Genomic DNA, 110,878 nt, shown 5'->3' on the forward strand with positions numbered 1-110,878 from the left:
GGGGCGGGATCGATCGCCGGCGATCGCGGCAAGCGCTGACTGGGTGGCGGCGTCGAGGAGCACGCAGACGGTCTGAGCCATTGCCCAGACTCGCATGCATCGCCCGCCTCGTGAATCCTCTGACCGCGTCAGTGCACTAGCAAAGTGTGGGTTGGATCAGCGCCCCGCCTGCGCCAGGAGCGGCCCGATCACGTCCGTGACGCCGTTGACGGTGATCTGGGTGCCGACGCAGAGGAGCAGGAAGGCGAAGAGGCGTCCGAGTACCCGCGCGCCGACGGGGCCGATCCAGGTCACCACCCGGTCGGCCGAGCCGTAGGTGAAGCGCACCAGTACGGCGATGGCCAGCGCCGCCAGGGACATGCCCACGTAGAAGCCGATCCGGTCGGGGCCGGGTGCCGGCCGGTTGGAGCCGAGCGCGATCGCCACCGCGATGGTGCCGGGGCCGGTGGTGAAGGGCAGGGTGAGGGGGAAGAACGCGATTTCGGCGAGGTTTCCGGCGGGCTCGCGCGTCGCCTCCGCCTGCTTGCGGGCTTCGCGCGCCTCGGGTGCGGTCAGCAGCGTCCAGGCCGAGGCCGCCACCACGAGGCCGCCGGCGATGCGCAGGGCGCTGAGCGAGACGCCGAAGAAGTTGAGGATCGGCGCGCCCGCCCAGAGGGCCGCCAGCATGATCAGCGCCGCGTAGAGGCCGATGCGCTTGGCGAGCTCCAGGCGCTCGCCATGCGAGTGGGCAGCCGCCACCTGCGCGAAGATCAGGGACGAGCCCACCGGGTTCACGATGGAGAACAGCGAGGAGAAGGCGAGCACGAAGCTCTGGAGCGCCGCCTCGGGGGCGATGAGGTTCAGCATGTGCTCAGCCGGGGGAGGGGGCCGGCACCAGCACGCGGGCCGGGGCGAGGCGGGTGGCCCTGCGCACCCGGCGCACGGCGACGGGCCGGTAGAGCTGCTTGGTGGCATCCACCACGTGCAGCCCGGCGAAGGGCATCGACAGGCTGGTGCCCATCCGCTCCCAGGCGCTGGCCGTGCGCAGCAGCAGGCGGTTCTCCACCGGGGGCATGTAGAGGGTCTCGGCCCAGCCCTCGGGGGAGAACTGGGTGGTCCGCATCAACCGAGCGAGCTGCGAGCGGCTGTAGGGCTGGCCGTGCCCGAAGGGCGTCGCGTCGCGCCGGGCCCAGACGCCGCGCCGGTTGGGCACCACCAGGATCATCCGCCCGCCCGGCGTCAGCACCCGCCAGACGTCCTGCAGCAGTTCGGTCGGGCTTTCCACGGATTCCAGCGCATGGACGAGGATGACCCGGTCCACCGCCGCTTCCGGCAGGGGCATCATGGTGGGGTCGGCCAGCGCCGAGCAGGAGCGTCCGCTGCCGGGCCAGTTCACCACCCCTTGCGTCGCCGGCATGAAGGCGAGCGTCCGCTCGGCGATGACGTGGACGGGGCCGAGATAGGGCGTGGCGTAGCCGAGCCCCAGCACGCGCAGGCCCGAGACCGAGCCGAGGAAGCCGTGGATCGCGCGCGCGACGATGCGGTGCGTCACGCCTCCGAGGGGGCTCGCGTAGAAGGCGCGCAGGTCTGTGACGTCGAGGCGCATGGGGCGGGTTTCGTGCGGCCGGCGCGGCGCGAAGGAACGGTGCAGGGCATCAATGGGGGCCGCCGCCCCCCGCGACAAGCCCGGATCGGCCTGGGCCGCCCAAGGAATGTGGGCCGCCCGAGGAATGGGAGAAACCGGGCGGGGGGACACGCGCCCCCTGGACCCTGCATGCGCGGGTCCCATCTCCCGAACGACCACCGATCTCCAGTCCGGCCAGGAGCCCCCCATGACCGCCCAGAGCACCCCATCGTCCCCGGCCCCCGAGATCCGCACCTTCCTCTGTCGCAGCGACAATATCGGCGTGCTCATCCGCGACCCCGCCACCGGGGCCTGCGCGGCCATCGACGCGCCGGAGGCGGGGCCCGTCCTGAAGGCCCTCGACGAGACCGGCTGGACGTTGACCGACATCCTCGTCACCCACCGGCACGGCGACCACGTCGAGGGCATCCCGGAGGTGAAGCGCCGCACGGGCGCCCGGGTGACGGCGCCCCTGAAGGCGGGCGACGCGGTGCCGGAGGTCGACGTCACGGTGCGCGAGGGGGACGTGGTCCGGGTCGGCGACCTGACGGCGCAGGTCTGGGAAACGCCGGGACACTGCGCCGATCACGTCACCTACTGGTTCGCGGACGCGCGCGTGGTGTTCGCCGGCGACACCCTGTTCACCCTTGGCTGCGGCCGGGTGATGGAGGCCGAGCCCGCCACCCTGTGGCGTTCCCTGGAGCGGTTCTCGGCCCTGCCCGACGACACGGCGGTCTACAGCGGCCACGATTACCTGCTCTCCAATGCGCGCTTCGCCCTGGCGGCCGAGCCCGGCAACGCCGCGCTCGCCGCCCGCGCGGCCGAGGCCGAGCGCGCCAAGGCGGAGGGCCGCTTCCTGATTCCGAGCACGATGGGGGCGGAGCGCGCGACCAATCCGTTCCTGCGCGCCGGGGAGCCGAACCTCGCCCGAAGCGTGGATCTCGCGCCCGGCACCCAGCCCTCGGTTGTCTTTACGGCACTAAGGGCCTGGAAGAACCAGTTCTGAGTCGTTAAAGGGGCGTTACAGCGAGGCTGGTGCTGTCATTGGCATTGGCCTCGTTGGACTTTCCGGCAGGAAGCCCGTTTCTGGCGAAGCGGACCCGTCCGGGAGGCGCCCTCCCGTCCATCCACGAGCCCCGGTGTCCGATTTGATGCAGCCGCCTGGCCCGCCCTTCGCCTTCGGGCACGAGATCGACCTCGGCCTCAATCGGGGGAGCGAACCTTCCGAGGACCAGGCGGCCCCGGAGAGCGCCGTGCGCATCACGGTGCCGCGCGTCGCCCGCCCGGCCGCCCGGGCCGCGGCACCCCTGGCCGTCGATGCGCGCTTGCTCGCCGTCGCCACGGAGCACCTGCGCCGCCTCGGGCCCAAGCGGGTCACCGTGGTGGCCGTGGCGGCCGAGGCCGGCATGACGCACGCCAACGTCTACCGCTACTTCCCCTCGAAGGACGCGCTCCTCGACGCCGTGGCGGGGCGCTGGCTGCGCGACGTGGAGGCCGAACTCGCCCGCATCGCCGATGCGCCCGATCCGGCCGACGACAAGATCGAGCGCCTGCTCACCGCGCTCGCCAGCGTCCAGCGCGAGACCCTGGCGCACGAGCCGAATCTGTTCGCGGTCCACCTCGACGCCACCGTGGCCGCCCGGCCCATCGCCCGGCGCCACCGGGTGCGCCTGCGCAGCCTCGTGGAGCGCGTGGTGGAGGAGGGCATCGGGGCCGGGGCGTTCGTGGCGCGCGACCGCGAGCGGGCCATCGCCCACATCTTCGACGCGAGCTACCGCTTCACCCATCCGCTGGCGATTCAGCACGATGCGGACCTGCCGCGCGACCTCGTGGAGGCCCGTCTCGGCGCGGTGATCCTGGCCATCCAGAAGGTGCTGCGGACCGGCACGCTCTAGATGAAGTGACAGATCGGAAATCTTGTCACTTGAGCTTTGCCGCCGAACGGCATCGCGTTGATACTCCCTAAGCAATTGCGTCGACAGAGCTTTCTTCAGCTGCGGCGCGAGGCGTGCCGCCCACGGCTTGGCCCGAACCCTGCTTTGTAACGGGTGCCTCGGTTGAAGCTCTGGGCCTTTTCGGCCACACACCGCCGCAGCAACGCGCCGGTGGTTTTACGAGCCCCGAGCGACGTGACCCGTCACTTCAGGAACGGAGGTTCATTTCCCCCATGGCACGCAGCAAGATCGCGCTCATCGGCGCCGGACAGATCGGTGGAACCCTCGCGCATCTGGCGGGCCTGAAGGAACTCGGCGACGTCGTGCTGTTCGACATCGCCGACGGCGTCCCGCAGGGCAAGGGCCTCGACATCGCCGAATCCGCGCCGGTCGACGGCTTCGACGCCACCTATACGGGCGCCAGCGACTACGCGGCGATCGCCGGGGCCGACGTGGTGATCGTGACGGCCGGCGTGCCGCGCAAGCCCGGCATGAGCCGCGACGACCTGATCGGCATCAACCTCAAGGTCATGGAGGCCGTCGGCACCGGCATCAAGGAGCACGCGCCCGACGCCTTCGTGATCTGCATCACCAACCCCCTCGACGCGATGGTCTGGGCCCTGCAGAAGTTCTCAGGGCTCCCCACCCACAAGGTGGTCGGCATGGCCGGCGTACTCGATTCCGCCCGCTTCCGCCACTTCCTCGCCGACGAGTTCAAGGTCTCGGTTGAGGACGTGACCGCCTTCGTGCTCGGCGGCCACGGCGACGACATGGTCCCGCTGGTGCGCTACTCCACCGTGGCCGGCGTGCCGCTCCCCGATCTGGTCAAGCTCGGCTGGACCAGCCAGGAGAAGCTCGACGCCATGGTCGAGCGCACCCGCAAAGGCGGCGGCGAGATCGTCAACCTGCTCAAGACCGGCTCGGCCTTCTATGCGCCCGCCGCCTCCGCCATCGCCATGGCCGAGAGCTACCTGCGCGACAAGCGCCGCGTGCTGCCCTGCGCCGCCTACCTCAACGGCGAGTACGGCGTCTCCGACATGTATGTCGGCGTGCCGATCGTGATCGGCGCGAACGGCGTCGAGCGCGTCCTCGAAGTCGAGTTCAACGGCGACGAGAAGGCGATGTTCGACAAGTCGGTCGGCGCCGTGAAGACCCTGATCGAGGCCTGCAAGGGCGTGAACCCCGCGCTGGCCTGACCACAGTGAGAAGCATCGCGCGTCGGCGGCTTTCGCGGCCGGCGCGACGGTGCCGGTGTCGTGTCCTGAACTCCCGCGCCCGGCGCCGGGACGAGGCGGAGAAACGTTCATGAACATTCACGAATACCAGGCCAAGGCGGTGCTGAAGGAATTCGGCCTGCCCGTTTCCAAGGGTGTGGCGATCTTCAAGCCGGAGGAGGCCGAGGCCGCCGCGAAGGAACTCGGCGGTCCGGTCTGGGTGGTGAAGTCGCAGATCCACGCGGGCGGCCGCGGCAAGGGCACCTTCAAGGGCGCTCCCGCCGGCGCCAAGGGCGGCGTGCGCGTCACCAAGTCCCTCGACGAGGTCAAGCAATTCGCCGGCGAGATGCTGGGCGAGACCCTGGTGACGATCCAGACCGGCGAGGTCGGCAAGCAGGTCAACCGCCTCTACATCGAGGAGGGCGCCCAGATCGAGGCGGAGTTCTACCTCTCGATGCTTGTCGACCGCGAGACCGGCCGGGTGGCCTACGTCGTCTCCACGGAAGGCGGCATGGACATCGAGACGGTGGCGCACGACACGCCGGAGAAGATCGTCACCTTCTCGGTCGATCCCGCCACCGGCGTGATGCCCCATCACGGCCGCCTCGTCGCCAAGACGCTGGGCCTCTCCGGCGCGCAGGCCAAGGAAGCGGCTGATCTCACCACCAAGCTCTACGCGGCGTTCACCGCCAAGGACATGAGCATGCTGGAGATCAACCCGCTGGTGCTCACCGGCGACGGCCACCTCAAGTGCCTCGACGCCAAGATCTCCTTCGATTCCAACGCCCTCTACCGCCACCCCGACATCGTGGCCCTGCGCGACGAGACCGAGGAGGACGCCAAGGAGATCGAGGCCTCGAAGTACGATCTCGCCTACATCGCGCTCGACGGCACCATCGGCTGCATGGTCAACGGGGCGGGCCTCGCCATGGCGACCCTCGACATCATCAAGCTCTACGGCGAGGAGCCGGCGAACTTCCTCGATGTCGGCGGCGGCGCCAGTGAGGAGAAAGTCACGGCGGCCTTCAAGATCATCACCGCCGACCCGCAGGTGAAGGGCATCCTCGTCAACATCTTCGGCGGCATCATGAAATGCGACGTGATCGCCAACGGCGTGATCGCGGCGGTCAAGGCGGTGGGCCTTCAGGTGCCGCTGGTGGTGCGCCTCGAGGGCACCAACGTCGAGAAGGGCAAGGAGATCATCCGGAATTCCGGCTTGAACGTGATCCCGGCGGACGATCTCGACGACGCCGCGCAAAAAATCGTCGCCGCCGTGAAGAAGGGCTGAGAGTACCCATGTCCATCCTGATCGACGCGAACACCAAGGTCATCTGCCAGGGTTTCACCGGCAAGAACGGGACCTTCCACTCCGAGCAGGCCATCGCCTACGGCACCAAGATGGTCGGCGGCACCTCGCCGGGTAAGGGCGGCTCCAAGCACCTCAACCTGCCGGTCTTCGACACGGTGGCGGAGGCGCGGGAAGCCACCGGCGCGACGGCATCCGTCGTCTACGTGCCGCCGCCGGGCGCGGCGGATGCGATCTGCGAGGCGATCCAGGCGGAGATCCCGCTCATCGTTTGCATCACGGAGGGCATCCCGGTGCTCGACATGGTGCGGGTCAAGCGCGCCCTGGAAGGCTCGAAGTCCCGCCTGGTGGGACCGAACTGCCCCGGCATCGTCACGGCGGGCGCGTGTAAGATCGGCATCATGCCGGCCAACATCTTCAAGCCCGGCTCGGTCGGCATCGTCTCGCGCTCCGGCACGCTGACCTACGAGGCGGTGTTCCAGACCACCAATGCGGGCCTCGGCCAGACCACGGCGGTGGGCATCGGCGGCGATCCGGTGAAGGGCACGGAGTTCATCTCCATGCTCGAACTGTTCCTCGCCGACGACAAGACCGAGTCGATCGTGATGATCGGCGAGATCGGCGGCTCCGCCGAGGAAGAGGCGGCGCAGTTCCTGGCGGACGAGGCCAAGCGCGGCCGAAGCAAGCCCATGGTCGGCTTCATCGCCGGCCGCACGGCGCCTCCGGGCCGCCGCATGGGCCATGCGGGCGCCATCATCTCGGGCGGCAAGGGCGGCGCCGAGGACAAGATCGCCGCCATGGAAGCGGCCGGCATCCGGGTCTCGCCCTCGCCGGCCCGCCTCGGCAGCACCCTCGTCGAGGTCCTGCGCGGCTGACACGCGGGAATCGCAGGCCTGCATTGCCCCGGCGTTCAGGTCCGCGACCCCATCTACGAACGAGCGACGCGAGCCCGAGCCCGCGTCTTTCCCGGTAAATCCGATCCCCTCCGCGACCCGCGCGTCAGGTGATCGGGCAGCGGGCCTCCCCGGCGGAGGACCGCGCACAGCGGCAGGATGACCCGAACGATGGCACGCCAGGACGCGCTCGAAACCTCGTTCCTCTACGGCGGCAACGCCGCCTACATCGAGGAACTGCAGGCGGCCTACGCCCGTGATCCGAACTCGGTCGACCCCGAGTGGCAGACCTTCTTCCGGTCCCTGAACGAGGACAAGGGGCTGGCGGAGAAGAACGCGGCCGGCGCGTCCTGGGAGCGGCCGAACTGGCCGATCCACGCCAACGGCGAGATCGTCTCGGCGCTCGACGGCAACTGGGCCACCGTCGAGAAGGCCATCGGCGAGAAGATCCGCGCGAAGTCCGACACCGCGTCGGCGCCCTCCAAAGGCACCGTCATCGCCTCCGCCCCCGGCATCTCGGTGGAGCAGGCGACCAAGGATTCGGTGCGCGCGATCATGCTGATCCGCGCCTACCGCATGCGCGGCCACCTCCACGCCAAGCTCGATCCCCTCGGCCTCGCCCCGCGCGGCGACCACGAGGAACTGCACCCGCAGCATTACGGCTTCGAGGAGAAGGACTGGGACCGCCCGATCTTCCTCGACAACGTGCTCGGCCTCGAATTCTCGACCATCCGTGAGATCGTCGAGATCCTGGAGCGCACCTACTGCCAGACGCTCGGCGTCGAGTTCATGCACATCTCCAATCCGGAGGAGAAGGCCTGGATCCAGGAGCGCATCGAGGGCAAGGGCAAGGAGATCACCTTCACGCCCGAGGGCCGTCGCGCGATCCTGAACAAGCTGATCGAGGCCGAGGGCTTCGAGAAGTTCCTCGACCTCAAGTACACCGGCACCAAGCGCTTCGGCCTCGACGGCTCCGAGGCGATGATCCCGGCGCTCGAACAGATCATCAAGCGCGGCGGCGCGCTGGGTGCGGAGGAGATCGTGGTGGGCATGGCCCATCGTGGCCGCCTCAACGTGCTCACCAACGTGATGGCCAAGCCCTTCCGGGCGGTGTTCAACGAGTTCAAGGGCGGCTCGGCCAACCCCGCCGAGGTCGAGGGCTCCGGCGACGTGAAGTACCACCTCGGTGCCTCGTCGGACCGCTCCTTCGACGGCAACAACGTCCACCTCTCGCTCACCGCCAACCCGTCGCACCTCGAGATCGTCGACCCCGTTGTGCTGGGCAAGGTGCGCGCCAAGCAGGACCAGCGCGCCAAGCCGACCGTGGAGCGCACCCGCGTGGTGCCGCTGCTCATCCACGGCGACGCGGCCTTCGCCGGCCAGGGCGTGGTGGCCGAGTGCCTCGGCCTCTCCGGCCTCAAGGGCCACCGCACCGGCGGCTCGATCCACTTCATCATCAACAACCAGATCGGCTTCACCACTGATCCGCGCTTCTCGCGATCGTCCCCTTACCCGTCGGATGTCGCGAAGATGGTGGAGGCGCCGATCTTCCACTGCAACGGCGACGACCCGGAGGTCGTGACGTTCGCGGCCAAGATCGCGATCGAGTACCGCCAGAAGTTCGGCAAGCCCGTCGTCATCGACATGCTGTGCTACCGCCGCTTCGGCCACAACGAGGGCGACGAGCCGGCCTTCACCCAGCCGAAGATGTACCAGCGCATCCGCAAGCACCCGACCGCGCTGGAGACCTACGGCAAGAAGCTCGTCGCCGAGGGCGTGCTCAGCCAAGAGCAGCTCGACACCCGCAAGGCCGAGTTCCGCGCCATCCTGGATGCCGAGCTCGAGGTCGCCAACAACTACAAGGCCAACAAGGCCGACTGGCTCGACGGACGCTGGGCCGGCTTCAAGGCCGTGCGCGAGGACGTGGACGATCCCCGCCGCGGCAAGACCGGCGTCGCCGTGGAGACGCTGCGCGAGATCGCTCAGAAGATCACCACGCCGCCGCCCGGCTTCCACCTGCACCGCACGATCCAGCGCTTCTTCGACAACCGCGCCAAGGCGGTGGAATCCGGCAAGGGTATCGACTGGGCGACGGCGGAAGCGCTCGCCTTCGGCTCGCTCCTCATCGAGGGCAACCGGGTCCGCCTCTCGGGCCAGGACGTCGAGCGCGGCACCTTCTCCCAGCGCCACGCCGTGGTGATCGACCAGGAGAACGAGCAGCGCTACACCTCGCTGAATTCCATCCGCGAAGGCCAGGCCAGCCTGGAGGTCATCAACTCGATGCTCTCCGAGGAGGCGGTGCTCGGCTTCGAGTACGGCTACTCCGCGGCCGAGCCCAACGCCCTGGTGCTCTGGGAGGCGCAGTTCGGCGACTTCGCCAACGGCGCCCAGGTGGTCATCGACCAGTTCATCAGTAGCGGCGAGCGCAAGTGGCTGCGCATGTCGGGCCTGACCCTGCTCTTGCCGCACGGCTACGAGGGCCAGGGGCCGGAGCACTCCTCCGCCCGCCTGGAGCGCTTCCTGCAGATGTGCGCCGAGGACAACATGCAGGTCGCCAACTGCACCACGCCCTCGAACTACTTCCACATCCTGCGCCGCCAGCTGCACCGCGAGTTCCGCAAGCCGCTGATCCTAATGACCCCGAAGTCGCTCCTGCGCCACAAGAAGGCGGTCTCGCCGATCGAGGCGATGGCGGAGGGATCGAGCTTCCACCGCGTGCTCTGGGACGACGCCGAGCGCGACGAGGAGGGCGTCAAGCTCGTCAAGGACGACAAGGTCCGCCGCGTCGTGCTGTGTTCGGGCAAGGTCTATTACGACCTCTACGACGAGCGCGAGAAGCGCGGCGTCAACGACGTCTACCTGATGCGCGTGGAGCAGCTCTACCCGTTCCCCCTCAAGGCGCTCGCGGGCGAGATGGGGCGCTTCCGCAACGCCGAGGTGGTGTGGTGCCAGGAGGAGCCGAAGAACATGGGCTCCTGGGCCTTCGTCGAGCCCTACCTCGAATGGGTGCTGGGTCAGGCCCAGTCGCCGGTCAAGCGCGCGCGCTACGTCGGCCGCCCGGCCTCCGCCTCCACGGCGGTGGGCATGCTCTCGAAGCACCAGGCCCAGCTCCAGGCCTTCCTCAACGAAGCGCTGGCGGTCTGACCGCCGGCCCTTCCCGAACCTTCTCGATCCGAGGGCGCCCTCGAGCGGCGTCCCGAACCCTCCGGACGGACACTGAACCATGGCAACCGATATCGTCGTCCCGACCTTGGGCGAATCCGTGAGCGAGGCCACCATCGGTCGCTGGTTCAAGAAGCCGGGCGACACTGTCGCGGCCGACGAGCCCCTGGTGGAACTCGAGACCGACAAGGTCACCCTGGAGGTGAACGCGCCGGCGGCGGGCCAGCTCGGCGAGATCCTGGCCAAGGACGGCGAGACGGTGGAGGCCGGCGCGCTGCTGGGCTCGATCGTCGAGGCGTCCGGCGACGCCAAGGCGGCTGCCCCGAAGAAGGCCGAAGCGCCCGCCGAGGCGAGCAAGAAGGCGGAAGCCGCGCCCGCCACCGAATCCTCGGCCGCCTACGGCAATCACGGCGACGCCGCTCCCCAGGCGACCCGCGAATCCGGTGACCACGGCCCGGCGGTGGCCAAGATGGCGCGCGAATCCGGCATCGACCCCGCGACCCTCAACGGCAGCGGCAAGGACGGCCGTGTCACCAAGGGCGACATGCTGGAGGCGACCGCCAAGGGCCCGTCCGCCCCGGCGCCGGCCCCCGCCCGGGAGGCCAAGCCCGCCGCCCCGCGCGCGCCCTCGAAGCCCGACGACGCGGCGCGCGAGGAGCGCGTGCGCATGACGAAGCTGCGCCAGACCATCGCCCGCCGTCTCAAGGACGCGCAGGACACCGCCGCCATGCTGACGACGTTCAACGACGTCGACATGTCGGCCGTGATGGCGATGCGGAGCCAGTACAAGGACATCTTCGAGAAGAAGCACGGCACCAAGCTCGGCTTCATGGGCTTCTTCACCAAGGCGGTGATCGGGGCGCTGAAGGACGTGCCGGCGGTGAATGCCGAGATCGACGGGCAGGACCTCGTCTACAAGAACTACTACCACATCGGCATCGCCGTCGGCACCGACAAGGGCCTCGTGGTGCCGGTGGTGCGCGACGCCGACGACCTGTCGATCGCCGGAATCGAGAAGAAGATCGCCGGCTTCGGCAAGAAGGCCCGTGACGGCAAGCTCTCTATCGACGAGATGCAGGGCGGCACCTTCACCATCACCAACGGCGGCATCTACGGCTCGCTGATGTCGACCCCGATCCTCAACGCGCCGCAATCCGGCATCCTCGGCATGCATCGCATCGAGGAGCGTCCGGTGGTCCGCGCCGGCAAGATCGAGGCGCGGCCGATGATGTACCTCGCCCTGTCCTACGATCACCGCATCGTCGACGGGAAGGAGGCCGTGACCTTCCTCGTGCGCGTCAAGGAGGCGCTGGAGGATCCGGCACGCCTCGTGCTCGACCTTTAAGGCCCGGCAGCTGCCGTCCGCCGGCCGCGCTCCCGCGCGGCCGGACGCTTCCGCGCGCTTCGTCCATCGATGGTGGGGCATGACCCGCCGCCCAATCCAGCGAGTCAGATTTCCATGTCCTACGATCTCGTCGTCATCGGCACCGGCCCCGGCGGTTACGTCTGCGCCATCCGCGCCGCCCAGCTCGGCCTCAAGACCGCCGTGGTGGAGAAGCGGGCCGCCCATGGCGGCACCTGCCTCAACGTCGGCTGCATCCCCTCGAAGGCCCTGCTGCACGCCTCGGAGGCCTTCGAGGAGGCGGGCAAGCACTTCGCCGACATGGGCGTGATCGTGAACGCCCCCGAGCTCGACCTCGCGAAGATGATGACCTTCAAGCAGGACGGCGTCGACGGCAACACCAAGGGCGTCGAGTACCTGCTCAAGAAGAACGGCATCGACGCCTATCGCGGCACCGCGCGCCTCGCGGGTGCGGGCCGCGTCGAGGTGCTGTCCGAGGACGGCGGCAACCAGCTCCTGGAGACGAAGAACGTCGTCATCGCCACGGGCTCTGACGTCACGAAGCTCCCCGGCGTCACCATCGACGAGACGATCGTCGTCTCCTCCACCGGGGCGCTGACCCTGGAGAAGGTCCCGGGCAAGCTCCTCATCATCGGCGCCGGCGTCATCGGCCTCGAACTCGGCTCGGTCTGGCGCCGCCTCGGCTCGGAGGTGACCGTGGTCGAGTATCTCGACCGGATCCTGCCGGGCATGGACGGCGAGGTCGGCAAGCAGTTCCAGCGCATCCTCGGCAAGCAGGGCATGCAGTTCAAGCTCTCGTCGAAGGTCACGGGCGTCGAGGTCAAGGACGGGGCCGCCACCGTCACGGTGGAGCCCGCCGCCGGCGGCGAGGCCGAGAAGCTGCAGGCCGACGTCGTGCTCGTGGCCATCGGCCGGGTGCCCTACACCGAGGGCCTCGGCCTGGAGACGGTGGGTGTCGGCCTCGACAACAAGGGCCGCATCCAGACGGACAGCCACTACGCCACCAACGTCACCGGCATCTACGCCATCGGCGACGTCATCGCCGGGCCGATGCTGGCCCACAAGGCCGAGGACGAGGGTGTCGCCGTGGCCGAGTTGCTCGCCGGCCAGTCGGGCCACGTGAATTACGGCGTGATCCCGAACGTGGTCTACACCTATCCGGAGGTCGCCTCGGTCGGAAAGACGGAGGAGGAGCTCAAGAAGGACGGCATCGCCTACAACAGTGGGAAATTCCCCTTCACCGCCAACGGCCGCGCCAAGGTGAACCACACCACGGACGGCTTCGTGAAGATCCTGGCCGACGCGACCACCGACCGGGTGCTCGGCGTCCACATCGTCGGCGCGGATGCGGGCAACCTAATCGCCGAAGTCGCGGTGGCGATGGAGTTCGGCGCCTCCGCCGAGGACGTCGCCCGCACCTGCCACGCCCACCCGACCCTGACGGAAGCCGTGAAGGAAGCCGCCCTCGCCGTGGGCAAGCGCGCGATCCACATCTGAGCGGAGAGCGGGCCGGGCCGCGCGGCGGTCCCGGCCCGGACGCGTTGACGGGGCACCGCGAATGACCGCTCACTCCCTCCGATGTCCGAGCGAACGCACCACGCCGAAACGCCAGACGCCGCAGCGGCCTTGAGCGGAGCTTCCGCGAACCGGACGCGCCCGCGGCGCGTCCTCGTTCTCGGCGGCACGGGCACGATCGGGCGGGCGACCGTGCGGGCTCTGGTCTCGCGGGGCCACGAGACCGTCTGCCTCGTCAGGCCCGGCGCCGAGGCGCGCACGCCCGAGGGCGCGACCGCCCGGGTCGCGGACGTGACCGACCCGGCATCGCTGGCGCGCGACGGCCTGCGCGGCGAGCGATTTGACGTCCTGGTCTCGTGCCTGGCCTCGCGCACCGGATTGCCCGCCGACGCCTGGGCGATCGACCACCGGGCGCAGGTGAACGCGCTGCGCGCGAGCGAGGCGGCCGGTGTGCGGCACGTGGTGCTGCTCTCGGCGATCTGTGTCCAGAAGCCGGTCCTCGCCTTCCAGCACGCCAAGCTCGCCTTCGAGGCCGAACTGATCGCGTCGGGCCTCGATTACACGATCGTGCGGCCCACGGCCTTCTTCAAATCGCTGTCGGGGCAGGTCGAGCGCGTGAGGCGCGGAAAGCCCTTCCTGGTCTTCGGCGACGGCGCGATCACCGCCTGCAAGCCGATCGGCGACGACGACCTCGGCGCCTACCTCGCCGAATGCCTCGACCGCGACGACCGGCGCAACCGCGTGCTCCCGATCGGGGGACCGGGCGAGGCGATCACGCCGCGCGCGCAGGGCGAGCACCTGTTCGCCCTGCTGGGACGCGAGCCGCGCTTCACCCATGTCCCCGTGGCGCTGCTCGACGCGATCGTGACGATCCTGGCGACCCTCGGCCGCTGGCTGCCGGCCCTGGCCGCCAAGGCCGAACTCGCGCGCATCGGGCGCTACTACGCCACCGAGTCCATGCTGGTTTTCGACCCGGCGACCGGGCGATACGATGCGCACGCCACGCCCTCGACGGGGTCGGACACGCTGTTCGACCATTACGCGCGCCTGGTCCGGGGTGAGGTGACGAACGAGCGCGGCGAGCACGCCGTATTCTGATGCCCGCGTCCGCCCGCTCCCCCGGAGGGCGCCTCTACTTCATCGTCGGCATGACGAAGTCGGCGCCGGCGCGGATGCCGGTGGGCCAGCGCGTGGTGATGGTCTTCAGGCGGGTGTAGAAGCGCACGCCCTCGGGGCCGTGCATGGCGTGGTCGCCGAACAGCGATGCCTTCCAGCCGCCGAAGGAGTGGAACGCCATCGGCACCGGGATCGGCACGTTGATGCCCACCATGCCGACTTCGATGCCGTGGGCGAATTCGCGCGCGGCATCCCCGTCGCGGGTGAAGATCGCGGTGCCGTTGCCGAACTCGTGCTCGTTGATGAGCCGGGCGGCGGTCGCGTAGTCCGGCACCCGGGTGACCGCGAGCACGGGCCCGAAAATCTCCTCCCGGTAGATCGACATCTCCGGGGTGACCCGGTCGAACAGGCTGCCGCCGAGGAAGTAGCCGCCCTCGTAGCCCTGGAGGCTGAGGCCGCGCCCGTCGACCAGGAGCTCGGCCCCTTCCGCCACGCCGGCATCGATGTAGCCGCTGACCTTGTCGCGGTGGACCTTCGTCACGAGGGGGCCCATCTCCGAATCGGGATCGGTGCCGGGCCCGACCTTCAGGGCGCGCACCTTCGGGATGAGCTTGGCCACAAGGGCGTCGGCGGTCTTCTCGCCCACGGGGACGGCCACCGAGATCGCCATGCAGCGCTCGCCGGCCGAGCCGTAGGCCGCGCCCATCAGGGCGTCCACCGCCTGATCCAGGTCGGCGTCCGGCATGACGATCATGTGGTTCTTGGCGCCGCCCAGGCACTGGGCGCGCTTTCCGTTGGCCGTGGCTGTGGCGTAGATGTACCGCGCGATCGGGGTCGATCCGACGAAGCTGACCGCGGCCACGTCGGGGTGGTGCAGGAGGGCGTCGACCGCCTCCTTGTCGCCGTTCACGACGTTGAAGACACCGTCGGGCAGGCCCGCTTCCTTGAGCCAGGCCGCCACCAGGAGGGCGGGCGAGGGGTCGCGCTCGGAGGGCTTGAGGACGAAGCAGTTGCCGCAGGCCAGGGCGACGGGAAACATCCACATCGGCACCATGACGGGGAAGTTGAACGGCGTGATGCCGGCGACCACGCCCAGCGGCTGGCGCAGGGAATGGCTGTCGACGCGGGTGCCGACGTTCTCGGTGACCTCGCCCTTGAGGAGTTGCGGGATGCCGGTGGCGAACTCCACCACCTCGAGCCCGCGCTGGATCTCCCCCTTGGCGTCGGAGAGCACCTTGCCGTGCTCGGCGGTGATCAGGGCGGCGAGTTCGTCGGTGCGGTCTTCCGCGATGCGCAGGAAGGCGTTGAGGATGCGGGCGCGGCGCAACGGCGTGGTCAGCGCCCAGTCGCGGGCGACCGCCTTGGCGGCGGCCACCGCCGCGTTCACGTCGGCCACATCGGCCAGGGCGACCCGGCCGGTCTCCTCGCCGGTGGCCGGGTTGAAGACGGGGGCGGAGCGCGTGGCCGTGCCGGCAACGGTCCGGCCGCCGATGAAGTGCGAAATCGCGGTGGGCATCGAGAATCCTGACGGACGGAGAGTCGGAAGAGTTCAGGCGGCGCGGGCGATGGCGTCGCCGAGGATCGACGCCATGGTGTCGATCTGCTCGCGCTCGACGATCAGCGGCGGTGACAGGGCGACGATGTCGCCTGTGACGCGCACGAGCAGGCCGCGCTCGAAGCAGTCGACGAAGACGTCGTAGGCCCGCGCGCCGGGCGCCCCCGGGCGCGGCGCCAGCTCGATGCCGGCGACCAGGCCGATGGTGCGGATGTCGATGACGTGTTGCGCGCCCCGCAGGTCGTGCATGGCGCTGGCCCAGTCCTCGGCGAGGTCCGCCCCGCGGGTCAGCAGGCCCTCGGCCGCGTAGATGTCGAGGGTGGCGAGGCCCGCCGCGCAGGCCACCGGGTGCCCGGAATAGGTGTAGCCGTGGAACAGCTCGATCACGGCCTCGGGGCCGTGCATCAGGGCGTCGTGGACGGATCGCTTGCAGAACACCGCGCCCATGGGCAGCGTGCCGTTGGTCAGGCCCTTGGCGGTGGTGACGAGGTCGGGCACCACGCCGAAATAGTCGGTGGCGAAGGGCGTGCCGAGACGGCCGAAGCCGGTGATGACCTCGTCGAAGATCAGCAGGATGCCGTGCCGGTCGCAAGTTTCGCGCAGGCGCTCCAGGTAGCCCTGCGGTGGCAGCAGCACGCCGGTGGAGCCGGCCACCGGCTCGATGATGCAGGCCGCGATGGTCTCGGCCCCGTGCAGCGCCACGAGGCGCTCGAGGTCGTCGGCGAGGTCCGCCCCGTGCGCGGGCAGGCCCTTGGAGAAGGCGTTGCACGCGAGATCGTGGGTGTGGCGCAGGTGGTCGACGCCCGGCAGCAGGGGAAAGACGCGGCGGTTGTTGACGAGGCCGCCCACCGAGATGCCGCCGAAGCCGACGCCGTGATAGCCGCGCTCGCGTCCGATCAGCTTGGTGCGCGTGCCCTGGCCGATGGCGCGCTGGTAAGCGAGCGCGATCTTCAGGGCGGTGTCCACGGATTCGGAGCCGGAGCCGGTGAAGAACACCCGGTCGAGCCCGGCCTCCGGGCCGCCCGGCGCGATCGCGGCGAGGCGCTCGGCGAAGTCGAAGGCCGCCGGGTGGCCCATCTGGAACGAGGGCGCGAAGTCGAGGGTGGTGAGCTGGCGCTCGACGGCCGAGGCGATGCCCTGGCGCCCGTGCCCGGCATTCACGCACCAGAGGCCGGCGGTGCCGTCGAGGACGCTGCGACCGTCCGTGGCGGTGTAGTGCATGCCCTTGGCCGAGGCGAGCATCCGCGGCGCGGCCTTGAACTGCCGGTTGGCCGTGAAGGGCATCCAGTAGGCGTCGAGCCCGGGGGCGTTGGCGGCGTGGTGGCGATCCATGGCGATCCTCCCGTGGGGACGTCTATGGACCCGGAGGAGGCGCCGATTGCGCGGACCGAACAAGTCCTTTTCTTCCCCCCGCGATGTCCTTGAAAAGATGGGGCCGGCAGAGGCAATGTCGGTGAATCCTGAACATCCCTAACAGGGCGCCCCGCCCGAGGGACGACCGAGAGGTTTCGATGAGCATCGATCTCGGCGCGCGCCTGCGCACCGTCCGCACGAGCCACGGGCTGTCGCAGCGGGCGCTCGCCAAGCGCACCGGCGTGCCGAACTCGACGATCTCGCTGATCGAATCGAACGGGGTGAACCCCTCGGTCGGCGCCCTGAAGCGCATCCTCGACGGTATTCCCATCGGCCTGTCCGAGTTCTTCGCCGTGGAGCCGGAACGCCCGCGCAAGGCGTTCTACCGGTCCGACGAACTCACCGAGATCGGCAAGGGGGCGATCTCCTACCGGCAGGTGGGCGACAACCTGTTCGGGCGCGGCCTGCAACTCCTCAAGGAGCGCTACGAGCCCGGGGCCGATACCGGACGCGTGCCCCTGGTCCACGAGGGCGAGGAGGGCGGCATCATCCTGTGCGGCCGCCTGGAGGTGACGGTGGACGCGGAGCGCCGCATCCTCGGACCCGGCGACGCCTACTACTTCGAGAGCCGCCGTCCGCACCGCTTCCGCTGCGTCGGCCCCGTGGCCTGCGAGGTGGTGAGCGCCTGCACGCCGCCGACCTTTTGAAGCTTCACCGTATGCGCGCCGGGCGGGTGATACGGCAGCCAACGCACGTATTTGTCGTCGAAGCATAGGGTCTGATCGCGATCGGGGCAAGATCTGCCCGTCCTGTTGGCTTTCGAGCGTGTTTCGCACAGGTGCAGCGCAACATGAGCCGAGCGGCTTGACGGATCAGGACAAGCACCGTCCTTTGTGCGGAGAAAGATCCTCTGCCAAAGCCCGTGATCAAGGAACGATGTTGTGCGTGATCGTCGTGCGTTTCTGAAGACCTCGCTCACGGCCGGCGCTTTCGCCGCCTCCGGACTCACGCTTCCGGGCTTGTTGCGGGGCGCACGCGCGGCGGAAGGTCCCCTGGTGATCGGGGCGCCGCTGCCGATCTCGGGGGCCTTCGCCGCCAACGGCAAGTACGCCTCGCTGGGCGCCGCCTTCGCCGCGCAGGAGGCCGGCAGCGTGCTCGGCCGCAAGGTTTCGATCGCGGACATCGACACCGAGGGCAAGCCGGCCCCCGCCGCCCGCAAGGTGCAGGAGGCGATGGGCCAGGGCACCCGGCTGTTCGCGGGCGGCATCCTCTCCTCCGAGGCCCTGGTGATGGGCAAGGAGGTCACGAAGGGCGACGGCGTCTTCATCACCACGGCGGGGGCCGACGAGATCACCGGCTCCGACTGCAATCGCGGCACCTTCCGCTGGACGGTGCCGACCTTCGGGGCCATCGCGCAGACGGTGCGCCCGCTGATCGCGCAGATGCCCCAGGCCAAGCGCTGGTACACGATCACCCCGCAATACGTGTTCGGCGAGGGCCTGCTCACCGCCGCCAAGGCGGTGTTCCAGGAGAAGGGCGTCGAGCACGTCGGCAACAGCTACCACTCGCTGGCCGAGAAGGAGTTCAGCGGCTACCTGACCAACGCCATCGCGGCCAAGCCCGACGTGCTGCTGCTCCTCAACTTCGGCTCGCAATCCTCGGACGCGCTGCGCCAGGCGGTGAGCTTCGGCCTCAAGAAGCGCATGACCATCGTGCTCGCCTGGGCCTCGGGCCTGGAGCAGTTCGAGGCGCTGGGCGCCGACCTCTGCGAGGGCGTCTATTTCGGCGCGCAGTACTGGCACGGCATCGACTCGCCCCTGAACAAGGCCCTGGTGGCCAAGGTCCGCGAGACCGCCAAGATGACGCCGAACTACTCCTTCGCGGGCTCGTACCAGATCACCAGGCTGCTCCTCGACGCGGCCGCGAAGGCCGGCGCCGCTGACGGTCCCGCCGTGATCAAGGCGCTCGAAGGCCTGCGCTATTCGGGTCTCACCGGCGAGGAGGAGATCCGCGCCGCCGACCACCAGGTCATCAAGGATTACTACCTGCTCAAGGGTAAGGCGAAGTCCGCCATGAAGGACAAGGATGATTTCGCGGACGTGATCCAGTCCGGCAAGTCGTTCCTCTCGCCCGAGGCGGCCGGCTGCAAGATGGCGTGAGGGCCCCCTCCCTCCCCCTTGTGGGGAGGGATCGAGGGTGGGGGTGGTTCCGCTGGCCTCCGAGCCCTGAGGGTCACCCAGCCACCCCCACCTCCAACTCCTCCCCACAAGGGGGAGGAGGGCCGCGTCGAGCCACACTCCGCCGGGAGACCCCGTGACCTACCTGTTCCAGATCCTGAACGGCCTCGGCCTCGGGATGCTCTACTTCCTGCTGGCCGTGGGCCTGAGCATCATCTTCGGGCTGCTGCAATTCGTGAACTTCGCCCACGGGGCGTTCTACCTGCTGGGGGCCTATCTCACCTATGAGGGCGTCGAGCGGGGCCTGAGCTTCTGGGTGGCGATGCCGCTCGCCGCCCTCGTGGTCGCGGGGGTGGCGGGGCTGACCGAGCGGCTGCTCCTGCGCCGGGTCTACAAGCTGCCCCACACCTTCCACATCCTCGTCACGGTGGGGCTCGCCCTGGTGGTGCAGGAAACCGTCATCATCGTCTGGGGACCCATCGGCGGGAACGTCGCCCCGCCGGAGGCCTTGGGCGGCGTCATGATCCTCGGTGATTTCGTCTATCCGGAGTACCGGCTCTTCGTGATCGGCTTCACGGCGATCCTGGCGGCCGGCCTGTGGTGGCTCCTCGACCGGACGCGGCTCGGCGCCATCGTTCGGGCCGGGTCGGAATCCCCCGCGAACATGGCGCTGCTGGGCTACGACACGCATGCCATCAACACCGCCGTCTTCGCGCTGGGCGCCGGGCTCGCGGGGCTGGCCGGGGCGCTCGCCGCCCCCATCCGGGGCGTCGAGCCCTTCATGGGCGTCGAAGCGCTGGGCATCGCCTTCGTCGTGGTGGTGATCGGCGGGATGGGCAGCTACGCCGGGGCGCTCGCCGCCGGCCTCCTCGTCGGCATCGCCCAGAGCCTGATGGCGACGCTTTGGCCCGAGGGCGCACGCCTCGTCATCTATCTCGGCATGGCCGGCATCATCATGGCGATGCCGCGCGGCCTGTTCGGCCGGGCCTGAGGGGGAGTTTTCGCGGTGATTCCCCTCCTCGATCGACCCCTCGTCCAGTTCGGCCTCGCGGTCGCCGTCGTGCTGATCCTGCCCGTGACCATGCGCTCGGGCACGCTGGCCAGCGAGATCCTGATCTTCGGCCTCGCGGTCGCCGCCTGCAACCTGCTGCTGGGCTACACGGGCCTCCTCTCCTTCGGCCAGGGCATCTTCTTCGGTCTGGGCAGCTACGTCGCCGGGCTCGGCCTCGTCCGGGCCGGCCTGCCGGCCCCCGTCGTGCTGCTGCTGGCGTTGGGCGGAGGCGCCCTGGTGGCCGCCGCCGTGGGCTGGGTCTCGATCCGGCGCCAGGGCGTCTACTTCGTGATGCTGACGCTCGCCTTCTCGCAGATGTTCTACTTCCTGGCCTACACCTTCAGCGGACTCACGGGGGGCGACAACGGCCTCCTCGACATTCCGCGTCCGCGCCTCGGGGGCACGGTGCTGAGCGGTCCCTGGACGTACTACGCCTTCGTCGCCGTGCTCTTCCTCGCGCTCTTCGCCGCCCTCCAGCGGGTCGCGCTCTCGACCTTCGGGCGCACCCTGCTCGCCATCCGCGACAACGAGGCCCGGGCCGGGGCGATCGGCTATCCGGTGCGCGCCTTCAAGGTCGCGGCCTTCGCGATCTCCGGCGCGGTCACGGCCTTCGCGGGCGCGCTCCACGCCATGCTGATCGGCGTCGCACCGCTCTCGAACATCGACTACCACACCAGCGAGACCCTGCTGATCATGACGATCATCGGCGGAACCGCGAACCTGTTCGCCTCGCTCCTCGGCGCGGGCGCCTACTTGCTCGCCGCCGACGCCCTCTCGGCGATCTGGCCGCGCTGGCTCCTCCTCCTCGGGCTCCTCCTCATCGTCATCACGCTGTTCCTGCAGCGCGGCCTCTGGGGCCTGATCGAGCGCGCCGTCGCCCTGGTGACGCGGGCGCCCCCGCCGGACGATCCGGCCCCCGACCGGCCGGTGGCGGCAGCGGCGCGGGAGGGTGACCGCTGATGAGGAGCCCAGTCGAACGGATATGCGCATTCCCCTCTCCCCGCCTGCGGGGAGAGGGCCTCGCCCCCCTTGTCGGGGGCGAGGCGAGCGGAGCGAAGGTGAGGGGGCGCTTCCGAAAGAGCCTGACCCGACATCGCCCCCTCACCCTCGGCTGCCGCCTCGACGCGCCGACGACGGGGTCGTCGCGTCCCTCTCCCCGCAAGCGGGGCGAGGGAATGCGCACGCTCGGCGTGCCATCGAAAGCCTGTGCCGTGGCCCCCGGTGGTCGTCGGGAGACCGCGCGATGAGTGACATCGTCCTTTCCACCGACGCCCTGAGCGTCCGCTACGGCAGCTTCGTCGCCCTGCAGGACGTGACCCTGCGCATCGCTGAGCACAGCGTCCACTCCATCATCGGCCCGAACGGCGCCGGCAAGACCACGCTGTTCCACGCGCTCACCGGCCGGATCGCGCCCTCGGCCGGGCGCATCGCCCTGGGCGGCCGGGACATCACCCGCACATCGGACCACGAGCGCGTGCGCCTCGGCCTCGCCCGCTCGTTCCAGGTCACAAGCCTCTTCCCGACGCTCAGTGTTCGCGAGAACCTGCGGCTGGCCGCGCAAGGTCGGACGCCCTGGCAGGCGCTGGCCCCCTGGCGCCGGGCCGAGGCCAACCGGCCGGCGCTCGCGGTCGCCGAGGCGATGCTGGAACGGCTCGACCTCACCCGCGTGGGCTTGCGCGCCGCGGGCGAGCTCTCGCACGGGCAGCAGCGGCGCCTCGAGGTCGGGATGGCGATGGCAGCAAGCCCGAAGGTCATCCTGCTCGACGAGCCGACCTCCGGCATGGGCATCGACGACATCGCCGCGATGACGGCGCTGATCCGCGACCTCGGCCGCGACCACACCGTCCTGTTCATCGAGCACAACATGGGCATCGTCATGAACATCTCCGACACCGTGACGGTGATGCGCGCCGGCCGCGTGCTGGTGGAGGGCCCGCCGGCCGTCGTGCGCGACGACCCGGAGGTGCGCCGGGCCTATCTCGGCAACATGATCACCGGGGACATTTCCGGGCCGAAGGATCTGGTCTCGTGAGCGGCCCGATCGCCCTCGCCCTGGACGAGATCCACGGTTTCTACGGCAAGAGCCACATCCTCCAGGGCGTCAGCCTGGAGGTGCGTGCGGGAGAGATCGTCTGTCTCCTCGGGCGCAACGGCGCGGGCAAGACCTCGACCCTCAAGGCCGTCAGCGGCCTCCTGCCCCCGCGCGGCGGCCGGGTGCGCTTCCACGGCACCGACGTGGCCGGCTGGCCCGCCCATCGCATCGCCCGGGCCGGCCTCACCCTCGTGCCGGAGGATCGCGGCATCTTCAGCCTGCTCAGCGTGGAGGAGAACCTGGCCATCGCCGTGCGGAAAGGTTCGCCCTGGGGCATGCGGGCGATCTACGCCATGTTCCCGCGTCTCGAAGAGCGCCGCCGCAACGGGGGCGCCCAGCTCTCGGGCGGCGAGCAGCAGATGCTGTCGATCGCCCGCGCGCTCCTCTCGGGGCCGAAGCTCCTCATGCTCGACGAGCCGGTGGAAGGCCTCGCCCCCGTCATCGTCGAGGAGATCGTGGCGCAGATCCGGGCCATCCGCGACGCCGGGGTCCCGATCCTGCTTGTGGAGCAGAACCTCGCGGTCTGCACGAGCCTCGCCGACCGCCACTACATCCTCGAACTCGGCCGCGTCGCCTACGCGGCCGGCAATGCCGACTTCGTCGCCGACGCGGCGGCGCGCGACCGCTTCCTCGGCGTCAAGGCCGCGTGAGCAGCGAAGGAAACGCAGGACACCCATGTCGAACCTCACCATCAACGCCGAGCGCCTCTGGGACACCCTGACCGAGACCGCCGCCATCGGCGCCACCCCGGACGGGGGCATCGCTCGCCTGACGCTCAGCGACGAGGACCGCCGGGTGCGCGACTGGCTCAGGGCCCAGGTCGAGGCGCTCGGCTGCACCCTCACGGTGGATGCGGTGGGCAACATGTTCGCGCTTCGCCCCGGCCGGAACCCGGACCTGAAGCCGATCGCGCTGGGTAGCCACCTCGACACCCAGCCCACGGGGGGCAAGTTCGACGGGGTGCTGGGCGTGCTGGCGGGCCTCGAGGTGCTGCGCACCCTCGACGGGGCCGGCTTCGTCACCGAGGCGCCCCTCCTGCTGGTGAACTGGACCAACGAGGAGGGCGCGCGCTTCGCCCCCGCCATGCTCGGTTCCGGCGTCTATGCGGGCATCTATGCCGGCGACTGGGCCGAGGCCCGCCAGGACAGCGCGGGCACCAGCTTCGGTGCCGCCCTCGACGCCATCGGCTACCGGGGCGCGACGCCCGCGGGCTCGGTGCCGTTCGGCGCGATGTTCGAGCTGCACATCGAGCAGGGCCCGATCCTGGAGGCTGAAGGCGCCGCCATCGGCGTGGTCCAGGGCGTGCAGGGCATGCGCTGGTACGAGGTCACCCTGGAGGGCCAGTCCGCCCATACGGGCTCGACCCCAATGCCGATGCGGCGCAACGCGCTCCTCGGCGCCGCGCGCCTGGTGGAGGCGGTGGACGCCGCCGCCCAGGCGCACGCCCCCGACGCGGTCGCCACGGTGGGCCACCTCACGGTGACGCCGAACTCCAACAACGTCATCCCGGGCCACGTCTTCCTCACGGTGGACCTGCGCCACCCGCAGGACGTGGTGCTCGACGCCATGGAGGCGGCCCTGCGCGACGCCCTCGACCGCGTCACGGTCGGCCTCTCGCTCACGGGAAAACTCCAGGTCATCGCCCGGACCGCCCCCGTGGCCTTCGATCCCGACTGCATCGCCTCCGTCCGGCGCGCGGCCGAGAAGGGCGGCCACGCCACCCGCGACATGGTCTCGGGCGCCGGCCACGACGCCGCCCACGTCGCCGCCCTGGTGCCCACCACCATGGTGTTCGTGCCGAGCGCAGGGGGCCTCAGTCACAACCCGGCCGAATCCACCGCCCCGTCCGAGTGCGCGGCCGGCGCGCAGGTCCTCCTCGACGCGGTGCTCGACTACGATTCCCGGCATTCCCCCGCAGCCTGATCCGAATCTTCCAGCAAGGCTTCCCCCAGCAAGGCTTCGCACCGCATGCGCATCGTCACCGCCCGGGTGAACCACGAGACCAACACCTTCTCGCCCCTGGCGACGCCGCTCGCGGCCTTCGATCCGCTCTGGGGGGCGGAGGCGCTGGCGGCCGGGCGCGGCAGCACCACGGCGCTCGGCGCCTTCATCCGCTTCGCGGAAGGCCGGGGCGCCAGCCTCGCGGTGCCGGTCTCCGCGCACGCCAACCCGAGCGGCCCGGTGGCGGACGCAGGGTTCCAGGCCCTGAGCGCGGCGATCCTCGACGCGATCCGGCCGGGCTGCGACGCCATCCTCCTCGACCTGCACGGGGCGATGGTGACGGAGAGCCACGACGACGGCGAGGGCGAACTCCTCGCCCGCATCCGCGCCCTGGCACCCGGCGTGCCGCTCGGCGTCGCCCTCGACCTGCACGGCAACATCACCGCCCGCATGGTGGCGAACTGCGACGCGCTGGCCGGCTTCAAGACCTACCCGCACGTGGACATGGCCGAGACGGGCAGCCTCGTCGCCGGCATCGTCGGGCGCATGCTCGACGAGGGCCTGAGCCCGTGCCGGGCCTTCGTCCACCCGCCGATGCTCGCCCACACCCTGCGCATGGACACCCGCGTGCCCGGCCCGATGCGGGAGGCCGTCGCGGCCGCCCGGGCGGCGGAAGGCCGGTCCGGCGTGCTCGCCGCCACGATCTTCGGTGGCTTCTCTTTAGCGGACCTGTCGGAGGCCGGCGTCTCGGTGACCGTCACGGCCGAGAGCCAGGAGGCCGCCGACCAGGCCGCGCAGGACCTCGCGGCGCGCCTGTGGGCCGTCCGACGGGACTTCGTCTACGACGAGGCGCCCCTGGCGGAGTCCATCGCGGCGGCCCGTGCCGCCCTGGCCGGCCCCGGAGCGGGCCCGGTGCTCCTCCTCGACCACGGCGACAACTGCATGTCGGGGGGCACCTGCGACGTGATGGACGTACTCGCCGCCGCCCTGGGCGCCGGGATGGACGGCATCCTCGCCGGCCCGATCTGCGACCCACAAGCGGTCGCGGCCCTGCATGCGGCGGGGGCGGGCGCCCGGGTCGTCCTCGACCTCGGCAACCGCGTGCCCCTGCCGGGATTTCCCGCGCAAGACCCCCTCCGGGTGTTCGGAACGGTGCCGGCGCTGGGCGACGGGCAATACGTCATCACCGGCCCGACCTATACGGGCCAACGCTGCAGCATGGGCCGGGCGGCGGTGCTCGACACGGGCGCGGCCCGCATCCTCGTCAGCGAGCAGCCGCACGAGCCCTGGGACCTCGGCGTCTTCACGAGCCTCGGCCTCGACCCGGCCGCGGCCCGGGTGCTGATCCTGAAGTCGCGGATGTATTGCCGGCCGGTCTTCGAGCCCATCGCCCGCGCGGTGGTGGAATGCGCGAGCCGGGGCGTCACGAGTTCCGACTACGGCCTGTTCCCGTTCGAGAAGCTCGCCCGGCCGGTCTTTCCCCTCGATCCGGACGCGCGCTGGGAGACCGGCCGCCCTTAGGGTCAAAACCTAATCAGCTTGAGCGTACGAAAGGGTTGCTGAGGGTGGTGAGCGGACCCTAACCCTTCGCCCTGAAGCGGACGGGCCGCGTACGACCCTAGTCGGAAATTTAACCAGGGGCGCTGCTGCATCGGAAGATGGCCAAGAGCGGAATGAGCGCTCGGGATGCAACTACTTAGAGGAAGATAGCGGGACGGCGGGTTTGCACCGCCGACCTCTTGGTTATGATCCAAGCGCTCTACGTGCTGAGCTAGTCCCAGCGCAATTGGAGATTTTCGCCGACGTTTTGTCAAGATCGTAAAACAGTTGGCCTTGCATGCCGTTGCGCACCCGCAATAGGTTTAAGGGTCTGTCCATCCAGCCGCTGAAACAGTCGATCTCTCCATTCCAGCTCAGGCGATGATACATGTACCGCAACAGGTAATCCATGTAAGAATGGCTGATCTTCATGGAGTATTCCGTAGCTCATACCAGATCCTGAAAGGTAGAGCCCCGCAAGCTGCGGCGCACCACCAGAAAGCGGATCGTCATCACGTTCAATCGCGTCGCAAAATCCCGAAAATATCGATCTACTAAGCCCGGGGCTGAGCTTTTTTATCCAAGCATCCACTTCTCTCTTAGCTACTTTACCTCCTGATCCTGCAATTGCTACGATAGAGGTGGAATTTGGCATCTCGACGGCCTTATGATGCCAGCATTTCTGTTTTGTTTCGTAAATGGTTGTCCAAAGCATAAATTGGCTGTGCTTGCCATCTCCATCTCTGCTAGCATGAAAAATCGTAAAGTCATGGTCGACGGCTTGATGCCTCCGACTGAACGACCGCGTTATCGCATCAAAAATCGCTTGCGCTCGTTCTGTAGCGCTTGCGCCCGACGGAACTAGAACACCGTGATCGAGCCCATCGACAATCTGGCTCAAGCAGAGACATGGAAATACGACGTCCCCAGCATAGCCAAATAGATCCGGAAATTTATTTGAAGCGAATATTTTTCGCCCTGCGTCCCATCTGCGCGCGCCTGAACCCCAGGTTATTCTGCTGTCGCTCGCAAGATAAAATGAGGATGGACGACGCTGATCGTAGGCTGCCCATGCAATTAGAGTCGTCATTCATCCTAGCTCTTGCATTTCGATGGCGATGATCGGATCATCATGTCAGGCGCAAGCCACTATGCAACTCCCAGGCGATCCACCATCTCCATTGCGGGTCGCGAAGGTCGAGGACCTACCCTGGCACGTTAAGCGTGCCAGGGTGGCTGGGTCTCCTCAGTGCACTCTTTATATTGACTATTATCTGCTGCTCTCAGGTCCGCCTTAGCGATCCGCATGCGGAGGAACCAGTCGTATTTATCGTGCTATCAACATTATGTAGAGGATGCGCAACTGACTGCTATCTACCCAACCCGGTCGTCGATCTCTACCTTACCTGGCTCGAAGCGGACGTTCCGAGAGTCGGCAAGGGGTCGAAAGCGGGCCCTCGTATGGTCAAGCTGATTGGGTTCTGACCCTAGGCCGGCTCCGGCCTGAGGGGATCGGCGGGAATCCGTCGCGGGTCCCGGTAGAGGTCTTCGAGGGCGTCGCGCACGGCCCGGGTCCAGCGGCCGGTCCCGTCGTCGTCGGGATGGCCGGGGGCGTAGGTCGCGAGCCAGGCGTCGATCTCCTCGTCGTTGAGGTGGATCGTGCGGACGCGCTCGCGGAAGCGGAGCAGCTCCGAGCGCGCGCGCAATTCGCGCTCGTCCTCGCGCAGGTCGTCCCGCGCCGCCCGCACGGAGATCAGCGGGGTGGCCGAGGAAAGGGTGGTGCGGTCGAAGGCCAGCACCGCCCCCTGGCAGGCATCCCCCGATGGCCGGGCGGCGCCCGCGCGCCGGTCCCAGGCATCCTGCATGGCCTGCGCGGTCATCGCGGCCACGTCCCTGTCCCGGAAGAAGCGCAGGCTCGGCCGGTCCCGGTCGCCCGTCGGCTCCACGGCGAGGCGGTCGAGCACCCAGGCCTCCGCGAGCGCGGGCACGATGATGGGGTGGTAGAGCTGCATGGTGTTCCGATGAACGGGGCCTCAGCCCTCATCGCACGGACGCGCCGCCCGGGTCGACCGGCCGCCGCCGACGGCGCGCCGCGCGGGGCCGATCCCGGTTTCGGTCATGACGCTCTTCGCTGGTGTCCGAAGGGACCGGCCGTGGGTCGACCGGGGCAGACCGAATGCGTTCGCGGACCCCCGGTGCACCGGGATATCCCGGAGGCGCATCGCCCTCGCCCCGGGTCGGGGGAGGCCCCCGCGCCCCGAAGTGACGGGGCGGGGTCTTTCTCAGCCCCTCACTGCGTCCGGCTGGCTCCGCTCACGCGCCAGATCGTCTTGCCGACGTCGTCCGACACCAGGAGCGCGCCGGTCCGGTCGAGGATGACGCCGACGGGACGCCCCTGCGCCTTCTCGTCCGCATCGAGGAAGCCCGTCAGCACGTCGAGGGGCTTGCCCACGGGCTTGCCGTCCCAGAAGGGCACGTAGATCACCTTGTAGCCGCTCTTCGGCCGGCGGTTCCAGGACCCGTGCTGGGCCACGAACAGGCCGCTCTTCCAAGCCTCCGGCAGGCTGCTCGCCTGCGAGAACGCGATGCCGAGGGAGGCGGTATGCGTGCCCACCGCGTAGTCCGGCGCGATGGCCTTGGCCACGAGGTCGGGCTTCTGCGGCTGCACGCGTTCGTCCACGTGGCCGCCCCAGTAGCTGTAGGGCCAGCCGTAGAAGCCGCCCTCCTGCACGGAGGTGACGTAATCCGGCACGAGGTCGCTGCCGATCTCGTCGCGCTCGTTGACCGCCGTCCAGAGCTTGCCCGTGACGGGCTCGAAGCCGAGGCCGTTCGGGTTGCGCAGGCCGGTGGCGTATTCGCGCATCTGCCGGGTCGCGATGGTGTATTCCCAGATCGCCGCGCGGCCGGCCTCCTTGTCGAGGCCGTTCTCGCCGACATTGCTGTTGGAGCCGACGGTGACGTAGAGCCGCTGCCCGTCGGGGCTCGCGATGACGTTCTTGGTCCAGTGGTGGTTGATGCCCGAGGGCAGGTCGACGACCTTCTCGGGTGTTGCCGTGATCTCGGTCTGGCCCGCCCGGTAGGGCACCTTCACCAGGGCGTCGGCATTGGCGACGTAGAGGTCGCCGCCCACCAGGGCCATGCCGAAGGGCGAGTGCAGCCCCTTGAGGAAATCGTGGCGCTCCTCGGCGACGCCGTCGCCGTTGGCGTCGCGCAGGAGCACGATGCGGTCCGGGCTCTTCACCCCCGCCCCGGCCATGCTCTTGACCTTGTCCGCCACCCAGTCGGCGATGCCGGTGGAGGGATCGTCGGTCTGCGGCTTGTTGGCTTCGGCCACCAGAACGTCGCCGTTGGGCAGGAGATACATCCAGCGCGGATGCGCCAGATCCTGCGCGTAGGCCGCGACCTGCAGGCCGGTGGCCGCCTGCGGCTTGGCGCCGTTCTCCCAGCGGGCGACGCGGGCGATGTTCACGGTCGGCATCAGGGTGGCGTTGGGGGCCGGCAGGGTCGGGTTGGCGCCCTGGCCGGCCGCGGCGTCCAGGGTCGCCTGCTCCGGGTAGACGATGAAGGGCGCGAAGGCCGCGCCGCCGAGGAGCACGGCCGCCAGGGCCGCGAGGCCGAGTTTCGATCGCGTTCGCATGACCGTTCCATTCGCTTGCATGGCCGCCGCAGACGGACGCCTGTGGGGTTAAAGCGCGCGGGCGGGTTTTGGCTCCGTCGCTCTTGACATCAGAGCGCGCCCCTGTCTCATTTATTCATATAGATGAATAGAGGAATCGATGTCCCTGCTCGCCGAGGCCGATCCGCGCCTGTCCCGGTATCAGCAACTGCGCGACGTCATCGTCGCGCGGATCGTCGATGGCCAATGGCGGGCGGGCGCAGCCATCCCCACGGAGGCCGAGCTGTCGCGGGATGCCGGCGTCGCGGTGGGCACGGTCCGCAAGGCGATCGACCTCCTCGTGGCCGAGGGCATCCTCGACCGTGTGCAGGGGCGGGGTACCTTCGTGCGGCGGCCCTCCCTCGACCGCTCGCTGTTCCGGTTCTTCCGCCTGACCGACGATTCCGGGCGCCAGGCCGTGCCCCGGGCGCGGATCCTCGGCCGGACCCTCGCGCCGTGCCCCGTCGAGGCCGCCCGCGCCCTCGGCCTGCCCGAGGGCATTCCGGCCCTGCGCCTCGACCGCCTGCGCCTCGACGGCGAGACCCCGCTCCTCGTCGAGGAGATCTGGCTCGACGCGGAGCGGTTCGCGCCCCTCGTCGACCTTGCCGTCGTGGATTTCGGTGACCTGCTCTATCCCCTTTACGAACGGCTCTGCGGTGAGGTCGTTGCCATGGCGGACGAGACCCTCACGGCCTCCGGCGCCACGCCGGCCCAGGCGCGCATCCTCGGCCTGAGGGCGGGCGCGCCCGTGATGGTCATCGACCGCATCGCGCGGGGCTACGACCGGCATCCCGTGGAGTGGCGCCGCTCGCACGGCGCCGCCGACCGCTTCCGCTACCGCGTCGAGATCCGATGACGCGACCCGCTCCCTGAAACGCCGTCCCGGAACCCCGCCGACGAGAGCGGAGCCCGACGGAAAGGCCCTCGAAGAATTGGGCCCCGAAAAATCAGCCCCTGAGGAAACACGCCCGAGGACACGCCCCATGTTCGACTGGTACGGCTCCAGCACGCCGATGGAGCGCAAGACGTTCTGGGCCTGCTTCGGCGGCTGGGCCCTCGACGCGCTGGACGTGCAGCTCTTCTCCCTGGTGATCCCGACCCTGCTCGGCCTCTGGCAGATCAGCCGCGCCGAGGCCGGGCTGATCACCGGCGTCACCCTGGTGGCCTCCGCCCTCGGCGGATGGGTCGGCGGGGCGATCTCGGACCGGATCGGGCGGGTGCGCGCCCTCCAGGTCATGATCCTGTGGTTCGCGACCGCCACCGGCCTCTCGGCGCTCGCCCAGGACTACCACCAGCTCCTCGCCCTCAAGGCGCTGCAGGGGCTCGGCTTCGGCGGCGAATGGGCCGCCGGTGTCGCCCTGATGAGCGAGGCGATCCGGCCGCGGCATCGCGGCCGGGCGCTGGCCAGCGTGCAGAGCGCCTGGGCGGTGGGCTGGGGCGCCTCGGTGCTGCTGTTCACCCTGGCCTCGGCCCTGCTGCCCCCCGAGATCGCCTGGCGGGCCGTGTTCGCCATCGGCCTCGCCCCGGCCCTCCTCGTGGTCTGGGTGCGCCGGAACGTCACCGAGCCGGCCGTGTCTCAGGGCCGGCCCCGGGCCGCGCGGGCCCCGGTGCGCACGAATCTGACGGCGATCTTCGCGCCCGCGCACCTGCGCGTCACCCTGGTGGGGCTCCTCCTCGGCACCGGCGCGCATGGCGGCTACTACGCGGTCACGAGTTGGCTGCCGACCTATCTGCGCACCGAGCGGGGGCTCTCCACCCTCGGCACCGGCGGCGCGCTGGCGGTGATCATCGTGGCGTTCTTCTGCGGCTGTCTCGCCGCAGCCGCCCTCCTCGACCGGATCGGCCGGCGCCGGACGGTGGGCCTGTTCGCGGCCGCCTGCGTGGTCGTGGTCCTCGCCTACGTGTTCCTGCCGCTCAGCGACACGGCGGCCCTGCTCCTCGGCTTTCCCCTCGGCTTCTGCGCCGCCGGCATCCCGGCCTCGCTCGGCGCGCTGTTCTCCGAACTCTATCCGAGTGGGATGCGGGGGACCGGGGTCGGCTTCTGCTACAATGCCGGCCGCGTCGTCTCGGCCGCCTTCCCCGTCCTCGTCGGTCATCTGAGCGATCATGTCGGCCTCGGCGCCGCCATCGGGATCGATGCGGCCGTCGGCTACGGCCTCGTCCTCGTCGCGGTGCTGATGCTCCCCGAGACCCGGGCGATCGACCTGTCGGAGGCGGGAGGCCCCGCCGGTCCGAACGCTGCGCCGCCGATCCGCCGGCCGGACGCCCATCCGTCCCGGCGCCACCCGTCTCTCGCCCACCCGGCCGCCCACTGACGCGAGAGGAGGCACGCCATGAACCCGACGCGACGCGACGTTTCCAGAGGGGCCCTGGCCATGGCGGGCTTGAGCGCGCTGACCCGGCCCGGCCGGGCACAGGAGACCCGAACGGTCCAGGAGACCCGAACGGTCCAGGAGACTCGAACGGTTCAAGAGACTCGAACGGTCGAGGCGGTACCGGCGGCCGTGGATTGCCACGCCCACGTCTTCCGGCGCGACCTGCCGCTGGCCGACGCGCGGCGCTACGCGCCGGATTACGACGCGACGCCCGAGGATTACCGTGCGGTGCTCGACGCCAACGGCATCGCCCAGGGCGTGCTGGTTCAGCCGAGCTTCTACGGCACCGACAACCGCTACCTGCTGGAGGCCCTGGCCCGCGACCCGCAGCGCCTGCGCGGCATCGCCGTGGTGGCGCCGGGCATCGCGCTCGACGACCTGCGGGCCCTCGACGGCGCCGGCATCGTCGGCATCCGCCTCAACCTCATCGGCCAGCCCGACCCGGATTTCGGGTCGGCGCCCTGGCCGGACCTGCTGGCCCGGATCGCCGCGCTCGACTGGCAGGTCGAGGTCCAGGCCGAGGCCCGGCGCTGGCCGGCACTGCTCGATCCGCTGCTGGGCGCCGGCGTGACGGTGGTCGCCGATCATTTCGGCAAGCCAGACCCGGCGCTCGGCATCGACGATCCCGGCTTCCGGCACCTCCTGCGGCGGGGGCGCGGCGGCCGGGTCTGGGTCAAGCTTTCGGGGAGCTACCGCAACGGGGCCGGCGAGACCGGCGAGGGCATCGCGCGCGCGGCGCTGCCGTTCCTCAAGGATCATCTCGGCCTGGAGCGGCTGGTCTGGGGCAGCGACTGGCCCCACACCCAGTTCGAGCGCGTCGCGACCTATGGGCAGTCCCGCGCGCGGCTCGATGCCTGGCTGCCCGATCCGGGCGAGCGCCGCATCGTCCTCGCGGACGCCCCCCGGGCCCTGTTCCGCCTGCCGAAGGTGCCGACGTGAGGGCGGCGTCTGCGCCGCCCGGCCCCGCCTCAGGGCGCGGGCGGCGCGACCACCGCGTCGTGCTGGCCGCTGGCCGCGAGCGCCCCGGCCACGAAGCCCGAAGCCTTCGCGCCCTCGATGAAGGCGCGCAGATACGCGGCCGTGCCCGTGCGCGCCTTCGGGCTGGCGACGGCCTGCTCGATCGCCATGAAGCGCCCTGGCAGGATGCGCAGGCCCAGATGGTCGCGGACATAGGCTTCGAGGGGCTGGCGCACGGAGGCCAGCACGTCCGGTTTCTCGTCGAGGAACAGCGTCAGGGCCGCCGCCGAGGTCGGCGCGAAGACGCGCTCGGCCGCCTTGAGGTGGCGCCCGAGATAGAGGTCGTAGGCCGTGTTGCGCCCGACCGCGATGCGGATGCCGGGCCGGTCGACCTCCGCGTTGGCGGTCAGGGGCGAATCCGCGCGCACGAGGTAGGCTCCCTCGATGACGACGTAGGCCGGGCTGAACGCGATGGTCTGGGCGCGCTCCGGATCGATCGCCAGGAAGGCGACGTCCCAGGTGCGCGCGCCGCCGAGCGCCGACACCACCGCCCCGGCCGTGTCGAAGGTCTCGAACGCCACCGGCACGCCGAGGCGGCGGCCGAGTTCGCGGGCGAGTTCCGCCGAGACGCCGGCCGGCTCGCCGTCGGCGCCCTTCTGGGCGAGTACCGGATTCCCGTAGTTGATCGCGGCCCGCAGCGTCCCCGTGGGGGCCATCTCGGCGCGAAGCGCGGGGGACGGATCTCGGGTCTGATCTTGGGCCACGGCGATCTCTCCGGGAAGCGGCAGGAGCAGGGCGAGCGCCAGCAGGACGGCCCTTGCCCGGTGCGGTGCCCGTGCCGGCCCGCGAAGACAAGCCCGCAGGACCCCGGCGCCCGCTTCCAGCTGACGGTTCTGCATGTCCGGACGGCCCCCATCACCGCAATCGGGAGAAACAGATCATGACCCCCGTCCACGCCCCGACAGAGGAGGCCGCCACCGAGGCCGCCGTCATGCGCAAGGTCGGGCTGCGGCTCGTGCCGTTCCTGATCCTCTGCTACTTCATCGCCTATATCGACCGGGTCAATGCCGGCTTCGCCGCCCTGACCATGAACAAGGACGTGGGCCTGAGCCAGGCCATGTTCGGCATCGGCGGCGGCCTGTTCTTCGTCGCCTACGTGCTGTTCGAGGTGCCGAGCAATCTCGCCATGGAACGCTTCGGCGCGCGGATCTGGATCGCCCGGATCATGGTCACCTGGGGCCTCGTCGGCATCGCCATGGCCTTCGTGACCGGCCCCTACACGTTCTATCTCGGCCGCTTCCTGCTCGGCGCCGCCGAGGCCGGTTTCTTCCCCGGCGTGATCCTCTACCTGACCTACTGGTTCCCGAAGGCCTACCGGGCCCGGATCGTGGCCACCTTCATGGTGGCGATCCCGCTCTCGAGCTTCCTCGGCTCGCCGCTCTCGGCGGCCCTCCTGCAGATGGACGGGGTCGCGGGTCTGCGCGGCTGGCAGTGGCTGTTCATCATGGAGGCGATTCCCGCCGTGCTCCTCGGGCTCGCGGCCCTCGTCCTCCTGCCGAGCCGCCCGAGCGAGGCCGCCTGGCTGAGCCCCGCGGAACGGGCCTGGCTCACGGCCCGGATCGCGGCCGATCGCGGGGCCGCGAGCCCTGTCGCCGATCACCTGCCCCTGTGGAAGGTGCTCTCGAACAAGTACGTCTGGGCGCTGGCGCTGATCTACTCGGGCAGTTCGGCCACGAGCAACGCCCTCTCCCTCTGGATGCCGCAGATCCTGAAGTCCTTCGGTCTCTCGAACCTCGAGACGGGCTTCCTGAACATGATTCCGTTCGGCATCGCCTCGGTCTTCATGATCGTCTGGGGCCTGCGCGCGGACCGCTCGGGCGAGCGGGTCTGGAGCACGGCCCTGCCGCTGGCCCTGACCTCGACCTGCCTGCTCGCCACGACCCTGACGAGTTCGCTGGCCGTGACCCTCCTCCTCCTTACCCTCGTGCTCGTCGGCAACTACGCCATCAAGGGGCCGTTCTGGGCGCTCGCCACCGAGTGGCTCTCGGCCGGAACGGCGGGGGCCGGAATCGCTGGCATCAACACCCTGTCCCATCTCGGCACCGGCAGCGCGACCTGGCTCCTCGGCGTGATCAAGGATCAGACCGGCAGCTTCCCGCTGGCCCTCCTGCCCCTCGTCGCCCTGACGGCGGCCGGCAGCGCGATGGTGCTGGCCCTGGGCCGGGCAGCCCGCCGGCGCACGGCCGGGGCGGTCCCGGCGGCGGCGATCTGAAACGCCGATCGGCGTCCGTTCTCGACCGGCGATGCGCGAACGCGATCCGATCCGATTGGGTGCGGCGCGGTGCAAACGATGCCGCAGTGCGGCGTGGAACGAAGCCAAGGATTAACAATCACCGCGCCGCGTTTGGGTTCCCCGGACATGCCAGCCATGATCCCATCGGGTTGTCTCGTGGCGGTCCGTGCTGTAGCGATGAGAAATTCAAATAAAACTTGATGCGGCGCGAAAAATATCATGAGCATTGACGATAAAGTTCATATTCGCAATGCTGCGATGCAGCATAACGCAGTGCCGATGAACCGCCGGCAGATCATCGGCGGCGCCCTGGCGGGCCTGGCGGTCTCGGCGCTGCCGGGCACCTCCGTGCTGGCCGCCCCCGAGGCGCGCAAGGTCGACGTCCTGCTGATCGGCGGCGGCATCATGAGCGCCACGCTCGGCGTCTGGCTGCGGGAACTCGAGCCCGACTGGTTGCTCGAGATGATCGAGCGCCTCGACGGCGTCGCCCTGGAGAGCTCGAACGGCTGGAACAACGCCGGCACCGGCCACTCGGCGCTCGCCGAGCTCAACTACACGCCCGAGGATTCGAAGGGCACCGTCCGCATCGAGCAGGCCGTCAAGATCAACGAGGCCTTCCAGATCACCCGCCAGTTCCTGGCCTGGCAGGTTCAGAAGGGCGTCCTCAAGAACCCGCGCTCCTTCATTAACTCGACCCCGCACATGAGCTTCGTCTGGGGCGACGACAACATCACCTACCTGCAGAAGCGCTACGAGGCCCTGAAGGCGAGCCCCCTCTTCGCCGGAATGGAATACTCCACCGATCCTGAGACCCTGAAGAAGTGGGTCCCGCTGATGATGGAGGGACGCGATCCGAAGCAGAAGATCGCCGCCACCTGGACGCCGGTCGGCACCGACGTGGAATGGGGCGAGATCACACGGCAATACGTCGCCGCCCTGAAGGCCCAGCCGAAGTTCGACCTCAGGCTCTCCACCGAGGTCGAGGGCATCGAGCGCAACACGGACGGCACCTGGCGCATCAGCTCGAAGAACCTCAAGGACGGCAGCCGGCAGGCCGTCGACGCGAAGTTCGTGTTCATCGGCGCGGGCGGCGGCGCCCTGCACCTGCTCCAGGCCTCCGGCATCCCGGAGGGCGCGGATTACGGCGGCTTCCCGGTGGGCGGCTCGTTCCTCGTCAACGAAAACCCGGACGTGGCCACCCGCCACCTCGCCAAGGCCTACGGCAAGGCCTCGGTCGGCTCGCCCCCGATGTCGGTGCCCCACCTCGATACCCGCGTCCTCGGCGGCAAGCGCGTCATCCTGTTCGGACCCTTCGCGACCTTCTCGACCAAGTTCCTGAAGGAGGGCTCGTACTTCGACCTGCTGACCTCGACCACGCTGAGCAACGCCTGGCCGATGGTGCGCGTCGGCGTCGATCAGTATCCGCTGATCGAGTACCTCGCGGGCCAGGTGATGCTCTCGGACGAGGACCGCTACCAGGCCCTGCGCGAGTACTTCCCCAACGCCAAGAAGGACGAGTGGCGCCTGGTCCAGGCCGGTCAGCGCGTGCAGATCATCAAGCGCGATCCGGAGAAGGGCGGCGTGCTCAAGCTCGGCACGGAGATCGTCAGCGCCAAGGACGGCAGCATCGCGGCCCTGCTCGGCGCCTCGCCGGGCGCCTCGACCGCCGCGCCGATCATGCTGAACGTGCTGGAGAAGGTTTTCGCGCAGAAGGTCGCCACGCCCGAGTGGCAGGCCAAGATCCGCCAGATCGTGCCGAGCTACGGCACCAAGCTGAACGACGATGCGCAGAAGGCCTACCAGGAGCTGGTCTACACCAGCGAGCACCTGCAGCTCACGCCGCCGCCCCAGCCCGTCGCCGCTGCGGAGGTGCCGGCCGCGACCGGCAGCGCCGCCAGCGGCCAGGGCGGCGTCCTGAAGCCCGTCCCCGACATGGCGCCCTGAGCGCAGGGTATCCCCGGCGCCGGACCGGTCCCGCTCAGCGCGGGACCGGATCCCACGGCACCAGGATCTCGCGGTAGCCGTCCGGCGTCTTTTCAAGGTGGGCGGCGGCCGGGAAGGGATAGTGGAAGCCCTGCAGCAGGGTGCGGTCGGCCGCGATCCGGTCGTAGACCCGCCGCCGCGTGGCCTCGGCCATGGCGGGATCCTGGTCGTACATCACGTGCCAGCCCGGATGGCGCGCGAACAGCACCGGCACGTTGGTGACGTCGGACTGCACGAACAGGCTGTCGCTCCCCGAGGCGAGCAGGAACGACGTGTGCCCGGGCGTATGGCCGGGGGTGCCGAGCGCCGTGAGGCCGGGCAGGGCCTCCCGCTCCCAGGCGTAGGGCGTCACCTTCCGGTCGAGCCCGTCGAAGACCCGCCGGACGTTGCGGAACTGGTCCTGCATTCGGCCCGCCGGCGCCCGGCTCATGGCGCCGTCATCCATCCAGTAGGCCCATTCGGCCTCCGGCACGTGGATCTCGGCGTTCGGGAAGGCGGGCTTGCCCTCGGGGTTCAGCAGGCCGTTCACGTGGTCGCCGTGAAAGTGGGAGATCACCACGGCGTCGATGGCGCCCCGGTCGAAGCCCGCCGCCTTCAGGTTGGCGTGGAACTGCCCCACGGCGCCGCCGCTCTTCTGGAAGGCGGCCTCGCCGTTGCCGGTGTCGATGACGACGCGCCGGCCGGCCGTCTCGATCACCAGGGGCGTGAAGGGCACGGTGAGGTTCGCCCCATCGCGAAAATCCGCCGTGAGCGCCGCCGAGACCGCAGCGCGGTCGGCGTTGAGCACGAAGCGCTCGGGGAGCGGCAGGGTGTTGGCCCCGTCCGTCACCGCCGTGACGCGGATGTCGCCGACCCGGTAGCGGTAGAAGCCGGGCGCCTGCGCCCCGGCCGGCACCGCGTCGGCCGCCCGCGTCGGTGCGCCGGAGCCCGCGAGGGCGGTGGCCGCCAGGCTCGAGGCCAGGAGGGTTCGTCGCGTCGCCTCGGTCATGCCTTGCGCCTCGCTTGAGCGGGATCGTCGGTCCCGGGAGAGATCGACCCCTTGTCGCCCCCGTCAACCCTCACCGCGCCTGCTCATCCGCCCTTGGACCGCCCGCCCGCATCCGGACGGCCCGGATGTCACCGCGACGGGGTCGTCGCCAGGCGGCGCGCCGTGACGATTCCGAGGCCGGCGATGACAACCGCGCAGAGGCTCAAGGCGATGAGCTGGCCGAGGCCCTGGAGCGCGCCGCCGAGGATCGCGACGCCGAGCGCCTGCCCGCAGAAGAACGAGAAGGCGTGCAGCGCCACCGCCGAGGCGCGGGCGGTCGGCGCCACCTCGGTCACCTGCACCTGGAAGGTGTTGTGGAGCATGTAGAAGCCGAGCCCCATGGCCACCAGGGCGGCGCAGTCGAGCTGCCAGGTTCCGGCGAGCCCGATGGTGACGAGGGCGCCCGCACAGATGAAGCCGCCGCCGATCAGCATCCGCGACATGCCGAGGAAGCGCAGGAGCAGGCCCACCGAGAACGAGTAGATCAATCCCCCGGCCGCGAAGCCGGCGAGCGCCAGGCCGGCCTCGCGGGCCCCGCCCTCGCCGCGCGCCTCGATCAGCGGGGCGAGGTGGGGGAAGATCCCGAACACCGCGATCGCCTCGATGAATACGGCCCCGAACAGGATGCGGGCGCGGGGATTGGCCACGATGGTGCGGTAGCGCGCCACCGCCGTGCGGAATTCCGGCCGCCGGGCCGGTGCGCTCGCGCTGCGGTCGAACCCGAGGAGGGCCGCGCCGCAGCCGAGCGCCGCCACCGCCGCCGTGATGGCGAAGACCCCGGCCCAGCCGATCACCCCCTCGATCAACCCCGCGAAGGTCGAACCCGAGAGCTGCCCGAGGATCACCGCCACGAGGAAGCGGCCGATAGCGACCTGCCGGCGCTCGATCGCGATGCGATCGCCCATCAGCGCGAGCGCCAGGGGCACGACGCCCCCGGCGCTGCCCCCGGCGATCATCCGCAGGGCGAACAGGGTGTCGAGGTCGGTGGTGAGCGCGCAAGCCGCCAGCGCCAGGGTCAGGATCGCGAGGCAGATCGTGATGATCCGCTCCTTGCCCAGGGCGTCGCCCACGGGGCCGAGGATCGGCTGGATCAGCGCGTAGGGCAGGGCGAAGGCGGTGGAAAGCAGAGCCACCGTGTGAGGATCGCTGCGCAGGTCACGGGCCAGCACGCCGACCAGCGGCTCGATGGAGCGGCCCGCGAAGGTGCTGGCGAAACCCGCAAAGGCCAGGATCACGATCAGGCGCGTGGTCGAGAACTCGGCCTTCAGGTCCGTGATCCTTCGGTGGGGGCAGGGGAGGCGGCGCGCAGGGCAGGGCCCGGGGATGGGCTTCGCCATACGCGGCCGGGGTCGGCGCGTCGATCCCGGACCGTCGCGTCAGGCCTGGACGCCGGCCCGGGCCACCTCGCCCGCATCGGCCAGCTCGGCGATGCGCCAGCACAGGCCCATGACCCGGCGGACCTGGTCGTCGGGCAGGATGCCCTCCGCGAGGTCGGTGAACTTGGTCTCCAGCGCGGCGTCCGACATCGGCCGCTCGACGCTGCCGATGGCGTGTTCGATGCGCCGGGGCAGGCTGCGGCCGTCCTTCAGCACCACCGTGAGTTCGACCTGCTCGGGCCGGATCGCGGGATCGACTACCGGCTTCACCCGGGCGCGCAGCGCCACGATGACGGGGTCGTTCACCGCCCGGTCGCTGAACTGCTTCTCGCCGCCCGCCCCCTCCACCAGCGCCACCGCGACGGCGTGGGTGATGCTGAACTTGCCCTCGAGGCCGGTGCGTGGCGCGGTCTTGCCGGTGAGTTCGAGCACCAGGGGGTGGACCTTCATGTCGACCCGCTCGATCGCGTCGGGGACGAGGTGGTTCTCGTTGCGCAGCTGCACCGCCGCGTCGATGGCCGGATGCATGACGATGCCGCAGGCGAAGGGCTTGTAGGTGTTCAGCGCCGCCTCGTAGCGGGTGCCAAGCCCCTCCGTGATCTCGCGGTAATCCTGCTTCGTCGAGATGGTGTTGGCCCAGCCGCGCTTGGCCTCGATCATCCCGTCCGAGCTCGTGTAGTTCTTCGAGGCCAGGATCGCCGCGAACAGGCCGTTCGAGGCGGCCCGGCCCGGATTGAAGCTCTTGTTCATGGAGCCGAAGGATTCGCGCAGGCCCACGGGCTGCGAGGCGGCGAGCCCGAGGGCCCAGACCATCTGCTGCTCGGTGAGGCCCATCAGCTTGCCGGTCGCGGCCGCCGCGCCGAATACCCCGGCGGTGCCGGTGATGTGCCAGCCGACGTCGTAGTGGTTCGGGTAGACCGCGTTGCCGATCCGGCACTCGGTCTCGACGCCGAGCACCAGGGCGTTGAGGAAGTCCGCCCCCGAGACTGGGTGCATCTCCGCATAGGCGAGGATCGCCGAGGCGACGGGACCGGCCGGGTGGATCACGGTCTTCAGGTGGGTGTCGTCGTAGTCGAAGATGTGGCTGGCGACGCCGTTGAGGAAGGCCGCGTTCATGATGTCGAAGCGCTCGGGGCGCCCGAACAGGCCGGCCTGCGGCGGCCCGGAGAACGGCTTCAGGGCCGAGACCGCGACGTCCAGGGTCTCGTGATGCGATCCGCCGATGGCGACGCCGACCCAGTTCAGAAGGGTGCGAGTGCCCTCGCGGCGGACGGCCTCGGGCAGGTCCGCATAGCGCGCACCGACGACGTAGCGGGCGAGGATCCGGGTGACCTCCGGCGGCACCGGCTTCGGTTCCGCCCTGGCCTCGCCCTTCGGCTCCGGGGCTGCCTGCGCCGGCTGGACGGCGCTACCGGTTCCCACGAGGGCGAGGCTCGCGGAGCCGAGCAGGGCACGGCGGTCGATCGTCGGCACGGGCATGGATCTCTCCCTCTGGCTTCTTGCGGTCGGCGCCCGCATGGACGCGACCGTGCCGGGCGCGCCGGGGCCGAAGCCTCGGCAGGGACCGGAACAGAGGAATAACCCGGCCGCCACGGCAGGGCTCCCGCCTTGTGCGCAACGCCCAGGGCTTTTGCGCATGCGTTACAAGTCAGAAACAAGAAATCCGGTGAGAGGCAGAAGTCTCGATGCGCCCTGCAAGCGCAGGTTTTGCTTTCGGCTCGTCCTCCCGTCGGCGCGGGATCGGAGAAATACGATCCGGCGTGCGCTCCGGTGAGCCGGCCGGCGGCGTGTTTGCTGGCCGGCCCCGGTCAGGGCTTGGATGCGGCCTCCGTCGCGGTGAGGTCGATATCGACGCCGACCTCCAGGGCGACCCACTGGCCCGAGGCCCAGGGCCCCTGTCCGACGCCGAACTGCGTGCGCACGAGGTCGAGGTGGCCCACCGCCCGGGCCGTCGACCCCTCGCGGGTCAGGCGGAAGGGCAGGACCGCGTCGCGGCGGATGCCGCGGATCGTCAGGCTGCCGATCGCCTCGTAGGCATCGTTGCCCTTGGCGACGAACCGCGTCGCCTCGAAGCGGGCCTGCGGCGTCGCCTTGGTGTCGAACCACTCCGCCTGGGGCAGCGACGTGTCGCGCTGGGCGTCGCCGGTCTCGGCGCTCGCCAGATCGATGTCGACCACGGCGCGCCCGGATTCCGGCGCGGCGGGGTCGAAGTCGATCTGCGCGGAAAAGCGCTTGAACCGGCCCTGGAAGGGCGCGCCGACCTGGACCCCCGAGAAGCCGATCCGGCTTCGGGCGGGATCGACGGTCCAGGCGGCGGCCTCGGCGCAGGCGGGCGCGGCCAGGAGGGCGACGGCGAGGGCGAGACGGACGGCGATCATGGGCGAGATCCGGACTTGAACGGGGCGCGGGGCAGCATCCGCCGGAGGGTGTCGTCGCGCAGCACGAGGTGGTGGCGCAGGGCCGCGCCGACATGCAGCAGCAGGAGACCGATGAGGAACCAGGCGCCCCAGGCATGGACCTGCTTCAGCACCGCCTCCACGGCGGCCTTGTTCGCCAGGTCCGGCAACACCGGCAGGTGCGGCCAGGGCAGGATGCCGTAGAGCACGGTGGGCAGGTTGAAGGGGGAGGCCGAGACCACGGCCCAGCCGACCAGCGGCAGGCCGAGGAGCAGCCCGTAGAGCCCGGCATGGGCCGCGTGCGCGCCGGCCCGCTCACCGGCCGGCAGGCTCGCGGGGAGCGGCGGCGGCCGGTGGGCCAGCCGCCAGCCGAGGCGCAGCAGCGTCAGAGCCAGCACCGTGATGCCGACCGATTTGTGCCACTGGTAGAGCTGGAACCGGCGCATCGGCGCCAGGTCCCCGTGCGTCATGGCGAGACCGATCGCGATCAGCCCCAGCACCGCCAGCGCGCTTAGCCAGTGCAGCGCGATGGCGACGCGGGTGTAGCGCGGCCGGGGCGCGACGCGGACGGTCCCGATCATGACGCTCTCCCTTCGGCGCGGTGGACGGCGAGCCTTACTCCTGACGCTCGAAGGCGCCCGCGATGGTGAGGTGCAGGTCGTCGCCGATCAGCGGCACGTAGGTCTTCACGCCGAACTCGGAGCGCTTGAGCGTCCCGGTGGCCTCGAAGCCCACGGTGACCTTCTTGTTGAGCGGGTTCACGCCGGCGCCCACGAGGGTGACGTTCAGCGTCACCGGCTTCGTCACGCCATGCAGGGTCAGGTCGCCGGTGACCTTCGCCTTGTCCTTGCCCTCGGGGGCCACCTTCGTGGAGACGAAGGTCATCTCGGGGAACTTGGCCGCATCGAGCCACTGCTCGCCCTTGAGCTCGCCGGTGAGCTTGGCGCTGGTCGTCATCACCGAGGCCACCGGGATCTTGATGGACAGTTTCGCGGCGGCGGGGGTCTTGGGCTGCAGCTCCAGGGTGCCCGAGACGTCCGAGAAGCCGCCGGAATAGTTCGAGAAGCCCATGTGCGAGACGGTGAAGCCGACCTGGGTGTGGCCGGGATCGACCGCGTAGGTGCCGGCCTGGATCTGGGCCGGGTCGCGGGTCGGCGGGGTCTGGGCGAGGGCGGGCGCGGCGAGCGCGAGGGTTGCGGCGATCAGCGAGGAGGAGAGACGGATCACGGGTTTCACTCCGGGGATGGGGGCGCCGAGGATGGTGGCATCTGGGCGCCGGGTCGATGGAGCGCGAATAGGCCGCTTCCCGGCGGTGCGATAGCGCGCTAATCGGGGACACATGGTTGCGCATCTGGAAACCTTCGCCGGAAATCTCGACGATGTCCGGGCCTTCTGCGCCGTCGTCGACCTCGGCAGCATGACCCAGGCCGGGGCCTTCCTGCGCGAGACCAAGGGCAGCGTCAGCCGGCGCGTCGCTCGCCTGGAGGCGGTGCTGAAGGTGACCCTGCTCGCCCGCACTCCGCGGGCGGTCTCGCCCACCGCCGAGGGTTTGGCCTTCCATGCCCGGGCCCTGGAGAGCCTCGCCCTCCTCGACGAGGCCCTGCAGACGGCCCGCGGCGCCCGCACACAACCGCGCGGGCACCTGCGGGTGACGGCCTCGATCGATTTCGGCGTCGAGGTGCTGCCGGACCTCGTGGCGAGCTTCCGGGCGCGGCACCCGCAGATCACCCTCGAGCTACTCATCACCGACAGCCGCCTCGATCTCGCCGCCAACCGGGTCGACCTGGCTCTCCGCCTCGGCGGCGGCGACCATCCCGACAGCGGCTACACCGCGCCGATCCTCGCCGACCTGACGATCGGCCTCTACGCGGCCCCGGCCTACCTGGCGCAGCGCCCGGCCCCGGTCGACATCGCCGAATTGGCGGCGCACGACGTGGTGCTCGCCCGCGAGCGCCTCGGCGCCACCCAGATCCTCGTCTCGGACGTCGCGGGGCGGGAGGCCGGGATCACCCTGCGGCCGGCGGTGCGGGCCACGGATTTCGCCACGGTGCTGCGCCTGACCCTGGCCGGGGCGGGCATCGGCCACATCCCGAGCCTCGTCGCGGCGCGGTCCCTGGTCCGGGGCGATCTCGTGCGCGTCCTGCCCGACTGGGCGAGCCGGGGCGGGACCCTGCGTGCCGTCACCCTCGCGGGCCGCGAACTTCCCGCGCGGGTGCGCCTGTTCCGCGAGCACGTCCGCACGGAGCTGGCCCGGCAGGCCGCGACCTGCCCCATGTCCGGGCTCGATCGTCCCGCGCCTGTCCCGGCATCGGTGGCGACGGGGACCGAGAGTTCGGGCAGAGTGTGATCCCGGGGGCGCCCAGCCCCTCGCGGCGGCGGTCCGGCAGGGGCTCGGCATGATGCGGGAAGAGGATGAGGGTCAGGACTGGCGTTCGGTCAGCACCCGCGCCCTGAACCCGGAGGAACTGGCGGAGGCGCGCCAGCGCGTGCACGAGTCCGGCCGCGGCCGGCGCGCGGCCGACCCCATCGACATCCCGAAGGCCGGCTGGCGGGACATCCTGTGGCGGGTGTTCTGGGCGATGCCGCAGGACCGGGTGCTGACCACGGCCGGGGGCGTCGCGTTCTTCGCTCTGCTGGCGGTGTTTCCCGGCCTCGTCGCGGTGGTCTCGATCTACGGGCTGTTCTCGGACCCCCACGTCATCAGCCAGCACGTGAGCCTGCTGGCGGACATCCTGCCCCCCGGTGCCATGGACCTGCTGTCCGATCAGCTGATGCGGATCGCGCAGCGCAGCACGGGGTCCTTGAGCACCACGTCGGGTCTCAGCCTGCTGATCGCCCTGTGGAGCGCCAATTCCGGGGTGAGCGCCCTCTTCGACGCCCTCAACGTGATCTACAAGGAGCGCGAGAAGCGCACCCTGGTCCGCTTCTACGCCACCACCTTCCTGTTCACGATCACCAGCGTGGTGTTCTTCCTCGCCTCCACCAGCGCGGTGGTGCTGCTGCCGACGATCCTCGACCGGCTCGGCTTCATGGGCGCCACCGACACCGTCCTGCAGATCGTGCGCTGGCCGGCCCTGCTTGGGGTCGTCACCCTCAGCCTGTCGCTGATCTACCGCTACGGCCCGAGCCGGAACCGGGCGAAGTGGCGCTGGGTGACCTGGGGCAGCAGCCTCGCGGCGCTGCTCTGGGTCGGCGCCTCGGGGGTGTTCTCCTGGTACGTGGCGAGCTTCGACAGCTACAACCGCATCTACGGGTCGCTCGGAGCCGGCATCGGCTTCATGACCTGGATGTGGCTGTCCATCGTCATCGTGCTGGTCGGCGCCGAGATCAACTCGGAGATGGAGCGCCAGACCGGCTGCGACAGCACCGAGGGACGGCCGAAGCCCCTGGGCGTACGGGAGGCCTTCGCCGCCGACAGTGTCGGGCCGAGCCAGGACGAGGACGACGCGCGGAGCAAGGCCAGGACGTGAGGCGGCCGCCCGTTTAGGACACGGGTTGTGCAGGATCTCGGGAGGGCTGCGGGCGGCGTACCGGCGCGGTGCCGGCCCGGGGATGGGCCGCATCGAAGGCCTCCATCAGGCGGGCGGCGTCGATGCGGGTGTAGAGCTGCGTCGTCGAGAGCGAGGCGTGGCCCAGTAATTCCTGGATCGCCCGCAGCTCGCCCCGGCGGGCGAGGAGATGCGTGGCGAAGGAATGGCGCAGGGCATGCGGCGTGGCGCTCGGGGGCAGTCCGAGGGCGCCGCGCATCGCCGCCACCGCGTACTGGATGATCCGGGGCGAGAGCGCACCGCCCTTGGCGCCGAGGAAGAGGGGGCCGTCCGGCGCCAACGCGTAGGGGCAGGCTTCGCGATAGGCCGTCACCGCCGCGCCCACCACGGGCAGCACCGGCACCATCCGGGTCTTGCCGCCCTTGCCCAGCACCGTGACGGCATCGATCCCGCGCCCGGGCGCATCCTTGGCCCGGAGCCCGAGGGCCTCCGAGATGCGCAGGCCCGAGCCGTACAGGAGGGCCAGCACCGCCGCGTCGCGGGCGAGGATCCAGGGTTCGCGGTCCTCGCCGGCCCGCAGCTCGGGGCCGGTCATGGCGCGGGCGGCGGGGATCGGGATCGGGCGGGGCAGGCGCCGCTCCACCTTGGGCGAGCGCACGGCGCCGAGCGCCGCCACGGTGCCGTGGCCCTCGCGCTCGATGTGACGGGCGAAGGAGCGCAGGCCCGCGAGCGCCCGCATCAGCGAGCGCCCGCCGACCCCCTCGGCCCGGCGCGCGGCCATGAAGGCGCGCACGTCCCGGGGCTTGAGGGCGACGAGGCTCGGCAAGTCGGGCGTGCCCATCCGGGCAGCGCGGTGGGCCAGGAACTGGCGCAGGTCGCGGGCATAGGCCTCGACCGTGTTGCCCGCGAGGCGCCGCTCCCGCGCGAGTTCGTCCTGCCAGGCGAGGGCCGCCTGCCGCAGGGCCGCGTCGCCGGGAAAGGCGAGGGCGTCCGCCGCCGGGATGGGCTCGGCGGCGGACGGGTCGGGGGTCGTCGCGGGCGCGGGAGAAGCGGTCATCCCCCCATCAAGCCCGGGAGGCGTTGACGCTCCGTTGCGCAGGGCCGCCTACTTCAGGCGGGCGGCGGCCCAGGCGATGTGGTCGGCCATGAAGGTCGAGATGAAGTAGTACGAGTGGTCGTAGCCCTCGCGCATGTTGAGGGTCAGCGGAATGCCCGCATTCTTGCAGGCCTCCTCCAGGAGCCAGGGACGCAGGCCGTCGTCGAGGAAGCTGTCGGCGGTGCCCTGATCGACCAGGAATTCCGAGAAGCGCTTGCCGTCCGCGATGAGCGCGGTGGCGTCGTGGGCGCGCCAGGCGGCCGCATCGGGCCCGAGATACTTCTCGAAGGCCGGCTTCGACCAGCCGGCGGTGGAGGGCTGGGCGATCGGCGCGAAGGCCGAGCAGGACTTGAAGCGCTCGGGGTAGGTCAGCGCGATGGTGAGCGCGCCGTGGCCGCCCATCGAGTGGCCGAAGATGCCCTGGCGGGACATGTCGGCGGGAAACTCCTTGGCGACGAGGGCCGGGAGTTCTTCCGTCACGTAGCTCCACATCCGGTAGTTCGCGGCGTAGGGCGCCTGGGTGGCATCGAGATAGAACCCGGCGCCGGAGCCGAACTGCCAGTTGCCCTCCTCGTCGGGGATCCTGGGGCCGCGCGGGCTGGTGTCGGGCGCCACGATGATGACGCCGTGCTCGGCCGCCGCCTTGCGGTACTCGCCCTTGTCCATGACGTTGGCGTGCGTGCAGGTCAGCCCCGACAGATACCACAGCACCGGGACCTTTCCGGCCTCGGCCTGCGGCGGCACGAACACCGCGAAGGTCATCGGGCAGCCCGTGGTCTGCGCATCGTGCTTGTAGACGCCCTGCGTGCCGCCATGGGCGCGGGCCTTCGAGATGGTTTCCATGGGTGTGCTCTCCTGTCCGGGGGCTGGCCCCGCTCATCGCTAGGGTCACCGAGGGAATGTGCAGGGGCGCTTCCCTCTCCCCTCTGCGGGAGAGGGTGGCCCGCGTGAGCGGGTCGGGCCGGGACGAAGTCCCGCGAGAGGGGAGCGCCGTATCCGGAGAGGTCGTCCCCTCTCCCGCCTGCTCCGCAGGCACCCTCCCCCGCGGAGGGGGGAGGGCACGGACCGAGCCCGGTCCTAGTAAACCACCACCGACCGGATCGACTTGCCCTCGTGCATGAGGTCGAAGCCGTGGTTGATGTCTTCCAGCGGCATGGTGTGGGTGATCAGATCGTCGATGTTGATCTTGCCCTCCATGTACCAGTCGACGATCTTGGGCACGTCGGTGCGGCCCCGCGCCCCGCCGAAGGCCGAGCCCTTCCAGACGCGGCCGGTGACGAGCTGGAACGGACGGGTGGAGATCTCCTTGCCGGCCTCGGCCACGCCGATGACGATGGATTCGCCCCAGCCGCGATGGCAGCATTCGAGGGCCTGGCGCATCACGTTGACGTTGCCGGTGCAGTCGAACGAGAAGTCCGCGCCGCCGCCCGTGACGTCGAGGATCGCCGCGACCACGTGATCGTTGCCGACCTCCTTCGGGTTGATGAAGTGGGTCATCCCGAACTTGCGCGCCATCTCCTGCTTGTCGGGATTGATGTCGACGCCGATGATCTTGTCGGCACCGACCATGCGGGCGGCCTGGAGCACGTTCAGGCCGATGCCGCCGAGACCGAATACCACGACGTTGGCGCCGGGCCAGACCTTGGCGGTGTAGATCACCGCGCCGATGCCGGTGGTGACGCCGCAGCCGATGTAGCAGATCTTGTCGAAGGGGGCGTCTTCGCGGATCTTGGCGAGCGCGATCGCCGGCAGGACCGTGAAGTTCGAGAAGGTCGAGCAGCCCATGTAGTGGAACAGGGTGTTGGACCCGCCCGGGCTGCCGCCGGTGGAGACGCAGGAGAAGCGCGAGGTACCGTCCGGCATCACGCCCTGCCCTTGCGTCGCGCGGATGGCGGTGCAGAGGTTCGTGCGCTGCGACAGGCAGGACTTACAGTTGCGGCATTCCGGGGTGTAGAGCGGGATGACGTGGTCGCCGGGCTTCAGGGCGGTGACCCCGGCGCCGACCTCGCGCACGATGCCCGCGCCCTCGTGGCCAAGGATCGCCGGGAACTTGCCCTCGGAATCGAGGCCCGACAGGGTATAGGCGTCGGTGTGGCAGATGCCGGTGGCCATCAACTCGACGAGGACCTCGCCGGCCTTGGGTCCCTCGATGTCGATGGTCTCGATCGTGAGAGGCTTCTTGGCCTCCCACGCGACCGCGGCGCGCGTCTTCATAGTGTTGTCCTTCAGGCTGTGATGATCACGGACGGCGGCGATGGATGCCGGCGCTTCGCCTCGCTGCACCCGGAGGGTGGCAAGCCGAACGGCCCGAAAATCTGGGTGGTGTTTGATGCCTCCGGCGTCGAGATGCAACAGCCGTGCTTCGTCGTTTGCGCCAGGGATGCGAATTTGGAATGACGGTCGCGGTGACGCGACGGACATGGAGGGACGATGCAGGACTGGGAAACGGGACGGGATGCGCTGACCGCGCCGGCGGTCGCCCGGAACCGCGAGGCGATCCTCGCCGCCCTGCGCGAAATCCTGCCCGAGACCGGTCTGGTCCTGGAGGTGGCGAGCGGGTCGGGCGAGCACGCGATCCATTTCGCCGCCGCCCTGCCGGCCCTCGCCTGGCAGCCGAGCGACCCGGAGCCGGCCTACCGCCGCAGCATCGCCGCCCATGCGCGGGCCGCCGGGCTCGCGAATGTCCGCCCGCCGCTCGACCTCGACGCGGCTTGCGAGTCCTGGCCGATCGCGCGGGCGGAGGCGGTCCTGTGCATCAACATGATCCACATCGCGCCCTGGCCGGCCACCCTCGGCCTGATGGCGGGGGCGGCCCGTCTCCTGCCGGAGGACGGCCCGCTCTTCGTCTACGGGGCCTTTCGCGAGGACGGGCAACACACCGCGCCGAGCAACGCGGCCTTCGACGCGGACCTGCGCGCGCGCGATCCGCGCTGGGGCGTGCGGGATCTCGAGGCCGTCACGGCCCTGGCCGCCGATCGGGGCCTGCGGCTGGAGCGGCGCTTCGCCCTGCCGGCCAACAACCTCGGCCTCGTCTTCCGACGATCCTGAAGCCCTGCGCGCGATCAGTCCCGAATCCCGGCCAGGAAGCGGCCGATCCGCGCCTCGGCCCTGCGGGATTCCGGCAGGCCGAGCAGTGGGTAGACATGCATCAGGCCCGCCTCCTCGTGATAGGCGAGGGGGCATGCCTCCGCCCGCGCGCGGGCGGCGAGGCGCCGGGCATCGGCCACCAGGATGTCGTGGGAGCCGCAGAACAGTTCGATCGGCGGCAGGCCCCGCAGGCTGCCGAAGAGGGGGCTGACCCGTGGGTCGGTCGTCGCCCGGTCGCCGGCGTACCAGTGCCCGAGCGCCCGCACGCCGGGGCGCATCAGCATCACGTCGGAGGGCTCGATCCGGGCCTGGGACGGGTCGTTCGTGGTCACGTCGAGCCAGGGCGAGATCAGGACCAGGCCGCCGGGACCGGGTAGCCCTGCGTCGCGCACCTGCATCGCCAGGGACAGGGCGAGCCCGCCCCCGGCGGAATCGCCCATCAGCGCGACGGGGGGCTCGCCATCCATCGCCAGACGGTCCCGGTAGACGGCCATGGCCAGGGCGCAGATGTCGGCGCAGCTGTGCTCCGGCGTCAGCGGGTAGAGCGGCACCGTGAAGCGCAGGCCCGTCTGTGCCACCATCCGGGCGATGAAGCGCCAGTGGATGCGGGTGATCGGGCTCGTATAGGCGCCCCCGTGCAGGTAGATCACGCCGCCCGTCCGGCCCCCCGCGCGCGGTGCCATGCTGTAGACCTCGAAGCCGTCGTGCAGATTCCAGTCCACCGCGAAGCGCCGGCGCTGCGCCCGCGTCGGCCGGGCCGGCCGGGCCCGCGCCGCGACGGCTTCCTCGGGATCGAGGTCGTCGCGGGCGAGGTTGCGGCGGCGCCCGGTGAGACGGATCGCCAGGGCGGCGAGGCGCGCCGTCAGGCTCGTCAAAGCCGGCCCGCGATATGGTCGCCCACCCGCAGGGCGTTGGCGATGATCGTCAGCGTCGGGTTCACGGCGCCGATCGAGGGGAAGAAGCTCGCATCGGTGACGTAAAGGTTGTCGATGCCGTGGGCGCGGCAATCGAGGTCGAGCACCGAGGTCGCCGGATCCGCGCCGAAGCGCAGCGTCCCGGCCTGGTGCGCCGTGCCGCCGATGGGCGTGTCCTTGCCGAGGTAGAGCGAGCGGTCGAACAGGTGCGGGTGCACGTCGAGCTTGCCGCAGAGGTCGCGCAGCTTCGCTTTGAGGCGGGTATGCCCTTCCATGTTGCTCTCGGTGAGGTCGAGGCGGACCCGGCCGCCCTCGTAGAAGATCCGGTTCTCCGGCCGGGGCAGATCTTCCGAGGTCAGCCAGAAATCGAGGGAATGCTTGGCGATCCAGTCGAAGGGCTTTTCGGGAAACCATTGCAGGAAGTCCGGCAGGCCCTCGCCGTGGATCTGGGTCCCGTCGGACTTGCCGACCATCTGGATGTGGCCCAGCGGAAAGTCCCAGTCGTCCGAGCCGAAGTAGAAGTCGTTCAGCCCGAGGGTCTTCTGGAACTTCGTCGGGTTCGGGGTGCGCGAGACCGCCAGCACGGTGGCGTTGTTGTGGCGCATGTAGTTGCGCCCGACCTGACCCGAGGCGTTGGCGAGGCCCTGTGGGTGCGCGTCGTTGGCCGAGCGCAGCATCAGCAGCGCCGAGGAGAGGGCGCCGCAGGCCACCACGACGATGTCGCCCGTCACCGTGCGGCGCTGGCCCTCGCGCACGAGCTCGACCCCGGTGATCTCGCGCCCGCTCGGGCTGGTGAGCAGGCGCTCCACGTAGGCGCCGGTCCAGAGGGTGAAGTTCGGGTACTGGGCGAGCGCGGGGTCGACGCAGATGATCTGCGCATCGGCCTTGCCGTTGGTCAGGCAGGGATAGCCGTCGAAGGCGTCGCAGCGGATGCAGGCCGAGTGCGGCAGGGCCTGTCCGTCGCGCTCGTCGAGGAGCACGCCCACCGGCAGGTGGAAGGGCCGGTGCCCCTCCCGCTTCAGCCCGTCGAAGAGTTCCTGGATGCGCGGCTCGTGGGAGACCGGCGGGTAGGCGTAGGGCTTGGCCGCCGGCGGCTCGGTGGGGTCTTCCCCGCGCAGGCCGTGCACGTGGAAGAGCTCCTCCGCCGCCTGGTAGTAGGGCTCGAAGGTGTCGTACTTCACCGGCCATTCGGGCGCGTCGCCATCGGGGTGGCGCACCACGTCGAAGTCGCGTGTCCGCAGGCGCAGCAGCACCGAGCCGTAGACCTTGCTGTTGCCGCCCACGTAGTAGTGCAGGCCCGGGTGGAACGTGCGTCCGTCGGCGCCGTACCAGGTCTCGGGCGCCTGGTAGCGCGCATCCACGAACACAGCTCGGGCGTCCCAGTTCTCGCGCTCGCGCGGCAGGTAGCCGCCGCGCTCCAGGAGCAGCACGCGCTTGCCCGTCTGGGCGAGGCGCCAGGCCATGGTGCCGCCCCCCGGCCCCGAGCCCACGATGACCACGTCGTAATGCTCGTCGCTCATGGTTGTCCTCGGTGGTCCTTCGGGAACCTGCGCCTCGGGTCGGTGGAGGCGCGGATGCCAGCGCCGTGCCGGCGGTCGCGGAGTCTCGCGCCGACGTGAGATGCCCGACGCTTCGAACGCATGAACCGGCGCGCGGGTGCCGCGTTCAACCGGCGACGGCATCACGTTCGCTTGGGGGCGCCCCGGCTCATCCGGGGGGTGCCCGCCGCCCGTCTTAAGGTCTGGACCGCGCCTTGATCGTACTCAGTCTCGTCGTCGCCTTCGCGGTCCGTCTCCTCCTGGTGCTGCTGTTCCTGCCCTTCAGCGCCCTCGACAAGATCCTGAACTTCCGCGGCGCGGTGGGGCAGGCGCGCGAGCGGGTCGCCAGCACCGGACTCGCTCGCGGGCTCATCCTCGCCGGGCTCTTCGTCGAGGTGGTGATGTCGGCCGGCGTCCTCACCGGCATCGCCGACCGGGCCGCCGCCTTCGTGCTCGCGGGCTATTGCGGGCTTACGGCGCTGCTGTGGAAGCAGTTCTGGCGCCCGGGCGACTTCTGGGCCGGCGGCGACAGCAAGGGGCGGGGCCTGTTCTGGGATTTCCTGAAGAACTTCGCGCTGGCCGGCGGGTTTCTGCTCATCACCTTCGGCACCGGGGCCGACACCGTGCGGCTCTTCCTCGCCGACCCGCTCGCGTCCTCGCAGCCCTACCGCATCGCCCCTTTTCCCGAGCCTGTCAGGACAAGCCCATGAGCGATTCCACCAGCGACGCGAGCCGCCCCGAGAAGCCCAGCGTGCCCTACTGGCACCTCTGGACCGACGCGGAGGGCGTCAGCCACCAGACCCGCTGCGCACTCACTGATTTCGACATGAAGTCGATGCAGCCGCCGGCCGATCCGCAATGGCAGGGCACCAAGACCCATGACGGCGCCACCGTGATGGTGACGGTGCAACCGGTGGGCTGGACCGGCGCCTGGCACGAGAACCCCAAGCCCCAATGGATCATCCCGCTCTCGGGCCGCTGGTTCGTCGAGTCGATGGACGGCACCCGCGTGGAGATGGGGCCGGGGGAGATCTCCTTCGGGGAGGACCAGAACACCCGCGAGCGGGACGGGCGCCAGGGGCACCTCTCGGGCACGGTGGGCGACGAACCGGCCGTGCTGATGGTGGTGCAGTTCGATTCGCCCCCGACCCTCGCGACCCCGTGCCGGTTCCGCTAGCGGCATGGCTGGCTTCGAGGTCGTCGATCCGCGCTTTGCCGGGTACCTGCTCGGCAATGCCGAGCTCGAGGAGATCGCCACGGGCTTGCGCTGGATCGAGGGGCCGGTCTGGTTCGGGGATGCCGACTGCCTCCTGTTCCAGGACCTGCCCCGCGACCGCACCATGCGCTGGAGCGAGGCGGAAGGGCTGTCGGTCTACCGGGCGCCCTCGCACTTCGCCAACGGGCAGACCCGCGACCGCCAGGGCCGGCTGATCGCCTGCTCGCACCGGAACCGCTGCCTCACCCGCACCGAGTATGACGGGGCCGTCACCACCCTCGTCACCCACCATGCCGGGCGCCGCCTGAACGCGCCCAACGACGTGGTGGTGGCCTCGGACGGGGGAATCTGGTTCACCGATCCGGTCTACGGCATTGCCAACGACTACGAGGGCGGCCGCCAGACCTCCGAGCAGCCGCCCGCGCTCTACCGCCTCGACCCGGATTCGGGCGCGATCCGCGCCATGGCCACCGATTTTGACGGGCCGAACGGGCTCGCCTTCTCGCCCGACGAGCGAAGACTCTACGTCTCCGAGACCGGCGACCAGAGCCGGCCGAACCCGCGCCAGTTCATCCGCGTCTTCGATGTCGGGCCGGATTTCGCGCTCTCCGGCGGCAGGATCTTCCACACCGTGGAGCCCGGCTACTGCGACGGGATGCGGGTCGACGAGGACGGCAACGTCTGGAGCAGCGCCGCCGACGGCGTCCACTGCATCGACCCGGCCGGCAACCTGATGGGCAAGATCTTCGTGCCCCATCGGGTCTCCAACCTGACCTTCGGCGGTCGGATGAAGAACCGCCTGTTCATCGGCGGCTCGCACACCCTCTACGCGATCTTCCTCAACCGGCGCGGGGCGCAGACGCCGTGAGCGCCGAACTGCTCCGCCTGAGCCGCATCCGCCTCGTCAGCGCCGATCCCGAGGCCCTGGCCGGGTTCTTCACGGGGGCCCTCGGGTTCGCGCGCGCGCCGACGATCCGGCCCGTGTCCGGTGAGACCGTGGTGCCCCTGTGTCTCGGCGCGCAGGCCGTCGATCTCGTCGGGTTCGATCAGCCGGGCCGGCCCTATCCCGACGACGTGCCGGGCTGGAGCCCGCTGTTCCAGCACATCGCCCTCGTGGTCTCGGACATGGGGGGCGCCCATGCCCGCCTCGCCGCGTGCCCGGGCTGGCGCCCGATCTCCACGGCCGGGCCGGAGCGCCTGCCCGTGGCCTCGGGCGGGGTGAGCGCCTTCAAGTTCCGCGACCCCGAGGGGCACCCCCTGGAATTCCTGAGCTTTCCCCCCGGCGGCACGCCGGAAGCCTGGCGCCGGACGGGCCCGGACCCCTGCCTCGGCATCGACCATTCGGCCATCTCGGTGGCGGACGAGGCCGCGAGTCTGGCCTTCTACGAGGGCCTCGGCTTCTCGGTGGCGTCGCGCTCCATCAACACGGGGCCCGAGCAGGCCCACCTCGACGGCGTGCCCGACCCGCGCGTGGCCGTGACGGGCCTGCGCCCGCCCGGCGCCCCGACGCCCCACCTCGAACTCCTGTGCTATGCCGGTGCGTTCTCGCGCGCCGGCCTCGCCTGCGGTGACCATGACGTCGCCGCCACCGTCCTGGTCTTCTCCGGCGCGGAGTGCGCGCCCCGCACGGTCCGGGACCCAGACGGCCATCGCCTCCGGCTCGCCTGAGGACCGGCGCGGAGACGGCGCTCCCGGAGGGTGCCGAGCGGACGCGTCAGGATACCGCCGCAGGCTTCAGATGGAGATAGGCCGGGTCGAACTCGGCGCGCTTCGTCAACTGCACCCAGTCGTGGATACCGAGGCGCTGCTGCTGGAGCGTGAGCAGGCCCTGGCCCCGCAACTCCTGGAGGACGCGGTTGACGTGCACGTTCGAGACGCCGATCGCGTCGGCGATGTCGCTCTGCGTCAGGGGCATCTCGCAGGCATGGTTCTCGGCGAGGCCCATGGCGTGGAGCTTGAGGTAGAGCTCGCAGAACAGGTGGGTGATCCGGCCCAGCGTCGAGCGGCGGCCGATATTGGTCATCCATTCGCGGAAGATGGCCGCATCGACCAGCGTGTCGCGCCAGAGAGCCGCGGTGAGGCCGGGGAAGTCGCGGGTCAGGTCGAGCAGGGCGTCGTGCGGGATGAAGGCGACGGTGCAGGCGGTCAGCGAGCTGAGGTTGTGGTCCATCACCGGCAGGTGGAGGCTCTGGAGATCGGGGATGTCGCCCGGGATGTGCATCGACAGGATCTGGCGCTTGCCCTCGTCCAGGAGCTTGTAGCGGAAGGCCCAGCCATCGAGGAGCAGGCAGCACTGCGAGGGATGATCGCCGTAGCGCACGATGTCCTGGCGGGCGGGCATCTGCCGCCGCGTGATGGGGAGCCGCTCGAGGGCCTGACGCTCCGCATCGGACACGGTGATGATGGTTTCCAGTTTCCGGATGAGCAGGCCGAGATCGGCGCCGGCTGCGAAGCTCATGGTCTCGTTGCCCTTCCCGCGCCTCGGCGCCGCGTCTGATCCGTGCCCGTCCGGTTGCCTCCTGGTATCACAACGGGTTCGGTTTGGCGGCGGGCAGATTGTCTTGTTCACCTCTCGAAACGCGCTCGTCCTCCGGTCGATACGATCTCGCAGCCAAGACCGGGGTGGGCGCTGGTGGGCGTGCGGATCCAGAACCGCAACAGGCCGGCGGATAGATCCCGAGCGTTCGAAGGCGGATTGCGCGGGCTGCGCCGCGTCATCCCGGTCGGTCGCGCCCTTCGCGATGCCTCTGTCCCCGCGCGATGGCGACGGTCGTCGGGGATTGCGCGACTTCGGATGTTTCGCGTCGTAACGTCCGCGTCGTGCGAGCTTTCGACGCGTGACGGCGAAGCATTCGTCACGCCCCGTCGCGTCACGCCGCAGTAGACGACGGGCCGCTCCGCACCGTACAAGAATTCTAAATACCAGGCCTGCGTACGCGCCTCCCGATCCTGCGCGACGCGCGACCGTCGAACCACGGCAGGGAACGCATGATCCGTCTGAACCTGAACGGCACCGTCCGCGAGGTCGAGGCCGAGCCCGATACGCCGCTCCTCTGGGTCATCCGTGAACAGGCGGGCCTCACCGGCACGAAGTACGGGTGCGGCATCGCCCAGTGCGGCGCCTGCACGGTGCATATCGACGGCACGGCGGTGCGCTCCTGCTCGATGCCGGTCTCCAGCGTGACGCCGGACCAGAAGATCGTCACGATCGAGGGCCTGTCGAAGGACCGCTCGCACCCGGTGCAGAAGGCCTGGGCCGAACTCGACGTGCCGCAATGCGGCTTCTGCCAGTCCGGGATGATCATGGCCTCGGCGGCGCTGCTCGCGCAGAACCCGCACCCGAGCGAGGCGGAGATCCGCTCCGAGATCACCAACATCTGCCGCTGCGGCACCTACAGCCGCGTGCTGGCGGGAATCAAGCTCGCCGCCGACGGCGGCCAGGCCGGTTGAGGAGAGAGCCATGAACGCTCCCATGAAGAACCTCTCCCGCCGCGCCTTCGTGGCCGGCACGGCCGCCGCCGGCCTTAGCCTCGGCTTCCACGTGCCCTTCCCCGGGGCCGCCGCCCAGGGCGGCGCCCCCGCGCTCACGCCCGAGGTCAATGCCTGGGTGGTGATCAAGCCCGACGAGACCGTGGTGATCCGCATCGCCCGCTCCGAGATGGGCCAGGGCACACTCACGGGCCTCGCCCAGCTCGTCGCCGAGGAGCTCGGCTGCGACTGGTCGAAGGTGGTCACCGAGTACCCGACGCCGGGCCAGAACGTGGCCCGCGGCCGGGTCTGGGGCGATTTCGGCACCGGCGGCAGCCGCGGGATCCGGGAATCCCAGGACTACGTCCGCAAGGGCGGGGCGGCCGCCCGCATCATGCTGGTCGAGGCCGCCGCCAAGGGCTGGGGCGTCGCTCCCTCCGAGTGCCGGGTCGAGAAGGGCGTAATCAGCCACGCCGGCTCCAGTCGCACCACCACCTTCGGGGCGGTGGCGATGGAGGCGGCCAAGGTCACGCCGCCCAAGGACATCGTCCTCAAGGATCCGAAGGACTGGACCATCGCGGGCAAGCCCGTGAAGCGCCTCGACACCGTCGAGAAGACGGACGGCAGCCAGATCTACGGCATCGACCTCACCATGCCGGGCCTGCTCAACGCGGCCATCCGGGACTGCCCGGTCTTCGGCGGCACCGTGAAGAGTTTCGACGCCAAGGCTGTCATGGGCATGCCCGGCGTGAAGAAGGTCGTCGCGGTGGGCGATTCCGGCGTGGCGGTGATCGCCGACACGTTCTGGCGCGCCAAGACCGCGGTGGAGGCCCTGCCCATCGTCTGGGACGAGGGCCCGAACGCCGGAGTCTCGAGCGAGACCATCGCGGCGACCCTGCGCGAGGGCCTCGATGCGCAGGAAGCCTATGTGGGCAACAAAGGCGGCGACGTCGCCGCCGCCCTGAAGGGCGCGGCCCGGGTGGTGGAGGCCACCTACGGGGTGCCGTTCCAGAACCACGCCACCATGGAGCCGATGAACGCCACGGTGCGCTGGACGCCCGAGCGCTGCGAGGCCTGGGCACCGACCCAGAACGGCGAGGCGGCACTGGCCGCCGTCGCCGAGGCCGCCGGCCTCTCGGCGAACCAGTGCGACGTCTACAAGCTCCTCCTCGGCGGTGGCTTCGGCCGGCGCGGCGCCACCCACGACTGGCTGCGCCAGGCCGTCCTCATCGCGAAGGAAATGCCCGGGACCCCGATCAAGCTGATCTGGACCCGCGAGGAGGACATGACCCACGGGCGCTACCACCCGATCACCCAGTGCCGGATGCGCGCCGGGCTGGACGAGGCCGGCAACCTCACCGGGCTGCACATGCGCATCTCCGGCCAGTCGATCCTGGTCTCGGTGGCGCCGAACCGGATGGTGGACGGCAAGGACCCGGTGGTGTTCCAGGGCCTCAACCCCGGCGGCGCGGAGGCCGCGATCGGCTACGCCATCCCGAACATCCTGGTCGATCACGCCATGCGCAACCCGCACATTCCGCCGGGGTTCTGGCGCGGCGTGAACATGAACCCGAACGCCATCTACCTCGAGTGCTTCATGGACGAGCTCGCCCATGCGGCCGGACAGGACCCGCTCGCGTTCCGCCTGAAGCTGATGGACAAGCACCCCAAGCACCGGGCGGTGCTGCAGGCGGTGGCCGACAAGGCCGGATGGGGCACGAAGCCCGCGGACGGCGTCCACCGGGGTCTGGCCCAGATGATGGGCTTCGGCTCCTACGTGGCGGCGGTGGCGGAGGTCTCGGTCTCCGATGACGGGGCGGTCAAGGTCCACCGCATCGTCGCGGCCACCGATCCGGGCCACGCCCTCAATCCGCAGCAGATCGACGCCCAGATCGCCGGCTCCTTCGTCTACGGTCTGTCGGCGGCGCTCTACCAGGAATGCACGGTCAAGGACGGCCGCATCGAGCAGACGAACTTCGACACCTACCCGGTGATGCGTCTGGCTGAGATGCCGGTGGTCGAGACCATCGTGATGCCGTCGGGCGGGTTCTGGGGCGGGGTCGGCGAGCCCACCATCGCGGTGGCGGCCCCCGCCGTGCTGAACGCCATCTACGCCGCCACCGGCAAGCGCGTGCGCCAGATGCCGGTGAAGAACACGGACTTGCGCCGCGCGTGAGGCGCTGGGGCATGGTCGCGGCCTGGCTGCTCGCCGGGCCGGTGGGGATGGCGCTCGCGGCGGAGCGCCCGCCGCCGGGGGCTTCCTCCTGCGCCGGGTGCCACGCCGAGGGGGCCGCCATGGGGGCGATCGACGGGCGCCCGGAGACGGAGATCGTGGAGGCCCTGGCTGCCTACCGGTCGGGGGAGCGGCCCGCGAGCGTGATGAGCCGCATCGCCAAGGGCTTTTCGGACGAGGAATCCCGGGCGATCGCCGCCTACCTGTCGCGGCGGGGACAGCCATGACGACGACGCGCCGCGCGCTTCTCGCCACCGGGGCGGCTCTTGCCCTCGCGCGGCCCGCCCTCGCGCAGGCCGCCGCCAAGGTCGTGGTGATCGGCGGCGGCTTCGGGGGGGCCACCGCCGCGCGCGCGCTCCACCGGGGCGGCCTCGACGTGACGCTGGTCGAGGTGAACCCGACCTACGTTTCCTGCCCGTTCAGCAACGAGGTCATCGCCGGCCTGCAGCCCATGGCGGCCCAGCGCTTCGGCTACGAGGGCCTCGCCCGCGCCGGCATCCGGGTGGTGCACGCCGCCGCCACCGGGATCGACGCGCCCGCCCGCCGGGTCACGCTCGCGGATGGCGCCACGCTCGCCTATGACCGTCTCGTGCTCTCGCCCGGGATCGACCTGCGCTTCGACGCCATTCCGGGCTACGACGCGGCCGCCGCCGAGCGCATGCCCCATGCCTGGAAGGCGGGCGAGCAGACGCTGCTGCTGGCCCGGCAACTCGCGGCGATGCCGGAGGGCGGCACCGTGGTGTTGTCGGTGCCGGGCAATCCCTATCGCTGTCCGCCCGGCCCCTACGAGCGGGCGAGCCTGATCGCCCACGTGCTCAAGACCACCAAGCCCCGCGCCAAGCTGATCCTCCTCGACGCCAAGGACACATTCTCGAAGCAGCGCCTGTTCCAGTCGGCCTGGAAAACGCTCTACCCGACCCAGCTCGAATACGTGCCCCTGGCCGAGGGCGGTCAGGTCAGCGCCGTCGAGCCGGACGCCATGATCGTCCGCACCGACTTCTCGGAGTACAAGGCGGATGTCGCCTGCATCATCCCGCCCCAGCGTGCGGGCCGGATCGCTGCGATCGCCGGGGTGGCCGACCGCAGCGGCTGGTGCCCGATCGACCCCGTCACCTTCGAATCCCGGCTTGTGCCCGGCATCCACGTCATCGGGGACGCGGCCATCGCCGGGGCCATGCCGAAATCCGCCTTCTCGGCCAACGCCCAGGCCAAGGTCTGCGCCGACGCGGTGATCGACCTTCTAGGCGGGCGCGCCCCCGAGTCCCCGAAGCTGATCAACACCTGCTACAGCCTGGTGGCACCCGGCTACGGCATCTCGATCGCCGGCGTCTACCACCCGGCCGGCGGCGTCCTCGCGGATGTCGAGGGCGCCGGCGGGATCAGCCCGGTCGATGCGCCGATGAGCCTGCGCGAGCAGGAGGCACTCTATGCCGCCGACTGGTACCGCACCATCACCCGCCAGGTCTTCGGGTGAGGCGGAGGCTTCGCTGGGTCTGGATCGGCTGCGCGATCCTGGCTGGGCGGGTGGAGGCCGGGGAGGCGGCCGAGCCGGGCGCGGAGCGCCTGCGGCCCGTCGCCATCGTCGATGGGGCGATTCCCGCGAGCCTGACCGGGGTGCCGGGCGACCCCGCGCGGGGCCGGGCCCTGGTCGTCGACCGCACGAAGGGGCTCTGCCTGCTCTGCCATGCCGGGCCGTTCCCCGAGGAGCGCTTCACCGGCAATCTCGGCCCCGCCCTCGACGGAGTCGGCGACCGGCTCGCACCGAGCGCGCTGCGCCTGCGCCTCGTCGACGGCCGGGTCTTGAACCCGGACACCATCATGCCCTCCTATTACAGCCTCGCGGGCACCACGCGGGTGGGCGCGGCCTGGCGCGGCCGGCCGGTGCTGGAGCCCCAGGAGATCGAGGACATCGTCGCCTTCCTCGCAAGCTTGCGCGACACACCTTCGGAGAGGCCGGCCCCGTGAGCCCGCAGACCCATCAGCGTCCGAGCCGACGCGGCCTCCTCGCCCTCGGGCCCGGCCTCGCCGCGACCGTCGCCCTGCGGCCGGTGGCGGCCGGGGCCGCGATCCGCACGGAGAGCACGGCCGAGGCCATCCGGCGTTTCGCCGGTGCGGCCGAGATCCAGCCGGGGCGCATCCGCCTCGACCTGCCGCCCCTGGTCGAGAACGGCAACGCGGTCACGATCACCGTGACGGTGGACAGCCCGATGACCCCGGAGGACCACGTCCGCCGCATCGCGGTGTTCAACGACAAGAACCCGCAGCCCAACGTGATCACGGTGTCCCTGGGGCCGGCGAGCGGCCGCGCCGCGATCACGACCCGCATCCGGCTGGCGGACACGCAGCGCATCACCGCCATCGCCGAGACCAGCGACGGGCGCTACTGGTCGACCACGGCCGACGCCATCGTCACCCTCGCCGCCTGCCTCGAGGGCTGAGCCGCCATGGCCCGCACCCTGATCAACGTCCCGAAGACCGCCGGGGCCGGCGAGATCGTCACGATCAAGACCCTGATCTCGCACCCGATGGAGACCGGCTTCCGGCCCGGCGCCGACGGGCGCATCCGCCCGCGCGACATCATCACGGCGTTCACCTGCCTCTACGACGGCGAGACGGTGTTCCGGGCCGAGCTGTTTCCGGCGACCGCCGCCAACCCCTACCTGACCTTCACCCTGCGGGCGACGCGGACGGGCCCGCTCACCTTCACCTGGCGCGGCGACAACGGTTTCACGCAGACCGAGACCGCCACCCTGACGGTGACGTGAGCCGGTCCGCGCTTCTCGTGCTCGCGGCTCTGACGGCCGCGGATTGCGCGGCGGGGCCGGCGCGGGCGGCTGAGATCCCGCCGGCCGAGCGGCGCTCGGGCTTCGACACCATGAGCCCGGACATCCAGGCCATGCAGCGCGACGGGATGTCGAATCCGGGCCTGCTCTGGCTCGAGGACGGCGCCGATCTCTGGACGAAGGCGCCGGCCCCGGACCGACCCGCTTGCGCCGGCTGCCACGGCGAGGCCGGCACCGCGATGCGGGGCGTCGCCACCCGCTACCCGGCCTGGGACGCCGAGAGCGCGGCCCCGATCGACCTCCAGGGTCGGGTCAACGCCTGCCGGAGGCGTCACCAGGGCGCCGAGCCCTACCCCTACGAGAGCCGTGAACTCCTCGGGCTCACCGCCTACGTGGCCGCCCAGTCCGCTGGCCTGCCGATCACGGTGCCGGACGATTCGCGCCTCGGCCCCGCCCGGGCGGCCGGCCGGGCGCTGTTCACGCAGCGCATGGGGCAGCTCGGCCTGTCCTGCGCCGCCTGCCACGACGATCATCCCGGGCGCCGCCTCGGCGCCGCCCTGATCCCGCAGGGCCACCCCACCGGCTACCCGCTCTATCGCCTGGAATGGCAGGGCGTGGGCTCGGTGCAGCGGCGCCTGCGCAACTGCATGACGGGGATGCGGGCCGACCCGTTCGGGTACGGTGCGTCGGAATTCGTCGCCCTGGAGCGCTACCTGATGGACCGTGCGGCGCCCCTTCCCGTCGAGACGCCGGCCGTCCGGCCCTGAAGCCCCTGGGTCGGCTTGCGCCGGACGCAGCCCGGCCATGCGGCCCGGTTTGTGCAGTGCGGCAGAGCTTGGCGCCCGGCCCTGCTACAAGCCTGGGGATTCGTGCTCCCTCGGCGGCCCGACGGAAGGATTCTCGCATGCACGTGCTGGTTCTCGGCAGCGGCGTCGTCGGCGTCACCACGGCCTACTACCTCGCCAGGGGCGGCCATCAGGTCACCGTGCTCGACCGTCAGCCGGCCGCCGGGATGGAGACCAGCTTTGCCAATGCGGGCCAGGTCTCGCCCGGCTACTCGGCCCCCTGGGCGGCACCCGGCATCCCCATCAAGGCGATGAAGTGGCTGCTGATGCGCCATCGCCCCCTGGTGCTGCTGCCGCAATTCGAGCCGCGCTTCTATGGCTGGCTCGCCCACATGCTCGCCAACTGCACGCACGAGGCCTACCGGCGGAACAAGGGCCGCATGGTCCGCCTCGCCGAGTACAGCCGCGACGTCCTGGGCGCCCTGCGCGCCGAGACCGGGATCGCCTACGATCACCGCGAGAAGGGCACCCTGCAGCTCTTCCGGACGCGCAAACAGCTCGACCAGGTCGGCACCGACACCGCGATCCTCGACGCCTACGGGGTCGCCTACGCGGTGCTCGACCCCGCCGGCTGCATTGAAGCCGAGCCCGCCCTGGCCCGGGTCCGCGACCGCATCGCCGGAGGCCTGCGCCTGCCCGGCGACGAGACCGGCGACGCCCACATGTTCACGCAAAGCCTCGCGGCCCTGTGCGAAGGCCTCGGCGTCACCTTCCGCTACGGCGTCTCGGTGGCGAGCCTGCGCCACGAACACGGGCGCGTCGCCGGGGTCGTCACGGAGGGCGGGGAAGTCGTCGGCGCGGATGCCTACGTCGCCGCTTTGGGCAGCTACACGCCGGCCCTGCTACGCCCGCTCGGCCTGCGGCTGCCGGTCTATCCGGTGAAGGGCTACTCGCTGACGCTGCCGATCGACGATCCCGAGGCGGCCCCGGTCTCGACGGTGATGGACGAGACCTTCAAGGTCGGCATCACCCGCCTCGGAGACCGCATCCGGGCCGGGGGGACCGCCGAACTCGCCGGCTTCAGTCAGGTGCTGCGCGGACCGCGCCGCGCGGCGCTCGAACGCTCCGTCGGGGATCTCTTCCCCGGGGGCGGCGATCTCAGGAAGGCCCGCTTCTGGACGGGTTTGCGCCCGATGACGCCGGACGGCACGCCCATCGTCGGAGCGACCCCCTATCCGAATCTCTACACCAACACCGGCCACGGCACCCTCGGCTGGACCATGGCCTGCGGCTCGGGACGCATGCTCGCGGACCTCATCTCCGGACATCCGCCCGCCATCGCCGCGGAGGACTTCGCGATGACGCGGTATGCGTGAATTGCATCATCCCGGAGGACAGGTGCGTCGCCGAACCCGCCGAGGGGGACGAATCGGACTGGCACGAACCCGGGGCAAGGCGCTCGCGATCGCGATCCGGGACGATGCGTTCCTTGCCGCCGCGGGCGTCGTCGAAACGGAAGCTTGCGGAAGTGGTTATGGGTCCCTTGTCACAACCCTCGATAGGATCAAGCTTGGCATCGGAAATTTGCCACGATTGAATGCTTGGCTTGCGTGTCGGCGTGAGAAAATTTGCTCACGACGTCTTCGGCAGGAAAGTTGCAGGAGGTAAGCGATTGATCATCGTGATCTTTCTGAAATTTTAATCTAATATATAAGTAATTTTATACTGCCCGTCCTTCATGTATTACCAATCGATGTTTGCCGGTTCTGTAATTTAAAAATACTACTCACGCGGCTGGCTTTGGGTCTCGAAAAACGTTATGCGGCCCCGACGTTCACGATCCGGGATGATCTAGTGAGCCGGGTTTGGCACTATAAAACCTGAAGTGAGGATGATGTGCGTCTCTTGAAGCTGCCGACTTTCGACGGACGATTCTTCTCGAAAGCTTGGAAGAGTCTGCGCCGGAAGCCGAATGCTGCCGTCACGATGCGTGACGGCAACGTGGCGATCCACTGGATCACGCTTCACGAGGGCGGCGTTCTCCTTGCGCTGGCGACCGGCACGCACCGGGAAGAGGTTCAGGTTCAGGTCCGTTTCGCCGGAGCGGAGGCGCAGGACCTGCCGGTCGAGCCCGCGAACCGGATCAACGGGTTGGAGCTCGTCTACGCCCCTCTGCCCGAGAGCCTCGCCCGGCACCCTGGCACCTGCACCGTCAGCGTCAAGGTTCACGGACAGACCTACACGGAGCGTTTCGAGGCGGGAACCGATCAGTATTCCGGCTGCTTCGACGGCGTCTGGGACTATCGCCTCGAAGGATGGCTCGCACCGCTCTTCCCGACCACGAATCCGAGCGTCCGGCTGATTGTCGACGGCGAGGCGGGTGAACCCGTCACCCTCGATCGCTACCGCAGCGAGTTCCAGTTCATGGTGTCCGGACAGGCGGGCTGGAACGGCTTCTCGCTGCCGCTGCCGCCGCACGCGCTCGATGGCAAGCCACATCGCCTCGGCATCCGGGCAGGCAAGACGACGCTCGACTTCGGCACCTGGAGCAGCCAGCCGCGCTACAACATCGACACCCTGGCGCCGGACAATTTCCGGGGCTGGTACTTCGACCCCACGACGGCCGATGCGCCGACGACCCTGCGCATCGTCCGGGGCGGCGTGACGCGGTCGGAACTCAAGACGCATGTCCGGGCCGACGTCAAAGCGGCGTTCGGGCGGGATGTCGCCGGGTTCGTCTTTTCCCACCAGGATATCCAGCCCGGCAGCGAACTCTTCGCCGGCCCGGAGGGAGGGGGGCTTCTCCTCGGACGTTTCAGCAACGACCTGCTCGTTCATGTCCAGGCGCAGCGGCGTGAAGCGCGGGCGCGGCTCCTGGAATCCGAGTCCCCCGCGGCTAGCGTGATGGCGCGCCGCAGCATCCGCACGCGCCTCGTCGAGGTCGAGCGCGCCCGCGGCCATGGGCCCATCACCTTCCAGCCGGTGATCGCCACCGAAACACGGACCGCCACGGCCGACGTGACCGCGCCGCCGGTCCCGGCACCGGCGGCGCGGTCTCCGCAAACGCCTCCGCCGGTCTGCGCCATCGTCCCCGTCTACAAGGGCCTGTCCGACCTCAAACTCTGCCTGGCATCCCTGATCCCGGAGCTGAAGGCCGGGACGGCGCGGGCGATCGTCATCAACGACGGGTCGCCCGACCCGGAGATCGGCCGCTATCTCGCGGGCGTCGCCGCCGAGAACCATCCGGGCCTGACGATCCTCGAGAACCCGAAGAATCTCGGCTTCATCGGGACGGTCAACCGCGGCTTCTCGCTGCTCGAACCCGGAGAGGACGTCCTCCTCGTCAACGCCGACACGATCCTGCCGCCCGGGCTCGTCGCGCGGCTCGCCCGGCACTGCCATGCCCGGCCGGGCATCGCCTCGGTGACCCCGCTGTCGAACAACGCGACGATCCTGAGCTTCCCGAACGTCGTCGTGCCGAGCCTGCCCGCCCTCGGCCTCGACGTCGCGGAGATCGACCGGGCCTTCGCCGGACACGGCGCCGAGCCCGTGGAGATCCCGACGGGTGTCGGCTTCTGCATGCACCTCAATCGCCACGCCCTCGACGAGGTCGGCGCGTTCTCACCCGATTGGGGCAAGGGCTACTGCGAGGAGGTCGATTGGTGCCTCTCCGCGCGCGATCTCGGCTGGATCCACCTCGCGGCCCCGGACGCCTTCGTGATCCACGAGGGCTCGGTCTCGTTCGGCGTCGCCGAGCGGGTGACGATCCTGGCGACCAACCACGCCCGCCTGGAGGCACTCTACCCGGAATACCTCGCCGAAGTGCGCGCCTTCGTCCGCGCGGACCCCCTGGAGGCCATTCGCACGGATGTCCTGCTCAGCCTCCTCAAGGGGCGGTTCAACGCGCTGACCCTGCACCTGATGCACGGGCTCGGCGGCGGCACGAAGCGCTACGTGGACGATATCCAGGGCCTGAGTCGGTCAGAGGACCACGAGAGCGCCGTGCTCTCCCCCGTGGAGGATCGGGGCGACGATCCGCGGCTGCTGCTGAGCTTCCACCGGGCCGACGTCACCCTGACCCTGAGGCCCGAGAGCGTCGAACGGACCCTCGAGGCCATCGAGGCGGCCGGCGTCGCGGTCCAGATCCACGTGAACTCGCGCCTGACCTTCCGAAGCGCGTTCCTGGAGACGCTCCTCTCCGGCAAGCGCCCCTTCACGGTGATGCTGCACGACTTCCAGTGGTACTGTCCGCGCGTCCACCTCACGGACGAGCGCAACAGCTATTGCGGCGAGCCGACGCCCGCCGTCTGCCAGCTCTGCGTCTCGGGCGGCGTCGAGCACAACTTCGCCGATCACGATGCGCTGATCGAGAACGATCTCGAATCCTGGCTCGCCTTCAACACCCGGATCCTCCAGCGCGCCACCACGATCCTGACGCCGTCCGAGGACACGGCGCGCCGCTATCGCGAGCGCCTGAACCTGCCCGATATCGTCGTCGCCCCTCACCCGGAGCCGCGGCTGCACGGCATGACGTCGGTGGTCTCGCGGAAGGGGGGCCACAAGGGCAGCCCCAAGGGCGGCCTCAGGATCGCGGTCGTGGGCGCGATCGGGCGCGTCAAGGGCTTCGACGTCCTCGTCCGGCTCGTGGAGCGGGCGGCGCGCGACCGCATGCCGTTCTACCTGACCGTCGTTGGCTTCACGGCCGACGACGAGCGCCTCAAGCGCTACAAGAACGCCGCGGTGACCGGCTCCTACAAGCATTCGGAACTGAAGGCGAAGCTGGACGAGGTCGATCCGGACTTCGTGTTCCTGTCGAGCATCTGGCCGGAGACCTACTCCTACGTCCTGTCCGAGGTCTGGGAGGCCGGCTACCCGGTCGTCGCCTTCGACATCGGCGCGCCCGCCGACCGGATCAAGACCGTGGGCGGCGGCGTGGTGATCCCCTTCACCCGCGACAGCCGTCTCATCCTCGACGCGCTGATGGCGGCCCGGGACCAGGTCGCGGCCCTCCCGCCGATGCGCCCCGTGCCGACCGTCGTGCCCTCGCTGGAGGCCTATTACGGGCAGCCCGGCGCGATGGCGGCCGCGAACGACGTGGTCCCGAACGGGGCCATACCGTCCGTCGCCGCCGCGTCGGCGCATCCCGCCGACGACGAGGACCTGGAGGTGGACGGTCTCACGGTGGTGCATGACGTCTCGCGTGACCGGGACGACCCGCCGGTCCGCGATCGGGCGGCCGTTGCGGCCGAGATGATCCCCTGAGGAACCGGCCCGGACTCGCGGTCCGGGTCCGCCCGCCCGGGGCGCCCCCTGCAAAGCAGGGGATCGGCGATCAGCGGGCGGGCGGCCAGCGCAACGCGTCCACCATCGCCATCCGCATGTCGGGACCGATGCGGACGGCCGTCATGTCCTTGACCACCATGCCGCCGAAGCGCACGCCTGCATCGAAGCGCTCGGCCACGATCGTTACGTGCGCGCCTGCGAAGTCTCGATCTCGACGGTGATCTCCGGGTAGGCCGGCAGCAGGCCCCGCAGGTCCCGCAGGACCGGCCAGAGGACGGTCTCGGCCGCGTGCTCCGGGGCCGCGATGCGAATCCGTCCGGCGGGCCGGTGCCGCATCTCCGTGAGCGCCCTCAACTCCACCCCGATCGGCTCGAACTGGGGCGCGACGATTCGCAGATGCCTCTCGCCGGCCTCCGTCGGCGCGACGCTGCGCGTGGAGCGGTTGAGCAGGTGCCGCCCGAGGCGCGCCTCCAGGCCGTTCATGGCATGGCTCAGGGCCGATTGCGTCACGCCCGGGCACTCAGCCGCGCGGGTGAAGCTCCCCTCCCGCGCCATTCATAACCTCGTTTCATAAGCCTCAGCGCCTTCGAGGCCCTATTCAGTGGGTCTCCGAACCCTAACTTTAGAATCGAGCAAAACTTAATTGCGCGCTGCGCGTTTCCGTCCGGTCGCGGTGCCGACCGGCGCTGACGCAACCGCCGCACGGTTCGGAGGACGACATGGACGGTCGCAACGGGCTCGCATTGAACAGGAGAGGCGTTATGGTGAGTGTGGGAGCCAGCGCGGTCGCCGCCGCTCTCCCGGGAGCGGTGGGGGCCGCACCGGCCGGCAACGATGCGCCGGTGCTGACGAAGGTCGCCTTCACGGTGAACGGCGAGAAGCGGGAGCTCGAACTCGACACCCGCACCAGCCTGCTGGACGCGGCGCGCGAGCACCTCCACCTGACCGGCTCGAAGAAGGGCTGCGATCACGGCCAGTGCGGGGCCTGCACGATGATCGTCGACGGCCGGCGCATCAACGCCTGCCTGACGCTGGCGGTCATGCACCAGGGCGCGCAGATCACCACGATCGAGGGCCTGGGCCAGCCCGAGAACCTGCATCCGATGCAGGCCGCCTTCATCAAGCATGACGGCTACCAGTGCGGCTACTGCACGCCGGGCCAGATCTGCTCGGGCGTCGCGGTGCTGGCCGAGATCAAGGCCGGCATCCCGAGCCACGTCACGGCCGATCTCAACGCCCCGATGCAGGTCACGGATGCCGAGATCCGCGAGCGCATGAGCGGCAACATCTGCCGCTGCGGCGCCTATTCCAACATCGTCGAGGCGATGACCGAGGTCGCAGACCAGAACAAGGCCCGGAGGCCCGCATGAAGTCCTTCACCTACGAGCGCCCAAGTTCGCCGGCGGAAGCCGCCGCCGCCGTTTCCGCCAACCCGAACGCCAAGTTCATCGCCGGCGGCACCAACCTCCTCGACCTCATGAAGCTGCAGATCGAGACACCCACCCACCTCGTGGATGTCAACGGCCTCGGGCTGGACCGGATCGAGGCCACGCCGGAGGGCGGCCTGCGCGTCGGCGCCCTCGTGCGCAACACGGATCTGGCCGCCGATGCCCGGGTCCGGAAGGACTACGCCGTGCTCAGCCGCGCCCTGCTCGCCGGCGCTTCGGGCCAGTTGCGCAACAAGGCGACCACCGCCGGCAACCTGCTGCAGCGCACCCGCTGCCCGTATTTCTACGACACGGCGCAGGCCTGCAACAAGCGCCAGCCCGGGTCGGGCTGTTCGGCGCTGGACGGCGTCTCGCGCCAGCTCGCGGTGATCGGCGCGAGCGAGGCCTGCATCGCGACCCATCCGGGCGACATGGCAGTGGCCATGCGGGTGCTCGACGCCACCGTCGAGACCGTCGACGGCCGGGGCACGGAACGCAAGATCCCGATCTCCGACTTCCATCGCCTGCCAGGCGAGCGTCCGGAGGTGGACACCACGCTCGCGCCCGGCGAGCTCATCACGGCGGTGACGTTGCCCAAGCCCCTCGGCGGCGCCCACATCTACCGCAAGGTCCGTGACCGGGCCTCCTACGCCTACGCGCTGGTCTCGGTGGCCGCGGTGGTGCAGCCGGACGGCAGTGGCCGGGCGGCCTTCGGCGGCGTGGCGCACAAGCCCTGGCGGGTGGAAGCCGCCGAGGGCGAGATGGCCCGGGGCGCCAAGGCGGTGACCGCGCAGGTCTTCGCCGGCGCCAAACCCACCCACGACAACGCCTACAAGCTGAAGCTCGCCGAGCGCACGCTCGGCGCGGCGCTCACCGAAGCGAGGGCTTAGAGACATGAAGTTCGATCAGCCCGCGGGTCAGAACCCGATCGACCAGATGAAGGTGGTGGGCAAGGCCACCGACCGCATCGACGGCAAGTTCAAGACCACCGGCACGGCGGCCTACGCCTACGAGCGCCACGACGTGGCGGCGAACCAGGCCTACGGCTACGTTCTCGGGGCCGGGATCAGTAAGGGCCGGATACGCGCCATCGACACCGGTGCCGCCAAGCGGTCCCCCGGCGTCGTCGCCATCGTCACCACCCTCGACATGCCCAAGCTGGGCCTCGGCAAGATGAACGCCGCGAACCTGTTCGGTGGCGCCGAGATCCAGCACTACCATCAGGCCATTGCCGTGGTGGTGGCCGAGACCTTCGAGCAGGCCCGCGCCGCCGCTTTCCTGATCAAGGTCGACTACGCCCGCGAGGCGGGGCAGTTCGACCTCGCCGCCGTGGCGGGGGCCGCCAAGCCGGTTCCCGGCGACAGCGGCGAGGGCAGCGGCGGCGGCGGCGAGGACCGCGTGGGCGATTTCGAAGGCGCGTTCGCGGCAGCCTCCGTCAGGTTCGACGAGACCTACACGACGCCGGACGAGAGCCACGCGATGATGGAGCCGCACGCGACCATCGCCGCCTGGAAGGGCGACAAGCTCACGCTCTGGACCTCCAACCAGATGATCGCCTGGACCAAGGGCAGCATCGCCAAGATCCTCGACATCCCGGCCGAATCGATCCGCATCGACTCGCCCTATATCGGCGGCGGCTTCGGGGGTAAGCTGTTCGTGCGCTCCGACGCCGTGGTGGCGGCCCTGGCCGCCAAGGCCGCCGGTCGCCCCGTCAAGGTCGCGCTGACCCGGCCGCTGGTCGCCAACAACACCACGCACCGGCCGGCCACCATCCAGCGCATCCGCATCGGCGCGACGCCGGACGGGACGATCACCGCCATCGCGCACGAGAGCACCTCGGGCAACTTGCCCGGCGGCAAGCCCGAGACGGCGGTGGACCAGACCAAGCTGCTCTACGCGGGCGCCAACCGCCTCACCGCGATGAAGCTCGCGCATCTCGACCTGCCCGAGGGCAACTCGATGCGGGCGCCGGGCGAAGGACCCGGCCTCATGGCGCTCGAGATCGCCATGGACGAGATGGCGGAGAAGCTGGGCATGGACCCGGTCGCGTTCCGCATCCGCAACGACACCCAGACCGATCCCGGCCATCCGCAGCGACCATTCTCGCACCGGAACCTCGTCGGTTGCCTCAAGCTCGGCGCGGAGAAGTTCGGCTGGGACAAGCGCAACGCCAGGCCCGGTCAGGTCCGGGATGGCCAGTGGCTCGTGGGCATCGGCATGGCGGCGGGCTTCCGCAACAACCTCCTGATGAAGTCGGGCGCCCGCGTCAGGCTCGGCCGCGACGGCCTCGTCACGGTCGAGACGGACATGACCGACATCGGCACCGGCAGCTACACCATCATCGCCCAGACGGCGGCGGAGATGATGGGCGTCAGCCTCGACAAGGTGGTGGTGCGCCTCGGCGACTCGGACTTCCCGGTCTCGGCCGGATCGGGCGGCCAGTTCGGCGCGAACAACGCCACCGCCGGCGTCTACGCGGCCTGCGTGAAGTTGCGGGAGGCGGTGGCCCAGCGGCTCGGCTTCAACTCGGGCGACGCGGCGTTCGAGGATGGCAATGTCCGTTCCGGCAACCGGACCGAGACCCTGGGCAAGGCGGCGAGCGACGGCGACCTCGTGGGCGAGGATTCCATCGAGTACGGCGATCTCGCCAAGAAGCAGCAGCAATCGACCTTCGCGGGCCACTTCGTGGAGGTGGGCGTCGACGTCGACACCGCCGAGGTCCGGGTGCGGCGCATGCTGGCGGTCTGCGCGGCCGGGCGCATCCTCAACCCGAAATCGGCGCGCAGTCAGGTCATCGGCGGCATGACCATGGGCGTCGGGGCTGCGCTGATGGAGGAGCTTGCCGTCGACACGCGGCGCGGCTTCTTCGTCAACCACGATCTGGCCGGCTACGAGGTGCCGGTGCATGCCGACATCCCGCACCAGGAGGTGATCTTCCTCGACGAGGCCGATCCGCAATCCTCGCCCATGAAGGCCAAGGGCGTGGGCGAACTCGGCATCTGCGGCGTCGGCGCGGCGGTGGCCAACGCCATCTACAACGCCACCGGGGTGCGGGTGCGGGATTATCCCATCACCCTCGACAAGCTCCTCGACCGCATGCCGGACGCGGCGTGACGTCGTCCGGGGTGCGCCGGTCCGAGCGCCCCCGCCTCATCTGCCACATGACGAGTTCCGTTGACGGACCGCTCCGCGTCGATCGGTGGACGCCCCCCGCCGGGGGCGTCGCGGCGGAGGGTCGGATCGTCGGCCGCACCACCATGGCGGAGATCGCCGATGGCGGGCCGCCGGGGACGCCGGCCGTGGTCGCTGGCGAGCGGCATCTCCACCGAGCGCATCCACCTGTTCCTGGCCGCCTATCGGGCCTCCGACCGGGTCGGCGGCTGTGGCGGCGCGACGGGCGAGCACGAGAACATCAAGGTCGTCGAGATGCCGCTGGTCGATCTGGCGGATCTCGCCGATCGCGGCGAACTCACCGACATGAAGACCCTGACCCTCGTCCTGCGGGTGCGCCGGCCGGACCTGTTCGCTAAGGCGAAATCCTAGACCGCGTCGCCGATGACGCCGGCCTCGTCCTGCGCCTGGAGCACATCGGGGCGGGGCATCGAGATGATGTTGTAGCCGGAATCGACGAAGTGGATCTCGCCGGTCACGCCGCCCGAGAGGTCCGAGAGCAGGTACATGGCCGAGCCGCCGACCTCCTCCTGCGTCACCGTCCGGCGCAAGGGGGCGTGGGCCTTCTGGTGGTTGAACATCAGGCGGGCATCCGCGATGCCCGCACCCGCCAGGGTCCGCATCGGGCCGGCCGAGAGGGCGTTGACCCGGATGCCGTCGGGGCCGAGATCCCCCGCAAGGTAGCGTACGGATGCTTCCAGCGCCGCCTTGGCGACCCCCATGACGTTGTAGTTCGGCATGATCCGGGTGGAGCCGCCATAGGTGAGCGTGAGGAGGGAGCCGCCGCGCGGCATTCGCTTGGCCGCGCGCTGGGCGATCTCCGTGAAGGAGAAGCACGAGATCGTCATCGTGCGCGAAAAATTCTCGCGGGTGGTGACGTCGACGTAGCGGCCCTTGAGCTGGCCCTTGTCGGAGAAGCCGATGGCGTGGACGACGAAGTCGAGGCCTTCGGGAAAGCGCGCGTCGAGGGCGGTGAACAGCGCGTCGACGCTGGCGATATCCTCGACGTCGCAGGGCAGCACGATGTCCGATCCGACGGAGGCGGCGAGCGGCGTCACGCGGCGGCCGAGGGCATCGCCCTGGTAGGTGAAGGCGAGGTCCGCCCCGTGCCGGTGCAGGACCTTGGCGATGCCCCAGGCGATCGAGTGATCGTTGGCGACCCCCATGATGAGGCCGCGCTTACCCGCCATCAAACCCGTCATGCTTCATCCCTGGACGCAGAACCCGGGCCCTGGCGGCCCGTCTCGGTGTGGGACGAGGCTTACGCGGGGGTCGTGGGCCTGTCCAATCGGGAGGCACCGATCTGGTCCGATCTGGACCATTCCCACCCCCGAAACGAAGAGGCCCCGTCCCGGCGTCGGCGCCGGCACGGGGCCTGAACTCTGGAAAGCGAAGGCGGTCCGAGGGCTAGAAATACCCGTCCGTGTCGCAATTCGCGCGGTCGATGATGGCCTGCTTGACGAACACGGCGGCCGTTCCGGCAATGGCGAAGCCGCCGAACGTCCCGAGGGTGAACCAAAGCATAGCCGTAACTTTCAATCCCGTCCTGCCGCGAAGAAACGCAGGTCGGTGTTCCAAGTTCCTTGAGTTCTCCGGCTCAAGGTTCTGCCGGATTTACGCCTAAGCTTAGGCGTCGACGTTCTTCAGGACGAGGGTCGCATTGGTGCCGCCGAAGCCGAAGGAATTCGAGAGGACGTGGCCGAGCTTGGCCCCATCGCGGCGCTGGCGCAGGATCGGCATGTCGGCGAAGGCCGGGTCGATCTCGTCGATATGCGCGCTCTCGCAGATGAAATCGTTGTTCATCATGAGGAGCGCGTAGATCGCCTCCTGCACGCCCGTCGCCCCGAGGGAGTGGCCGGTGAGCGACTTGGTGGCGGCGATCGGCGGGCAGGCGTCGCCGCGTCCGAAGACCTCGCGGATCGCCTCGATTTCCTTGGCATCCCCCACCGGCGTGGCGGTGGCGTGCGGGTTGATGTAGTCGATCGGCGCGCCCTTCAGGCCATCGATCGCCTGGCGCATGCAGCGCACCGCGCCCTCGCCGGAGGGCGCGACCATGTCGTACCCGTCCGAGGTGGCGCCGTAGCCGGCGATCTCGCCGTAGATCGTCGCGCCGCGCGCCTTGGCGTGCTCGTATTCCTCCAGCACCAGCACGCCGGCGCCGCCCGCGATGACGAAGCCGTCGCGGTTGACGTCGTAGGCCCGCGAGGCCCGCGCCGGGGTGTCGTTGTACTTCGAGGACATGGCGCCCATGGCGTCGAACAGCACCGAGAGGGTCCAGTCGAGGTCCTCGCAACCGCCCGCGAAGATGATGTCCTGGCGTCCGCCCTGGATCACCTCGGCGGCGTTGCCGATGCAGTGGTTCGAGGTCGCGCAGGCGGACGAGATCGAATAGTTCACGCCCTTGATCTTGAACCAGGTCGCCAGCGTCGCGGAAGCGGTGGAGGACATCGCCTTCGGCACCGCGAACGGGCCGACGCGCTTCGGGCCCTTCTCGACCGCGATGGCGGCGGACTCGACGATGACCTTCGTGGAGGGGCCGCCCGAGCCCATGATGATACCGGTGCGGTCGTTGGAGACGTCGCTCGCCTCCAGGCCGGCGGCCTTGATGGCCTGATCCATGGCGACGTGGTTCCAGGCGGTGCCGCCGCCGTGGAAGCGCATGGCGCGCCGGTCGACGATGCCCTCCGGATCGAGGGTGGGGCGGCCCTCGACCTGGCTGCGGAAGCCGTGCTCCGCATAGGACGCCGAATGCCCGATGCCGGACTTGGCCTCGCGGAGCGAGGCGAGGACTTCCTCGGTGTTGTTGCCGATGGATGAGACAATGCCCATCCCGGTGATCACGACACGCCGCATGGACACGATGCTCTCCGCCGCCGGGGCTTGTAGGTCGCGGCGCGCGTTCGGCGACCGCATCTTCGTGTTGTGTCAGGTAGGACCGGGATGCCCCGATCTCAACCGCGCGGGGTCTCAGCCGCCCGCGGCCTCGGTCTGCGCCTGGAACAGCGCGACGCGCAGGTCCTTGGCCTCGTAGATGCGGGTGCCGTCGGCCTCAAGCCAGCCGTCGGCGATGCCCAGCACCAGCTTGCCCAGGCGCACGCGCTTGATGTCGATGCCGTAGACGACCTGCTTCACCGTGGGCAGGACCTGATCCGAGAACTTGACCTCGCCGACGCCGAGCGCCCGGCCCCGTCCCGGAGCCCCGAGCCAGCCGAGATGGAAGCCCACGAGCTGCCAGAGGGCATCGAGGCCGAGGCAGCCCGGCATCACCGGGTCGTTCTTGAAGTGGCAGCCGAAGAACCAGAGGTCCGGCCGGATGTCGAACTCGGCGCGCACGTGGCCCTTGCCGTGGGCGCCGCCCTCGCTGCCGATGGAGACGATGCGGTCGAACATCAGCATCGGCGGCAGCGGCAGCTGCGCGTTTCCGGCGCCGAACAGCTCGCCACGTCCGCAGGCGAGCAGTTCCTCGTAGGAATACTGCGAGGCCCGCTGGGGCACGGTGGTCGACGGGGCGTTCGGATCGGAAGCCATGATGCGCGGATCGGTCCTCGATGTGTGATGCCGGGGCGGGCCTCGCTCCGGCAGATGTGGCCGTGTCCCGGCCGGGACCGGCCCGGGCCGCTCCCACCGACGACACGGCGCGAATTCGGCGCCTCGTTAACACAGGGCCAGGACGCCTCAAAGCACCGACGCCTCAAAGCACGGACGCCTCACGGCAGGGGTGCCCCGAGACGGGATCGCCGGCGGGGCCGGACCTCCCGCGCCGCCCGGCCCGCATTGCGCCTGCCCTGGGTGCATGCCGTTCGGGTTGCGGTGGCGGTGCCGGTTCCGTATACCTAGGTCTTCAAGTCCTGTTTCTTTGCGTGGGATGTTCATCAGCCCAATGTCGAACCTTCTGCCCCTGCAGGCCGTGCTGAACGCGCGGGCCTCCGTCCCCGCCGGCGATGCGGCCGCCGGCCGCCGCGGTTGCCCGTTGTCGGATCTGCGCGATCGTCTGCGCCGCGCGGGCCTGCGTCCGACGCGTCAGCGCCTGTCCCTGGGCTGGCTGCTGTTCGGGCGCGGCGACCGCCACCTCACGGCGGAAATGCTCTACGACGAGGCGATGCGGGCCAAGGTGCCGGTCTCGCTGGCGACCGTCTACAACACGCTGCACCAGTTCACCGAGGCCGGCCTGCTCCGCCAGCTCGCCCTGGACGGCTCGAAGGCGTATTTCGACACCAATCCCAGCGAGCATCACCACTTCTTCCTCGAGGACGAGGGGCAGGTGCTGGACATGCCCGATTGCGGCATCACCGTCGATTCGCTCCCCGAAGCCCCCGAGGGCATGGAGATCGCCGGCGTCGAGGTCATCGTGCGCCTGCGCCGGCGCGGTCCGGTGGCCCGCAAGGCCTGAACGGCCCCATCACGAGACTGGATGCGCATGAGGCCCGGGAAACCGGGCCTTTTTCGTTGTCGCGCCCATCGGCGCCGCCGGATGACAGAGCAACGATGGCCGTCCTCCCGGGTTATCGGACGGGGTGCGCGCGCCCGCACGACCCCTTCCCATCAGACTTCTCCCATCAAGACCGGATCGGTATGGCTCCTTCTCGCATCGTCTGTGTCCGCCACGGCGAATCGACCTTCAACGCCGCTCATCGCCTGACCGGCCGCGATCCCGGCCACGTGGATGCCCGGCTCACCGAACGGGGTCTCGCCCAGGTCCAGGCGGCGCGGGCCGCCCTGCACGACATCCCCTTCGACCTCGTGGTGACCTCGCCCCTGACCCGGGCGATCCAGACCACGAAGGGCATCTTCGGCGACCATCCGAGCCGGCCGCGCATCCTCGTCGAGGTGCTGCACCGGGAATGCCAGGAGAGCAGCTGCGACGTCGGCCGGGCGGCCTCGATCCTGGCGGCCGAGTTTCCCGACGTCGCCGTCGATCACCTGCCGGAGATCTGGTGGCACGCGGAGGGCGAGCCCGATGCGAGCGGCGTGCATATCGAGCCGCGCCATCTCTTCGATGACCGCGTGCGGGGTTTTCGCGATTGGCTGCTGGCGCGGCCCGAGCGCAGCATCGCGGTGGTCGGCCACGGCACGTTCTTCTTTCACCTGACCGGAACCTGGCTCGACAATTGTCAGACGGTGGCGTTCGACCCCGCCGCGCTGCCCGCCGAGGCCTGAGCGCTCAGGGCGCCCCGGTCCGCGCGGTCTCGAACCGCTCCCGCGCCAGGGCGACGTCGATCGCGCCTGTTCCGCCCCCGAGATCGAGGGCCTCGTCCAGGATCGCGGCGGCCATGGCCCAGGTCCCGGGCACGAACGGGGCGGCCCCTTCGGCCACCTCGGCGGCGCAGCGCGCATCCGCGAAGGCCTTAACCGCTGCCGAGGCGGCCCGCGCCACCGCCGCCGCCCGGGCGCCCGCCACCCAGGACCCCTGTCGCCCGGCGGCCTCCGCGCGCGCGCCGCCCTCCCAGGCTGCGGCCCGGGCCGCGTCCCCTGCGGCCGCCGCGTCCGCCGCGCCGTCGCAGCGGGCGGCGAGGGCGGGCAGGCCCGCATGGTCGAGGAGGGGTGGGAGGATGCGGCGAACGCTCGCCCGGGCGAGGAAGGTCACGCGCTCGGCCTCGACGGCCGGATCGGCGGCCGAGCCGGCCAGGCGCAGCACGAAGGCCATCAGCCGGGGGCGCTCGGCATCCGGCATGGCGTCGTTCAGCCCGAGGGCATAGGCAGCCAGGGGCCGCGAGAAGCAGGGCGGACAATCGGCCGAGGCGCGGATCGCCCGGTAGGGCAGGCCGGCGGCGACGATGGCGGCTTCGTTGATGCAGGTGCCGCCGTCCGGGCCGGGAAAATCGTGCGAGCCGGCCAGGAGCCGCCAGTTCAGGATCGGCTCGAAGCCTGCCGCCATGCCCATTCTCTCCTGCTGCCGAAGCAGACTGGCACGGACGGGCCGGCTTGGCGAGGCGGTTGGAGAAGAGGCGCTGCGTCAGCCGCCGAGGTCGGCCGCCAGACCCGCCAGCATGGCGAGGCCGAGCACCAGCACGAAGGCGCCCGCGAGGAGTTCGAGGGCACCGACCACCCGCGCCCCGGTCCGTCCGCGTCCGCCCGCGAGGCGCAGGGCCAGGACCTTGGCGAAGACCGCGAGGCTCGCGAGCGCCCCCGTGGTGAGGGCGGTGCCGAGCGCCATGGCGAAGGTCGCCGCGATGCCGGCGGCCAGCAGGCCCTGCGAGGCGGAGAAGACGAGGATCAGCACGGCCCCCGCGCAGGGGCGCGTGCCCGCCGCCAGCACGATCCCGGCCCGCTCGCGCCAGGTCGCGAGGCGGCTCAGGGCCGCCGCGTCGGTGAGATGGACATGGCCGCAGCCGGGGGCGCAGGCCGCCGCGTCCTGGCCCGCGAGCCGTCCGGCCTTGCGCCAGGTGAGGGCGAGCCCGAGGAGCGCCACGAGGGCGAAGCTCGCCGTCTCGATCACCGTGCCGGCCCGGGTCATGCCCGCGGCGGTGGCCCCGAGCAGCAGGGTCCCGACCCCGACGAGGGCGATGGCGACCAGGGCCTGGAGCAGGGCGGCGGCGAAGCTCAAGGAGAAGCCGCGCAGCAGGGCGCGTTCCCCGGCAACGATGTAGCCGGCGATGACCGCCTTGCCGTGGCCCGGCCCGGCGGCGTGGAAGACGCCGTAAGCGAAGCCCAGCAGCATCATCGGCCCCCAGGCGCCGCCCTCCTTGAGGGCGCGGACGGACGCCTGGAGGCTGCGCGAGAAACTCGATTGCAGGGCGAGGATCCAGCCGCCGAGGCCGGTGGCCTGGGGGGCAGCCTCGCGAAAGCCGATGCCGAAGGGCGAGCGCGGCGGCGGCGCGGCGATGCCGGGACTGATCAGCCAGACGAGGCCGGACAGGACCAGAGCCGCGACGGCCACGGCGATCAGCGCGAGGAGCGCCTGCCGGACGAGGTGCCGGCGCGGATCGGCCGGGGCGGTTCCGAAGGCGGCGCCTACGGACACGCGACGAGGATCCGGTTGGCGAACTGCAGGCCGTAATTCGAGGCCGAGGTCAGGGCCTCGAAGAAGGCCTCCGACATGCCGGGCTTGGCGTCCGCCGTCTTCCCGTCCGCGCCCCTGCCCTCGGCGCCGGGATCGCCCTTCGGGCGGGTCAGCGTGGCGGCGCAGCCGCTCGGGGCGCCGGTGAGGCGCGCGGCGTCCGCGCCCTCCGCCAGCGCGAAGGAGACGAAGAAGGTGGGGTCGTAGACCTCGACGGCGGTGACGCCGCGCCCCTGGGCCACCGGCGCCTTGAGGGGCAGCAGGAAGCTCAAGGTCAGCTTGTCGCCGTCCATCGTCATGCGCGGCTCGGCGGGGTCCGCGAAGGCCTGCTCCTTGCCCGCGACCTTCAGCTTGGTGAAGTAGCCGAACTCGGCGAGGTTGCCGGTGTTCTCGGCCGCCAGCCCCGCGAGTTCGTCGGGCGTCAGCCGACCGTCGCCGTTCTTGTCGAGGCCCTGGGTCACGAAGGCGGAATAGGAGGCATCGAAGGTCCAGGCGTGCCGGATGCCGGTGACCCGCCCGCCCTCGCCATAGGCGATCTCGGCCTTCGTCGTCACCCAGACATGGGGATGCGCGCGGGCGGGGGACGCGACCAGCGCTGCAGCCAGCGTCGGCGCGAGGAGGCTCAGGAGGCGGTGCGGCGACGCGATCGGCATGGCACGGGACGCTCGCGACTCAGGGTAAAGACATCGTTAAGGCCGGCACCGGACCGGGGTCGGGCGTCCGGGCCAGATCTCTCCCGGTACTGGGGCGAAAGCGAGGCGTGCCCCGGCGCGCGATCGTTCACCGAAGCGGGAACGCGCCGTCAGTCGCGCCGGGTCAGGGCGGCAATCTCCGCCTGCTCCTCGGGGCTGAGGCCCTGCGGCACCGGCTCCGGCCGGCGGCGCGCAAGGCGCCAGAGCCCGAACAGTCCGAGGGCCACCACCAGCCCCGGGGTCAGCCACAGGAGCAGGGTGTGCAGGGCGAAGACGGGCCGCAGCAGCACGTATTCGCCGTAGCGCCCGACGACGTAGGATTGCACCTGCGCGTCGTCGTCGCCGGCCTTGAGGCGCTCGCGCACGATGAGCCGCAGGTCCCGGGCCAGGGGCGCATCGGAATCGTCGATGGACTGGTTCTGGCAGACGAGGCAGCGCAGGCCGGAGGAGATGTCCCGGGCGCGCGCCTCCAGGGCGGGGTCCTTCAGGACCTCGTCCGGCTGGACCGCGCCGGCCCCGCCCGCCAGGGCGAGGAGGAGGGCCAAAGCCGCCGCGGCGCGGGGCAGGGGAGGCCGGCTCATTCGGCGGGCGCCATGCCGGGCGGAAGCGGCTTCGACTTCGCCCGCGCTGGCGCGCCGACGCGCATGCGCCGGTCGGTGAGGGAGACCGCGCCGCCGAGCGCCATGACCACCGCGCCGAGCCAGATCAGCAGCACCAGGGGCTTGTAGTAGAGCCGCAGGCCGATGCCGCCCTCGGGGAGCACTTCGCCCAGGCTGGCATAGACCTGGCTCGCCCCGATGGTGAGCAGGCCGGACTCCGTCACCGTCATCTTGCGGCTCGGATAGAAGCGCTTGCCGGTCTCCACGGTGCCGACGAAGTCGCCGCCGGCATTGCGGATGGTGAGGAAAGCGGTGGTCTCGGTGTAGTTCTCGCCCTGCCGGGGGCCGACCCGGTCGAGGGTGGCCACGTAGGGGCCGGAGGCCAGGGATTCGCCGGGTTTCACGGTCTTCAGCCCCTCCGTCGCCCAGCCCTGCGCGGCGATGCCGAGCACAACGACTCCGACGCCCGCATGCGCCAGCGCCGTGCCCCAGGCGGAGCGCGGCAGGCCGGCGGCGCGACGCCAGATCGCGGCGGCACCCCGGGTGCGGCTGGCGCCGTAGCCCCGCGCCCGCGAGATGATCTCGAGGGCAGAGCCGACCACGAGGTAGGCCCCGAGGCCGATGCCCACGGGGGCCATCATCGGGCCGCCCCAGGTCAGGGCCAGCACGGCGAGGCCGACCACGAGGGCGATGGCGAGCGCCGCGAACAGGCGCTGGGTCGCCGCATGCACGTCGCCGCGCTTCCAGGCCAGGGTCTGGCCGAACGGCACGATGAGGAGGAGCGGGATCGCGAGGGGGATGAAGGTGTAGTTGAAGAAGGGAGGGCCCACCGAGATCTTCTCGGCGGTGAGCATCTCCAGCAGCAGCGGATAGAGCGTGCCGACGAACACCGTGGCGCAGGCGGCGGCCAGGAACAGGTTGTTCATGACGAGGGCGCCCTCGCGGGAGATCGGCGCGAAGATGCCGCCCTGACGCAGCATCGGCGCCCGCCAGGCGAACAGCGTGAACGAGCCGCCGATGAACAGGATCAGGATGGCGAGGATGAACACGCCGCGGGTCGGGTCCGTGGCGAAGGTGTGGACCGAGGTCAGCACGCCCGAGCGCACGATGAAGGTGCCGAGCAGCGAGAGCGAGAAGGTGAGGATGGCCAGCAGCACCGTCCAGACCTTCAGGGCGTCGCGCTTCTCCATCACCACGGTGGAGTGGAGGAGGGCGGTGCCGGCGAGCCAGGGCATCAGCGAGGCGTTCTCGACCGGGTCCCAGAACCACCAGCCGCCCCAGCCGAGCTCGTAATACGCCCAGTACGAGCCCATCGCGATGCCGAGCGTCAGGAAGCTCCAGGCGATCAGGGTCCAGGGCCGCACGGCCCGCGCCCAGACCGCGTCGATGCGCCCGTCGATCAGGGCCGCGATGGCGAACGCGAAGGTGATCGAGAAGCCGACGTAACCGACGTAGAGGAGGGGCGGGTGCACCGCGAGGCCGAAATCCTGCAGGAGCGGGTTGAGGTCGTTGCCCTCGACCGGCGCCGGGTTCACCCGCGTGAATGGGTTCGAGGTCGTGATGATGAACAGCACGAATACGAAGGTGATCAGCCCCTGCACCGCCAGGGTGTTGGCCCGCAGGGTCGGGGGCACGGATTCGCGCGCCACCGCCACCAGCGCCCCGAACAGGGCCAGGATGAGGACCCAGAGCAGCATCGAGCCCTCGTGGTTCCCCCAGACGCCGGACAGCTTGTAGAGGAAGGGCTTGGCGGTGTGCGAGTTCTCGACCACGTTGAGGACCGAGAAGTCCGACGTGGCGTGCGCGTAGGTGAGCGCCCCGAACGAGAACAGGATGCAGGCGAAGGCGCCGAGCGCGGCGGGCGTCGCCACGGACCTCAGGGCCTGGTCGCCCGAGCGCGCCGCCCAGACCGGCATCACCGCCTGGACCAGGGAGAGGGCCAGCGCGAGCGCCAGCGCGAAATGGCCGACCTCGATCAGCAAGGCGGGATGTCCTTCCGGTTTAAGAGGGGCCGGTTTGAGAGGGGCCGGTTCGAGAGAGACCGGTCTGCGCCGCGCATCATCGCTCGCTGCGCTGGCCGAGCGTCTTGTCGGTCACCGAAGTTCCGTTTTCGGAAGCCTTGATGTCCGAAGGCTTGCTGTCGGGGACCTTGGCGTCCGTCATGCCCTTGCCCTCCTGCCAGCGGCCCTGCGCCTTCAGGGCGTCGGCGACCTCGCGGGGCATGTAGGATTCGTCGTGCTTGGCCAGCACCGTGTCGGCGCGGAACACCCCGCCCGGCCCGAGCGTGCCCTCGGCCACCACGCCCTGGCCCTCGCGGAACAGGTCGGGCAGCAGGCCGCGATATTGTACCTGCACGGTGGCGTTGGTGTCGGTCACCGAGAAGTCGACGGTCTGGTCCGGCCCACGCTGGAGGGAGCCGTCCTTGACGAGGCCGCCGAGGCGGAAGCGCGTGCCCTGCGCCACGGTCTGGGCCGCGACCTCGGTGGGCGAGCGGAAGAACACGATCGATCCGCTCATCGCCGACAGGATCAGGCCGAGGGCCAGGGCCAGCACGGCGCCGCAGGCAGCGATCAGGACGAGTCGGCGGCTCTTGCGGGTCACGGGTGGCGCTTCCGTCTCGGTGGCGTGGGGGGCGTCGTTGCGCCCTGGCGATATGATGCAGGATCGGATCCTGCTACTTCCGGTGTCGGCCGTGCGCCCGGCCGGGTCAAGGGCCGGGGCCGGGACCGATTGTCAGGGGCGGGCCGGCGCGCGGGGGCGCTGTCCTACGGTTTACCCGCGGGTGCGGCCGGCTTCGGCGCCTGCCCGCGCAGGTCGAGTTCCCGCGAGAGTTCGTCGAGACGCTCGATCGCCCCCGGGTCCGGGCTCAGCGCCATCCGCGCCCGGTCGAGGATCTGGGCGGCCCGCTCGCGCTCGCCCAGCACGCTGTAGGAGCGCACCAGGCGCAGCCAGTCGTCGACGCTGCCGCCCTTGGCCGCAAGCCGCCGGTCGAGGCCCGCCACCATGGCGCGGATCGCCGCGTCGCGCTCGGCGGCCGGCATCGCCTTGACGGCGGCCACGGCGGCCTCGGTGCCGGCGCGCCCCGCCTCGTCGGCGGCGCTCGGCACGCCCGGGGCCGGGGTGCCGGCGAGCCCGACCTCGCGGGCCATCTCGTCCAGGCGGCCCTTGGCCTCCGGATCGTCCGCCAGGGCCTTGCGCGCCCGCTCCAGGGCGGCGGCGGCCTTGTCGCGCTCCTTGAGCACGCCGTAGGAGCGGACGAGGCGCAGCCACTCGTCGAGGCTGCCGCCCGTGTCGGAAAGCCGCCGGTCGAGGCCCTCGACCATGCCCCGGATGGCGCCTTCGCGGCCGGCCGGGGGCAGGGACTGGAGCGCGGCGGCACGCCCCGCGTCGGGCGTCTGGACACGCCCCTGGCTCGGTGCCTGGGCTTGCGCCTGGGCCGGCGCCTCGCCCTTCAAGCGCGCGAGGTTCTCCGTCACCAGGGGAAGCCAGGGCGCGTCGGCGGGGGCCGCCGCGACCATCGCCTGCAGGCGCCGGATCGCATCGGGGATGTCGCCCTCGAGCTCGGCCGCCCGGGCCATGTAGAATTGCGGCTTGGCGACCTGACCGTCGAGGTCGATCGCGCGCTGGAAGATGGACTTCGCCTGGGGCGTAACGGCGCCGTTGCCGGCCGCCACCAGGGCCTCGCCCCAGTCGGACAGGCGCTGCGGCGTCTCGCCGAGGATGCGGCTCGCGGCCTCGTAGGCATGCGCCGCGTCGTCGAAGCGGCCCATCCGCATGTAGACGGGGGCCAGCACTGACCAGCCGCGCCCGTCGGTGGGATCGGCGGCCAGGCGCGCCTCGATCTGGCCGATGGCCTTGAGGAGGTCCTGGTCGGCACTCTGCACGGATTGGCGCTCGGCCGCGCTCTGCGCGGGCATGTGGGGCGAGCCGTAGATCCCGTAGGCGATGAGAGCGACGAGGGGGATGGTCGAGAGCGCGAAGGCGGAAGCGGCCCGGCGCTGGCGCAGGGCCGGCTCGGCCATGCCGGGGCTCACGGGCACGCCGGCCCGGTTGGCCCGGATCAGCCTCCGCGCCGCCTCGGTGCGGGCGGCCTCAGCCTCGGGGGCGGCGATCAGGCCGCGGGCCTCGTCGCGCGCGATCTCGCGCAGTTGATCCTCGTAGAACCCGGTCTCGGTGGCGAGGCCCCCGGCCTCGGGCGCGGCGGCCGGATCGGCCCGGCGCGACATCGGCCAGAGCAGGGCGAACACCGCCGCGCCGGTCATGAACGCTAGTATGAACCAAAGTGCCGTCATCACGCCCCGGACGCTGCCCCGCTTGCATGTAGACGCGGGCTCCCGTCGGCACGATGCGGGCATCGGGCGACACGGTGTCACGCGCGAGCGCTGGGGAAGAACGGTACAACCTTAACGGATACGCCCGGCGGATCAAACGCCCGGCGGTTCGGGCCCGCCGGACCCGGCCGCCTCAGTGCGGTGCGACGCCGGCCGGCGCGTCCCCCGGCACCTCGATCACCGCCCGCAGGCCGCCCAGGGTCGCCTCCTCCAGGCGGAAGCGCCCGCGATAGAGGGCGGCGAGGTCGGCCACGATCGAGAGGCCGAGGCCGGAGCCGGGCTTCGTCTCGTCGAGGCGACGCCCGCGCCCGAGCACCGCCGCCCGGTCCTCCGGGGCGAGGCCCGGCCCGTCGTCCTCGATCGCCACGAGAAGATGGGGATAATCGTCCTTGCCCACCGCCTCCGCCCGGATCGCCACCCGGCTGCCGGCCCATTTCGAGGCGTTGTCGACGAGGTTGCCGATCATCTCCTCGAAATCCTGCCGCTCGCCCCGGAAGCGCAGGCCCGCCGGCACGTGGACCTCGTAGGCGATGTCCTTGTCGCGGTAGATCTTGCCGAAGGTGCGAACCAGGCCGGCGAGCGCCGGCTCCACCTCCGTGGAGGTGCCCAGCGTACCGGCGAGCGCCGCCGCCCGGGCCCGGTCGAGGTGGTAGTTCACCTGGTCGCGCATCACCGCGGCCTGCTCGCGGATCTTGGCCGAGAGGTCGCCGGGCGCGTCGGCGGCGCCGACCTCGTTGACGATGATCGAGAGCGGGGTCTTCAGGGCGTGGGCGAGGTTGCCGACCTGGGTGCGCGCCCGCTCCAGGATCTCCCGGTTGGTCTCGATGAGCAGGTTCACCTCGCCGGCCAGGGGCGCGATGTCGCGCGGATACTCGCCGGTGATGCGGTCGGATTCGCCCCGCCGGATGGCGCCGAGCGCCGTGCGTAGCTTGGCCAGCGGCGCGAGGCCGAAGCGGATCTGCAAGAGCGTCGTCAGGGCGAGCGACAGGCCGAGCAGGCCGAAGGTGACCATCAGCGAGAAGCGGAAGCGGTCGACGTCGTTCTCGATCTCGTCGGCGGGGCCGGCGACCCGCACGGTGTAGCGGCCCTCCTCGCCGAGATCGACGTCGCGCTCGATGACGCGCAGGCGGCGCTCGTCCTGGGCCCGGCCATAGCCCTGGCGGATCTGGCCGATGCCCGCCTTGGTGTCGGGCGTGCCGGCGGCCTTCAGGGGCACGCCGACGAGGGAGCGCGAGGTGCGCAGGTCGCGCGGCTTCGCATCGGGGCGGCCGATCTGCCAGTACCAGCCCGACAGCGGCAGGTCGAAGCGCGGATCGCTCAGGGTGAAGGAGCGGCTCTCCGGATCGTTTGGCGAGACGAGGTCGGTGGCGAGGTTGTTGGCGTAGACGAGGAGGCGGCTGTCGAAGGCCCGCTCGGTGTTCTCGCGGTACAGGGTCGTGAGGATCCAGGCCGCGATGAGGAGGATCGCCGAACTCGCCAACAGCGCCGAGGTGGCGAGGCGCACGGCGATCGAGCGGCGCCGCATGGGCAACCAGGAGGGAGAGGGAATCATGCGGTGTCCGTCGTCAATGTGTGATCATCCTCGCCATGCCCCCGGCAGCGCGACGGATTGATGTAGACAGGACGATGACGTTATGTACATGTCCGATGCCGTCTCGCATGCCCGGATGCAACTTCAAGGCGCCTTGGAATGCACGGAGAGAGGCGAAGAATCGACCATGGCACTCCACATCCGCGACCCCGAAGCCGACCGGCTTGTGCGCATGCTCGCCGAGCGAAAGGGGATCGCCCTTACCGACGCCATCAAGCTTGCCGTCGGCAACGAATTGCGACGCGATGCCGAAAAGCTCAGCCTGCGTGAGCGGATTCGGCCGATACAGGAGCGTATCGCTTCCTATCCACCGACCGGCCTCGAAGCCGACAAGGCTTTCTACGACGAAATCAGCGGTGATGCCTGATGTTTGTCGACGCGTCGGCTCTGGTGGCGATCCTGGCATCCGAGGTCGGCAGCGACGACCTCCTCGATCGCCTGGAGGCCGCCTCCGACCGGTTCACCTCTGCGATTGCGGTCTATGAAGCCGTGCTGGCGCTTTGCCGAAAGCGCCAAACATCCGCCGATGTCGCGCAGGCCGATCTGATTGCCTTTCTGGACGCCGCCGGTATCCGCCTGATGGCGATCCCACCACAGGCAGGTATACAGGCGATCGCGGCCTTCGCCCGGTATGGCAAGGGAACGGGGCACCCGGCCCAACTCAACATGGGCGATTGCTTCGCCTATGCGATGGCCAAGATCCATGCCGCCCCGTTGCTCTTCAAAGGCGACGACTTCACCCGGACCGACCTCGCCGGAACCTGCTGAGATCACACCCGCGGCGCGGGCTGGTTCGGGTCGACGAGGTAGCCGAGGCCCCGCACGGTCTGGATCAGGTCGACGGCGAGCTTCTTGCGCAGGCGGCCGACGAAGACCTCGATGGTGTTGGAATCGCGGTCGAAATCCTGATCGTAGAGGTGCTCGGTCAGCTCGGCCCGCGAGACCACGCGGCCGGTGTGGTGCATCAGGTAGGAGAGCAGGCGGTACTCGTGGCTCGTGAGCTTGACCGGATTGCCGTCCACGAAGACCCGGCCGGAGCGGGTGTCGAGCACCACCGGCCCGCAGGCGATCTGGCTGGTGGCGTGGCCGGCCGCGCGCCGCAGCAGGGCACGCACGCGGGCCATCAGCTCCTCCATGTGGAAGGGCTTCGTCACGTAGTCGTCGGCCCCCGCATCGAAGCCGTCGACCTTGTCGGACCAGCGGTCCCGGGCGGTGAGGATGATGACGGGGGTCTTGATGCCGGCCCGGCGCCACTTCTGGAGGACGCTGACGCCGTCGGTCTTGGGCAGGCCCATGTCGAGGATGATCGCGTCGTAGGGCTCGTTCTCGCCGAGATAGCCGCCCTCCTCGCCGTCGAAGGCCTTGTCGGCCACGTAGCCGGCCTCCTCCAGCGCGGTCACCACCTGCCGGTTGATGTCCCGGTCATCCTCCACCACGAGCAAGCGCACGGTCCAGAACTCCTACGATGATGGCCCGAACCTCGTCCGTCGCGAGCAACGCACGTTAGACGGCCCGCGCCGGACGCGAAACACCCTTCCGGGTCCCCGCGCGATCACGTTCGACGGTCTCAGGGTCCGCTGACCTGACCGGTGGTGGCGTCCACCATGACGTGGACGAACTGCCCGTCCCGGCGCAGGGCCGTGAGCAGGTAGACCAGCGTCTCGTCGTTGCGGCACAGGCGCGCCCGTTGGATCTCGGCGCGCGGGATGACCTGACGCGCGGCGCGGATCGCCGCCACGGGGGCGATCACGCGCTTGTCGGCCACCGCCTCGCGCAGGTCGGCGGCACTGAGGCAGGTCTCGCTGCGCGGAACGGCGATGACGGGCGCGGCGACGGTTCCGGGCGTCTCCTCGGCGAGCGTATCGATCGAGCCCGTCGCGAATCCCGCGATGGTCAGTCCGATCAACAGCAGGGCGAGAAGGATACGCATGATGGACAGATCTAGGGACGAGGCACTGAATGCGCCCTGAATAGCGAGCCAAGCCGAACCTCGGCTATCCGGTTCCCGGCATGGCTGCCCCCCACCGGGCTCCTCCGCGTTTGGCATCCGCATCCCTCAGACCAAATCCTGTACCTGAGGGCTGGCCGTGGTCCGATACGGCTTGGGCGATGCGGCCTCCCCTCGATCGAGGGGCGGCCGTATCAGAGGCCGCCCGGGGCAAGGCGGGCGAGGGTCGCCTGCAGGACCGAGCCGATCTCGGCCTGCCGGTCGACATGGTCGAGGGCGGCCTTGCGCAGGGCCAGGCTGGAGCGCTCGAAGCGCCGGCGGGCGGCGGTGAGGCGCAGGGCCGCGAGGCGGCGGCAGCGCCCGCGCCGGAGCACGCGAAGGTCGGGTCGGGTCACGGCATCCTCCTCAGGGGCGGGCGCGCGGCTCGCCGAGCCGGCGCAGGATCTCGTCGAACTTCTCGCGGCCGCGCTCGTCGCTGCGCTCGACGCCGCGCGCGACCTCGGCGGTGAGCCGGGCCAGGTCCTCCAGCACGCGGGTCCTGCTTTCCAGGGCGGCTGCCACGGCGGCGTTGGTCTGCGAGGCCCGCTCCAGGGCGGTCGCTGTGGCGCCCGCATCCACCAGGCGCGCCTCCTGGGCGCGGGCGCCCTCGCGGTGCAGGTGGAGGCAGGCGAGCCCGAGCAGGACGGCGACGATCCAACCCGCGCCCTCCTGGGAGACGAGCAGGCGGGCGGCCTCGAGGGCGATCTTTTCCAAGGGCCCGGTCTCCGGCGTGCGGGGTGGTCAGGGCAGGGTGGCGGGGCGGCGCCCGCGCGCGGCCTCCAGGGCCGGCGCGAGGGTGTTGTCCGCCGTGGCCGCCTCCTCGAGGGGCAGGCTGCGGAACACCTTCTCGCCGAGGCCCTCGACCCCGCCGGCCGCGCGGACGAGCCAGCCCGGGGCCTGTTCCAGGGCGCGCTCGACCGCGCTGGCGATCACCCGCGCGCCCACCGGCACCGTCAGGGTCCGGCCGCGCACGGCCCCGGCCACGGCGTTGATGCCGTAATCGGCGACGTTGCGCACGAGCCGCTCCACCAGGGTGCTGGTGACGAGGACGCGCAAGGGGCCGGTCAGGCGGGCCAGGGCCGCCAGGGCGGCGGTGGCGGCCAGGGGGACGAGCACGGCGCCCAGGCCCTGGATCGCCTCCGCGAGGGCATCGCCCCAGGGCAGGACGATCGCGGGCCCGGCGGCCGCGCAGGGTCCGGTGAGGGCGGCGAGGATCACGGCTCCGGCGGCGAGCGGACGGACGCGGGATGCGGCGAAAGGGACCATGGTGGGCTCCGGGGTTCGGCGACGGGATTCGGGCAGGAGATGCAGCGAGGGGGCTCGGGGCGGTCAGCCGGTCCGGCCGGCACCGGCCCGCAGGGCGGACCAGAGGCGAGCCCAAACCCCCGGCGCAGGCGGGGTCTCCGACGCCGGCAGGGGGGCGGGGGCAAGACGAGTGGGGGCAAGCGGGGCCGGGACCGGGACCCGTGCGCGCGGCACGGACCGGCGCGGGGCGGGGAGGCTCGAGACCGGCGGGCTCGGGGCTGGGATCGGCGCCGCGTCGCCCCGGCGGGCCCGAGGCAGGGCCTGGGCGTAGGGCGTGCGGAACTGATCGTACTCGGCGCCCCGGCGCGGGATCAGCGCGGCCGGGCGGTTCCACATCAGGATCGCCTCGGCGGCCCCGGCGCGGTCCCCCGCTCTCAGGCGGCGCAGCACCGTCGAGCGCGCGAAGGCCGCCGGGCCGATGTTGAAGCAGAGCGAGACCAGGGCGTCGAAGGCGTGGTCCGGCAGGTCCGCGGGGACCGCCGCCGCCACGCTGCGCACGTAGCGGGCGAGATCGCGCCGGAAGAGCGCGTCGCAGGCGGCGTCGGTCAGCCGCAGGCCCGGCGTGACCACGGGCGGTCCGGCGGCGGCGGTGTGTCCGACGCCGATGGTCCAGATGCCGACGCTGTCGCGGTAGGCGGTCAGGCGGCGGCCCTCCCGGGCGATCAGCACGGCCTCGCCGATGGCGCTCATGTCCATGTGCCAACTCCGGTTGCTTGAAGACTGCGGGGATCGATGCGACATCCATCCTGGTCACGTGGTCAGGAGGCGGATATGCTGCGAAAGCTTGTCTCGGCTGCTTTGAGGCGGGATTTGTCCGAGGACGACGGTCCGGCGGACTCCAGCGGCGGGGCCGTCCAATCGGTGGCGGCCGCGGCGCCTCCGGATCCGGAATTCCCGCCGATGCAGCCGGTGCGGCCACCGGCGGCGGAGAACGACAATCCCCTGTCGGGGTTCTGCCCCACGGTGGAAGCGAGCCTGCAGGCGGCGGGCTACCTGCGCTGACGTCTCAGGGCGTGCCGGTTTCGAGGGCCGTGAGCCGCGCATCGAACCCGCGCGCCAGGAACAGCAGCAATTCGTCGGTGCGGAAGCCGTAGCGCTCCCCGGCCGGCGTGCCCGGTGTCGCGGGCCGCGCCGGGATCGCGGGCCGCGTCGGCATCCCGTCCGCGCCGTATTCGGGCTCGGAGCCCGGTGTCGCGGGCGCGGGTTCGGTTGCCGCCCAGGCATCGCGGCAGACGAGGCCGAGGGCGAAGGGGTCGAGGCCGTGCCCGGCCAGGACCGCGATCGCCCGCTGGACCGTCAGGCCCACATGGAGCCGCGCGCCGTCGCCCTTGGCCGCCACGGCGTCGAGGAATCGGAACGTCCCGATCTCCCGCGCCAGGGCGGTCGCCGCCGCGATCTGCGCCTCCGTCAGCGGCGTCACGGGCGTCTTCTCGCGAGCATCCGACGTGTTGATGCTGCCGGTCGCCGCGTAGACCACCGTGGCGCGCTGCGTCGCGGTGCCAAAGCTGAACGCGTTGTCCGTGCCGTGCGCGACCACCCCGCCGAAGGTCGCCGGCCCGCTCGTCGCGAGCGAGCGGAACGTGCCGATGCCGGCGGTGTACGCGGTTCCGGCGGCCAGGATGACGCCGATGCCGAGCTTGAGGGAGCTTTCCTCCCCGTTGACGCAGGCCACGAGGAGCCAGTTCGAGGGTGTCTGGAAGTTCGCGCCGAAGCTCGTGATGCGCAGCGTCACCGCACTTTTGCCCCCGCCCGGCGTATGGACGGCCCAGAGCCCTTCCCACGCGTTCAGGACGATGCCCTCCGCGTTGGCTGGGCGCGCGACACCGTTATAGACCTGTTCGGCGGGGATGCCGCCGCTCGGAAAGTTCACCTCCACGTGGCCCTCGATCGCGGTCTCCTGGCCGACCGGAATGCACAGGAAGCGGTTGGTCCACCGGACCCGGCCGCCCGGCCCGCCCCAGGTGATCGTCCCGCCGCCGGTCATGGTCGCTTGCGCCTTGAGGTAGTCGCTCGCGGCGCCCGACAGGGTGCCGAGGCCGGTGTCGAGGCGCGTGCGCGGGGTGGTCGTGCCGAGGCCGAGATTGCCGGCGCCGTCCACGCGCAGGCGTTCCGTGCCGGCGGTGGCGACGGCCCAGCGGTCGGCGCCTGGGGAGAACGTGCCCGTATCCGGGTCGCCCGCTGCCGCCAGCGCGGGGGCGGCGGCGGCGCCCGCCACCACGGCCAGCGCCCCGGTGCCACGGTTGACCCGCAGGGCTTCGCGGAAGGTGCTGCCATCGGCCGAGACCTTCAGGGACAGGTCGTCGTCGCCGGTGAGGCCGAGCTCGGCCCTGCCGGAAAAGCCGCTCTGAAACAGGAGCGAGAGGACGTTGCCGGCGGCCTGCTTGTTGAGGATGTAGCGCAGGTCGCCCGATCCGCCCTCGCCGGTGGTCAGGGCGGTCCACAGGGCCTTGTTCAGCTTGGCGGCGAACGGGTTGCCGGCATCCGCCGTCGTGCCGAGCCCCACGCGCGCGAGGTTCTGCAGGGCCGCGATGGTGCTGCCGAGGGCGATCCAGGCGCTGCCCGAATGGACGTAGACCAGGCCCTCGTCGGCGATCCAGGCAAGCCAGCCCGCCCGGGGGACCGCGCCGATCCAGACCCCGTCCTGGAAGCGGACGACCTGCCCCGAGAGCCCGGCCCAGGCCCCGGTCGGCTCGGACGCCAGCACGAGATAGCGATCGCCCTCGGTTGGGCTCGGTGGCGGGCTCGCCCGGTCCTTGTCGAGGCAGGCGAGGTGGACCAGGGCGTCGAGCTCGGCCAGGGCCTCGTTGTGGGTGACGTGCTTCTGGGCCTGCCCCGCCGCGATCAGCGGCAGGGCGAGGCGGGGGGTGGTCTCGGACATCGGCCGGCTCCGGAACGGGGTTGAGGACGGGAAGCATGCCCGGTTCAGGGCGCGCGGACCGGGAGGCGGCCGCGCGTCGCCGGGCCGGGCCCGGTCAGGGTGCCGATCTGGGCGACGGCGACGTCGAGCCGGTCTTGAGGGCCGCCGAAATCGGCGGCCTCGTCGGCGGCGGCGTAGAGCAGGCCCGGCCCGTCCGCCGTCAGGCTGCGCAGGCTCGCGCCGTCGCGTCCGAACACCGTGACCCGGTAGGCGTCGGGCGCTTCCCCCGGCGGTTCGGCCACGTCCCAGGAATCGCCGTCGCGCCGGGCCCGGCGCATCCAGGACAGGCGCACGCCCGCCGGCTCCCGCCGGGCGCGCAGATGGACCGGGCGTAAGGGACGGAAGGCGTCCAGGCCGGCCTGCGCGGACAGCTCCACGAAGGCCGGGTCGGCGGGATCGCGCTCGGCGGGGCCGATCCGGTAGCGGAAGCGCCGTCCGGCCTCGTCGAGGCGCGTGACGAGGGGCACGATCGCCGCGTCGAGGCGCACGACGAGGCTGCCGGCCGGGATGGGCCGCCCGGCTGCGGCCTCGCTCCCGGCGAGCCCCCGCAGGAGGCCGGTCAGGCGGTAGGTCTCCCGCCCGATCAGCGCGGCGCCCGCCGCCGAGATCAGCTCGATGTCGCCGTCGGGCCCCCGCAGGGCGAAGAGGTTGCCGCCCGCGAGGGCCGCGTCCGGGGCGATCGATCCGAGATCGCCCGCATGCCGCAGGCGGACGTCGAGCCGGGCGCCCCGGTCGAAGCGCCAGAGCGGGCCGGGGGCGAGTTCGGTCAGGGTCTCGCCGAGGGCGGCGGGGTAGTCGACAGTTCCGAACGGGCTCAAGGGGGCCTCGGCGCCCTCCGCCCGCCAGATCGCCACCGTGCCGGGCCAGGGATCGGCCGCCACCGCCAGCACCTGGAGGGGCGCCGGTGCGCCGCGATCGGCCGGCAGGTCGAGGGCGACCGCGAAGGGCGGCCCGGCGAGCGCCGGCAGGGCGCGGCGCGGGCGCGCCTCCGCCCGGTCGCCGGCCCGGGACGGGCCACCGGCGAGCGGCACCCCGCGCGTCTCCACCTGGCGGCCGAGCGGATTGTCGGCGATGCGCAGGATGCGGTGGGGCGCGCCCTCGCCCGGCAGGGCGAGGAGGTCGCCGGGCACGAGGTCGATCCGGCGCGGGCTCACGGTAAAGCGGGCGGTGTCGCGGGCGGCGAGGCGGGCGTCGAGGGCGGCCTCGGCCAGGGCCTCGGCGCTCTCGCGGCGGGTGACGATGGCGGCCTCCATCCGCGCCTCGCGCCGGCGCGCGTCGGTGGGGCGGATCGCGGCGGCGCTGGCGCGGCGGTATTCGGGGCTGTCCGCGTCGGTGAAGCCGAACTCGACCGAGCGGGGCAGTTCCGCCTCCTCCGCGCGGACCCGGTTCAGGGGCGCGTCCCCGGCCCGCATCGTCACGAGGTCGCCGGCCTCCAGAACCAGCGGGTCCGTGCGGCGCGGCCCGCTCACGGTCAGGGTCCCGGCCAAGGCCGCGACGTCGAGGCCGTAGACCTCCGCGAGGGGCTCCAGGGCGGCCCGGGCCGACATCGGCCGGTCGATGACGTAGCCGTCGAGGAAGGCGTCCGCCGTGATCGCGGCCGGCACGGCGATGCCGAGGTCGGACAGGATCGCGCCGACGAGGCGGTCGAGTTCCAGCCCCTCCAGGCGCCCGGTGATCCAGTGGCCCACCGCCCAGTTGCCGGCATCCGCCCAGACGGTGTCGAAGTCGGGAAAGGCCGGGAAGGGCCGCGCGTCCCAGGCCCAGACGAAGATCAAATCGGCCGGCACCATGCGTCCGCCGTAGAGGGGCGAGACCGGGTTGTGGGCGGGCTCGAAGCCGGGCAGGGCGGGGTCGAACCGGCCCAGGATGGCGGCGAGGCCCCGGGCCTGGATCAGGTCGTCCCGCATCCCCCGCGAGTGCGGCGGGGCGGCGTTCTCAGCGGATTTCGGGTCGGGGAAGACGTTGGGCCCGTTGGTGCCTCGGTCCACCGCCGGCACGCCGATCTCGGTGAGCCAGATCGGCTTGGCGTGGGGCACCCAGGCGGTGGTCCGGGTCTCGCGGCCGCCGTCGCGCTCGACATGGGGGTTCGACCACCAGCCCACGAGGTCCTTGGCCCGGTGGATCCAGGGCTTGCCGTAGGCCCCGTCGGTGATCGGCGTGCGGACCTGCGCGGCCCGGTCGGCGGCGTCGCGATAGTACCAGTCGAACGCTTCCCCGGCGCCGATCCGGTCCTTCAGGTAGGCCCGGTCGTAGATGTCCCCGGCGAGCGCCCGGTCGGCGTGGGTGGCCCCGTCGCGCCAGTCGCTGAGCGGCGGGTAGTAGTCGATCCCGACGGCGTCGATGGCCGGGTCGGAAAAGAGGGCGTCGAGGGGAAAGCGGATCGTCGCCCCGCCGTCGCGGACATCCGCCCCGTACTCGGTCCAGTCGGCGGCGTAGACGAGCTTCACGCCGGCCCCGAGGCGGGCGCGCACCGCCCGGGCGAGATCGCGGAACCCCGCCACCGCCGGGTAGGCGCCGCCCGCGCCGCGCACCCGGGTGAGGCCGACGAACTCGCTGCCGACGATGAAGCCGGCGATGTCCACCCCCTGCGCCATCCAGGCGGCGGCCAGATCCGCGTAGTGCAGCAGGAACCCGCGATAGGATTCGAAGAACGCGGCCACCTGCGCGTCCGCCGCCGCCGTGCCGTCGGGGCTTGCCGGCAGGCCGGGCGCGGGGTGGCAGGTGATGCGCCCGCGCCAGGGATAGGGCGGCTGGTTTCCGGCCCCGCGCGGATCGGGCCGGGTGTTGCCGGTAGGCACATCCATCATCACGAAGGGATAGAGCACCACGCCGAGGCCGCGCCGGCGCAGCTCGGCCACGAGCCGGGTCAGGCCCGCATCCGAGGGGGTGCCGCCATAGGCGGAGCCGCCCCCCGGCGCCGCCGAGACGCGGCCGACCTGCGCCCGTCCGAGGCCGGCCACCGACCAGATGTCGCCGGTCGTCACCTTGGTGGCATTGTCGACCTTCGGCTGGATCGTGCAGGCGCCGACGCGCAGGTCGTCGCCGAACCAGCTCGCCACCACGGAGACGCGGGTCAGGCGCGGGCACAGGGCCTGGAGCGCGTCGAGGGAGGCGACGACGTCGGTGCCGGCCTGAAGCTGGAACCGGTTGGCGGGCCGCGTGGTCCCGAAGCCGGAATCCTCGGTGACGCGCGCCGGGTCGAGCCCGAACTCGGTGGAGCCGGGAATCAGGCAGACGGCCCGGATCATCCCGGCGAGCCCCGAGACCGGGCGGATCACCTCGAAGGCGAATTGCGGGACGCGGTTGCCGAACTCGGCCAGGGCCAGGCGCTCGAACACCACGTAGGTGAGGCCCCGATAGGCGGGCGCGTTCCCGGGCCCCTCCTTGGCGACGACGAGCGGGTCGGGTGCCTGGTCCGCCCCGCCCCGGTGCAGGCGGTACGCGAGGGTGGTCAGGTCGAGCTCGCGCCCGTCCGCCCAGACCCGGCGGATGCCCGCGATCTCGCCCTCGCACAGGCCGATGGCGAGGTCGACGAAGTAGGCGTAGGCCGTGCGCACGGTTCGGCCGCCGCCCCCGCCGCCCTTGGCCCCGGCCGCCCGCTCGACGCTGGTGCTCGCGACCTCCAGGGGCCGCGTCGCCCAGATCAGGGTCCCACCGATCCGAGCCCGGCCGTAGACGCGCGGGATCGGGTCGCCCTCGGTGGAGCTCAGGCCCGCCACGTCTGACAGGCGCGGACCTTCGGTCCGGCGGGTGCCGGACCCGCCGAACAGGGCCCCGTCGATGCCGGAGCCGGCGGCCGCGCCGACCGCGCTGCCGATGATGCCCCCGATCGGCCCGCCGAGCGCCGTGCCGACCGCCGCCCCGGCCGTTTGCAGGATCAGCGTGGCCATGGCGGTCTCCGGGTGAGGGCGACGAGAGCGACGAGGGCTGGAGCGCCGGCGGCGCGCGCACCGGGTCGGGTTCGGGCTATCGCGCCCCGCGGACCCGCCGCCGCGCCCCGGCTCGTCCTTGCGGGTGAATAGCGATATGCTATATTTCAGCCGTGAAACGGATCGCGTACAGCAAGGCGGCCCTGAAGACGCTGAGCCGGATGCCGGCCAACGTCTCGGCGATGATCCGGTCCAAGATCGCCCTGTTGGCGGCCGATCCGGCGGCGCAGGCCAACAACGTGAAGGCCCTCAAGGGGGAGCCGGGGATCTATCGCCTGCGCGTCGGCGACTGGCGCGTCCTCTATACGGACCAGGGCGAGATCCTCGCCGTGATCCGGGTCGCCCCTCGGGGCAGCGCCTATGACTGACCCTGATGAAACCGCCGGAGCGGAACGCACCGAATTGGAATGCGCTGAAACGGAACTTGCTGGAATGGAACTCGGCCCATGAACGCCCAGACCATCGTCACCCCGGCGGGCGAGCGCCTCGTCGTCCTGTCCGAGGCCGATTTCCGCGTCCTGACCGAGGCGGCCGAGGACAATGCCGACCGCCTCGCGGTCCAGGAGTTCCGCCGCCGGCTCGCCGCCGGCGAAGAGGAACTGCTGCCCTCCGTCATGGTGGACCGCCTCCTGGCGGGCGAGAACCGCATCCGCGTCTGGCGCGAGCATCGCGGTCTCACCGCCCGCGCCCTGGCGGAGGCGGCCGGGATCGCCCAACCCTTCCTGTCGCAGATCGAGACGGGCAAGCGCGAGGGCACCGTGGACACCCTGCGTCGGATCGCCGAGGTCCTGTCGGTCGCGATCGACGACCTCGTCAGTTAGCCGTCGCCCACGCCGGGAAAGCGGAAAACGTGCGCGAGGTGGCGCAGCCACCAGCCCGTCAGGGCCACCTCCGTGACGGCGGCGCCGTCATAGGCGTGGACCATCGTGCCGGCGTGAGCGCCAGCGCCAGCGCCGGTGGCGATGGCGCAGTGCCGGGCCGGCAGGTGGGCGCGGAAGCGGAACAGCAGCACGTCGCCGGCCCGGGGCGGTCCGTCGACGGGCGCGAGGTGGCGCCTTGCCGCCTCCGCCAGGGGATCGCTGCCGGGGCGCGCCGATTCGGCCCAGGACGCGGAATAGGGCGGGGCCGCCTCCGGTTCGGGGCCGAGGGCCTCGCGCCAGACCCCGCGCAGGAGGCCGAGGCAGTCGCAGCCGACGCCCTTGAGGGAGGCCTGGTGGCGGTAGGGCGTGCCGATCCAGCCCCGCGCCAGGGCGACGATCGTCTCGGGGTTCACCGTTTCGGTTTTCATGGCGGCCTCAGCGGAACAGGCTGCCGCCGTCGAGGCCCGGGCCGGAGCCGGGGACCGGGCGCAGCACGAAGTCGTTACCCGGTAGGTGCGGGAAGCCCTGGAAGTTCGGCACGTTGGCGAACTTCTCGCGGCAGGTGGCCAGGCGCTTGTCGCAGCCCGCAATGAGGCGGAAGCGGTCGCCGGCCCGGATCGCGGCGGCGGGCGCCTGCCAGAGTTCGAGGCGGACCGCGCCGCCCGCCGCGACTTGCGCCCGCAGATCGGCCGCGTGGCCGCTGGCGGACCCGCTGGTCCAGACGAGCCGCCCGCCCGCGAACCAATGGTCCGGGAAAGCGCTCGCCAGCACCACCTCCAGGGTGCCGGGCTCGGGCGTGGCGCGGACGCTGCCGGTGGTGGAGAAGCGCGCGTCCGTCAGGTCGACCCGGCAGCGCGCATCGCCGAGATCGGCCCCGCAGGTGGCGCGGTAGGTCCGGCCCTGCTCGGCGTCGAGGCGGTCCATCAACCCGCGCAGCTCGGCCACGAAGGCGCCCCCGGCGCGACGGACCTCGCCGACCGTGCCGATCTCGAGGAGCAGGCGGGTCTCCGAGTCGCGCCAGTTCACCAGCCAGGTCTCCACGCCGGCCCCGTCGTAGAGGCCGCCCGCGATGTCGGCCTCCGTGAGGCCCATCGCGCTGAGCGCCCCCGCCACCTCGCCGCCCGCGATGGCGAAGCCGAGTTCGGCGCTGGCCTCGGCCGCCTCCAGGCCGGTGCCGGCCGCATGCGTCAGGCCCCCGAAGGTCAGGTCGCGGTCGTGGTCCGTGAAGCCGAGGCGCAGCCCGTCGCGCCGGGTGAGCGCCCAGCAATGGCACAGGGTGGTGGCCCCGCCGGCCAGATGCGCGGCGAGGTCGGGGGGCAGGTCGCGCATGGCCGGGAAAATCCTCGTGGAGACAGCCTCAGGAGCGCTGCGGGTTGACCCGCGGGTCGGCCCGGAGCCGAGCCACGGCGAGGTCGATGAACGCGCGCACCTTGGCGGGGGCGCGCCGGCCCTCGGGGCTGACGACGTGGACCGGCATCGGTGCCGCCTCCGGATCGTCGAGGACGAGCCGCAGGCGCCCTTCCGCCAGCGCCGGGGCGACCTGGTAGGACAGGAACTGCGCGATGCCCTGGCCGGCGAGCGCCGCCGCCAGGACGGAATCGATGGTGTTGCAGGTGAGCCGGGGGCGCGGGGCGCCCCGCGGCGACGGCTCGAAGCCCCCCTGCCCGAAGCCCCCCGGCCCGGTACTGGCCGAGCCGATGACGGCGTGGTCGCGCAGGTCCCGCGCGGTCGCGGGGGCGCCGTGCCGGTCGAGATAGTCCGGCGCCGCGCAGAGCACCCGGCGGACGGTGCCGACCCGGATCGCCGCGAGGCCGGAATCGGCCAGCGGACCGATGCGGATGCCCGCGTCGGCGCCCTCGTCGATCAGGTTGATCACCCGGTCGAGGAACAGGGCACGGGCGCTGACGGCGGGGTGGCGCGCGAGGTACTCCGTGATCACGGGCAGCACGTAGAGCCGTCCGAACTGCACGGGCGCGGTGACGGTCAGGGTTCCCGACGGTGTCGCGTAGGAGCCGGATGCGGCGGCCTCCGCCTCCTCGATCTCGGCCAGGATGCGCCGGCAATCCTCCAGGTAGCGCCCGCCCGCCTCGGTGAGCTTCACCGTGCGGGTGGTGCGCGTCAGGAGCCGGGTCCCGATCCTGTCCTCCAGGGCGGCCACCGCCCGGGTCACGGCCGGCGGGCTCATGCCGAGCTGGCGTGCCGCTCCGGCAAAACCCCCGCTCTCCGCCACGCGGACGAAGACCCGCATTGCCTGCCACCGATCCATGCCGTCCTCCGCGGGCCCTCGATTGTTCCATCTGGCGGAAGAGTGGCTTGCGTGGAAAGCGCATTCTCATCGCCGGGCGCAGGAGCTTGAATGCGGGTGTCGCCGGTGCCCCGGCTGAACCTCGCGGAGACCTCCCATGAAGCTGTTCCACTTCGCCCTGTCCGGCCACGCCCACCGGGCCCGCCTGTTCCTGTCCCTGCTCGGCGTGCCCTGCGAGGTCGTCGAGGTCGACCTCGCGAAGGGCGAGCACAAGGCGCCGGACTTCCTGAAGCTGAATTCCTTCGGCCAGGTGCCGGTGCTCGTCGACGGCGAGACGGTCGTGCCGGATTCCAACGCCATCCTGGTCTACCTGGCCAAGCGCCTCGGCCGCACCGACTGGCTGCCGGAGGACGCGGCCGGCGCGGCGCGGGTGCAGCGCTGGCTCTCGGTGGCGGCCGGCCCCATCGCCTTCGGCCCGGCGGCCGCGCGTCTCATCACCGTGTTCGGCGCCGCTTTCGACGCGGCCGAGGTGATCGCCCGGGCCCATCTGATCCTGGGCCGGATCGAGGCGGAACTCGCCGACCGGCCCTGGCTCGCCGCCGACCACCCGACCCTCGCGGACGTGGCGCTCTACAGCTACGTCGTCGCCGCCCCCGAGGGGAACGTCGACCTCGCCCTCTACGGCGCGGTCCGCGCCTGGCTCGCCCGCATCGAGGCCCTGCCGGGCTTCGTGCCCTTCCCGCAGACGCGCGCGGGCCTGCGCGCCGCCTGAGCCTCAACCCCAACTTGAGGAGAACGCCAGTGTCCCTCTCCGATATGACTCTCTCCGAATCGCCCACCGCGCCCTGGCACGCGGGCGAAGTCGTCATCCAGGCGCATGTCGGCGTCGCCGAGCGGATGGCCGAGCTCGGCCCCCGCGTCATCCGCGACCACCTGATCGCGCAGCACCGCGAATTCTATCGCCACCTGCCCTTCGTGGTCCTGGGCACGGTCGACCCGGAGGGCGAGGCCTGGGCGACGGTGCGGACCGGGGCGCCGGGTTTCCTCGACGCGCCAGACCCCGAACACCTGCGGGTGCGGGCGGCGCCCGAACCCGGCGATCCGGCCGAGGCGGGGCTCGCGGACGGGGCCGCCGTGGGCCTCCTCGGGATCGACCTCGGCACGCGGCGGCGCAACCGTCTGAACGGCACCGTGGCGCGCGAGGCGGCGGACGGCTTTTCGATCCGCGTGGCGCAGAGCTTCGGCAACTGCCCGCAATACATCCGGGTCCGGACCGATCCGGAGCCGGTCCCGGCGGCGGCGTCCGCCCCGCTCGTGTCGCATCGCCTCGACGCGCAGGCTCGCGCCCTCGTGGCGAACGCCGAGACGTTCTTCGTCGCCAGCTACGCGCCCGGCGCGGACGGCACCCGGCAGGTCGACGTCTCGCATCGCGGCGGCCCCGCCGGCTTCGTCCGGGTGGATGGCGACGGGGTCCTGACGGTGCCGGATTATTCCGGCAACCGGTTCTTCAACACCCTGGGCAACATGCTCGCCAACCCGCGCGCCGGGCTCCTGTTCATCGACTTTCCCACCGGCGACCTCGTGCAGATGACCGGGCACGCGCAGGTGGTCCTCGACGCCCCCGACCTTGCGGCGTTCCCCGGCGCCGAACGGCTCTGGCGCTTCACGCCCCGCACGGTGGTCCGGCGTTCCGGCGCCTGGCCGCTGCGGTTCTCGCCCCCTACGGCACGATCTCGATGAGCGGCACCCGCGGGATTTCCCCCGCGGCGAAGGCCGAGAGGTCGACGGTGAGGTCGTCGGTGTCGAAGCGGACCGGGACGTCGAAGGCAAAGCCCGCCGTCACGCGCGCGCCCAGTCCCGGCACGGCGTCGGCCGCGAAGGTGAGGCGCCCGGTCGTCGCGTCGCAGGCGACCTTGGCGGCCGGCACCGCGAGGCCGTTCACCGCCACCCGCACGCTCTCGCCCACCGGCTTGGCGATGGTCCGGCGGTAGGGCATCGGCCCGGTGCCGTAGGTCTTGGCGAGCTGGAACACGCGGGTGGTTCCGTCCCCGAGGCCGAGGAACTGGTCGGTGGCCGCGATCCCGCGCGAGGGCGGGCCTGAGGTCGAATCGACCCGGTCGCGGTAGCGGAAGCCGTAGAGCCGGCCCCGCCGCTCCTCGAAGAAGCTCAAGACCGCGTGCAGGGCATCGAGGGTGCGGATGCCGAAGCCGGCATCGTAGCGCCGGCGCGAATCGGCCCAGCGGCTGTTGCGGTGCTCGCGGCCCGAGGCCAGGGTCACGATCTCGGTGAGCCGGCTCGGGCCGCCGCTGCCGCGCAGGGCGACATCGAGGGGAAAGCGGACCTCGTGGAAGTCGCTCGGCGGTTCGCTGGCCATGGTGCTTTCCTCCTTGGCCTCACAAGCCGCGCCGGCCCCGGGCCACCGCGCGGGCGAGGCCGGCGGCCACCTGCGCCTCCGAGCGGCGGAAGCTCTCGAGGTCGGGGGTGGCGATGTGGATGGTCACGGGGGCGGCGCCCTGGCCGCCGGCCGCGACGCCGAGGCGCCCGTCGCTGCCGCGCTTGAGCGGCAGGATCGCCTCCGGCCCGGCCTCGCCCATCAGGCCGAGGCCGTCGCGCATGGGAAAGTAGGTCGGCGCAGCCACCACGCCGCCGGCCGCGAAGGGACGCACGCGGCCCTGCTGGAGGACGCCGCCGCGGGCGAAGGCCGTGTCCGTGCCGGCGCCCGCTCCGATCAGCCCGTTCACCACCCGGGTGATCCCGGCCTTGACCGGGGTCAGGGCCGCCTTGATCGCCACGCTGGAGAGCTTCGTCGCCAGGGTGCCGAGCACGCTGTCGAGCTGGCGCCCGGCCCCGACATTGGTGCTGAGGGCCTTCGACAGGCTCTGGCCGAAGCGCTGGGCGAGCCGGTCGAGGGTCTCCAGCTGACGGGCGCGGGCCGCGGTGGTTCGGTCGGTCTCGGTCTCGGCCATGGCGGGGTCCTTCGGGTCAGGTCGGGTCGGGGTAGCGCCCGATCAGGTCCCGCAGGGCCGCCCCGTCGAGGGCGGCGCGGGGTCCGGTCAGGCCGGCGGCGGCCATCAGTTCGCGCGGCGTGGCGCGCCAGAAATCGCGCGGGCGCCAGCGCAGGCGGCCGAGGCCCAGCGCCAGCGCTGCGTCCCACGGGAAGGCGGAGGGCGGCTCCGGCGCGGCCCCGCCCGTGGGGTTCAAGGGTTCTCGGAGGCCTCGCCGAAGGCAGCGGCGAGCACGGCGCCGATCGCCGTCCCGATCGCCTCCAGGTCGCCGGCCAGCGGCAAGGCCGCGACGGCGGCATCGTCGAGGGCGTGGCCGCCGCCGCGTAGCGCCGCGCCGAGGAGCGCGACGAGGTCGCGGCTCTTCAGCCGGCCGTCCGCGAAGCGGGCGGCGAGGTCGGTCAGGTCCGCGGCCCCGAGGGCGTCCTCGAGTTCAGCGAGCGCGCCGAGGGTGAGGCAGAGGGTGTAGCGCTCGGGGCCCAGGGCCAGGGCCACCTCGCCGCGCCTGCGGTTGGCCATCAGGCGGCCGTGAAGGCGAGGGGGCCGGCCGAGTCGAGGGCCATGTCGAAGGTCACCTCGCCGGCGTGATCCCCCCGGTATTCGAGGCTGGTGATCTGGAAGCTGCCCTCCAGGGTGCCGAAGCCCGGCACCACCACTTGGTAGGTCTCCAGGGCGCCGTCGAAGAACACCTGCCGCAGGCGGGCATCGGAGGCCTCGTCGCGGAACACGCCGGAGCCCGTGAGGGCGGCGCGGCGCACCCCCGCCCCGGCCAGGAGCTCGCGCCAGCGCCCGGCGGAATCGGCGTTCGTGACGTCCACCGTTTCGGTGTTGAAGGCGATCTGTCGGGCGCGCAGGCCCGCCACCGCGAGAAAGCCGCTGCCGGAGGCGATGCGGATGAGCAGGTCCTTGCCGCGTTGGGCTGCCATGGTGGGCTCCGTGGGTTCTGGGGAATCAGGCGGGCAGGCGCTCGGTGATCGCGCCGAGGTTCAGGACGGCGCGGGTCTCGCCGCTCGCCGGATCGCGGCGGACCGCGATGGAGGCGAGGTCGAGGCGCACCAGGGCGTGGCCGGCGAGGCTGAGCGGCGCGTCGTGCAGGAGATCGGCGATGCGCTCGGCGACGTCGACCGCGCTGCGGGTCGAGCCGGGCCGGGCGAACACCGTCAGGCCGAGGACGTGCCGGTGGCGCCGGGCGCCGTCGACGGATTCGTCGCGGATCTCGGCATCGCCGAACAGGGCGTAGACCGGGCCCGCCCCGCGCGGGGGTTCTTCGGTGAGGCGGAAGGCGCCCCCCATCAGGCGCGCCAGGGTCGCGTCGGTGGCGAGGTAGGCCAGGATGGCGGCGCGCAGCGCCAGGAGCGGGCTGGTGGGGGAGGGGGGCAGGCTCATGCGGCGGCTCCGGCGGTGAGTTCCTCCACCTGGCAGACCAGCTCGCGCCGGCGCCCGTCCGGGTCGCCCGCGCTGCGGATGGCGAAGCGGCGCGGGCCGCTCGCCAGCCGCATCCCCGGGGTGATCCTGGCCGGGGTGATCTCGGGCCCGAAGCGGAACCGGACCCGGTGGGTGGCCACCACCTCTGCGCGCCCGAGCCGCGTGCCCTCGACGGAGCGCAGCGGCTCGATGGCGCCCCACAGGAGCGGGCCGGCCTCGAAGCGGCGCACCACGCCGCCGAACCCGTCCGGCGCCTCGAGCGGGCGTTCGAGCACGAAGCGGCGCCGCCGCGCGCCGATGGGCACGCGGATGGGAGACTGGGACATGGCGATGGACCTTCCGAGAGGACGGGCGCTACAGGCGCAGCCGGCGCAGGGGCGCGACGAGGGCCGCGACATCGGGCGGGGGCGGGCCGTCGCCCGCGCCGTCGCCCCGATGCTCGAAGGCGTGGGCGACCAGGAGCCGGATCGCCTGGGCGAGCGGCGGCGGCAGCGGCGGCCCGGCCCCGCCATGGCCGGCATCGACCTCGATCAGGGCGGCGCGGCGGTCCAGGGCCGGTACGGCCGGATCGATGACGAGGCCCGGCGCCTCGACGGGGTCCGGCCCCAGCCGTACGAGCCCGGGGGCGAGGTCGGTGACGATGCCGGCGGTGTCGACGAGGCCCGCCCGCGCCACCGCCACCAGGGGGCCGAGCGGCAGCGGCATCCGGCCGTCCGCCGGCCAGGCGGTGAGCATCAGCCGGTAGCGCCCGGGGACCAGGATGCGGCGGGTGGCGAGCTCCACCCGGGCCCGGGTGGCCGCGATCAGGCGCTCCACCAGGGCGTCCTCGGCGCCGCCATCGTCGGGGTCGAGGCGCAGGAACCCGCGCATCTCGGCCAGACTCACCGGCTCGACGATGGCGGCCTCGACGCGTATCGGGTTCATCGTCGTCTCCGGATGGGGGCGTTTTCGGAAGGGATCGCGATGGCGCGCGGAACGGCTCCGCTCTCCGGCCGGCTGCTGCCGCCCGTTGCAGGTCTGATGTGCCTGCTGGGGCTCGCCCCGGCGGGGGCGGTGGTGGGCGGGCGCCCGGCGCCCGAGGCGGCGGCCTCGGCCGTGATGGTGCTGTCGTCCAACGGCGGCGTCTGCACCGGCATCGTGGTGGCGCCCGACGCGGTCCTCACCGCCGGCCACTGCGTCGCGGCCCGGGCCGAGCACCGGGTGCATTACAAGGACGCGGCCGGCGCGCCGGTGCTGGCCGAGATCGCCGCCCGCGCGCTCCACCCCGGCTACGATGCCGGCGCGGTGGCGGGCCGCCGCCGCTCCATCGACCTCGCCCTGGTGCGCCTGGCCGCCCCCCTGCCGGCCCGCTTCGTCTCCGCCGGGTTGAGCGGGGTGATGCCTCGGGCCGGCGAGCGCCTCACCCTGTCGGGCTACGGCGTCGCGGCAGCGGGGGATGCGCGCAGCACCGGCACCTATCGCAGCGTCGAACTCGGCGTGGTCGAGCCCCACGGCCCGAGCCGCATCCTGGTCTGGCTCGGAGCCGGTTCCGGCGGGGCCAGCGCCTGCCACGGCGATTCCGGCGGCCCGATCGGCGCGAACGCATCGGTGCTGGCGGTCTCGGCCTGGGTCGCGGGCCAGGCTTCAGCGAGCGGGAAGGCCTGCGGCGGCGTCTCGCAGGGCATCCTGCTGGGGCCGCAGCGGGCCTGGATCGACCGCACCCTGGCCGGCTGGCAGGCCGCCGCCCGCTGGGCGGAGCCCTGAGGGCGAGGCCAGAGTGCGCGGCACGGAACCAGAGCTTGGCCGAACCATTCCCTTCCGATACGGTTCAACGGTTCTCGTCCAGGACATCGCCGGACGCGGGAGAGACACGATGTTGCCGACCGCGCCGCGCACGGCCGCCCCTGTGAGAGCCCTCCGGTCCCGGCTCGCCGCGACCCTGGGGTTTCTCTGCGCGCTGACGCCGCTGCCGGCCCTGGCCGTGATCAACGGCGAGGTCTCGCGCGACCCGAACGGCCTGCGCGCCTCGGTGGTGCGCATCGAGAGCACCCAGGGCGAGATCTGCTCGGGCACCCTCATCGCCCGGGACCTCGTGCTCACGGCCGCCCACTGCGTGATGCATCAGGCCGGCTACAGCGTGGTGGTGGTGGACCGGGCGTTCCGCTCGCGGCGCATCAACGCGATCGCCGCCGCCATGCATCCCGATTTCGTGCCCGGCACCACGCCGGAGGATCAGCCGGGCATCGATCTCGCGCTGATCAAGCTCGCCGAGCCCCTCGGCAACGACTTCCAGCCCCTCGACCCGCGCGGCGGCGCCATCAACACCGGCGACGCCGTCGACATCGCGGGCTTCGGCGTGGTGGCGGAGAACCGGCGCAACACTGCCCGCACCCTGCGCCAGGCCCACCTCGTCTCCATCGGCTCCCTCCAGGTCGCCAACCGGGTCACGGTGGTGACGGACCGGCGCCGCATGGCCGAGACGGCGGGCGCCGGCGCGTGCCTCGGCGATTCCGGCGGCCCGATCCTGCGCGGCGGCCCCGGCGGCTACCAGATCGTCGGCGTGGTCAGCTGGTCGAGCGGCGCCATGCGCCAGGACCGCAAGGCCCGCACCGCCTGCGGCGGCTTCACCGCCGTGACGCCCACGAGCGAGCATACCGGCTGGATCAGCCAGCGCGCGGCCGAGTTCGCCCGGATGCCCTCGGGCGCGGCCATCGGCGCGACCCGGTCGGACTGGATGGCCCGGCCGGGGCGGCGGTGAGGGGACGTTCCTGAGCGGCCGGACGAACCATCGGAAACCTGGGCGTCGAACGCCGATAATCACAGCCGTCCGATGCCTCCGGGGGCCCTCCGGGCTTGAGGGCCCGGAGGGTGTGGTTCACGCCGCGAACGACAGCAGCTTGATCGCGTCGAAGTCCTGCACGCCGCCGCCGACGCGCTTGGTGGTGTAGAACAGCACGTAGGGCTTGGCGGAGTAGGGGTCGCGCAGGACGCGCAGGCCGGCGCGGTCCACCACGAGGTAGCCGCGGCGGAAGTCGCCGAAGGCCACCGAGAGGCTGCCAGCAGCTGCATCCGGCATCGCCTCGGCCTCCGCGATGGGGAAGCCCAGCAGGGTGGTGTGCAGATACCCATAACTTGAAAGCCCAAGCCTGATTTCATTTGGTTTTTTCGGATACGCTATCCCCATAAGCCGAACGACTGACACCCATAAATTGCTGACGGTCGCCCTAGCCGACCCCATATTTTGACTCACCGTCGCGGGCGTTGCGAAGCGACTGGCGGCAGTCGGTCGGCCTGTCCTCTGAACGACATGGCTCATCACAGCGGCTTGGCACCACGTGCCAAACGCCCTCGATGTGGAAGGCGCTTCGCCCCGGGACGGCGAAGGTCACAGGGCGGGCGTTAGTTTCTCAGGTTGAGATGGGACTCGGAGCGGTCAAGCTTAGCGTTCCCGATCCGATCCCTCGCTCGATCCTTCCCGCTGACGTATGCTTAGCGCCAAGCAGGGAGACGCGAGTGCCAAAGAAAATTTCGCCCGACTCAACGATAGCAACCATTTGGCCGCACCTGATGCATCAGCGTGACTATGTTGCTGGTGCGCGGCACAAAGCGAAGCAGTGTTTTGACAACCATGGCAACGCATTCGTGAAGATCGGCGTCACCGGATCGGGTCAAAAGCCTTGTTATCGCGTGTTCTACAAAGATGCCAATGGGTCTGAGGAGATTTTCGGCTCCTACTGGGACATGCACGATCCGCTCGACAACGAGCACGCCATCAACACAAATTGGAGCACGAATGCAATGACCTACGAAGAGATCCACGCGCTCATGGTCGAGAAGCACTCGCCGCCCGCTAAAAAGGCCATATGATGCCTCAACGCTTTCGGGTGGGGTTGCTACATAATACCTGGAATATGTAAGACCTAACGGCTTTGGTGAAGGCTGCGGCCGCGACACTTGGTAAGCGCGGATCATACAGGAAGGCCAAATATTAGAATATGTATAGCCACCAAGTGAGCTATCACGAAGCAGGCCACGCTTTTGCATATTGGTATATTGGCGTTGATTTGCACTCAGTGCAGGTTATAGCTCAAAAAGCTATTGGCGGTAGAGCGCCGCTTGTTTCTAAAAATGGGACCTTGCTCACGGGCGCCAGTGGTATTTGTGAGCCCAGGGTAAATCTATTCGCCGCCCGAAATTTTAATACTGAAAATAGGCAGGCAAGTTTAAAAGAAATATGCTGCAAGCAAATCTTTGTTTCGTTATCTGGGCCAATCAATACTGAGTTCGACACTAAGTTGCCACTTGCTCAATGCTTTGCATCATCCTGCAGTCATGATGCTTCTAAGATACAAATGTGCTGTGAAATTGGTCGGATAACCCAATTTCATTATGCGAAATTGCTCGCACGCACACGTCGCCTGCTCGACACTGACCATGCAAAAAGTGCGATGAAAACCATTGCCCGACGTCTGGCGGCCAATGGTTATTTGCGAGGCCATCGGGTGGCGACCTGCTGCGACTCTGTTTTCGGGCACCGCCCTCGACCGTTTGATTTTTCAAACTGAGATATTGCCGGGTAGGCGCCTTCGTTGACAGGAGGCGTGATTTTCCCGACCTGCCCCCGCCGCTTCGCTAGCACGTAGCGAATAACGTTATCCGCTACGTGCTATCCTCGGAGTCGCAAATCGAACGCCTGGTCGACCGAACGGTCGGAAGCAGGATCTCGCGTCGCCGTGGCCGATCATGCCTCGACGCCGCCGGCATCCACGGCCAAGGTGGAAAGCCCCTACGTGACGCCGATCCGGTGGATGCTCGCCGTGGCCTCGCCGCGGTCGAAGACGAAGTTCACGAACGTAGGCTTCGAGCATACCGGACGCACGCCCGCCCGTAGCAGCATCTTCGTGACGGCCGCCCCGACTCCGTGACGTTCCGTCCGGCCCGCCTTACGCGCCAGTTCGTTGGCGAAGACGTACGTCCGCGAGAACCGCTCGACTTCCGAAAGTGGCACCATGACGCGATTGCCGAGCCTGGCCGATCCGAGCAGCCCGTTCGCGGCGAGCTGCAGGACCATGTGCATTCCCGTCCCCAACCGCGCGGCGACGTCCGGGACGGTCATCATCGGCTCGACGGCTGCGGTGACCGGAAGCGCCGCCGCGTCCCCGGCCTCGGCCAGGCGTCGGAGCGCGGCCAGCGCCTCGGACCGCGGGAACAGGTACGAACAGAACGCCGGACGGCGACAGGTCGCCTCGATCCCGGCCCCGTCGAGGATCGACAGGACCGCCCTGGGGCCGCGAAGCCCGGACGCGGACGCCAACTCGGGCAGGGTGACGTAGGCTTCACGGAATCGCTCGACCCCTACGGGGGACACGCTGCCGGACCTGCAGCCCGCCCTTATCGGGAGCAGCCCGGCCTCGACCACCTGCTGCACCATGAGCCTGGGCAACCCGAGGGCGGCGGCCACCGATCCGCGGTCCAATCCCTTGTCAGCCGTCAGGTCGAGGTCCGGGGCCGCCGCGGCGCATGCGGAGACGGCGCCATCCCGGGGATAGATCCTCTCGGACAGCGGGGCCCCCGCGAGGGGCGAGTGGACGCCGACTTCGGACAGGAGGGCCGCCACAGGCAGCGATGCGGCCGCGCCCATCGCGGCCCTCAACTCGGCCATCGTGGCCCAGGCCGACCGGAAACGCTCGATCTCGACCGCCGGGATGCGGTCGACGCCGTCGACCGTCTGGCAGTTCAGCAGGGCGGCCGCCATGACCCTGTCCATCGCCGCCCGCGAGAGCCCGAGCTCGCGGGCCGCCACGGGCACCGGCACCCCCGCCTCCCCGGCAGGCCGGAGGTGGGGCGGCAAGGACCGTGGATCGACATGCAGCCCGGCGATCCCGCGCCGCCCGGTCCACCGGGCCCTGACCTCGACGTCGCCACGGAGAACGAGCGCGACGACCTCCCCGACCGAAGCGCCATGGCGACGGGCCGCCAGCGGCAGCGACTCGAACCCCCGCGGGGTGGAACCGGGCCTGCCGGCCCTCGAACGGAGGCTCGCCAACAGCCTTGCCGCGGCGTCGGCCGGGAACATCCAGCCAGCCGACCCCCGCCCGGTCGCGACGACGTCGAGCAAGCCGCCCGTCGCGAGCCCGACCACCTCGTGCGCCGTCACCCCGAGTTCCGCACCCACCTGTCGGAGGGTCCGGGACCCGACGAGCCTTTCGAGGTCGGCCTGGGAGAACTCGGACGAACCCTCCCCATCCTCATGCGGCGCGGGTCCCTCCGGACATCTCCCGGTCCTGGCGGGATGGTTCGCGTCGGCGTGCGCTGCGAGCGTCGCGCGAAGGTCCGCGCCGAGCGCGTGTCCCGGCAGGCGCCTGACGAAGCGGTAGAGCTCGCCGTAGGCCTTCCGCAGGTCGCTCGCATGCGACCTGGCGGATTTGCGGACCCTGAGGCGGTCGAGCACGTCGACGAAGGTCGCCGGCATGCCGAGCAGGACGCGGAACCCCTCCGCATGCAGGCGCGCGGTCCCATAGGCCCGGCGGGCGTCGTAGATCGTGGCGTCCTCGTCGAAGGATGCCTTTCCCAACCGTTCGGAAACCGTGAGCAGTTCGCCCAGGGGAACGCCGTCGAGCCGGGGCAGCGGCCGGATGGCGTCCCCGCGCAGCC

The 110,878-nt window shown here is 70.9% G+C and carries 106 protein-coding genes, 1 tRNA gene and 4 pseudogenes (1 of these 111 cut by a window edge); 57 read left to right on the forward strand and 54 right to left on the reverse strand.

Annotated features, from left to right (window positions below; translation table 11 throughout):
• Positions 1 to 156: 156 nt before the first annotated feature.
• Together MKK58_RS19450 and MKK58_RS19455 are read right to left on the reverse strand one after the other, a co-directional pair.
• Entirely contained in the window at positions 157 to 846 is a 690-nt protein-coding gene (locus tag MKK58_RS19450; protein WP_243913941.1) for a MarC family protein, read from the reverse strand.
• A 4-nt stretch (positions 847 to 850) separates the two neighbouring features.
• On the reverse strand, positions 851 to 1,585 hold the full coding sequence (locus tag MKK58_RS19455) for a class I SAM-dependent methyltransferase (RefSeq protein WP_243913942.1): 735 nt from the start codon (positions 1,583 to 1,585) through the stop codon (positions 851 to 853).
• Positions 1,586 to 1,811: 226 nt separating this feature from the next.
• On the opposite strand from MKK58_RS19455, the gene gloB reads away from it, so the two are divergent.
• The 9 genes from gloB to MKK58_RS19500 all read left to right on the forward strand — a co-directional run bounded on the left by gloB (position 1,812) and on the right by MKK58_RS19500 (position 14,088).
• Positions 1,812 to 2,609 (forward strand): hydroxyacylglutathione hydrolase, encoded by a 798-nt coding sequence (gloB, locus tag MKK58_RS19460; RefSeq protein WP_243913945.1) that lies wholly within the window; start codon positions 1,812 to 1,814, stop codon positions 2,607 to 2,609.
• Between the two features lie 145 nt (positions 2,610 to 2,754).
• Positions 2,755 to 3,498 (forward strand): TetR family transcriptional regulator, encoded by a 744-nt coding sequence (locus MKK58_RS19465; protein ID WP_243913947.1) that lies wholly within the window; start codon positions 2,755 to 2,757, stop codon positions 3,496 to 3,498.
• Between the two features lie 272 nt (positions 3,499 to 3,770).
• Positions 3,771 to 4,733, forward strand: a complete 963-nt coding sequence (gene mdh, locus MKK58_RS19470) for a malate dehydrogenase (protein ID WP_243913949.1) — start codon at positions 3,771 to 3,773, stop codon at positions 4,731 to 4,733.
• A 109-nt stretch (positions 4,734 to 4,842) separates the two neighbouring features.
• Positions 4,843 to 6,039, forward strand: a complete 1,197-nt coding sequence (gene sucC, locus MKK58_RS19475; RefSeq protein WP_243913950.1) for an ADP-forming succinate--CoA ligase subunit beta — start codon at positions 4,843 to 4,845, stop codon at positions 6,037 to 6,039.
• 8 nt (positions 6,040 to 6,047) lie between these two features.
• Positions 6,048 to 6,932: a succinate--CoA ligase subunit alpha gene (gene sucD, locus MKK58_RS19480; protein WP_243913951.1), complete on the forward strand. Its 885-nt coding sequence runs from the start codon at positions 6,048 to 6,050 to the stop codon at positions 6,930 to 6,932.
• A gap of 189 nt (positions 6,933 to 7,121) precedes the next feature.
• On the forward strand, positions 7,122 to 10,094 hold the full coding sequence (locus MKK58_RS19485; protein WP_243913952.1) for a 2-oxoglutarate dehydrogenase E1 component: 2,973 nt from the start codon (positions 7,122 to 7,124) through the stop codon (positions 10,092 to 10,094).
• A 79-nt stretch (positions 10,095 to 10,173) separates the two neighbouring features.
• Entirely contained in the window at positions 10,174 to 11,457 is a 1,284-nt protein-coding gene (gene odhB, locus MKK58_RS19490) for a 2-oxoglutarate dehydrogenase complex dihydrolipoyllysine-residue succinyltransferase (RefSeq protein ID WP_243913953.1), read from the forward strand.
• A gap of 114 nt (positions 11,458 to 11,571) precedes the next feature.
• Positions 11,572 to 12,972, forward strand: a complete 1,401-nt coding sequence (gene lpdA, locus MKK58_RS19495) for a dihydrolipoyl dehydrogenase (protein ID WP_243913954.1) — start codon at positions 11,572 to 11,574, stop codon at positions 12,970 to 12,972.
• A 129-nt stretch (positions 12,973 to 13,101) separates the two neighbouring features.
• Positions 13,102 to 14,088 (forward strand): NAD(P)H-binding protein, encoded by a 987-nt coding sequence (locus MKK58_RS19500; RefSeq protein ID WP_279578468.1) that lies wholly within the window; start codon positions 13,102 to 13,104, stop codon positions 14,086 to 14,088.
• A gap of 34 nt (positions 14,089 to 14,122) precedes the next feature.
• Here the strand turns inward: MKK58_RS19500 and MKK58_RS19505 are convergent, their stop codons facing one another.
• Both MKK58_RS19505 and MKK58_RS19510 read right to left on the reverse strand, forming a co-directional pair.
• A complete protein-coding gene (locus MKK58_RS19505) occupies positions 14,123 to 15,622 on the reverse strand; it encodes a CoA-acylating methylmalonate-semialdehyde dehydrogenase (protein WP_243913957.1) in 1,500 nt (499 codons plus the stop codon).
• Positions 15,623 to 15,655: 33 nt separating this feature from the next.
• A complete protein-coding gene (locus MKK58_RS19510) occupies positions 15,656 to 16,993 on the reverse strand; it encodes an aspartate aminotransferase family protein (RefSeq protein ID WP_243913959.1) in 1,338 nt (445 codons plus the stop codon).
• Positions 16,994 to 17,172: 179 nt separating this feature from the next.
• Between MKK58_RS19510 and MKK58_RS19515 the strand changes: the two genes are divergently transcribed.
• The 8 genes from MKK58_RS19515 to MKK58_RS19550 all read left to right on the forward strand — a co-directional run bounded on the left by MKK58_RS19515 (position 17,173) and on the right by MKK58_RS19550 (position 25,796).
• Positions 17,173 to 17,721 (forward strand): cupin domain-containing protein, encoded by a 549-nt coding sequence (locus MKK58_RS19515; protein ID WP_243913967.1) that lies wholly within the window; start codon positions 17,173 to 17,175, stop codon positions 17,719 to 17,721.
• Positions 17,722 to 17,955: 234 nt separating this feature from the next.
• Positions 17,956 to 19,173, forward strand: coding sequence for an ABC transporter substrate-binding protein (locus MKK58_RS19520; RefSeq protein WP_243913969.1), 1,218 nt, complete (start codon positions 17,956 to 17,958; stop codon positions 19,171 to 19,173).
• A gap of 154 nt (positions 19,174 to 19,327) precedes the next feature.
• Complete coding sequence (locus MKK58_RS19525; protein WP_243913971.1) at positions 19,328 to 20,182, forward strand: branched-chain amino acid ABC transporter permease; 855 nt, start codon at positions 19,328 to 19,330, stop codon at positions 20,180 to 20,182.
• A gap of 15 nt (positions 20,183 to 20,197) precedes the next feature.
• The gene (locus MKK58_RS19530; protein WP_243913972.1) at positions 20,198 to 21,202 is read left to right on the forward strand and encodes a branched-chain amino acid ABC transporter permease; all 1,005 of its coding nucleotides are present in this window, start codon (positions 20,198 to 20,200) and stop codon (positions 21,200 to 21,202) included.
• 283 nt (positions 21,203 to 21,485) lie between these two features.
• Positions 21,486 to 22,274 carry an ABC transporter ATP-binding protein gene (locus MKK58_RS19535; protein WP_243913974.1) on the forward strand — a complete coding sequence of 263 codons (789 nt, stop codon included), beginning with the start codon at positions 21,486 to 21,488 and terminating at the stop codon, positions 22,272 to 22,274.
• A complete protein-coding gene (locus MKK58_RS19540; RefSeq protein WP_243913976.1) occupies positions 22,271 to 22,984 on the forward strand; it encodes an ABC transporter ATP-binding protein in 714 nt (237 codons plus the stop codon). Before MKK58_RS19535 ends, MKK58_RS19540 begins: the two co-directional genes overlap by 4 nt.
• A gap of 25 nt (positions 22,985 to 23,009) precedes the next feature.
• A complete protein-coding gene (locus MKK58_RS19545) occupies positions 23,010 to 24,257 on the forward strand; it encodes a Zn-dependent hydrolase (RefSeq protein ID WP_243913978.1) in 1,248 nt (415 codons plus the stop codon).
• A 45-nt stretch (positions 24,258 to 24,302) separates the two neighbouring features.
• Entirely contained in the window at positions 24,303 to 25,796 is a 1,494-nt protein-coding gene (locus MKK58_RS19550) for a M81 family metallopeptidase (RefSeq protein WP_243913980.1), read from the forward strand.
• Between the two features lie 187 nt (positions 25,797 to 25,983).
• On the opposite strand, the gene MKK58_RS19555 is transcribed toward MKK58_RS19550, so the two are convergent.
• The 4 genes from MKK58_RS19555 to MKK58_RS19570 all read right to left on the reverse strand — a co-directional run bounded on the left by MKK58_RS19555 (position 25,984) and on the right by MKK58_RS19570 (position 29,451).
• Positions 25,984 to 26,057: transfer RNA gene (locus MKK58_RS19555), tRNA-Met, on the reverse strand.
• A gap of 28 nt (positions 26,058 to 26,085) precedes the next feature.
• Positions 26,086 to 26,904, reverse strand: a complete 819-nt coding sequence (locus MKK58_RS19560; protein WP_243913982.1) for a hypothetical protein — start codon at positions 26,902 to 26,904, stop codon at positions 26,086 to 26,088.
• Between the two features lie 397 nt (positions 26,905 to 27,301).
• Positions 27,302 to 27,826, reverse strand: a complete 525-nt coding sequence (locus tag MKK58_RS19565; protein WP_243913984.1) for a hypothetical protein — start codon at positions 27,824 to 27,826, stop codon at positions 27,302 to 27,304.
• Positions 27,827 to 28,104: 278 nt separating this feature from the next.
• The gene (locus MKK58_RS19570) at positions 28,105 to 29,451 is read right to left on the reverse strand and encodes a PQQ-dependent sugar dehydrogenase (RefSeq protein ID WP_243913986.1); all 1,347 of its coding nucleotides are present in this window, start codon (positions 29,449 to 29,451) and stop codon (positions 28,105 to 28,107) included.
• A 139-nt stretch (positions 29,452 to 29,590) separates the two neighbouring features.
• Between MKK58_RS19570 and MKK58_RS19575 the strand changes: the two genes are divergently transcribed.
• The 3 genes from MKK58_RS19575 (at position 29,591) to MKK58_RS19585 (ending at position 32,783) form a co-directional block, all read left to right on the forward strand.
• A complete protein-coding gene (locus MKK58_RS19575) occupies positions 29,591 to 30,325 on the forward strand; it encodes a GntR family transcriptional regulator (RefSeq protein WP_243913988.1) in 735 nt (244 codons plus the stop codon).
• Between the two features lie 127 nt (positions 30,326 to 30,452).
• A complete protein-coding gene (locus tag MKK58_RS19580; protein WP_243913990.1) occupies positions 30,453 to 31,784 on the forward strand; it encodes an MFS transporter in 1,332 nt (443 codons plus the stop codon).
• Between the two features lie 18 nt (positions 31,785 to 31,802).
• Positions 31,803 to 32,783 (forward strand): amidohydrolase family protein, encoded by a 981-nt coding sequence (locus MKK58_RS19585; RefSeq protein ID WP_243913992.1) that lies wholly within the window; start codon positions 31,803 to 31,805, stop codon positions 32,781 to 32,783.
• A gap of 29 nt (positions 32,784 to 32,812) precedes the next feature.
• On the opposite strand, the gene MKK58_RS19590 is transcribed toward MKK58_RS19585, so the two are convergent.
• Entirely contained in the window at positions 32,813 to 33,700 is an 888-nt protein-coding gene (locus MKK58_RS19590; protein WP_243913994.1) for a transporter substrate-binding domain-containing protein, read from the reverse strand.
• Positions 33,701 to 33,741: 41 nt separating this feature from the next.
• Between MKK58_RS19590 and MKK58_RS19595 the strand changes: the two genes are divergently transcribed.
• Entirely contained in the window at positions 33,742 to 35,073 is a 1,332-nt protein-coding gene (locus MKK58_RS19595; RefSeq protein ID WP_243914001.1) for an MFS transporter, read from the forward strand.
• A gap of 240 nt (positions 35,074 to 35,313) precedes the next feature.
• Complete coding sequence (mqo, locus tag MKK58_RS19600; protein ID WP_243914003.1) at positions 35,314 to 37,038, forward strand: malate dehydrogenase (quinone); 1,725 nt, start codon at positions 35,314 to 35,316, stop codon at positions 37,036 to 37,038.
• A 34-nt stretch (positions 37,039 to 37,072) separates the two neighbouring features.
• Here mqo and MKK58_RS19605 read toward each other — a convergent pair whose 3' ends face one another.
• The 6 genes from MKK58_RS19605 to MKK58_RS19630 all read right to left on the reverse strand — a co-directional run bounded on the left by MKK58_RS19605 (position 37,073) and on the right by MKK58_RS19630 (position 43,100).
• A complete protein-coding gene (locus MKK58_RS19605) occupies positions 37,073 to 38,065 on the reverse strand; it encodes an MBL fold metallo-hydrolase (protein ID WP_243914004.1) in 993 nt (330 codons plus the stop codon).
• A gap of 128 nt (positions 38,066 to 38,193) precedes the next feature.
• Positions 38,194 to 39,441: an MFS transporter gene (locus tag MKK58_RS19610; protein ID WP_243914006.1), complete on the reverse strand. Its 1,248-nt coding sequence runs from the start codon at positions 39,439 to 39,441 to the stop codon at positions 38,194 to 38,196.
• A 39-nt stretch (positions 39,442 to 39,480) separates the two neighbouring features.
• Positions 39,481 to 40,959, reverse strand: a complete 1,479-nt coding sequence (locus MKK58_RS19615; RefSeq protein ID WP_243914008.1) for an MmgE/PrpD family protein — start codon at positions 40,957 to 40,959, stop codon at positions 39,481 to 39,483.
• Between the two features lie 329 nt (positions 40,960 to 41,288).
• Positions 41,289 to 41,858, reverse strand: a complete 570-nt coding sequence (locus MKK58_RS19620) for a YceI family protein (protein WP_243914010.1) — start codon at positions 41,856 to 41,858, stop codon at positions 41,289 to 41,291.
• Entirely contained in the window at positions 41,855 to 42,457 is a 603-nt protein-coding gene (locus MKK58_RS19625) for a cytochrome b (RefSeq protein ID WP_243914011.1), read from the reverse strand. Before MKK58_RS19625 ends, MKK58_RS19620 begins: the two co-directional genes overlap by 4 nt.
• 34 nt (positions 42,458 to 42,491) lie before the next feature.
• Entirely contained in the window at positions 42,492 to 43,100 is a 609-nt protein-coding gene (locus MKK58_RS19630) for a YceI family protein (RefSeq protein ID WP_409565279.1), read from the reverse strand.
• Between the two features lie 115 nt (positions 43,101 to 43,215).
• Here MKK58_RS19630 and MKK58_RS19635 point away from each other — a divergent pair, with 115 nt between their 5' ends.
• Together MKK58_RS19635 and MKK58_RS19640 are read left to right on the forward strand one after the other, a co-directional pair.
• On the forward strand, positions 43,216 to 44,223 hold the full coding sequence (locus MKK58_RS19635) for a LysR family transcriptional regulator (RefSeq protein ID WP_243914015.1): 1,008 nt from the start codon (positions 43,216 to 43,218) through the stop codon (positions 44,221 to 44,223).
• A 49-nt stretch (positions 44,224 to 44,272) separates the two neighbouring features.
• Positions 44,273 to 45,346 (forward strand): YihY/virulence factor BrkB family protein, encoded by a 1,074-nt coding sequence (locus tag MKK58_RS19640; protein ID WP_243914017.1) that lies wholly within the window; start codon positions 44,273 to 44,275, stop codon positions 45,344 to 45,346.
• Between the two features lie 13 nt (positions 45,347 to 45,359).
• On the opposite strand, the gene MKK58_RS19645 is transcribed toward MKK58_RS19640, so the two are convergent.
• From MKK58_RS19645 to MKK58_RS19655, 3 genes are all read right to left on the reverse strand, one after another.
• Positions 45,360 to 46,421, reverse strand: a complete 1,062-nt coding sequence (locus MKK58_RS19645) for a tyrosine recombinase XerC (RefSeq protein WP_243914024.1) — start codon at positions 46,419 to 46,421, stop codon at positions 45,360 to 45,362.
• Between the two features lie 48 nt (positions 46,422 to 46,469).
• The gene (gene fghA / locus MKK58_RS19650) at positions 46,470 to 47,303 is read right to left on the reverse strand and encodes an S-formylglutathione hydrolase (protein ID WP_243914026.1); all 834 of its coding nucleotides are present in this window, start codon (positions 47,301 to 47,303) and stop codon (positions 46,470 to 46,472) included.
• A gap of 234 nt (positions 47,304 to 47,537) precedes the next feature.
• Complete coding sequence (locus MKK58_RS19655) at positions 47,538 to 48,674, reverse strand: S-(hydroxymethyl)glutathione dehydrogenase/class III alcohol dehydrogenase (RefSeq protein ID WP_243914029.1); 1,137 nt, start codon at positions 48,672 to 48,674, stop codon at positions 47,538 to 47,540.
• Positions 48,675 to 48,695: 21 nt separating this feature from the next.
• On the opposite strand from MKK58_RS19655, the gene MKK58_RS19660 reads away from it, so the two are divergent.
• Both MKK58_RS19660 and MKK58_RS19665 read left to right on the forward strand, forming a co-directional pair.
• Positions 48,696 to 48,857, forward strand: coding sequence for a hypothetical protein (locus MKK58_RS19660; protein WP_243914031.1), 162 nt, complete (start codon positions 48,696 to 48,698; stop codon positions 48,855 to 48,857).
• A 33-nt stretch (positions 48,858 to 48,890) separates the two neighbouring features.
• Positions 48,891 to 49,508 carry a DUF938 domain-containing protein gene (locus tag MKK58_RS19665; RefSeq protein ID WP_243914033.1) on the forward strand — a complete coding sequence of 206 codons (618 nt, stop codon included), beginning with the start codon at positions 48,891 to 48,893 and terminating at the stop codon, positions 49,506 to 49,508.
• Between the two features lie 14 nt (positions 49,509 to 49,522).
• On the opposite strand, the gene MKK58_RS19670 is transcribed toward MKK58_RS19665, so the two are convergent.
• Together MKK58_RS19670 and MKK58_RS19675 are read right to left on the reverse strand one after the other, a co-directional pair.
• Positions 49,523 to 50,422, reverse strand: a complete 900-nt coding sequence (locus MKK58_RS19670; RefSeq protein ID WP_243914036.1) for an alpha/beta hydrolase fold domain-containing protein — start codon at positions 50,420 to 50,422, stop codon at positions 49,523 to 49,525.
• Positions 50,419 to 51,981 (reverse strand): GMC family oxidoreductase, encoded by a 1,563-nt coding sequence (locus MKK58_RS19675; RefSeq protein ID WP_243914037.1) that lies wholly within the window; start codon positions 51,979 to 51,981, stop codon positions 50,419 to 50,421. Before MKK58_RS19675 ends, MKK58_RS19670 begins: the two co-directional genes overlap by 4 nt.
• A gap of 233 nt (positions 51,982 to 52,214) precedes the next feature.
• On the opposite strand from MKK58_RS19675, the gene MKK58_RS19680 reads away from it, so the two are divergent.
• From MKK58_RS19680 to MKK58_RS19695, 4 genes are read left to right on the forward strand one after another with little or no spacing between them, the layout of a single operon-like run.
• Positions 52,215 to 52,709 carry a DoxX family protein gene (locus tag MKK58_RS19680; protein ID WP_243914038.1) on the forward strand — a complete coding sequence of 165 codons (495 nt, stop codon included), beginning with the start codon at positions 52,215 to 52,217 and terminating at the stop codon, positions 52,707 to 52,709.
• Positions 52,706 to 53,176, forward strand: coding sequence for a cupin domain-containing protein (locus tag MKK58_RS19685; RefSeq protein WP_243914039.1), 471 nt, complete (start codon positions 52,706 to 52,708; stop codon positions 53,174 to 53,176). Before MKK58_RS19680 ends, MKK58_RS19685 begins: the two co-directional genes overlap by 4 nt.
• Before the next feature lie 4 nt (positions 53,177 to 53,180).
• Positions 53,181 to 54,083, forward strand: a complete 903-nt coding sequence (locus MKK58_RS19690; RefSeq protein ID WP_243914040.1) for an SMP-30/gluconolactonase/LRE family protein — start codon at positions 53,181 to 53,183, stop codon at positions 54,081 to 54,083.
• Positions 54,080 to 54,883 carry a VOC family protein gene (locus MKK58_RS19695; protein ID WP_243914041.1) on the forward strand — a complete coding sequence of 268 codons (804 nt, stop codon included), beginning with the start codon at positions 54,080 to 54,082 and terminating at the stop codon, positions 54,881 to 54,883. The genes MKK58_RS19690 and MKK58_RS19695 overlap by 4 nt, the downstream gene beginning before the upstream one ends.
• A 46-nt stretch (positions 54,884 to 54,929) precedes the next feature.
• Here the strand turns inward: MKK58_RS19695 and MKK58_RS19700 are convergent, their stop codons facing one another.
• A complete protein-coding gene (locus MKK58_RS19700; RefSeq protein ID WP_243914042.1) occupies positions 54,930 to 55,673 on the reverse strand; it encodes a Crp/Fnr family transcriptional regulator in 744 nt (247 codons plus the stop codon).
• Positions 55,674 to 56,203: 530 nt separating this feature from the next.
• On the opposite strand from MKK58_RS19700, the gene MKK58_RS19705 reads away from it, so the two are divergent.
• From MKK58_RS19705 to MKK58_RS19750, 10 genes are all read left to right on the forward strand, one after another.
• The gene (locus MKK58_RS19705; protein WP_243914043.1) at positions 56,204 to 56,665 is read left to right on the forward strand and encodes a (2Fe-2S)-binding protein; all 462 of its coding nucleotides are present in this window, start codon (positions 56,204 to 56,206) and stop codon (positions 56,663 to 56,665) included.
• Between the two features lie 10 nt (positions 56,666 to 56,675).
• On the forward strand, positions 56,676 to 58,859 hold the full coding sequence (locus tag MKK58_RS19710) for a xanthine dehydrogenase family protein molybdopterin-binding subunit (protein WP_243914045.1): 2,184 nt from the start codon (positions 56,676 to 56,678) through the stop codon (positions 58,857 to 58,859).
• An 11-nt stretch (positions 58,860 to 58,870) separates the two neighbouring features.
• The gene (locus MKK58_RS19715) at positions 58,871 to 59,143 is read left to right on the forward strand and encodes a c-type cytochrome (protein WP_373320849.1); all 273 of its coding nucleotides are present in this window, start codon (positions 58,871 to 58,873) and stop codon (positions 59,141 to 59,143) included.
• Positions 59,140 to 60,390, forward strand: coding sequence for an NAD(P)/FAD-dependent oxidoreductase (locus MKK58_RS19720; protein WP_243914047.1), 1,251 nt, complete (start codon positions 59,140 to 59,142; stop codon positions 60,388 to 60,390). Before MKK58_RS19715 ends, MKK58_RS19720 begins: the two co-directional genes overlap by 4 nt.
• Positions 60,387 to 60,881 (forward strand): sulfur oxidation c-type cytochrome SoxX, encoded by a 495-nt coding sequence (soxX, locus tag MKK58_RS19725; protein WP_409565277.1) that lies wholly within the window; start codon positions 60,387 to 60,389, stop codon positions 60,879 to 60,881. Before MKK58_RS19720 ends, soxX begins: the two co-directional genes overlap by 4 nt.
• Positions 60,878 to 61,354 (forward strand): SoxY-related AACIE arm protein, encoded by a 477-nt coding sequence (locus MKK58_RS19730; protein WP_243914049.1) that lies wholly within the window; start codon positions 60,878 to 60,880, stop codon positions 61,352 to 61,354. Before soxX ends, MKK58_RS19730 begins: the two co-directional genes overlap by 4 nt.
• A gap of 6 nt (positions 61,355 to 61,360) precedes the next feature.
• Positions 61,361 to 61,681, forward strand: coding sequence for a thiosulfate oxidation carrier complex protein SoxZ (gene soxZ / locus MKK58_RS19735; RefSeq protein WP_243914051.1), 321 nt, complete (start codon positions 61,361 to 61,363; stop codon positions 61,679 to 61,681).
• Positions 61,678 to 62,466: a sulfur oxidation c-type cytochrome SoxA gene (gene soxA / locus MKK58_RS19740; protein ID WP_243914053.1), complete on the forward strand. Its 789-nt coding sequence runs from the start codon at positions 61,678 to 61,680 to the stop codon at positions 62,464 to 62,466. Before soxZ ends, soxA begins: the two co-directional genes overlap by 4 nt.
• A gap of 137 nt (positions 62,467 to 62,603) precedes the next feature.
• The gene (locus tag MKK58_RS19745) at positions 62,604 to 63,860 is read left to right on the forward strand and encodes a D-amino acid dehydrogenase (protein WP_243914055.1); all 1,257 of its coding nucleotides are present in this window, start codon (positions 62,604 to 62,606) and stop codon (positions 63,858 to 63,860) included.
• A 610-nt stretch (positions 63,861 to 64,470) separates the two neighbouring features.
• A complete protein-coding gene (locus MKK58_RS19750) occupies positions 64,471 to 67,746 on the forward strand; it encodes a glycosyltransferase (RefSeq protein ID WP_243914057.1) in 3,276 nt (1,091 codons plus the stop codon).
• A 94-nt stretch (positions 67,747 to 67,840) separates the two neighbouring features.
• Here the strand turns inward: MKK58_RS19750 and MKK58_RS19755 are convergent.
• Positions 67,841 to 68,322, reverse strand: a pseudogene (locus tag MKK58_RS19755) (LysR family transcriptional regulator); the annotation flags it as partial.
• Positions 68,323 to 68,528: 206 nt separating this feature from the next.
• Here MKK58_RS19755 and paoA point away from each other — a divergent pair.
• The 4 genes and pseudogenes from paoA to MKK58_RS19775 all read left to right on the forward strand — a co-directional run.
• The gene (gene paoA, locus MKK58_RS19760) at positions 68,529 to 69,137 is read left to right on the forward strand and encodes an aldehyde dehydrogenase iron-sulfur subunit PaoA (protein WP_243914060.1); all 609 of its coding nucleotides are present in this window, start codon (positions 68,529 to 68,531) and stop codon (positions 69,135 to 69,137) included.
• Complete coding sequence (locus tag MKK58_RS19765) at positions 69,134 to 70,084, forward strand: FAD binding domain-containing protein (protein ID WP_243914062.1); 951 nt, start codon at positions 69,134 to 69,136, stop codon at positions 70,082 to 70,084. The genes paoA and MKK58_RS19765 overlap by 4 nt, the downstream gene beginning before the upstream one ends.
• A 4-nt stretch (positions 70,085 to 70,088) precedes the next feature.
• On the forward strand, positions 70,089 to 72,308 hold the full coding sequence (gene paoC / locus MKK58_RS19770) for an aldehyde oxidoreductase molybdenum-binding subunit PaoC (RefSeq protein WP_243914064.1): 2,220 nt from the start codon (positions 70,089 to 70,091) through the stop codon (positions 72,306 to 72,308).
• A gap of 186 nt (positions 72,309 to 72,494) precedes the next feature.
• Positions 72,495 to 72,737: pseudogene (locus MKK58_RS19775) on the forward strand (NUDIX hydrolase); the annotation flags it as partial.
• Here the strand turns inward: MKK58_RS19775 and fabI are convergent.
• From fabI to fabA, 3 genes are all read right to left on the reverse strand, one after another.
• On the reverse strand, positions 72,734 to 73,567 hold the full coding sequence (gene fabI, locus MKK58_RS19780; protein WP_243914065.1) for an enoyl-ACP reductase FabI: 834 nt from the start codon (positions 73,565 to 73,567) through the stop codon (positions 72,734 to 72,736). The pseudogene MKK58_RS19775 and the gene fabI overlap by 4 nt on opposite strands.
• Before the next feature lie 424 nt (positions 73,568 to 73,991).
• On the reverse strand, positions 73,992 to 75,218 hold the full coding sequence (gene fabB, locus MKK58_RS19785) for a beta-ketoacyl-ACP synthase I (RefSeq protein ID WP_243914259.1): 1,227 nt from the start codon (positions 75,216 to 75,218) through the stop codon (positions 73,992 to 73,994).
• A 114-nt stretch (positions 75,219 to 75,332) separates the two neighbouring features.
• Positions 75,333 to 75,893, reverse strand: a complete 561-nt coding sequence (fabA, locus tag MKK58_RS19790; protein ID WP_243914066.1) for a 3-hydroxyacyl-[acyl-carrier-protein] dehydratase FabA — start codon at positions 75,891 to 75,893, stop codon at positions 75,333 to 75,335.
• Between the two features lie 352 nt (positions 75,894 to 76,245).
• Here fabA and irr point away from each other — a divergent pair, with 352 nt between their 5' ends.
• Together irr and MKK58_RS19800 are read left to right on the forward strand one after the other, a co-directional pair.
• A complete protein-coding gene (gene irr, locus MKK58_RS19795) occupies positions 76,246 to 76,755 on the forward strand; it encodes a Fur family transcriptional regulator Irr (protein ID WP_238280982.1) in 510 nt (169 codons plus the stop codon).
• A gap of 182 nt (positions 76,756 to 76,937) precedes the next feature.
• Positions 76,938 to 77,522, forward strand: coding sequence for a histidine phosphatase family protein (locus MKK58_RS19800; protein WP_243914067.1), 585 nt, complete (start codon positions 76,938 to 76,940; stop codon positions 77,520 to 77,522).
• 4 nt (positions 77,523 to 77,526) lie between these two features.
• Here the strand turns inward: MKK58_RS19800 and MKK58_RS19805 are convergent, their stop codons facing one another.
• The 8 genes and pseudogenes from MKK58_RS19805 to MKK58_RS19840 form a co-directional block, all read right to left on the reverse strand.
• Positions 77,527 to 78,240: a hypothetical protein gene (locus tag MKK58_RS19805; RefSeq protein ID WP_243914070.1), complete on the reverse strand. Its 714-nt coding sequence runs from the start codon at positions 78,238 to 78,240 to the stop codon at positions 77,527 to 77,529.
• Positions 78,241 to 78,318: 78 nt separating this feature from the next.
• Positions 78,319 to 79,326 carry a nickel/cobalt transporter gene (locus MKK58_RS19810; RefSeq protein WP_243914072.1) on the reverse strand — a complete coding sequence of 336 codons (1,008 nt, stop codon included), beginning with the start codon at positions 79,324 to 79,326 and terminating at the stop codon, positions 78,319 to 78,321.
• Complete coding sequence (locus MKK58_RS19815; protein WP_243914074.1) at positions 79,317 to 80,015, reverse strand: DUF1007 family protein; 699 nt, start codon at positions 80,013 to 80,015, stop codon at positions 79,317 to 79,319. Before MKK58_RS19815 ends, MKK58_RS19810 begins: the two co-directional genes overlap by 10 nt.
• Before the next feature lie 149 nt (positions 80,016 to 80,164).
• A complete protein-coding gene (locus MKK58_RS19820) occupies positions 80,165 to 80,635 on the reverse strand; it encodes a cytochrome c-type biogenesis protein (RefSeq protein WP_243914076.1) in 471 nt (156 codons plus the stop codon).
• Positions 80,632 to 82,635, reverse strand: coding sequence for a heme lyase CcmF/NrfE family subunit (locus MKK58_RS19825; protein ID WP_243914078.1), 2,004 nt, complete (start codon positions 82,633 to 82,635; stop codon positions 80,632 to 80,634). The genes MKK58_RS19820 and MKK58_RS19825 overlap by 4 nt, the downstream gene beginning before the upstream one ends.
• 183 nt (positions 82,636 to 82,818) lie before the next feature.
• Positions 82,819 to 83,254, reverse strand: a pseudogene (gene ccmE, locus MKK58_RS19830) (cytochrome c maturation protein CcmE); the annotation flags it as partial.
• A gap of 164 nt (positions 83,255 to 83,418) precedes the next feature.
• The gene (gene ccmI, locus MKK58_RS19835; protein WP_243914087.1) at positions 83,419 to 84,945 is read right to left on the reverse strand and encodes a c-type cytochrome biogenesis protein CcmI; all 1,527 of its coding nucleotides are present in this window, start codon (positions 84,943 to 84,945) and stop codon (positions 83,419 to 83,421) included.
• A gap of 172 nt (positions 84,946 to 85,117) precedes the next feature.
• Positions 85,118 to 86,536 (reverse strand): sensor histidine kinase, encoded by a 1,419-nt coding sequence (locus MKK58_RS19840; RefSeq protein WP_243914094.1) that lies wholly within the window; start codon positions 86,534 to 86,536, stop codon positions 85,118 to 85,120.
• An 88-nt stretch (positions 86,537 to 86,624) separates the two neighbouring features.
• Here MKK58_RS19840 and MKK58_RS19845 point away from each other — a divergent pair, with 88 nt between their 5' ends.
• Both MKK58_RS19845 and MKK58_RS19850 read left to right on the forward strand, forming a co-directional pair.
• Entirely contained in the window at positions 86,625 to 86,942 is a 318-nt protein-coding gene (locus MKK58_RS19845; protein WP_243914096.1) for a type II toxin-antitoxin system VapB family antitoxin, read from the forward strand.
• Entirely contained in the window at positions 86,942 to 87,343 is a 402-nt protein-coding gene (locus tag MKK58_RS19850; RefSeq protein ID WP_243914097.1) for a type II toxin-antitoxin system VapC family toxin, read from the forward strand. The genes MKK58_RS19845 and MKK58_RS19850 overlap by 1 nt, the downstream gene beginning before the upstream one ends.
• Positions 87,344 to 87,345: 2 nt before the next feature.
• Here MKK58_RS19850 and MKK58_RS19855 read toward each other — a convergent pair whose 3' ends face one another.
• The 6 genes from MKK58_RS19855 to MKK58_RS19880 all read right to left on the reverse strand — a co-directional run bounded on the left by MKK58_RS19855 (position 87,346) and on the right by MKK58_RS19880 (position 90,563).
• Positions 87,346 to 88,023: a response regulator transcription factor gene (locus MKK58_RS19855; RefSeq protein ID WP_238280970.1), complete on the reverse strand. Its 678-nt coding sequence runs from the start codon at positions 88,021 to 88,023 to the stop codon at positions 87,346 to 87,348.
• 119 nt (positions 88,024 to 88,142) lie between these two features.
• On the reverse strand, positions 88,143 to 88,505 hold the full coding sequence (locus MKK58_RS19860) for a PepSY domain-containing protein (protein WP_243914098.1): 363 nt from the start codon (positions 88,503 to 88,505) through the stop codon (positions 88,143 to 88,145).
• 212 nt (positions 88,506 to 88,717) lie between these two features.
• A complete protein-coding gene (locus tag MKK58_RS19865) occupies positions 88,718 to 88,918 on the reverse strand; it encodes a hypothetical protein (protein WP_243914099.1) in 201 nt (66 codons plus the stop codon).
• A gap of 10 nt (positions 88,919 to 88,928) precedes the next feature.
• Entirely contained in the window at positions 88,929 to 89,276 is a 348-nt protein-coding gene (locus MKK58_RS19870) for a hypothetical protein (protein WP_243914100.1), read from the reverse strand.
• A 27-nt stretch (positions 89,277 to 89,303) separates the two neighbouring features.
• On the reverse strand, positions 89,304 to 89,828 hold the full coding sequence (locus tag MKK58_RS19875; protein WP_243914101.1) for a hypothetical protein: 525 nt from the start codon (positions 89,826 to 89,828) through the stop codon (positions 89,304 to 89,306).
• Between the two features lie 63 nt (positions 89,829 to 89,891).
• Positions 89,892 to 90,563, reverse strand: a complete 672-nt coding sequence (locus MKK58_RS19880; protein ID WP_243914102.1) for a lysozyme — start codon at positions 90,561 to 90,563, stop codon at positions 89,892 to 89,894.
• 75 nt (positions 90,564 to 90,638) lie between these two features.
• Between MKK58_RS19880 and MKK58_RS19885 the strand changes: the two genes are divergently transcribed.
• The gene (locus MKK58_RS19885) at positions 90,639 to 90,869 is read left to right on the forward strand and encodes a hypothetical protein (RefSeq protein WP_243914103.1); all 231 of its coding nucleotides are present in this window, start codon (positions 90,639 to 90,641) and stop codon (positions 90,867 to 90,869) included.
• Between the two features lie 4 nt (positions 90,870 to 90,873).
• Here the strand turns inward: MKK58_RS19885 and MKK58_RS19890 are convergent, their stop codons facing one another.
• Entirely contained in the window at positions 90,874 to 92,745 is a 1,872-nt protein-coding gene (locus MKK58_RS19890; RefSeq protein WP_243914105.1) for a DUF2793 domain-containing protein, read from the reverse strand.
• Between the two features lie 44 nt (positions 92,746 to 92,789).
• Positions 92,790 to 96,674, reverse strand: coding sequence for a glycoside hydrolase/phage tail family protein (locus MKK58_RS19895; RefSeq protein WP_243914107.1), 3,885 nt, complete (start codon positions 96,672 to 96,674; stop codon positions 92,790 to 92,792).
• A gap of 152 nt (positions 96,675 to 96,826) precedes the next feature.
• Here MKK58_RS19895 and MKK58_RS19900 point away from each other — a divergent pair, with 152 nt between their 5' ends.
• Together MKK58_RS19900 and MKK58_RS19905 are read left to right on the forward strand one after the other, a co-directional pair.
• On the forward strand, positions 96,827 to 97,081 hold the full coding sequence (locus tag MKK58_RS19900; RefSeq protein WP_243914109.1) for a type II toxin-antitoxin system RelE family toxin: 255 nt from the start codon (positions 96,827 to 96,829) through the stop codon (positions 97,079 to 97,081).
• A 78-nt stretch (positions 97,082 to 97,159) separates the two neighbouring features.
• A complete protein-coding gene (locus MKK58_RS19905) occupies positions 97,160 to 97,534 on the forward strand; it encodes a helix-turn-helix domain-containing protein (RefSeq protein WP_243914111.1) in 375 nt (124 codons plus the stop codon).
• On the opposite strand, the gene MKK58_RS19910 is transcribed toward MKK58_RS19905, so the two are convergent.
• From MKK58_RS19910 to MKK58_RS19920, 3 genes are read right to left on the reverse strand one after another with little or no spacing between them, the layout of a single operon-like run.
• Positions 97,531 to 98,001, reverse strand: coding sequence for a peptidase P60 (locus MKK58_RS19910; protein ID WP_243914113.1), 471 nt, complete (start codon positions 97,999 to 98,001; stop codon positions 97,531 to 97,533). The two genes, MKK58_RS19905 and MKK58_RS19910, sit on opposite strands and share 4 nt — an antisense overlap.
• Before the next feature lie 7 nt (positions 98,002 to 98,008).
• Positions 98,009 to 98,902: a DUF2163 domain-containing protein gene (locus MKK58_RS19915; protein ID WP_243914118.1), complete on the reverse strand. Its 894-nt coding sequence runs from the start codon at positions 98,900 to 98,902 to the stop codon at positions 98,009 to 98,011.
• Between the two features lie 28 nt (positions 98,903 to 98,930).
• On the reverse strand, positions 98,931 to 99,839 hold the full coding sequence (locus MKK58_RS19920) for a LysR family transcriptional regulator (RefSeq protein ID WP_243914127.1): 909 nt from the start codon (positions 99,837 to 99,839) through the stop codon (positions 98,931 to 98,933).
• A 136-nt stretch (positions 99,840 to 99,975) separates the two neighbouring features.
• On the opposite strand from MKK58_RS19920, the gene MKK58_RS19925 reads away from it, so the two are divergent.
• Entirely contained in the window at positions 99,976 to 100,590 is a 615-nt protein-coding gene (locus MKK58_RS19925; protein ID WP_243914129.1) for a glutathione S-transferase family protein, read from the forward strand.
• A 44-nt stretch (positions 100,591 to 100,634) separates the two neighbouring features.
• Positions 100,635 to 101,558 (forward strand): pyridoxamine 5'-phosphate oxidase family protein, encoded by a 924-nt coding sequence (locus MKK58_RS19930; RefSeq protein WP_243914261.1) that lies wholly within the window; start codon positions 100,635 to 100,637, stop codon positions 101,556 to 101,558.
• On the opposite strand, the gene MKK58_RS19935 is transcribed toward MKK58_RS19930, so the two are convergent.
• Genes MKK58_RS19935 through MKK58_RS19970 form a run of 8 tightly spaced genes read right to left on the reverse strand, consistent with a single transcriptional unit; the run spans position 101,539 to position 105,169 of the window.
• The gene (locus MKK58_RS19935) at positions 101,539 to 102,192 is read right to left on the reverse strand and encodes a DUF2460 domain-containing protein (RefSeq protein WP_243914132.1); all 654 of its coding nucleotides are present in this window, start codon (positions 102,190 to 102,192) and stop codon (positions 101,539 to 101,541) included. The two genes, MKK58_RS19930 and MKK58_RS19935, sit on opposite strands and share 20 nt — an antisense overlap.
• A 19-nt stretch (positions 102,193 to 102,211) precedes the next feature.
• Entirely contained in the window at positions 102,212 to 102,784 is a 573-nt protein-coding gene (locus tag MKK58_RS19940) for a phage tail tape measure protein (RefSeq protein WP_243914133.1), read from the reverse strand.
• Positions 102,785 to 102,800: 16 nt separating this feature from the next.
• Positions 102,801 to 103,019, reverse strand: a complete 219-nt coding sequence (locus MKK58_RS19945) for a phage tail assembly chaperone (protein WP_243914134.1) — start codon at positions 103,017 to 103,019, stop codon at positions 102,801 to 102,803.
• The gene (locus MKK58_RS19950) at positions 103,016 to 103,339 is read right to left on the reverse strand and encodes a gene transfer agent family protein (protein WP_243914135.1); all 324 of its coding nucleotides are present in this window, start codon (positions 103,337 to 103,339) and stop codon (positions 103,016 to 103,018) included. Before MKK58_RS19950 ends, MKK58_RS19945 begins: the two co-directional genes overlap by 4 nt.
• Positions 103,339 to 103,746 carry a phage major tail protein, TP901-1 family gene (locus tag MKK58_RS19955; RefSeq protein ID WP_243914136.1) on the reverse strand — a complete coding sequence of 136 codons (408 nt, stop codon included), beginning with the start codon at positions 103,744 to 103,746 and terminating at the stop codon, positions 103,339 to 103,341. The genes MKK58_RS19950 and MKK58_RS19955 overlap by 1 nt, the downstream gene beginning before the upstream one ends.
• A gap of 25 nt (positions 103,747 to 103,771) precedes the next feature.
• Positions 103,772 to 104,206 (reverse strand): DUF3168 domain-containing protein, encoded by a 435-nt coding sequence (locus MKK58_RS19960; RefSeq protein ID WP_243914137.1) that lies wholly within the window; start codon positions 104,204 to 104,206, stop codon positions 103,772 to 103,774.
• Entirely contained in the window at positions 104,203 to 104,571 is a 369-nt protein-coding gene (locus MKK58_RS19965; protein ID WP_243914138.1) for a head-tail adaptor protein, read from the reverse strand. The genes MKK58_RS19960 and MKK58_RS19965 overlap by 4 nt, the downstream gene beginning before the upstream one ends.
• Before the next feature lie 28 nt (positions 104,572 to 104,599).
• The gene (locus MKK58_RS19970; protein ID WP_243914140.1) at positions 104,600 to 105,169 is read right to left on the reverse strand and encodes a hypothetical protein; all 570 of its coding nucleotides are present in this window, start codon (positions 105,167 to 105,169) and stop codon (positions 104,600 to 104,602) included.
• A 39-nt stretch (positions 105,170 to 105,208) separates the two neighbouring features.
• Here MKK58_RS19970 and MKK58_RS19975 point away from each other — a divergent pair, with 39 nt between their 5' ends.
• On the forward strand, positions 105,209 to 105,988 hold the full coding sequence (locus MKK58_RS19975) for a S1 family peptidase (RefSeq protein WP_409565278.1): 780 nt from the start codon (positions 105,209 to 105,211) through the stop codon (positions 105,986 to 105,988).
• Between the two features lie 109 nt (positions 105,989 to 106,097).
• Positions 106,098 to 106,982: a S1 family peptidase gene (locus MKK58_RS19980; RefSeq protein WP_243914148.1), complete on the forward strand. Its 885-nt coding sequence runs from the start codon at positions 106,098 to 106,100 to the stop codon at positions 106,980 to 106,982.
• A gap of 117 nt (positions 106,983 to 107,099) precedes the next feature.
• Here the strand turns inward: MKK58_RS19980 and MKK58_RS19985 are convergent.
• Positions 107,100 to 107,336, reverse strand: a pseudogene (locus tag MKK58_RS19985) (phage major capsid protein); the annotation flags it as partial.
• A 401-nt stretch (positions 107,337 to 107,737) separates the two neighbouring features.
• On the opposite strand from MKK58_RS19985, the gene MKK58_RS19990 reads away from it, so the two are divergent.
• Together MKK58_RS19990 and MKK58_RS19995 are read left to right on the forward strand one after the other, a co-directional pair.
• Positions 107,738 to 108,091, forward strand: coding sequence for a hypothetical protein (locus MKK58_RS19990; RefSeq protein WP_243914150.1), 354 nt, complete (start codon positions 107,738 to 107,740; stop codon positions 108,089 to 108,091).
• Positions 108,092 to 108,234: 143 nt separating this feature from the next.
• A complete protein-coding gene (locus tag MKK58_RS19995; RefSeq protein WP_243914152.1) occupies positions 108,235 to 108,789 on the forward strand; it encodes a hypothetical protein in 555 nt (184 codons plus the stop codon).
• A 221-nt stretch (positions 108,790 to 109,010) separates the two neighbouring features.
• Here the strand turns inward: MKK58_RS19995 and MKK58_RS20000 are convergent, their stop codons facing one another.
• Positions 109,011 to 110,878 carry the 3' portion of a TniQ family protein gene (locus MKK58_RS20000; RefSeq protein WP_243914154.1) on the reverse strand. 535 nt of this gene lie beyond the right edge of the window, so the window shows 1,868 of its 2,403 coding nt (coding positions 536-2,403); its start codon lies beyond the right edge, outside the window; the stop codon is at positions 109,011 to 109,013.

Origin of the sequence: Methylobacterium sp. J-078 (assembly GCF_022829285.1) — a bacterium.
Taxonomy (GTDB): Bacteria; Pseudomonadota; Alphaproteobacteria; order Rhizobiales; family Beijerinckiaceae; genus Methylobacterium.

Coding starts and splice junctions, on each gene's coding strand:
- MKK58_RS19590 (WP_243913994.1), bottom strand. CDS start 33,700: ATGCAGAACCGTCAGCTGGAAGCGGGCGCCGGGGTCCTGCGGGCTTGT.
- MKK58_RS19970 (WP_243914140.1), bottom strand. CDS start 105,169: ATGAACCCGATACGCGTCGAGGCCGCCATCGTCGAGCCGGTGAGTCTG.
- paoC (WP_243914064.1), top strand. CDS start 70,089: ATGAAGTTCGATCAGCCCGCGGGTCAGAACCCGATCGACCAGATGAAG.
- fabI (WP_243914065.1), bottom strand. CDS start 73,567: ATGACGGGTTTGATGGCGGGTAAGCGCGGCCTCATCATGGGGGTCGCC.
- soxZ (WP_243914051.1), top strand. CDS start 61,361: ATGGCCCGCACCCTGATCAACGTCCCGAAGACCGCCGGGGCCGGCGAG.
- MKK58_RS19720 (WP_243914047.1), top strand. CDS start 59,140: ATGACGACGACGCGCCGCGCGCTTCTCGCCACCGGGGCGGCTCTTGCC.
- MKK58_RS19890 (WP_243914105.1), bottom strand. CDS start 92,745: ATGTCCGAGACCACCCCCCGCCTCGCCCTGCCGCTGATCGCGGCGGGG.
- fghA (WP_243914026.1), bottom strand. CDS start 47,303: ATGGAAACCATCTCGAAGGCCCGCGCCCATGGCGGCACGCAGGGCGTC.
- MKK58_RS19575 (WP_243913988.1), top strand. CDS start 29,591: ATGTCCCTGCTCGCCGAGGCCGATCCGCGCCTGTCCCGGTATCAGCAA.
- MKK58_RS19565 (WP_243913984.1), bottom strand. CDS start 27,826: ATGCAGCTCTACCACCCCATCATCGTGCCCGCGCTCGCGGAGGCCTGG.
- MKK58_RS19545 (WP_243913978.1), top strand. CDS start 23,010: ATGTCGAACCTCACCATCAACGCCGAGCGCCTCTGGGACACCCTGACC.
- MKK58_RS19645 (WP_243914024.1), bottom strand. CDS start 46,421: ATGACCGCTTCTCCCGCGCCCGCGACGACCCCCGACCCGTCCGCCGCC.
- MKK58_RS19745 (WP_243914055.1), top strand. CDS start 62,604: ATGCACGTGCTGGTTCTCGGCAGCGGCGTCGTCGGCGTCACCACGGCC.
- MKK58_RS19635 (WP_243914015.1), top strand. CDS start 43,216: ATGGTTGCGCATCTGGAAACCTTCGCCGGAAATCTCGACGATGTCCGG.
- MKK58_RS19965 (WP_243914138.1), bottom strand. CDS start 104,571: ATGTCCCAGTCTCCCATCCGCGTGCCCATCGGCGCGCGGCGGCGCCGC.
- MKK58_RS19655 (WP_243914029.1), bottom strand. CDS start 48,674: ATGAAGACGCGCGCCGCGGTCGCGTGGGAGGCCAAGAAGCCTCTCACG.
- MKK58_RS19930 (WP_243914261.1), top strand. CDS start 100,635: ATGACTCTCTCCGAATCGCCCACCGCGCCCTGGCACGCGGGCGAAGTC.
- MKK58_RS19610 (WP_243914006.1), bottom strand. CDS start 39,441: ATGGCGAAGCCCATCCCCGGGCCCTGCCCTGCGCGCCGCCTCCCCTGC.
- MKK58_RS19920 (WP_243914127.1), bottom strand. CDS start 99,839: ATGGATCGGTGGCAGGCAATGCGGGTCTTCGTCCGCGTGGCGGAGAGC.
- MKK58_RS19935 (WP_243914132.1), bottom strand. CDS start 102,192: ATGGCCAGCGAACCGCCGAGCGACTTCCACGAGGTCCGCTTTCCCCTC.
- MKK58_RS19710 (WP_243914045.1), top strand. CDS start 56,676: ATGAACGCTCCCATGAAGAACCTCTCCCGCCGCGCCTTCGTGGCCGGC.
- MKK58_RS19880 (WP_243914102.1), bottom strand. CDS start 90,563: ATGGACATGAGCGCCATCGGCGAGGCCGTGCTGATCGCCCGGGAGGGC.
- MKK58_RS19685 (WP_243914039.1), top strand. CDS start 52,706: ATGAGCGATTCCACCAGCGACGCGAGCCGCCCCGAGAAGCCCAGCGTG.
- MKK58_RS19700 (WP_243914042.1), bottom strand. CDS start 55,673: ATGAGCTTCGCAGCCGGCGCCGATCTCGGCCTGCTCATCCGGAAACTG.
- MKK58_RS19625 (WP_243914011.1), bottom strand. CDS start 42,457: ATGATCGGGACCGTCCGCGTCGCGCCCCGGCCGCGCTACACCCGCGTC.
- MKK58_RS19665 (WP_243914033.1), top strand. CDS start 48,891: ATGCAGGACTGGGAAACGGGACGGGATGCGCTGACCGCGCCGGCGGTC.
- sucD (WP_243913951.1), top strand. CDS start 6,048: ATGTCCATCCTGATCGACGCGAACACCAAGGTCATCTGCCAGGGTTTC.
- MKK58_RS19955 (WP_243914136.1), bottom strand. CDS start 103,746: ATGGCAGCCCAACGCGGCAAGGACCTGCTCATCCGCATCGCCTCCGGC.
- gloB (WP_243913945.1), top strand. CDS start 1,812: ATGACCGCCCAGAGCACCCCATCGTCCCCGGCCCCCGAGATCCGCACC.
- MKK58_RS19765 (WP_243914062.1), top strand. CDS start 69,134: ATGAAGTCCTTCACCTACGAGCGCCCAAGTTCGCCGGCGGAAGCCGCC.
- MKK58_RS19750 (WP_243914057.1), top strand. CDS start 64,471: ATGCGTGACGGCAACGTGGCGATCCACTGGATCACGCTTCACGAGGGC.
- paoA (WP_243914060.1), top strand. CDS start 68,529: ATGGTGAGTGTGGGAGCCAGCGCGGTCGCCGCCGCTCTCCCGGGAGCG.
- MKK58_RS19620 (WP_243914010.1), bottom strand. CDS start 41,858: ATGATCGCCGTCCGTCTCGCCCTCGCCGTCGCCCTCCTGGCCGCGCCC.
- MKK58_RS19595 (WP_243914001.1), top strand. CDS start 33,742: ATGACCCCCGTCCACGCCCCGACAGAGGAGGCCGCCACCGAGGCCGCC.
- MKK58_RS19455 (WP_243913942.1), bottom strand. CDS start 1,585: ATGCGCCTCGACGTCACAGACCTGCGCGCCTTCTACGCGAGCCCCCTC.
- MKK58_RS19690 (WP_243914040.1), top strand. CDS start 53,181: ATGGCTGGCTTCGAGGTCGTCGATCCGCGCTTTGCCGGGTACCTGCTC.
- MKK58_RS19580 (WP_243913990.1), top strand. CDS start 30,453: ATGTTCGACTGGTACGGCTCCAGCACGCCGATGGAGCGCAAGACGTTC.
- MKK58_RS19840 (WP_243914094.1), bottom strand. CDS start 86,536: ATGATTCCCTCTCCCTCCTGGTTGCCCATGCGGCGCCGCTCGATCGCC.
- MKK58_RS19705 (WP_243914043.1), top strand. CDS start 56,204: ATGATCCGTCTGAACCTGAACGGCACCGTCCGCGAGGTCGAGGCCGAG.
- mqo (WP_243914003.1), top strand. CDS start 35,314: ATGAGCATTGACGATAAAGTTCATATTCGCAATGCTGCGATGCAGCAT.
- MKK58_RS19875 (WP_243914101.1), bottom strand. CDS start 89,828: ATGGTCCCTTTCGCCGCATCCCGCGTCCGTCCGCTCGCCGCCGGAGCC.
- MKK58_RS19485 (WP_243913952.1), top strand. CDS start 7,122: ATGGCACGCCAGGACGCGCTCGAAACCTCGTTCCTCTACGGCGGCAAC.
- MKK58_RS19960 (WP_243914137.1), bottom strand. CDS start 104,206: ATGAGCCTGCCCCCCTCCCCCACCAGCCCGCTCCTGGCGCTGCGCGCC.
- MKK58_RS19950 (WP_243914135.1), bottom strand. CDS start 103,339: ATGGCCAACCGCAGGCGCGGCGAGGTGGCCCTGGCCCTGGGCCCCGAG.
- MKK58_RS19915 (WP_243914118.1), bottom strand. CDS start 98,902: ATGCGCGACCTGCCCCCCGACCTCGCCGCGCATCTGGCCGGCGGGGCC.
- mdh (WP_243913949.1), top strand. CDS start 3,771: ATGGCACGCAGCAAGATCGCGCTCATCGGCGCCGGACAGATCGGTGGA.
- MKK58_RS19820 (WP_243914076.1), bottom strand. CDS start 80,635: ATGAGCCGGCCTCCCCTGCCCCGCGCCGCGGCGGCTTTGGCCCTCCTC.
- MKK58_RS19560 (WP_243913982.1), bottom strand. CDS start 26,904: ATGACGACTCTAATTGCATGGGCAGCCTACGATCAGCGTCGTCCATCC.
- MKK58_RS19535 (WP_243913974.1), top strand. CDS start 21,486: ATGAGTGACATCGTCCTTTCCACCGACGCCCTGAGCGTCCGCTACGGC.
- MKK58_RS19450 (WP_243913941.1), bottom strand. CDS start 846: ATGCTGAACCTCATCGCCCCCGAGGCGGCGCTCCAGAGCTTCGTGCTC.
- sucC (WP_243913950.1), top strand. CDS start 4,843: ATGAACATTCACGAATACCAGGCCAAGGCGGTGCTGAAGGAATTCGGC.
- MKK58_RS19815 (WP_243914074.1), bottom strand. CDS start 80,015: ATGCCGATCGCGTCGCCGCACCGCCTCCTGAGCCTCCTCGCGCCGACG.
- fabB (WP_243914259.1), bottom strand. CDS start 75,218: ATGCGGCGTGTCGTGATCACCGGGATGGGCATTGTCTCATCCATCGGC.
- MKK58_RS19510 (WP_243913959.1), bottom strand. CDS start 16,993: ATGGATCGCCACCACGCCGCCAACGCCCCCGGGCTCGACGCCTACTGG.
- MKK58_RS19515 (WP_243913967.1), top strand. CDS start 17,173: ATGAGCATCGATCTCGGCGCGCGCCTGCGCACCGTCCGCACGAGCCAC.
- MKK58_RS19800 (WP_243914067.1), top strand. CDS start 76,938: ATGGCTCCTTCTCGCATCGTCTGTGTCCGCCACGGCGAATCGACCTTC.
- MKK58_RS19895 (WP_243914107.1), bottom strand. CDS start 96,674: ATGGCCACGCTGATCCTGCAAACGGCCGGGGCGGCGGTCGGCACGGCG.
- MKK58_RS19845 (WP_243914096.1), top strand. CDS start 86,625: ATGTCCGATGCCGTCTCGCATGCCCGGATGCAACTTCAAGGCGCCTTG.
- MKK58_RS19980 (WP_243914148.1), top strand. CDS start 106,098: ATGTTGCCGACCGCGCCGCGCACGGCCGCCCCTGTGAGAGCCCTCCGG.
- MKK58_RS19975 (WP_409565278.1), top strand. CDS start 105,209: ATGGCGCGCGGAACGGCTCCGCTCTCCGGCCGGCTGCTGCCGCCCGTT.
- fabA (WP_243914066.1), bottom strand. CDS start 75,893: ATGGCTTCCGATCCGAACGCCCCGTCGACCACCGTGCCCCAGCGGGCC.
- MKK58_RS19550 (WP_243913980.1), top strand. CDS start 24,303: ATGCGCATCGTCACCGCCCGGGTGAACCACGAGACCAACACCTTCTCG.
- MKK58_RS19675 (WP_243914037.1), bottom strand. CDS start 51,981: ATGAGCGACGAGCATTACGACGTGGTCATCGTGGGCTCGGGGCCGGGG.
- MKK58_RS19885 (WP_243914103.1), top strand. CDS start 90,639: ATGCTGCGAAAGCTTGTCTCGGCTGCTTTGAGGCGGGATTTGTCCGAG.
- MKK58_RS19715 (WP_373320849.1), top strand. CDS start 58,871: ATGGTCGCGGCCTGGCTGCTCGCCGGGCCGGTGGGGATGGCGCTCGCG.
- lpdA (WP_243913954.1), top strand. CDS start 11,572: ATGTCCTACGATCTCGTCGTCATCGGCACCGGCCCCGGCGGTTACGTC.
- MKK58_RS19570 (WP_243913986.1), bottom strand. CDS start 29,451: ATGCGAACGCGATCGAAACTCGGCCTCGCGGCCCTGGCGGCCGTGCTC.
- MKK58_RS19850 (WP_243914097.1), top strand. CDS start 86,942: ATGTTTGTCGACGCGTCGGCTCTGGTGGCGATCCTGGCATCCGAGGTC.
- MKK58_RS19940 (WP_243914133.1), bottom strand. CDS start 102,784: ATGGCCGAGACCGAGACCGACCGAACCACCGCGGCCCGCGCCCGTCAG.
- MKK58_RS19605 (WP_243914004.1), bottom strand. CDS start 38,065: ATGACCGAGGCGACGCGACGAACCCTCCTGGCCTCGAGCCTGGCGGCC.
- MKK58_RS19905 (WP_243914111.1), top strand. CDS start 97,160: ATGAACGCCCAGACCATCGTCACCCCGGCGGGCGAGCGCCTCGTCGTC.
- MKK58_RS19640 (WP_243914017.1), top strand. CDS start 44,273: ATGATGCGGGAAGAGGATGAGGGTCAGGACTGGCGTTCGGTCAGCACC.
- MKK58_RS19910 (WP_243914113.1), bottom strand. CDS start 98,001: ATGAAAACCGAAACGGTGAACCCCGAGACGATCGTCGCCCTGGCGCGG.
- MKK58_RS19860 (WP_243914098.1), bottom strand. CDS start 88,505: ATGCGTATCCTTCTCGCCCTGCTGTTGATCGGACTGACCATCGCGGGA.
- odhB (WP_243913953.1), top strand. CDS start 10,174: ATGGCAACCGATATCGTCGTCCCGACCTTGGGCGAATCCGTGAGCGAG.
- irr (WP_238280982.1), top strand. CDS start 76,246: ATGTCGAACCTTCTGCCCCTGCAGGCCGTGCTGAACGCGCGGGCCTCC.
- MKK58_RS19465 (WP_243913947.1), top strand. CDS start 2,755: ATGCAGCCGCCTGGCCCGCCCTTCGCCTTCGGGCACGAGATCGACCTC.
- MKK58_RS19925 (WP_243914129.1), top strand. CDS start 99,976: ATGAAGCTGTTCCACTTCGCCCTGTCCGGCCACGCCCACCGGGCCCGC.
- MKK58_RS19660 (WP_243914031.1), top strand. CDS start 48,696: ATGATCACGGACGGCGGCGATGGATGCCGGCGCTTCGCCTCGCTGCAC.
- MKK58_RS19615 (WP_243914008.1), bottom strand. CDS start 40,959: ATGCCCGTGCCGACGATCGACCGCCGTGCCCTGCTCGGCTCCGCGAGC.
- MKK58_RS19505 (WP_243913957.1), bottom strand. CDS start 15,622: ATGCCCACCGCGATTTCGCACTTCATCGGCGGCCGGACCGTTGCCGGC.
- ccmI (WP_243914087.1), bottom strand. CDS start 84,945: ATGACGGCACTTTGGTTCATACTAGCGTTCATGACCGGCGCGGCGGTG.
- MKK58_RS19585 (WP_243913992.1), top strand. CDS start 31,803: ATGAACCCGACGCGACGCGACGTTTCCAGAGGGGCCCTGGCCATGGCG.
- MKK58_RS19805 (WP_243914070.1), bottom strand. CDS start 78,240: ATGGCGGCAGGCTTCGAGCCGATCCTGAACTGGCGGCTCCTGGCCGGC.